We start from the raw sequence: 114,117 nt of genomic DNA on the forward strand, positions 1-114,117 counted from the left end.
TGATCATCCTTGGGCTTAGCTGCTTCATATTGAGCGCGGTGGTGTGGTTGCTGGTCCTGGCGCACGTCGATCTTTCGACGGCTTACCCCTTCATTGGACTGGGCCTGGTCCTCACGGTAGCGTCAGGCTACTTCATCCTTGGGGAGCCGATGCCCATGACCAAGCTCGTCGGGGTCGGGGCCATTGTTTTCGGCGTGGTGCTGATCGGCCTCTCCGTGTCCTCAAAGGACAGGACGGAAAAGCTCTCAGGGACTCTGGTGCAGACGTCCCGACTCTGATTCTGGAGCCCGGACTATTGCGGCCGCAAATAGTCAGGCCATTTTTTCCCTATATAGTGGCTGGAACAAAGCGTCCGCGAAAGACTCGAAGCATTCGACTTCCGCTGGCGCACCACGGGACAGAATAAGCGCGCGCATATTAAGGCGAGCGGCCACCGCCCAGTCTCGATCGACACGATCGCCAATCAGCACCGCACGGTCGGGAGAAACCCCTGTCAACCGCAAGAGCTTTTCGAGTCCTGTCGGATCGGGCTTGGGACGGCCCACATCGGGATCAGTAGCGGCGACGACAAAATCGGCGGTGAGGCCTAGCGCGGCTAGCTTCGCCGCAGCCGGATAATCGGAAAAGATCGCGATCCGCTTGCCCTCGCGCGTTATTGCTTCGAAGAGCTGCTGGACCCCCGAGCGGCGACAGGCGGCAAGCATGGAAAGGGGGCGCTCTTCCATCCATTCGGCGACCATCGTGCGCACCGCTTCAGCGGTGCAACCACGCCGTGTCGCGGGAACGGCATATTGAGCGACCAGGAAGTCCTTGGCCGGGCTTTCCGCCAGCGCCTCGCGACAGCGACGAAATTCACGAAGTGTCAGTAGCGTATTGAGGCTTCGGCGGACGATCGCGTCGCGCATCAGAGCCATCAGCATGCGCGCCCGCAGGCGCTTTTGATCGTAAAGGGTGCCATCCATATCGAAGATGACGAGATCGATCGCATCCCAATCGAGCGGAATGGACATCCTTGCCGCCATGCCGCGCCCGATCAATCGACTTTAATGAGATAGGGCTGCGAGAGCGAGTCCAGCCAAGGCACGTCCACGAAGGTTGCGACCGCAACCGCCAGGACGGCCAGGCCAGTCGCAGCCAGCAGGCGGCGTGAACGAAATAGTCGCTCAGGCCGCTGCGCGACCGACCCCTCCCGCAACGCCAGCCACATATAGATCGCGAACAACCCTGCGATGAACGGAAAGGCGACAATATATTCGAGGCGATACTTAATCAGAAATACGGCAATGAAAAATGCCGAAAGCATCGCGTAGAGGAAGCAGGATACGGTGAGATTCTCACTCGAATAGCCGCGGAATGATTTGCGGTAACGGTGCAGCATATCGACGCCCTGACCAGCAACGACATCGCGATATTCACTCAGGCGTTTGGCGCCCATCAGGAAAGCGCCCCCTGCCCAATATGCGATGAAGAGGCTGGCCGGCGGCAGAGCGGTAGAATCCACCATGGCCCAGCCAAGCAACAGACGGATCGGATTATTTACCGACTCGCTGATGACATCGAGATAGACTTTGTCCTTTGTCCGGATCGGCTCGACATTGTAGCTTATTCCCGAGAGTCCGAACGCCACCGAGGCGACAAAGAACAGATGTCCCAATTGGTAGCCCAGGAATAATCCAAGGAGCAGCAATGTGAAATATTCAGCATAAACAAGGGTCGGTGAAAGCGCATGATGAACTGCGGTACGTTTTGACTTGACCGGATGAAAGGCGTCAGATTCGCGATCCAGCCATTCGTTGATCACATAATTGGCCGACGCGATCAGGATAGCGCTCAGAAAGCCAACCACCAGTCGATCGACCGAAAAATGCACCGCGCCCTGGTGGATAGCATAGGCCAGCACAATGCCCGGGATGATGAAGACATGCTTCGTCATGTGGTCAAAGCGCGCGATGGCAAGATAGTCGCGCAGCGATGCTTGAGAACGAACGACGCCGGGGTTTGTGGCGTCAGACTGGTTGATCATCACATTCTGCTCCTTCCGGCAATGCAGATAAAACTCATCCCGTTCGCAGCGATCGCTGACCGTTATCATGCACAATGTTGCAGATAGTTATTGCCATAGAGGCCAGTGTCAAGCCAGTGTCGCCGCAGGTTCAAAAGGGGCAGATTTGCGACGCTTATGGATACAGGTCAGCTGCATTCCGCCGCGATTGCGATTTCGAACAGTCCCTGAACGGGCAACATCTTCGCAGAGCGGTTATTACGGTCGCCCAAGTAAGAGCGAGTCCATTCTCTGTGCCTTCGAGACTGGACAGGGGGCTGGAGGCTGCCCCTCTACATTAAGTAACCTGTTATAGAAAATGCAGAGTCTGCCGCCGGCCGAACCCGGGGGGCAGCCGATGGGATCACGCCATATGATCCGCGCGATCGCGCCAGCGGAACGAAGTTACCCGCTCGTACCAACGGCGGCGGGTAGGCATCTCGCCGTCGAAATATTCTGCTGAGTCCATGTAGAACTGGACAGGGTCGCCATAGCCGCGGCGCGCATGTTCTGCATAATCCACACGATTTATGACCACCCCATCCACCGGCTTTTGCAGCACCTGCAGCGCGGCGCGCACCTGCTCGATCGTGGTGCGGCCCCAGCGCACAACCAGCAGGGTGTGGTCGGCTGCCTTCATCAGCATACGCGAATCACGCGTCGCGAGCGTGGGTGGCGCGTTGATGATCATGAGGTCATATTGTTCACGCAGATGGTCCAGCAATTCGTTGACCCTGCCCAGCCGCATGAGCGCAACCGGATTGCGCGCAGGTTCCCGTGCGCTAAGCACAACCGGCTCCACGGCGGTGACCCCGGGCGACTCTGCGCTTCCAGGCAATTGTGGCCTCAAAGGCGCAGGAAGCATGTGACGCGCATCGACCGCCCCGGTCAGATAATCGACCAGGTCAGGCCTTCCGTCGGAATCGTCGGTTGAACGCCGCATCTCGTCACTGGGACGGCGCAGATCGAGGTCGATGACGATCGCGCGGCGGCCCATGGCGACAGCCGCCGCGAGCAACGTAAGGGTGACCGTTGATTTGCCATCGCCGGTGATTGGCGAAGTGATCAGCACCGTCTGGGCTTTCCCGGGCTGGGCTATTTCGGCCACCTCGCTGCCAAGGCCCCGAGCCACTTCGGCGAATAGAGACTGAGGATCCTGAAGCACGGGATTCGCCTTTGCCGATGTCAGGGCGTCACCGGCCAGTTCCGGCAACATGGCGAAGGTGCGAAGGCCGAACTGATGATATATCTGCTCGGCATTCCAGAGGCGATTGTCCGTCAACTCGATCCCGAACACTATCAGCAGCCCGAGGATCAAGGATCCCGCGAAGGCGGCAAAGGTCGCGGACTTCGGGCGCGGCGAGATCGGATCCTGTGGAACGGCGGCAGGTGACATCAGGCGCGAATGAATTCCGGATGCGGCGAGGCTGGTCTTTACCTCTTCGGCTCGCGTGCTCATCGCAGCGAACGCGCTGCGGGCCGCCTCCGCATTCCGCTCAAGCGCGTTCAGTTCGACGGTAGCAGCGGTATTCGCAAACGCCTTGCCGGTGATCGAACGCAGCGTTCCTTCCAACTGACCGGCTCGGGACGCGGCAGAGGCGGCCTCGCTCCTTGCCATCCCCGCTTCGCGGGCGGCCTGCGCCTGAGCCTGCGTCGCAGCCGCGGCAAGAACCCTGGCCTGTTCTTGGCGCATGCTGGTGGACGTTTCCGAGATTTGCGCTTCAAGGCCGCGCATCTTGGGATGTTCCGACCCATACATCATAGCCAGTTCGCTGCGCGTGCGGGTCAGATCGTCCAATTGCCGCCTTTGCTGATCAAGCAAAGGAGAGGTCGCGCCAACAGTCGTGATGTTGCCCACGGCCTGAGCTACGCCAGCGGCGCGCGCGCTCTGCGCGGCGCGCATGGCGGCGGCGGACGCGGCTTCAGCCGCGATCCGATTGATCTGCGCATAATCTTCCGCCCCACCGGCGCCAGTGAGCAGCTGGTGTTGGCGGCGGAAATCGGCGACCGCCCGCTCGGCCTCGTGCGCCTCGGTGGCAAGCCTTGCCCGCTCGTCATCCAGTTGGCGGACGATCTTTGTCTGCCGGTCATCGCGCATGACCGACCGGTGAGCAGCGAGACTGGCAGGAAATTGGTTGGCGATCTCAGACGCCAGATCAGGCGATGTGGATCGCACGGTGATCTCGATGAAATCGGATTCCTTGAGGCTGGTGATCGATGTGCTGGACATCAGCCTTCCGGCAAGGCGCTGCAACCGCCGATTATCCAAAATGGCGCTTGTGGGGAGCGGCGTCTCGTTAAAGCGCGGATCATAAGCGAGCTTCAGATCCTGCACCACGCGTTCGGCAAGAGAGCGGGACCGATAGATGCCAGCTTCATTGGCGACGCGCTGCTGGTTGCGCGCGGCCAGATCCGGCGATCCGCTGTCATCGTTCAGTTCGACCTGCACCGTCGCAGTGGCTTGATAAACAGGCGTCGCAGTCAATTGTATCAGCAGTACGATCAGTACCGTGAAGAACATAATTGCGCCCAATAACAATTCATGCCGGCGAATGATCTTGATGACCTGTCGAACCGAGAGGCCGGAAGGTCCTGTTCCACCTTCAACCGGCCGGTCAGATCTGTCTTCGAGAAGCGGTGCGTTCAGCGTTCCCGATTGCGATAACATGAAAATGTCCTCCACCAGGGTTCATGACCCCACAGGTCGCCGACCCTCCTGCTTTTAAAAGACCTAATCAAACAATCTTAGGGCGCAGTCGGCAGGAATAATGATTAACCCCTTCGAGCATCGCCGCGCGAAAGAGAAGTTATCCGCTATTCCGCGTAAAAGTGTAACATGCGACAACCAGGTCGGCTTTGCGGCCCCGGGTCTACAGCTTTCACATTATCGCATTTTTCTGTAAGCTGACATTCACGATTGTTTCCAAGGCGAATCGAAAGACGCCGGAATAGACGGCATCGAGGCGCCGACATCGATGGGAGAGGGCCTGTGTCGATTGCGGTCGCCATCGCCATGCTGGTGTTGGGTTCGGTCGCATTTCACCTGTTCAGCCCCTGGTGGCGGACGCCGCTTGCCTCCAATTGGGGCTCCATCGACTCCGCGCTCGACATAACACTGTGGATTTGCGCGGCGGCATTTATCCTGCTGAACCTGTTCATGGCGTGGACACTGGTTCGCTATCGGCACCGCGCGGGGCATCGCGCGCATTATGAACCGGAAAACAGCTCGCTGGAAAAGAGGCTGACCATCTGGACCGCGATCGGCATAGCCGGGATGCTCGCGCCGGGACTGGCGGCGTGGGGCCGCTATGTGTCGGTGCCGCAGGATGCAGCGATTGTCGAGGCAGTTGGCCAGCAGTGGCAATGGTCCTTCCGCTATCCCGGTCCCGACGGCGTGCTGGGCGCAGCTGGGGTTAAATATATAACCCCCGACAACGTGCTTGGCCTCGACCCTCTCGACCCATTCGGACGGGACGATCTGCTGGTAGAGGCCGGGGACTTGCATCTGCCGCTGGGCAAGCCGGTGAAGATCGTGCTGCGGTCAAAAGATGTTCTGCACAATTTCTACGTGCCTGAGTTCAGGGCGAAGATGGATCTGGTGCCAGGTATCGTCACCTATTTCTGGATGACTCCCACCAAGGCGGGGACCTTCGATATCCTCTGCGCGGAGCTGTGCGGTACGGGGCATCATGAAATGCGGGGCAAAGTGATTGTCGAAACGCCAAAGGCGTTCGCGCAATGGCGGGCACAGCAGACAAGCTTTGGTCAAATCCTTGCTGAAGCGCCGCCGGCCGCAATGTCCATCCTGCTGATCAAGGCCAACGCCTGTATCGTGCCCACCGACCGGAGCGCCCGTTGATGGCTACCACCCTGGCCGACGACCTGCGACCGCTGCATCATCCGCGCAGTTGGATCACTAAATATGTCTGGAGCCAGGATCACAAGGTTATTGCGATCCAGTATAGCGTCACCGCGATTTCGATCGGACTGGTGGCGTTGGCGCTGTCCGGGCTGATGCGGTTGCAATTGGGCTTTCCGGGCGTCTTTCCCTCCATCCAGCCGGACAATTATCTCCAGTTCGTGTCGATGCACGGCATGATCATGGTCGTTTACCTGCTTACAGCCCTGCTGCTCGGTGGCTTTGGCAATTATCTGATCCCGCTGATGATCGGGGCGCGGGACATGGTGTTCCCCTTCGTAAATATGCTCAGCTACTGGCTTTATCTGCTGTCGGTGATCGTACTGGTCGCGGGCTTCTTCGTGCCGGGCGGACCAACGGGGGCGGGCTGGACGCTTTACCCACCCCAGGCGATCAGCGAAGGGACGCCAGGGCATCAGTGGGGCATCGCCACGATGCTGGTCAGCCTGGCCATCTTCGTCGCGGCCTTTACCATGGGCGGGCTTAATTATGTGACGACGGTGCTGCAGGCGCGGACCAAGGGCATGACGCTGATGCGGATGCCCCTATCGGTGTGGGGCATCTTCACCGCATCGGTTATGGGCCTGCTCGCCTTCCCCGCGCTGTTCGTCGCCGCGATCATGATGCTGTTCGATCATTTTGCAGGCACCAGCTTCTTCATGCCGACCATGCAGTCGATGGGCGCGATCACCGATACGCAAGGCGGAAGCCCCCTGCTGTTCCAGCATCTCTTCTGGTTCTTTGGCCACCCCGAAGTCTATATCGTCGCCCTGCCGGCCTTCGGCATAGTGTCCGACCTGATCAGCGTCCACGCGCGACGCAACATCTTTGGATATCGCATGATGGTCTGGGCGATCGTCATCATCGGCGCGTTGAGCTTCCTCGTCTGGGCGCATCATATGTATGTAAGCGGGATGAACCCCTATTTCGGGTTCTTCTTTGCCACATCGACGCTGATCATAGCCATTCCGACCGCGATCAAGGTCTATAACTGGCTGCTGACCCTGTGGCGGGGCGACATTCATATGCGCGTGCCGATGCTGTTCGCGATCGCCTTCATCTTCACCTTCATCCATGGGGGGCTGTCGGGCCTGTTCCTAGGCAATGTCAGCGTTGACGTGCCCCTGTCCGACACCTTCTTCGTCGTCGCACATTTCCACATGGTGATGGGCGTGTCGCCAGTGCTGGTGATCTTCGGCGCCATCTATCACTGGTATCCAAAGATTACCGGCCGGATGTGGAACGAAGCGCTCGGCAAGCTCCACTTCTGGATCACTTTCCTCGGAACCTACGCGATTTTCCTGCCGATGCACTATCTGGGCATATTGGGTGTGCCGCGCCGTTATTATGCGCTGGGGGAAACGGCCTTCATCCCGCAATCAGTTCATCTGGCAAATGAATGGATCAGCATCGCGGCACTAATCGTGTTTGCCGCACAGGGCCTCTTCTTCTTCAACATGATCTGGAGTCTGTTCCGGGGACCGCGCGCCGACCCCAATCCGTGGGGCGCTGCGAGCCTGGAATGGCTGACGCCGCAGACGCCGCCCACCCACGGCAATTGGGGTGCGAAACTGCCGGTCGTCTATCGCTGGGCCTATGACTACAGCGTGCCCGATGCGCCGCGCGACTTCATCCCCCAGACGGAACCGCGCACATGACCATCCTTTCGCGCCTCGCCGAGAAAAGCTGGGAGCCCGCGAGCGACCGTGATCCCGTCGTTCCGTCCCGGAGCCGGCCTTCCGCCGGGAGCGTCGGCCTTGCCGTATATCTTGCCGTTGCGATGGTCATGTTCTCGCTGTTGGGCGCGGCGTACTTCATGCGCATGGGGCTGCATGCCTCAATGGGCCATGCGGACGACTGGATCCCCATGCCCGATCCGCCGCTGCTGTGGATCAACAGCGCCATTTTGGTAGCGAGCAGTGTAGCTTGGGAAATTGCGCGGCGATCCGATGCCGAAGGCCCTTGGGTCCGCGCTTCGATTGCCGGAACAGCGCTTGGCCTTTTCTTCCTCGTTGGTCAGTGGATACTGTGGCGCCAATATCAGGCGGGGGGCTATTATCTCGCCTCCAATCCGGCAAACGCCTTCTTTTATCTGCTCACCGCGCTGCATGCCATCCACATCCTTGTCGGATTGGTCGCTGGCGCAAGAGTGCTGGCGGAGCGGAACCGGGCACATGTCCGCCTTTGCGCGATCTACTGGCACTTCCTTCTGTTCATTTGGATTCTGATTGCCGCGCTGCTCGTATCGACATGAGGTCACATCGCCATGTCCAATAGCCTGTCGGACAAAAGAGATCGGGAGATCATAACGCCGTCCCTGCGCGAAATCGCCGCAGACTGGTCAGCCGATCAGGAGGTGTTTCGCCATACCCATTGGGGCAAGGCGATGATGTGGATATTCCTCCTCTCCGACACCTTCATCTTTTCCTGCTTCCTGACGGGCTATATGACGATGCGATCGTCCGCGACTCTGCCCTGGCCCAACGCAGCCGAAGTATTTGCCCTCAACATCGGCGGGCAAGACATCCCCCTCATCCTCATCGCGATCATGACCTTCGTCCTGATCAGTTCCAGCGGCACGATGGCGATGGCCGTCAATTTTGGATACAGGCGTGACCGGCGCAAGACGGCGAAACTGATGCTGCTGACCGCTGTGTTCGGCTTGATGTTCGTCGGCATGCAGGCTTTCGAATGGACCAAGCTGATCCACGAAGGCGTGCGCCCCTGGAGCAATCCCATGGGCGCACCGCAATTCGGCGCATCCTTCTTCATGATCACCGGCTTCCACGGCCTGCATGTCACATGCGGGGTCATCCTGCTGTTGATCATCGCGTTCAAGGTGGCGCGCGGCCATTATGACCGGACGGGCGATTACAGCGCAGTCGAGATTACCGGGCTCTACTGGCATTTCGTCGATCTGGTCTGGGTCTTCATATTCGCCCTCTTCTATCTCTGGTGATGGCCATGGAGCATGAAATAGCCAGTCCTGAAACCACTGCCGCCCATGAAGGACAGCAGCATCCCATCAGCCTTTACCTCAAGGTATGGGGCTATCTGTTCCTGCTGAGCGCCATGTCGTACATGGTCGACTATGTGCAGATCCAAGGGATCGTCCGCTGGACGCTGATCATCCTCTTCATGCTGCTGAAAGCGGGCCTTATCCTCTCGATCTTCATGCATCTTGCGTGGGAAAGACTGTCACTGATCTACGCCATCCTGGTGCCGCCGCTGCTGCTGCTGGTCCTGGTGCGCATCATGATGGTCGAAGCGGATTATGCCTTTTGGACGCGGGCGATCTTCATGGGCGGGGGAGGATGAAGCCTTGAACAGGATGCGCTGGCTGGTAACGGGCCTTTGTATTGCCGGAGCGACCGGCGCGCTCTGGAGCGCCAACTGGTTCGCGGGGCAACTCTATCCACACAGCAATGGAGGGGACCTTGCCTACGAGCCAGCGGACGACATGCCTCCGCGCATCGACATGGCATCCGTGCAGCGGGACTGGCCCGCGAGCCTCGGCGCCCCGGGCGAAGGCAACCGGCTGATCGCCTATCATCGTGAGATGCGGGGAAAAGCTCCCCTGCCCGACGCCGCATCCATACCGACTCAAGCGCCCGTCGATCTCGGTACGCTGCTTGCTCGGGCCGATGTCACTATGGGCAAGGCGAAGATACAACTGTGCGCCAGTTGCCACGACTTCACCCAGGGTGGGCCCAACCGCATCGGGCCGAATTTGTGGGGCGTGGTTGGACGTCCTGTTGGGGGCCACCCCGGCTTTGCCTACTCGCCCGCGATGATCGCGGACGGTGGCGGCTGGACCTATGACAAGCTGTTCGCATTCCTCGCATCACCGGCACGCGACATGCCCGGGACGAAGATGGCCTTTACGGGTCTGAGGCGACCGGAGGATCGGGCGGCGTTGATCAGGTATCTCGCTACTTTGGGAAGTGGAGCGCCGCCGCTGCCGAAACTCGCGCAGGACGGCGCTTCCCAATAATCAGCGAACCACCGCTCGCGTGTAGAGGTGCCACGTCGCATAGCCCAGCAACGGCAACACAACCGCCAGCCCGACCAAGCCCGGCAACGCGCCCAGGATCAACAGCCCGACCACGATCAACCCCCATGTCGCGACTGTCATGGGATTGTTCCATGCCACCCGACCCGACGTCCGCAGCGCGACGCCCCAATTGACGTTCTTGTCGATGATCATCGGGAAGGACACCACGCTGATGGCCAGCGCCACAATGGCGAAACCCAGCCCCACCAGATTGCCGATGATGATCATCTTCCAACCTTCGGTCGTTCCGAATACCGCATTCAGGAAGGCCCCTACGGAAGAAACAGCCTCCGGCCCAAGCCCGCCCACGGTCGCACTATAGATGAACCAGGCAGCAGCGATCCATGCGAGGAACAGCATGGCCGTGACGCTGGTCAGGTCTAAGAGCGACGGGGCGGACGGCCCGCGAACCACATCAAGGAAATGCCGCCAGCGGGAATCCAGGCCCTGTTCGCGGCGACGCGCCAGTTCGTAAAAGCCGCTCGCCAGCGGGGGGCTGAACAGGATGGAGCCGGCCAGCAGCGGAAAAAGCAGCGGCAGGATCGATACGCGGCTGGCTATCAGGATGGCGAAGAGCACCACGAGGGGATAAATGATTCCGATAAAAACCAGGTCGCCACGCTTTGCCTGAAAGTCCTCCCAACCCTGACCAAGCGAGATTCTAAGGTCGTCGAAGCCGATCTTGCGGATTTCATACTCGCCGCTGCCCGGTACAAGATCTGCTGGATGCGCAATTGCCATGGTCGCTCTCCCTGCGAAGTTACCATGAATGACGCATAGAATTACCCTCAGTCGGGATCGATACGGGGGCAGCCATTGTGCATGGCCTGCGCTGCGTATCGTCTCGGCATGAGGAACGCCTCATGGCCAACCATGGGACATTACACCAAAGCGGGAAGAAGCGGAACAGCAAAGCCGTGAAAGCATGGACCTGAGCACGTATCGATGGGCCTGTGATCGCTTTTGTCGATCATGATAACGAATGTTAATCGCTTTCCTCATCGCCGGACTGGTCCTAGTTTGCAAATCCACGACTGAAAGGAGAGCCATCAATGGACGCAAAAACCGGCGGAAGCCCGCTTAGCTGCCCGGCCAAGCAGCCTGCCGCGCTCAGGTCACTGCTGGGGCGCACGAACCGCGATTGGTGGCCCAATCAGCTGTCACTCGAAATTCTCCACCAGGATGGCGCCCACGCCAATCCGATGGGCGAGTCCTTCGACTATGCGAAGGAATTCCTGTCGCTCGACCTGGAAGCGGTCAAGAAAGACCTGCACGCGTTGATGACCGACAGCCAGCCCTGGTGGCCAGCGGACTACGGACATTACGGCCCGTTCTTCATCCGCATGGCGTGGCACAGCGCAGGCACCTATCGTACTGGTGATGGACGCGGCGGCGCGTCTTCGGGCGGGCAGCGGTTCGCGCCGCTCAACAGCTGGCCCGACAACGCCAATCTGGACAAGGCGCGCCGCCTGCTCTGGCCGATCAAGCAGAAATATGGCCGCAAACTATCCTGGGCCGACCTGATGATCCTGACCGGCAACGTCGCCATCGAGTCGATGGGCGGTCCCGTCTTCGGCTTCGGCGGTGGGCGCGAGGATGTGTGGGAACCGCAGAAGGACATTTACTGGGGCACCGAGGAACAGTGGGTCGGCGATCCCGAAAATCAGACGCGCATTCAACCTGACAAGGAAATGGCGCTGGAAGATCCGCTCGCCGCGATCCAGATGGGCCTCATTTACGTCAACCCCGAAGGTCCGGGCGGCAATCCCGATCCGCTCCAGTCGGCGCGCGATATTCGTGAAACTTTCGCGCGCATGGGCATGAATGACGAGGAAACGCTGGCGCTGACCGCTGGCGGCCATACCTTTGGCAAGGCGCATGGCGCTGGTGACGCTTCCAAGGTGGGGGCGGAGCCGGAGGGCGCGGATATCGCGCAGCAAGGCCTTGGATGGCAGAGCGGGCATGAAAGCGGCATCGGCGATCACACTATCACCAGCGGCATCGAAGGCGCCTGGACGCCGACGCCGATTCAGTGGGACATGAGCTTCTTCCACATGCTGCTCGACTATGAGTATGAGTTGGTGAAGAGCCCGGCCGGCGCAAAACAGTGGCAACCGGTCAATCAGAAGCCGGAAGACATGGCGCCTGGCGCGCATAGCCCCGAAAAGCGCCTGCCCACGATGATGACGACGGCCGACATGGCGTTCCGGGAAGACCCGGAATATCGCAAGATCGCCGAGCGTTTTCGCAATGACCCGGCTGCGTTCGCCGATGCATTTGCCCGCGCCTGGTTCAAACTATGTCACCGCGACATGGGGCCCAAGAGCCGCTATCTTGGCCCGGACGTCCCCCCGAGGACCTGATCTGGCAGGACCCCATCCCCGATGCGGACTATGTTCAGATCAACGATGAAGATGTCGCGACGCTGAAGCAGACGCTCTCGGATTCGGAACTGACGGTGAGCGAACTTGTGCAGACCGCCTGGGCCTCCGCATCCACGTTCCGCGGATCGGACAAGCGCGGCGGCGCGAATGGCGCGCGTATTCGTCTGGCTCCGCAGAAGGACTGGGACGTCAATCAGCCCAGCGAGCTTGCTCATGTGCTCGGCGTGCTCGAACGTATCAAGGCCGAGTTCGACGGTAGCGTGACGGGCGGCAAGAAGGTCAGCATCGCCGACCTGATCGTGCTTGGCGGTTCGGTTGGCATCGAAAAGGCGGCGAGGGAGGCCGGTCACGAAATCGTGGTCCCATTCTCGCCCGGCCGGACCGACGCGTCACAGGAGCAGACCGATGTCGAAGGCTTTGCCGTGCTTGAGCCGAAGGTGGACGGTTTCCGCAACTATCTGCCGGTGAGCTACAGCGTGCCGGTCGAGGAGCTGCTGATCGACCGCGCCAATCTGCTGCGATTAAGCGCGCCGCAAATGACCGTGTTGATCGGCGGCCTGCGTGTGCTGGGCGTCAATCATGGCGGTTCGCGGCATGGCATGTTCACCGATCGGCCGGGGCAGCTGACCAACGACTTCTTCGTCAACCTGCTCGACATGGGCACGGCGTGGAAGGCGGATAGCAACAAAGGCGACCTGTTCATCGGCACATGTCGCGAGACGGATGAGCAGAAATGGACGGCCACACGAGTAGATCTGGTCTTCGGCTCCAATTCGCAGCTTCGCGCCCTGTCGGAAGTCTATGCCGCCGCTGACGCAGGCAGGAAATTCGTGGAGGATTTCGTCGCGGCCTGGGTAAAGGTGATGGATGCCGACCGCTTCGATCTTCGTCGGTCGGGGCTGACCGCCTCCGCCTGATACTGATGCCGCCACGCAGCCTGTTTGCACGCTGCGTGGCGGCAACCATTCATATCCCTGTCAGTGCAGGTCGCGCCTGCCATAATCGGCATCGCCAAAGCGGCTCTGTCGAGGCAGGCGCGAAGCGCCGTCAGGTTCGCCCGGCTCGTGGACCAGTTCTTCGAACAGAGCGCGATAGTGGATCATCGCCTGACGAAGATCCTCGGTATCGGCTTCGCCGCGAGCATGCCGGATGGCGATGTCATGGGCAGAGCGATAGTTCTGGACCACTTCGGGATGATCCACGGACAGGTCAGCCGAGCGGCGGTCGAAGTCAGCGATCGGATAGCCTCGCGCTTCCATGACTTCGGTCAGCAGCACATCTGCGCGAGAGACCGCGCCTTGGGGATCATCGACAAACTGACTTTGCACCTTCATCCAGCCATCGTTGAACATATCAACCTGCTGGGGAGACAGGCGCCGCAGCGAAAAGTTCGCGACACGCCTTTCGCGTTCCTGCAATTCGGCTTCCGCCCTGCGGGAGCTGCCGACTTCTTCGACGGTGCGGGAATATTCCGGTCCGAATTTCGAGCGCAAATTGGCGCGATGCCGGTTGCGCATCAGGAGCACGAACATCCCTGCCAATAGGACAAGTACGACCAGTCCCAGGCCGATTTCCAGGGGAGTAAGCGTCACCATGACATCCTCCTTGGCCTGTTGAGGCCGCTGACGACGCCCACCGCTGTCGCTGTTAACCTTGATCGGCGGCGCTTTGTTCCGCGTTCAGCGGCGGCGAAACAGCAGGTAGGCAAAGGCAGCCACGACCAGCCCAATCCCTATCGTCCAACCGCTGGAATGCGGCACAGGCTGCGGAGCCGGCTCTGTCTCAAACGGACGGTCGGTAGCGGGGGAAGTCCCCGGCTCTACGGGCGCCGGGTGCAGCGGATAGGGGGATTGGCTGGCGGCAGGCACGCGGGGCTTGTGAGTCATTGCTATCTCCTTGCCCTTCCCAACTCGGCGCGCTGCACATGGCTCCCTGACGCATTCGATGGAACGTCGCGGCTGGCCGCCAGTTGCCGAAACTTAAAGTAACAAGGAGCGGCTTCGATGCACATTCAAACAGCTGAAGGCCATGCCATCCATGTCAAGGACATGGGCGCCGGACACCCCGTCATCCTCATCCATGGCTGGCCGCTGACAGGCGACATGTGGGAATATCAGACCCTGGCGCTTCTGGAGGCAGGCTATCGCGTGATAACATATGACCGGCGCGGGTTTGGCCATTCGGGCCATCCGGCGGACGGTTATGACTATAATATTTTCGCGGACGACCTGGCGGCGGTCATCGACCATGTCGGCGCGTCCAAAGTCTCGCTCGTGGGCTTTTCGATGGGCGGGGGCGAGATCGCCCGCTATCTGTCGCGCCACGGATCGGGCAAGGTCGATCGGGCGGTGCTGATATCATCGGTCGTGCCCTATTTGATGAAAGACGACAGCAATCCCGACGGGGTTGATGAGTCCGTGCTGGACCAGATGCAGGCACAGGTGCGCGCGGATCGCTTCGCTTTCCTCCAGAGCTTTGCCAAAACATTCTATGGTATCGGCCTTGTTTCCAAGCCGGTGAGCAGCGCCCTGTTGGACTGGACATTCGCGCTGGCGATCATGGCCAGTCCCAAGGCCACGATCGATTGCATAAACGCCTTTGGCCGCACCGATTTCCGCCCGGATCTTGCCGCCTTCAACATTCCCACGCTGGTCATTCACGGGACGAGCGACAAGACGGTCCCGATCGATCCCACGGGGCGGGCGGCAGCGGCGGGCATAGCTGGCGCGGAACTGGTCGAATATGATGGCGAACCCCACGGCCTGTTCGCGACCGCGCCGGACCGGCTGAACGCCGATCTGCTGCGTTTCCTGGATCAACGATGATGCGGCGAGCGGCAAGAGCCAGACGAAGCCGGGAAACAGGATTGTCCTTCGCGCCGCCAGTCAATCCGCTTGGGCTGGCAATCGACAGCTGGCGGCTTGGCATGGAGGCGTGGACGGTGATCGGCCTCCGTATCCCCAGGCTGCTTGCTGGCAATCCGGCCGCCGCGATGGAGGCGCAGCTTATGGTTGCAGAGAAGATAGAAGCGTTGGGCGTACTGCAATGGAAGGCGATGACCGGCAGTCTGGGTGCGACGCCTGAAGCCGCCATACGCGGCTCCATCGCGCATTACCGCAAGTCGGTGGCCGGTAACCGGCGGCGGCTTGCTCGACCCCCGAAATGATGCGCCCCAAAAATGAGATCCCACGAAAACAGGCACGGTTGATCCTGATTAGGCAGTTTAAGGGGAACGCCGCGCCCATCCCTGAATTGAACAATCATACAATCAGGAGAGAATTTTCCGTGGCTACACGCTTCATCGCAACAGCATGCGAATCGCAGTTTCTTCAGCAAGGTTTTCAAGAACGGCTTAGTCATTGGAACCGGCAACGGCTTGCTCCGGCCTATCCTGGCGACTGGGAGGAAAGGTTCCAGCAGGATCAGGTGATGCTGCGGCTGGAGCATGGCTTTGTCGAGGAGTTGCGATCACGGATACGCGACCGCGCTTCGCAGGCGCCGACCGATCCCGATGGCTTCATCCAATGGTTCGAGGCGCTGGAACAATCTGGACCCGGCCAGCACGATGCCTTGTTCCCCTGGCTCGCCGAAGAGGCCGAGCGGGACGAGATACGCTGGTTCCTGACGCAGGAGGCGGCGGGCGAGGCCGGCTTCGACGACCTCGTTGCGCTGACACAGGTCAAGCTACCCGATTCGCCAAAACTTGAACTGGCCAGAAATTATTGGGACGAAATGGGTCGCGGTAACGCAAAGGGCATGCATGGCCCGATGCTGGCCCAGTTGGTGACCACGCTTGACCTGTCCCCTTCGATAGAAGCCACGGTTTGGGAAAGCCTGGCGCTGGCCAACGCCATGACCGCGATGGCGACCAACCGATGTTATGCATGGCACAGCGTTGGCGCGCTGGGCGTGATCGAGCTGACCGCGCCGGGCAGGTCGGCGCATACGGCGCGAGCGCTGCGCCGCATCGGCCTCACCCAGTCTGAACGTCGCTACTTCGACCTCCACGCGGTGCTGGACGTCAAGCACAGCCGGGATTGGAACGAATTGGCGATCAAGCCTCTTGTGGCGCAGGATCCGCGTCGCGCAACCGCGATTGCCGAAGGCGCGCTGATTCGCCTGAGCTGCGGCGAACGCTGTTTCGACCGGTATCGCGCTCATTTCGGGCTGGGATGACGACGATGTCCTGCAATCACGGGCGCATTCTGCTGGTGGAAGATGACCCGGCGCTGGCCGGGATGATCGCCGATCTCTTGCAGGCGCAGGATTACGAGGTCGATGGCCCCTATTCGAATGTAAGCGACGGCATCGCCGCCCTCGCCAGCCATTTTCCCGACGGCGCCGTGGTGGACCTGCACCGACAAACCGAAGGGGCGAGCCTGCTCAAGGACGATCTGGCAGCTTATGCCATTCCCTTTCTCGACGGCGAAGATCGCGGCAAGGCGCCGGTGGAACGGCGCCTGCTACCCTGGCTGCGGCATATTCGACATTGAGGCGGGACGCCGCCACAGCCCCCTTGCCCGCCGCCATAGGACGATTATGACCCTGCATGGTGATCATTGCAGGAGACGGCATGGGCCGCATCATCGGGAAAATCATGCGCTGGGCGGGGGTCGCACTTCTTTTTCTCATCATCGCCCTGTGCCTTGCGATCACCATCATTCCCCCTTTCCTCGACCGCACTTATTATGACGGCCCGCTCAGCCGCCATTATGACGGCGAGCGCTTCTTCAATCCCGATGGAGAGATCGAATTTTCCGCGCCGCCCGGAAGCAACCGTCGCGGTTTTCTCGCCCGCTGGCTGATCGGAGGAGATGACCGGCCCGAATGGCCCGACGCGGTAGCCGTAAGTCCCTCGCGGCCTCCTGCCTTCGCGGCCCCTCTCGGTATGACCGCAACCTGGGTTGGCCATGCGACGGTACTGGTGCAGGCCGCCGGCCTTAACATACTGACCGATCCGATCTGGTCGGACTATGCCAGCCCCTTGCCGCCGCTGGGACCGAAACGCGTGGCACAACCGGGCATTCGCCTTGACGACCTGCCCAAGATCGACCTGATCATCATCAGTCACAATCATTATGATCATATGGACGTCCCGACGCTGAAAAAACTGTGGCAGCGGGATCGGCCCAAGATCGTCACCAGCCTTGGCAACGACACAATCCTGAAAGCGAACGGCATCCCATCGACTGTGCTCGACTGGGGGCAATCTATCAGCGGAGCCGCTCTTAATGGGCTGGGCGCGCAAACCGTGATCCAGTGCGAAAATTACGAGCATTGCCCGGACTATCGCGTCCATGTGCTGCGCAATCATCATTGGAGCAGCCGTTGGGGCGCGGACCGCAACCGCGCTTTATGGTCAAGCTTCGTCATCACGACGCGAGCCGGCAATATCTTCTTCGCAGGCGACACTGGCGCCGGGGACATGGCCTGGCCGGAAGACGCATCACGGCTGGGACCGATCCGGCTGGCCATGATACCGATCGGCGCTTTTCGTTTTTGGGCGGGACAGATGGAATCGGGCGCGCACATCGGCCCGGAACGGGCGGTCAGCGTCTTTGAAAAGCTGAAGGCATCGACCGCCATACCTATCCATTGGGGAACATTCCGCCTGTCCTACGAGCAATGGAGCACGCCGCCGCGCCTATTGGAGCTTTACCTGCGGTGCGCCGGGATAGAGCGGAGTCGCTTCGCACCGCTACGCATCGGGCAGCACATTCAGGTGCCGGCCTATTCGCCCGTACCACGCGGGCCCAAGCGATGCGACCAACGAGCGATCAGGGCGCTGGATGAAAACTGATCCCCGGTGGCGTTCAGACCGGAGCCGAAGGCGCAAACATGGCGCGATAATTCCGTCCCGCCATCGCGGCGAGATATTCGGCCTGCATCTCCGAAGTCAGCAGTTCCATCATCTGCCGTCCTTCGATCCACAATTCGATCACGCCGAAAGCGCCCCCGCGCTTGCGATATTTGGCGGGCCAGCCTTCACGCGCGGCGATGGCCATCACCTCTGACATTGTAAGCGGCGTGGCGAGGGCGGCGTGGGTGGCGGTGAAGCGGGTCTCGCCAGTCGGCTCGCCAAAGGAGTCGGCGTCTCCCTCCTCCTCGCGTAGAACGGTATCGATCGGATAGACCTCTACCGCTGTGCCACGGTCGTCGCCCGCCACCGCGATCCAGCTGCCCGGCGTCACCGGCGGGAAATAGAAGGCTTCTCCCCGCCACATTTCCGCGATGACCTCTGCGACACGCCTGGGATCATGAGCGGCAATCGAAAGATGAAACAGCATGGGACGACTCTCCGCCGTGCTTTTGATGCTCGTTGCAGAATGACATAAATCGGGCGCGCCCGCATCCTCCCTTCGACGGCAAGGGGAGGATGCGGGCGAAGACGCAACCGCGTCAGACCTTGCTACATTCTCCTGCCCGCTTGCCGCTGACGTCGTGGGTCGTGCGCAGCACAGGGCTGCCGTCCACCGTCTTGGTCATGGTGCTGCCCAGCGTCAGCGTGTCGGCTGTGTAGTTACCTTCGAGCACGATCTCCGAAGTGCCCGCCCCGGATTTACAGGACAAGGTCGCGATCAACCGCCCCTTGCGCAGCATCTTGTCCTTGTAGGTGCAATCCTCCCCCTCGTCCCCCGCCAACGCATTGGCGTCCGGTATCCCGGCTGCATCGACAGCGATACAAAGACTATCCTCGTCTGTTTTCTGGAGGGCGGCCTGATATTGCGCAGGTGTGACGGTCGGTGTGTTGTAGCCGGTGGTCTTGCGCGTGATCGTCCACTCCCCCGCCTTCATCAGGATCGGCGCTTCCACCGGTTCGGGCTTGGGCGCCTCTTTGCCGCATCCAGCCAGGCAAAGCATCACCGCCAGCGGGGCTGCCGCCAGTATCGTCTCTCGCATATCCTCTCCCCTGTTCACTTGCGGAACGGCGGGAGGCTCGCTCTGCGGCATCAAAAGCGCAAGCGAAATATCGCCGCAGTCAATTGGACTATACCGCGCGCAGCCGTCGCTGCGTCAGGATGTCGTGCAGGTCGCTCCAACCCACTTGCCGCTGGTCTTGGCCTTCATGCTCATATTCATGCCGCCCGGTGCACCGGTCATTTTCATGTCAATGTTCATTTCATAGCTTTCCGGCGCGTAGCTGCCCGACATGACCGCGTTCATCGCGCCCTGCTCGGCCTTGCAGGAAATTTCCCCCTTCACCGAACCGCCGCTGGCGTCGAAGCCCTTGTAGGTGCAATCCTTGTTTTCCTGTCCCGAGAACATCTTGCCGCTGGGGTTGGCGGCCTCTTCGGGCGAGACGCAATATTTGATGGAGGTGCGATTCATCATCTTCTTCATCTGCTCTTCCATCTGGTCACCGCCGCCCGGCATATCGGGCATGTCGATGTCCTCGAGCATATAGCTGCCTTCCCACTCGCCGGGCTTGAGCTGCACCTTCTGCACTTGCGCCTTCACCTCTTGCCGGCTCTGCGGTTCGCCAGAGGGCTTGTCGCTACAGGCGGCCAGTAAAGCGGTCATTCCGGCAAGGCCAACCATCGTCCTGCGCATCGATATCCTCCCTGTTGCACCCCGTGGGCAGCAGGACCATATCAATCGGCGATGACAATTCAAATCCGCACCACGCTGGACGAGCCCCAGACCGGCGAAGGCTTCGTCCCCCACCGCCCCGCGCGCCCGGAAAAGAGCGAGGGCGGTCGGCCGTTCAAGCTGGTTTCGGACTATGAGCCTTCCGGCGACCAGCCAACCGCCATCGCCGAACTGGTGGAAACGGCGCTGGCGGGGGAGAAGGACCAGGTGCTTCTGGGCGTCACAGGCTCTGGCAAGACCTTCACCATGGCGAAGGTGATCGAGGCGTTGCAGCGCCCTGCGCTGGTGCTGGCGCCAAACAAGATTCTGGCCGCGCAGCTCTACGGGGAGTTCAAGAGCTTCTTCCCCGAAAATGCCGTCGAATATTTCGTCAGCTATTACGACTATTACCAGCCCGAAGCCTATGTGCCGCGCTCCGACACCTATATCGAGAAGGAGTCCAGCGTAAACGAAGCCATCGACCGGATGCGGCATTCGGCAACGCGCGCGCTGCTTGAGCGGGACGATGTGCTGATCGTAGCATCGGTATCCTGCCTCTACGGCATAGGGTCGGTCGAAACCTATTCGGCCATGACTTTTTCGATGAAGAAAGGCCAGATCGAGGATCAGCGGGAGATCATCCGCAAGCTGGTCGCGCTCCAGTACAAGCGCAACGATGCGGCTTTTGCGCGCGGGAATTTCCGGGTGAAGGGAGATAATCTGGAGATTTTCCCATCCCATTATGAGGACACGGCGTGGCGGGTCAGCTTCTTTGGCAATGAAATAGAGGATATTGTCGAATTTGATCCGCTGACCGGGAAGAAGGTCGCCACGCTCGAATATGTGAAGGTCTTTCCCAACAGCCACCATGTCACCCCTGGCCCCACGCTTAAACAGGCCATGGAGGCGATCCGCCATGAACTGACCGAACGGCTGAAGGAACTGACAGCGGAAGGAAAGCTGCTGGAGGCGCAAAGGCTGGAGCAGCGGACCAATTTCGATCTTGAGATGATCGCTGCGACAGGTTCCTGCGCGGGAATCGAGAATTATTCCCGCTTCCTTACGGGCCGCCTGCCGGGCGAACCACCGCCGACGCTGTTTGAATATCTGCCGGAAAATGCACTGCTGTTCGTGGATGAGAGCCATCAGACGGTGCCGCAGATCGGGGCGATGGCGCGCGGCGACCATCGGCGCAAGATCACGCTGGCCGAATATGGTTTTCGCCTGCCAAGCTGCATCGACAACCGGCCGCTGCGTTTCAATGAATGGGACGCGATGCGGCCACAGACGGTCAGCGTTTCCGCAACGCCAGGCAAATGGGAGATGGAGCAGACCGGCGGCGTATTCAGCGAACAGGTGATCCGTCCCACCGGACTCATCGACCCGCCGGTCGAGATCAAGCCGGTCGAGGATCAGGTGGACGACCTGATCAACGAGTGCCGCAAGGTGGCGGCGCAGGGATACCGCACACTCGTCACCACGCTGACCAAGCGAATGGCCGAAGACCTGACCGAGTTCATGCATGAGGCCGGGATCAAGGTGCGCTACATGCATTCGGACGTCGAGACGCTGGAGCGCATCGAGTTGATCCGCGACCTGCGGCTGGGCGTCTATGACGTGCTGATTGGCATCAACCTGCTGCGCGAAGGGCTGGATATTCCCGAATGCGGGCTGGTGGCGATCCTCGACGCGGACAAGGAAGGCTTCCTCCGTTCCGAAACATCGTTGATCCAGACCATCGGCCGTGCGGCGCGTAACGTCGATGGGCGCGTGATCCTCTACGCCGACCGTATCACGGGCAGCATGGAGCGGGCGCTGAACGAAACATCGCGGCGGCGCGAGAAGCAGACGGCCTATAATCTGGAGCATGGCATCACGCCGACGACGATCAAGCGCAACATCGGCGACATCATCGCCCATGTCGCGTCGAAGGATCAGGTTACGGTGGATACCGGGCTGGATGACCGCCCGCACCTGGTCGGCCACAATCTGCGCGCCTATATAGAGGACCTGGAAAAGAAGATGCGCGCCGCAGCGGCGGACCTGGAGTTCGAGGAAGCGGGCCGCATCCGCGACGAAATCCGCAAGCTGGAGGCAGAGGAACTGGGCCTGCCCGCCGACGAGCATGTAGCCGCGCCGCGCGGGCGTGCGACGGAGGGGAAGCCGGGAACGCGCAAACTGCGTTATGGCAAGACGCAGCGTAAGTTCGGGCGCTGACGCAAGTTCAGCATGACGAAAGGCGCAGGGCGGTTTAAGCGGGCATGATGAAGAGCCTGCCCCTCGCCCGCCTCCTCGCCCTGGCCGTGCCGCTGCTGCTGCTGGGGGGCGCCTATGCCTCGCAATATTTAGGTGGGCTGTACCCGTGCGAAATGTGCTGGTGGCAGCGCTATCCCCATATGGCTGCGATCCCGCTGGCGATGATCGCCTATGGCGCCAAAGGGCGGCCCTGCATCAGCGCCCTTTTTACCGGCCTTGCGGGCCTCGCCATCGGCGTCAGCGGAGCCATCGGGCTGTTCCATGCCGGGGTCGAATATGGCTGGTGGCAAGGGCTTACCGCCTGTTCGACCGCGCTCGCCACGGGCAATCCCGCCGACATATTGAACCAGATCATGGCGACGCCGATCACCCGGTGCGACGTCGCGCCCTGGACCCTGCTGGGCATATCGCTCGCGGGTTTCAACGGCCTCTTGTCGGGGGCGAGCGCGCTCGCCATCTTGTGGCTGCTAATCAAGGCGAGGAAAGAGGCATGAGCGCGCCCAGGGACTTCCCCCGTCCAGGCCGAAGGGTGACGGATAGTGAGCGCGCGGCGATGCTGCGCGTGGATCAGGCGGGCGAGTTCGGCGCGACGCGCATCTATGCGGGGCAACTCGCCGTGCTGGGCGACCGGCATCCTCATGCTCGCGTAATCGCTGGCATGGCCGCGCAGGAAGATCGGCACCGCAAGATTTTCGACGCGATGATCGCGCGGCGCGGCGTCCGTCCGACAGCGTTGCAGCCGATTTGGGATGTGGCGGGATTTGCCTTGGGCGCTGCGACGGCGGCGATTGGTCCGAATGCAGCCATGGCCTGCACGGCGGCGATCGAAACAGAGATCGACCGTCATTATGCCGAACAGTTGGACGCGCTGGCGGAAGACGACCCGGAACTTGCCGCCACCATCACGGATTTTCAGGCTGAGGAAATCGAGCACCGCGAAACCGCCATGGCCCATGGCGCGGAGCAGGCTCCCGCCTACCCCTTGCTCTCAGGCGTCATTCGCCTGGGATGCCGCGCCGCGATCGCGCTGTCGAAGCGGATCTGAGGAGACGAAGATGATGATGAAGACCGCGATGACCGCCGCACTACTGCTGATGGCCGCGAGCGCGTTACCCGCCATGGCGCAGCAGCAACCCGGCCCCGCTCCGCAACAGGCGCCCACCGGCGGAGCCGACACAACCGGCTCCGAACGCACGAATCTCGTCATCGTCTATGGCGACGACCCCTGCCCGCAGAGCGCGGGCAGCGACATCGTCGTGTGCGCGCGCAAGGGCGAGGAAGAACGCTATCGCATCCCCGAACCATTGCGTGGCGACCCCAACCAGCCGAGCAATCAGGCGTGGGGGGAACGGGTTCGGTCGATGGAATATGTCGGCAAGACCGGCACCGAAAGCTGCTCGGCGACTGGTCCGGGCGGCTTCACCGGCTGCTTCAACCAGCTTGCCCGTCTGGCCAAAGCTGAACGCCAGGCCGCGGACAGCGCAAGCTGGAAAGATCTGGTCGAGGCGGAGCGCGCGCGTCGGCTGTCCACGATCGATCAGGACAGCGAGGAAATCGAAGCGCGCGCCGTTGCCGAGGAAAAGGCGGATGCCGCGCAACAGCAGACCGCTCCGCAATCAGGGGCGTCGCCGCGACCCTGACGGCTTTTCCCGGCGCTCGGCGTCTGGAATAGGCCCGCGGAAGTGGGCTCTCCGCTGGACTACAGGGGCAAATATAGGATGATAACCGATGCGTTTCCCTGTTCATTTGCCCTTGTTGGCTGCGGCGCTGCTGCCCATCCCCTTGGCCGCGCCCGCCAAGGCTGAGCCGCCGGAGCGTGTGTTCAACCTGATCGTCTATGGAGACGACCCCTGCCCCAAGGGCGAGGGCGACGAAATTGTCGTCTGCGCGCGCAAGCCGGAATCCGAGCGCTATCGCATCCCCAAGAAGCTGCGCGAAAAGCCCGCGCCATCAGGCGGGCCGGGATGGGGCAGCCAAGTCGCGACGATGGAGCAAGTGCAACGGCAGACACTGCCCGGCAGTTGTTCGGCGATCGGCAGTAACGGCTTCACCGGCTGCACCGCCAAGATGCTGGAACAATGGTTTGCCGAGCGACGGATGCAGGAGTCCAAGGGCGAGCCCTGATCGGCCTTCCGCCAGATTCAGGCGCGAACCGCTGCAAACGCGTCGGTCGCCCGGATCAGCGCATCCAATATTCCCGGCTCATTATAGGCATGACCCGCCCCTTCGATCATTTCGAACCGCGCTTCCGGCCAGACCCGGTGCAACGCCCACGCCGTTTCGGCCGGACAGGCCATGTCATAGCGCCCCTGTACGATGACAGCGGGAACGTGCCGAAGCTTAGCGGCATCCCTGATCAGTTGCCCCTCCTCCAGCCAGCCGCGATGCACGAAATAGTGATTTTCGATGCGCGCAAAGGCCAGCGCGAAATCATCGGCCTCATGCGTCGCTGACAAGGCGTCGTCGGGCAGCAGGCGGATGGTTTCCCCTTCCCAGACGCTCCATGCCTTGGCGGCGGCGATCTGCGCCGCACGGTCATCGCCCGTCAGGATCCGGCGATAGGCGTGAAGCAGGTCGCCGCGCTCGGCCTCCGCAATGGGCGCGACGAAGCGTTCCCATTTATCCGGGTAGATGCGGCTGGCGCCCTGCTGATAATACCAGTCAATCTCCTGCTTCCGGATGGTGAAGATACCGCGCAGGATAAGTTCGCTCACGCGCTCCACATGCGCCTGCGCATAGGCCAGCGCCAGCGCCGAGCCCCAACTGCCCCCGAATAGCAGCCATTGATCCGCTCCGGTCATCAGCCGCAGCCGCTCTATATCCGCGACCAGATGCCAGGTGGTGTTCGCCTCCAGCGCCGCATGGGGCGTCGAGCGGCCACAGCCGCGCTGGTCGAAAAGCAGGAGGTCGTAACGGTCCGGGTCGAACAGGCGACGATGATCGGGCGAAATGCCGCCGCCCGGCCCGCCATGCAGAAAGACCGCAGGCTTGGCCCCCGGCGTCCCCACGCGTTCCCAATAGATGCGGTGCCCGTCCCCCACATCGAGATGACCGGACGCGAAAGGCTCGACAGGGGGGTAAAGGGTACGCATTCCGCGACTTTAGAAAGGCTACACGCCGATGGAAATGCCACGTTCCGATCCCCGGCGAAGGTTCCGATACATTTTGCGACAGAATGGTCTTGGCCTTGCCAATATTTTGAGACAACTCGCGCCTAATGACAGACCGGTAAGGGTCTGCTTTTTTCAAAGGGGTACAGTGTGCGTCGATCGGCTGGGCTGACGGTATTTCTGTTGATGGGCGCGTCGCCCACTGCCCTGATGGCGCAGACAATGGATAATGAAGCGGCCGCGCAGGATGAAGGCGAGGAGATCATTGTCACCGGCCAGCCGCAGCGGGGGGCGGTGGTTGGCAACGTCAAGCCCGAGCAGCAGTTGTCCGCCGCCGACGTTCGGGCGCTGGGCGTCACCTCCATCTCGGAGATGATCACCGAGCTATCGGCGCAGACGAACGGCCCGCCCGTAGTGCTGCTCAACGGCAAGCGCATCTCAAGCTTTTCGGAGATTCAGGACATCCCGTCCGAAGCGGTGGCGCGCGTCGATATCCTGCCTGAAGAAGTGGCGCTGTCCTATGGCTATGCGCCGACGCAGAAGGTGGTGAACATCGTGCTGCGCCAGCGTTTTCGTGCGGAGCTGGCCGATCTGCGGGGTGGAACGACCACCGATGGCGGGCGGGAAAATGGTTCCGCCGAAGCGGGCCTGCTGCGCATCCGGGGCGACGATCGCTTCACACTGAACCTCAAATATAGCAATGCGGCGTCGCTGCTGGAGAGGGAGCGGAATATCGATCGCCCGGCGAGCGGTCCGGCGCTCATCGATCTCACCCGCTTCCGCACGCTTAGCCCGGCAACCGAAAGCGTTTCTGCCAACGCGACCTATGCGCGCGCGCTTGGCAATGTGTCCATGACCGTCAATGGGCGCGTGGAATTGTCGGACAATGATACGCTTCAGGGGTTATCGGCCGCCGCTCTGGCTGCGCCTCAGGGCGACGGTCCGCTCTATCGCGATTTCCTGCGGGACAGCGCACTCGATCAGCAGATCCGTGGCACGACCGGGCATGTGGGCCTGACGTTCAACGGATTGCTGGGCAAGGGTTGGCAATGGTCCTTCACCGGCAATGGCGATGTGTCCGACACTCGCACGCGGACGGAACGATCGGAGTCCACGGACAGGGCCAGCGCACGGTCGCAGGCCGTCACGGGCGATCTGTTACTGTCCGGTCCGCTGTTCGACCTGCCTGCGGGCACCGTCACCAGTTCGGTCCGGGTGGGCGCATCAGCCAACGGTTTTGAAGGCAGGTCGATCCGCAACGGCGTCGAGCGGGACAATGATTATGACCGGCAGATCGCCAGCGGCCAGATCAGCCTGGACCTGCCGATCACCAGCAAGTCGCGAGGTGTGCTGGGCACGGTGGGCGACATTGGCGTCAACCTGAATGCGGCCACACAGAAGCTTTCCGATTTCGGTACGCTCTCCACGCTTGGCTATGGTTTGCGGTGGCGACCGGTTCCGGCGGTGCAGTTGCTTGTGTCGGCGAACCAGGATCGCGCGGCGCCGACCGGCAATCAGATCACCGATCCAGAGGTCAGGACCGAGAATATACCGGTGTTTGACTATCGTACCGGCGAGACTGTGTTCGTGACGCGGGTCACGGGCGGCAATGCGCTGCTCCGTGAAAGCGTACGCGACCAGTTCCGGCTGAGCGCGACGGTGAAACCCTTCGAAAAGCCAAACCTGACGCTGACCGCCACCTACCTCAACAGCCGGACGGCCAATCCGATCGCTGCGTTCCCCGAGCCGACGCCAGCGATCGAGGCGGCCTTTGCCGACCGGTTCATCCGCGACGCGGATCAGCGGCTGACGGAGATCAGGGCTTTCCCTGTCAATTATCTGCGGTCGCAAAGCGAGCAGCTTCGCTGGGGCTTCGATCTGTCCTTCCCTCTGAAATCGCGCGTCCAGAAACTCGCCGAAGCATGGCGCGCCGCGGGGGCCAAACCGGAAGATCGGCCTAAGGAACTGCAGGCGATGCGCGGTCTGTTCGGCAATCGCGGCGGGCGTGGCGGGCGTGGCGGCAGCCGGGGTGAAGGCCCGGGCGGCCCGGAAGGCGCATCTCCGCCGCAAGGCCACGTTAGCGGCGATCAGCCGCGCAGCGAAGGCGGCATGGGCAGGCCACGTGGCGGCGGGCGGCCCGGTGGCGGCTTTGGCGGAGGGCACGGCGGAGGGAATGGGCGGCTCAGCTTCAGCCTCTATCACACATGGCATTTCACGGAGAGTATCCTGATCGCGCCTGGCGTGCCCGAACTCGACCTGCTGAATGGCGACGCGACCGGATCGTCGGGAGGCCAGCCGCGGCATGAGATCAAAGCCCGCATCGGCTATACCAACAACGGTCTGGGCGCGCGGCTCAACGTCGATTGGGAAAGCGGCACGCATGTGGATGGCGCGCTGGGAGGAGCCTCTCGCCTGAATTTCGGCAGCCTGGCGACAGCGAACCTGCGCCTCTTCGCCAATCTGGGCCAGATGCCCTTGCTGGTGAAGCAGCATCCCTTCCTGCGCGGGACGCGCGTATCGATTGGCATCGACAACATCTTCAACAAGCGGCGGGAAGTCACCGACGCCACTGGCGCGACGCCGCTGCGCTATCAGCAGGGCTATCTGGACCCACTGGGGCGAACGATCAGCATTTCGTTTCGAAAGTTGTTCTTCTGACCCTTGGCAAAGGTAATCAGGAAGCCAAAGACCGGGGCGCCGCGCTTGCGCTGGCGATGTCGATCGCAGCAATAAATTCCACGCCCATGCGATCATCGCGCGACCAGCGCACCACCGCATCGGCGCGCAGGCTTTCATTGAACTCGACGGCCAGTTGCGTCCCTTCAGGGACATGCCACAGTCCTTCGATCAGCGCGCCGGTCGCGGAAATATTGCGAATACGGCCGGTGTAGACATGCGCGTCATGATGCACCGCTATCGTCCGCAGCATGGTCTTTCGTTCTGGACGGCTCGACTGAAAGCCTTCGACCAAGGCTAGGGTGCCGTGACTTTCCTGGCGCTTCAGCACCTCGCCCGCTTCGAGCGGGCGACCGTAGACATAGCCCTGAATATGGCTGCACCCAAGTTCGCGGATTAACGCCAGCTCGTCCTGCGTTTCAGCGCCCTCCGCCGTGGTGTCCATGCCCAGCGCCTCGGCCAGGCTGACGATCGCCCTGATGATCGCACTGTTACGGCTGCCGTTGATCACGGCGCCGCGCACGAAACTCTGATCGATCTTGATCTTGTCGAACGGAGCCTTTTTCAGATAGCCGAGCGAAGAATAGCCAGTGCCGAAATCGTCGAGCGCCAGACGTACGCCAATGCCCTTGAGCCGGGCGAACATCGAATCCGTGCCCTCGTCATCGTTCAGGAACACGCTTTCGGTGATCTCCAGCTCCAGCCGCCCGGGCGCGAGCTGAGCTGCGGCCAGCGCATTCATGACCGTAGCGGGAAGGCCCGGATTAGCGAACTGGATCGGAGAAACATTGACTGCAACGCGAATATCATCCGCCCACATCGCCGCATCCCGGCAGGCAGTACGAAGCACCCAGTCGCCGATGGGACCGATCAGGCCGGTCTCCTCCGCAATCGGTATGAACACGGCCGGGGATATGGCGCCGCGTACCGGATGGTTCCAGCGCAGCAGCGCCTCAAAGCCCGTGATCTGCTCCGTCCCGGACGACACGACAGGTTGATAGACCAGATGCAATCCATCGGCGGCGAGCGCGTAACGCAGATCCTCTTCCAATCGCCTGCGGTCTTCTGCGTCCGCGTGCATCTCCGCGGAATAGAAGCGATGAACGCCGCGCCCATCACCCTTGGCGGCGTAGAGGGCAAGGTCCGCGTTGCGGATCAGCGCGTCAGCCGTATCGCCGTCATGTGGGCAGGAAGAAATGCCGATGGACACGCCGATGACGACTGCCGTTCCCTCGATCGTGTAAGGCTGGCCAACCGAACTGATGACCGTCTGCGCCAGTTGAGCCAGCGCGGTGCGGTCATGTCGCCCGGGCAGCAGAATCTTGAATTCGTCGCCGCCCTGCCGCCCCACCAGCCCGCGTTCACCCACCACGCGCTGGAGCCGCTGGCTCACCTGCCGCAGCAACGCGTCACCGGCAGGATGGCCCAGCGTGTCGTTAACTGATTTGAAGCGATCAAGGTCGAGCATCATTAGCGCGCAATCACCCGTACGCCCTTGCGATCCGGCGACCGCGTCCTCCAGCGACCGCAGCATCTGCACCCGATTGGCAAGGCCGGTGAGAGAGTCGAACTGGGCCAGCCGCTTTACCTCAGCCTGACTGCGGCGCATTTCGGTAAGGTCGGTTCCGCTGCCCCGGAAGCCGTGGAACTGTCCATATTCATTGAATACCGGCTGACCGGACATCGACCACCAGCGTTCGTCCTGCGTCGCGGCGGCGCGAACATGAATGTCCGAAAAACCGGTTCGCGCCGAAAGATGGAAACCCAGCGTGCGCTCACCTCCGCCTTGGCGGTAGTCGCCCGGACAGATGATGTCCGTGATCGGCCGTCCGATCATCTTCTCATCGGCAATGTCCAGCGTTCCCGCCAGCGTTTCGGAAATATAGCTGAGACATCCCTGACGGTCGGTTTCCCAGAACCACCCCTGACCCGACTGTTCATATTCCTGAAGAAGCCGATCGGCCCGCTGGGCGCGCAAATCCTGTTGATGGCGCACGATCGCGCGGTCGAGATCCGAATGCGCCTGGCGCACCGCGGCGATCAGCATGACGACGATACAACTGAGCAGCAGGCCGATCTGGGCAAAGCCAGCACCCTGGATGATGGATATGATGAGCGTGCCTAGGAAATAGCTGACACCCAGCAGCCGCCGGTCACCGAAGATGGAAGCGGCGAGCAGCGCGACCGCAACCTCAGCCGCCAGTGAAAGGGATAGCGGGCCGGCAAATTGAGCCGGCCCCATCAGCAGGCTGAAGGCCATGCCCGACAGCAGGACCGTGGGCAGCATGAGCCATTTCTGAATATGGGGTCGCTGATTCTGAAAATATTCGCCTCTGGGGACGAAGATCAGCACGCCATCGACCAGCAACATGAAGGCGAAGGTGAGAACATGCATGATGCTGCGGAAATCGAAGAACGATACATGCAGCAGGGTAAGCGTGCACAGCTTGCCCAGAAGAACCAGCGGCCATAGCCTGGCGATATGGGTGAAGGCTCCCGATATCCAGAAGGCCGACACTTCCGTCCCGCCTTCGGCCAAGCCGAGCGCGATCGCAAGATCTCCCCGCCGGAACAACGTATCGTTCAACTTGATGCGCGACGGGGCCATGTCCCATGCGTAACGCACAGAAGTTGAGAGAAACTTACCCCAATTGCCCATCCGGGAGGAGGCATGAAAAGTGCAGCCGTTCCCTCGCCGTGCTTCGTATTCCAGCATGAGGGAAAGGTCTCTGCCCTCCCCTCTGACCATCAACCCACGCGCCGTTTATACGCGCATGGGCATCAGGACATAGAGCGCGGGGCTGCGGTCATTTTCCCGAATCAGCGTCGGCGCGGCGGCGTCGGCCAGATGCAGTTCGACGGTCTCGCTGTCGATCTGGCCCAGGATGTCGAGCAGGTATCGGGCGTTGAATCCGATGTCGAATCCTTCTCCCTGAAACACGCCCGGCACCTCTTCAGCCGCCGTACCGTTTTCCGGGCTGGTGACCGACAAGGTGATCTTGTCGCGATCCAGCGTCATCTTCACAGCCCGCGTCTTTTCGGTGGCGATGGTGGCCACACGGTCGACACCCTCCTCGAAGCTGCGCGGATCGATCTTGAGCAGCTTATCGTTGGCGGTCGGGATGACGCGGCTGTAATCAGGGAAAGTGCCGTCGATCAGCTTGCTGGTGAGGATCGCGCTGCCCAGGCCAAAGCGAATCTTGCTGGCGGAAAGCGTAATGGCGACCGATCCATCCACCTCGTCGAGCAGCTTGCGCAGTTCGCCGATGCATTTGCGGGGTATGATGATGCCCGGCATGCCGTCGGCCCCGTCAGGACGCGGAACCGTGACGCGAGCCAGGCGGTGCCCATCGGTCGCGGCGGCCTTCAGCACGGGCTGGCCTTCATCCGAAACGTGGAAATATATGCCGTTGAGGTAATAACGCGTTTCTTCCGTCGAGATGGCGAAGCGCGTCTTGTCGATGATCTGCTTCAATGTCTCGGCCGGCAGTTCAAAGCTGGTCGGCAAATCGCCTTCTGCGATAACGGGGAAGTCGTCGCGCGGCAGGGTCGACAGGTTGAAACGCGCCCGGCCCGCCTGGATCAGCATCTTGCCCTCGGCCGCCTGGAGCGAGACCTGGCTGCCCTCTGGCAGCTTGCGGGCAATGTCGAACAAGGTGTGCGCGGAGATAGTGGTTGCGCCGGGCTGCTCCACCTGCGCCGACACGCTTTCGACGATCTGGAGGTCAAGGTCGGTCGCCATGAGCTTGATCGCACCGTCGGCCGACGCCTCGATCAGCACGTTCGACAGGATAGGTATGGTGTTGCGCCGCTCAACCACCGACTGGACGTGGCTCAGGCTCTTCAGGAGCGTTGCGCGTTCGATGGTGGCCTTCATGTCCCTGTTTGTCCGTTTCTTTTCTGCGCAATGCCCGAAGACGGTCGAATCCGGGCGACAATGATGGATGATCCTTCATAGCCACTGTTGCGGCGGCGGCAAGCGCCTGCTGATCGTTTCGCACTCCCAAGGGTTGCAAAAGAGGACATGATGCGCTTTGCCACGGTGGATGAGACGCGTTCTGGCCCTGATGCTGCTGATCGCCACGCCTGCAGCGGCACGGGATTCCCTTGGCATGTTCGAGGCTTGGGGCGCCTTTCGCGATCCGGCCACGCCGCGCTGCTACGCCATTTCAAAGCAGGTGGGCCGCCGAGGGACAGGCTTTGCGGCGGTAGGAAGCTGGCCGCGCCAGCGCATACGCGGGCAGGTGCATTTCCGACTGAGCCGCGTCCGCGCCGAGGATGCGCCAGTGATCCTGAACGTGGGAGAGCGCCGCTTCACCCTGGTCGCCGGTCAGACCGACGCCTGGGCGGCCGACCCCCGGGCGGATGCCGCCATCATCGCGGCCATGCGGTCCGCAAGCAGCATGAGCGTGCAGGCAACGGGCGCAAACAGACGCGCCTTTGCGGATACCTATATATTGCGGGGCGCGGCGACAGCGATCGATGCGGCGGCGCTGGGTTGCGCACGCCTGCGTTGACGCGCCGGAGCAGCCGCGAAGGCGGCAACGGCATCACTTTATAAATCACGCGAAATCGGCTATGGGCCGCGCATGCAATCATCCGCCAACCCGCTGATGCCGATTCCCGGCGCTATCGATCCTGTGCCAGTCCCGCGCGCCGTGACGCCTCGTGAGGATGGGCGCGTGGACATGATGGGCCTTTCGCGCCCGCAGATGAAGAGCGCGCTGGAGGAAGCGGGGCTTGATCAGAAGCAGGCGAAGTTGCGCTCCAAGCAGTTGTTCCATTGGCTCTATCATCGCGGCGAAACAGATTTCGATGCAATGACTGATCTCGCCAAGCCGATGCGCGCATGGATGGCGGAACGCTTTGTCGTTGGCCGTCCGGAAGTGGTTGAGGCGCAGGTGTCGATTGACGGCACGCGGAAATGGCTGCTGCGGTCCGACGACGGGCAGGATTATGAAATGGTGTTCATCCCCGATGCCGATCGGGGGACCCTGTGCGTGTCGAGCCAGGTGGGTTGCACCCTAAACTGCCGTTTCTGCCATACCGGCACGATGCGGCTCGTGCGCAACCTGACGCCCGGCGAGATCGTCGGGCAGGTGATGCTGGCACGTGATGCGCTGGGCGAGTGGCCCAAGGGGAGCATGGCGTCGGCCAATGACGACGAGACGGACGACACGCCACAATATACGGCAGACGGGCGGATGCTGACCAACATCGTCATGATGGGCATGGGCGAGCCGCTCTATAATTTCGACCATGTGCGGGACGCGCTCAAGGTGGTCATGGATGGTGACGGGCTGGCGTTGTCCAAGCGGCGAATTACCCTTTCAACCTCCGGCGTTGTGCCGATGATGGCGCGCGCGGGCGCGGAGATCGGCGTCAATCTCGCGGTATCGTTGCACGCCGTGACCAAGGATGTACGTGACGAGTTAGTGCCGTTGAACAAGAAATACGGGATCGAGCAGCTGTTGCAGGCCTGCGCCGACTATCCCAACGCGAACAATGCGCGGCGCATCACGTTCGAATATGTGATGATCAAGGACAAGAATGACAGCGACGAGGATGCGCGCGAACTGGTGCGGCTTCTTCGCCACTACAGATTGCCCGCGAAGGTCAATCTGATCCCGTTCAACCCCTGGCCGGGCACTGACTATCAATGTTCGACGCCCGAACGGATCAAGCGTTTTTCCGAGATCGTTTTCGAAGGTGGAATTTCCGCCCCGGTACGCACCCCGCGCGGTCGCGACATCATGGCTGCGTGCGGACAACTCAAATCCGCTTCCGAGAAGAAGAGTCGCGCGGAACTGGATCGGCTGGCGGCGGAAAAGCAGGCCGCGCTGGGATAGCCGCAGCGGGAAATTCAGCGGGGCGAACCCGGCTCGCTGATTTCCTCTTCGCCACGTTCATTTTCCCGTGGCTTGAGTGGCGCCATGATCCAGAAGGTCAGCAGCGTAAAGCCGGTCAGGACAACCGCGACGTCATATTTGTTCAGCCCGGCTGCCAAACCGATCGCACCGGTAATCCACAGGCTGGCGGCGGTGGCCGTGCCCCTGACCGAATGTCGTTGCTGCAGGATCGCACCGCCGCCCAGGAAACCGATGCCAGCGATGACGCCCTCCAGCACGCGGGCAAGGGCGGAGGCATCCTGCGCCACCGTCGACTCCACGGCCTGCACAAAGCCACAGCTGGCCACAGCGACCAGCGGAAAGGTGCGCAAGCCCGCGCTGCGCTCCGCCTGCTCCCTGTTCCAGCCGATGGGCAGCGCCAGGCAATAGGCGATAGCAATCGGAACAAGGTGTGGCAGCACGGAAAACGTCTCGATCATGAGCGTCAAACGCGCGAAGGTGAATTCGGATGCGGAACGAACCCGCTAATCGCAATCAGGATCCTCCAACAAGCGAGGGATGAGCGGCAACAGTTCGCGGGCCAGGAAGCCGATAGAGCCGACGGTCTGCGCGAGCGTCCGCCCGGCCTTTCCGTGCACCCAGCTTCCCCACGCAGCGGCACGCATTGGCTCCGATCCGCGCGCCGCGAGACCGCCCACGATTCCCGCTAGCACGTCCCCCGAACCGCCAGTCGCCAAACCGACGCAGCCGCCCTCGTGAAGCAGGCAGGCGCCATCCGGGCCTGCAATGACGCTGCGGTCGCCCTTCAGGATCACGATGGCTCGAAAATCACTAGCCACGCGCAGCGCAATGGCGGCCGGGTCTTGGGCAATCGCCTCGGCGCTCAGGCCTGTAAGAATGGCCATCTCACCATGATGCGGCGTCAGGATGACATGCCCGTCATGGGCAGCGATCAGGGACCGCAGTTCCCGTCCCGATGTCAGCGCGGCCGCATCCAGGATGATGCTTACCTCAGGTCCGGCGGCGGCCAGGATCGCTGCCACAAATTCGTCGGTATGCGCGCTTATATTCATGCCCGGACCAAGGACCAGCGCATCGCACCGCTCAAGTTGGGACGTCAGCAGGCGAGCAGCTCCAGCGGCAATTTCACCATCGCCCTGCGCAGGGAGCGCAATCATCGCCGCTTCCGGCACCAGCACGCCAAGCGACATGGCTGCCGATCGCACCGTGGCCATCTGAAGCTTGCCAGCGCCTGCCCGCAGCGCGGCTTCTCCCGTCAGGCGCAAGGCGCCCGGTACGAACTCCGCCCCGCCGACGACGAGCACCCGACCACGGCTGTTCTTGTCCGAATCGCTGTCGAGTGTGGGAAGGGGATGGGCGCGCAGCCATGCCGCATCAAGCGCAGCGGGCGTCATCCGCGGGCGCCCGCGATGGCGTCGGGCTCCCGGGTAACCTCGGTCGCCTCTTCCTCCATCGGCGCGGTCACATTGTACCGCCGCAGCACCAAACCCCCACGGTGGCCTTGTGAAGGATCATAGACATAGTCGGTGATCGCGCAATTCGCGACGTCTCCTGCCCGGTCTATCGCCAATATCTCGGTCTCGTTCAGCGATTCTATAATGTAGCGCAGGCACAGCACGACGACCTGATGCGTAAAGATAATCACTCGCCGCCCTGCATAGTGCAGCGATATGGTGTCCATGACGGAACGGAGCCGCAGGATGACGTCACACCAACTCTCTCCGCCGGGCGAGCGGTGATAGAATTTACCCAGCATCCGCCGGAATTCATATTGTTCAGGCTCCAGATTGCGGATGCCCGGGGTGGTCAGGCCATCCAAGATTCCGAATTCCTTTTCGCGCAGCCGCTCATCGAAGCAAATCGGTTCATCGAGGATTGCGCCCCCGGCATCGCGAAAAATCTGCGCTGTCTGGAACGCGCGAAGATAGGGGGAGGATAGCAGGATTTCAGGGCGGCTGTCCTGCGGCTCGTCGGCAAACCAATGGCCCAGCGCCCGTGCCTGTTCGCGACCGAGCGGGCTTAGCGGCACATCGGCATCACGAACGGACAACGCAATCCTGTCCGCCTGAGCCTCAGTAGCGACATCGCGCGCGACATTGCCGGCACTCTGACCATGGCGGACTATTATGAGCTGGCTTGGCCAATGAAGGGACGCCACGCGATCTTCTGCCTTTCATGCTGGAAATACCCAAGCATGAAGAACGGTCGCGTTGCTGCTTTGATCCCGACGACAAGCCCCTCATCATGAGGATGCGTCTTGGAAATGGTGACCCCTACGGGAATCGAACCCGTGTTTCAGCCGTGAAAGGGCCGCGTCCTAACCGCTAGACGAAGGGGCCATATGCAGAGCGCCTTTGGCGGTGCTGCGAAGCGAGGGCGGCTTTAGGGGGGGAGGTTGCAACGGTCAACCCCCTTGTGACAGGAAAAACGACCTCGCCTTTCAATCAACCCAGGCCGCGTCTTCCAGATGCAGTTCAGCGGCAGGGCGGCTGCCCCAGTCATCGATCTTGGCCCGGCCCGCGACCCAAAGCCGCCGATCGCGCGGAGCGCCCAATATGGCCTGTCCAAGGTCGCTTTCCGCCTGGCGGAAGGCGATCGTCTTGATCGATCGGCCATCCTCGCCAGCCATGATGGCGCGCAGATGCCCGTTGCCCACAATGTCGGCCTTGACCACGCGCATCGGCCCAGCGACCACCAGGGGTGCCGGCCAACCCGCACCATAGGGCCCCCCCGCTTCGATCGCAGCGACGAAATCCGGATTTACTCCCGCTGGAGCCAGCACGGCATCGATCAACAGCGCACGGTCATCCCGTGCGCGGGTGACGGCGGCAGCGAGCCGTTCGTCCAGAAATTCCGCAAGGGCATCCAGCTTGTCCGCCGCCACCGTCAAACCGGCAGCCATGGCGTGACCGCCCCCCGCGATCAGCAGGCCGCTATCCTTCGCCGCCAGCACCGCCGCGCCAAGGTCTACGCCGGAAATGGAGCGGCCCGATCCTTTGCCCATGCCCGTTTCATCAATGGCGATGATGATGGCGGGGCGACCTGCCTTTTCCTTGATGCGGCCCGCTACGATGCCGATAACGCCGGGATGCCAACCAGAGCCAGCGATCACCGCGACAGCACGGTTGCCCTGTGCGGCGAGAAGTTCCTCGGCCTCGGCCTGGACCGTAGATTCGATGGCTCGGCGTTCCTCGTTCAATTGGTCGAGTTCAGCGGCGATGTGTGCGGCTTCCAACGGATCTTCGGTAGTTAGCAGCCGTACGCCCAGATCCGCCTTGCCAACCCGCCCACCCGCATTGATGCGCGGTCCAAGAGCAAAGCCAAGATCATGGCAGAGCGGCGCCCGGCTAAGACGGCTGGCATCGATCAGCGCGGCAATGCCGATATTGCGGCGCTTGGCCATCACCTTCAACCCCTGGGCTACAAAGGCGCGGTTGAGCCCTTTGAGCTGCGCAACGTCGGCCACGGTGCCGAGCGCCACGATGTCGAGCAGGTCCATCAGCGCCGGTTCGGCCCGCTGGTTGAACCAGCCCCGTTGGCGCAGAACGCGGATCAGGGCGGCGCCCAGCAGGAACGCGACCCCGACCGCCGCCAGATGGCCGTGGACGGAGGCTTCCGCCGCCTCATCCAACCGGTTCGGATTGACGAGGGCGAAAGCCTCGGGGAGCACCGCTGCGCATTTGTGATGATCGACAACAACGACATCGACGCCGACGGCCTTGGCCATGGCGAGCGCCTCAAAAGCCTGCGCCCCGCAATCGACCGTGACGATCAGGGTCGCACCCTCCCCCGCCAGCCGCACCAACGCTTCGCCCGACGGACCATATCCTTCCATCAGGCGGTCAGGAATATAGGGGCGCGCGGCAAGGCCCAGGTCACGCAGCAGGCGGATCAGCAAGGCCGCACTGGTCGCGCCATCTACGTCATAATCACCGAAAATACGGACATGCTCACCCTTTTCCACCGCATCGGCCAACCGTTCAGCGGCGCTGTCCATGTCGCGAAACAGGCTTGGGTCTGGCATGAAGTGACGGATCGTCGGATTGCGGTGCGCATCCACCGCGTCACGGGGGCAGCCTCGCGCCATCAGCAGCTGCGTAACCAGGTCGTCCGGCAGATAGCCCGGCTCCCGAGCGTCCGCGCCAGCGCCGCGCCAGCGCCAGGGTTGTCCAAGGATTGATCGGGATATGTTGAGCGCGACGTTCATTCCCCATCCCTAGACCGGACGCTCCGCCGAGGGAAGCTGCGCCGCGGAAGCGGAACTAAAACAGACCTTTGCGCGTATTATCGTCCCGCGCGTGCACGGCGGGCTAAAAGGGGCGGCGAAGTCTAAATGAAATCAGGGCAGGCGAAACGCGTCCGGCATGCCGTGGCCGTCCTGATGATCGCTGCATCGCCCATGGCGCTCCATGCGCAAACCCCGCCAGTCATCGATGCGACGGAACAGGAAGCTCCCATCCTGCCCGATGAAGAATTTGAATCCCGTCTTCCCAACAACAGCCAAGCCGATCCTGCAGATCCCTCCCAGCCTCTGCCGTCGATCGAAAATTGGATCGACCAGCAGATGCCGCAGGCGAGTGAGTCTCCCGACCTGCCTCCCCTCACGGAACCACCAGCCGAAACCGAGCTTGCGCAACCCCTGCCGCCCCTCGACAGCGTGACCGTTCCAGCGCAGGCGGCGGCGGAAGATCCAGACGAAAAGACGCCGGATGTGCGCTATGCGGTTGAAATTGAGGGCTTTGGCAAAACCGGCCTTGAGGATGAGTTTCGCGACGCATCCGCGCTGCTGGATGGCGATGGGCGGGCCGAAACAGCCGCCATGGTTCAGGCCCGCGCGCATGAAGATGAAGCACTGGTCGTGCGGCTGCTCTATTCGCAAGGCTATTATGATGCGACCGCGCTGGCCTCGCTCGACCAAACGGCGGATAGCGCGCTGAAGGCAGTCGTTTCGGTCACGCCTGGCAAGCGATACCGGATTGGGGAAATCGTCATCAACGCGGCGACGACGGTGCCGTCCAATCTCATCCGCGACAGCCTTCCCCTGAAATCAGGCGATTACATCATCGCGGCAGATGTCGAGAGCGCAGAGGCCAATATCGGCGTCAAGCTGCCGGAAAACGGCTATGCCTTCGCCAGGGTCGGGGAGCGCGACATCTTGCTGGACCCCGCCACTGTGACGGGCGACTATACCCTGCCCGTCAATGTGGGTCCGCGCGGGTCCTTCCGTGGCATCACGACTTCAGGCCGCAAGCAGGCGTTTGGCGCAGATCATGTGAAGGTCATCAGCCGCTTCAAGCCTGGTGAGCTGTATGACAGCCGCAAGGTGGACGACCTGCGCCGGGCCCTGGTGGCGACGGGGCTGTTTTCCAGCGTCGCCGTCGATCCGGTACGAACCAATGAGCCGGGGCCGAACGGGACCGAATATATCGACCTTCATGTCGAACAGGATGCAGGACCGCCGCGCACGCTGGCGGGCGAACTGGGTTACGGGACAGGGCAGGGCTTCCGCGCCGAGGCGACATGGACGCATCGCAACCTTTTCCCGCCAGAGGGCGCATTGATCGGAAGCGTCATCGCGGGCACGCAGGAGCAGGGCGTGTCGGGCACTTTTCGCCGTTCAAACGCAGGGAAGCGGGACCGGACCTTCCAGGCTGGCGCCCTGCTGAATCATCAAAAATATGACGCCTATGAAGCCTTCACTGCGGGCCTCAACATCAGCTGGGCACGGCAATCAACCCCGATCTTCCAGAAGCGCTGGACCTACAGCTACGGCGCTGAAATCCTGCTTTCCAACGAAAAGACCACGATTGATCCGACCACGGCGGAAAGCAAGCGCCTGACCTATTTCATCGGCTCGCTGCCTGTGCAGCTGGGCTATGATCGATCAAATGACCTACTCAATCCCGCCAAGGGCTTCCGCGCCAATCTGCGGGTTTCGCCCGAAGCATCGTTGCAGGGTAACATATCCCCTTATGTGCGGGGGACTTTCGACCTGAGCGGCTATTATCCGGTATCCGACGCACTGGTGATAGCGGCGCGGACTCGGCTGGGCACCATCAGCGGCGCGGCGCGCGATCAGATTGCCCCCTCCCGCCGGGTCTACGCCGGCGGTGGCGGGTCGGTGCGCGGCTTTGGCTATCAGGAACTGGGGCCGAAGGACGTTAATGACGATCCCATCGGCGGGCGGTCGGTAAATGAGTTCGCGGTCGAGGGCCGCTACCGTTTCGGCAATTATGGCGTAGTTGCCTTCGTCGATGCGGGCCAGGTCTATGAAAGCTCAGTACCGCGATTTTCCGACATTCGTTACGGTGTCGGGGTGGGCGGACGCTTCTATACCGATTTCGGCCCGTTCCGCGCTGACATCGCAATGCCAATCAACCGCCAGCCGGGTGAATCCAAATTCACCCTCTATATCGGCATAGGGCAGGCATTCTGATGGCAGAAGACACGCCTCCCCCCTCACCCACCGCCGAGCCGATCGTGACCCGGCAGGGTCGGCCGCTATGGCAGAAAATCTTGCTGGGCGCGGCCGGGCTTATCGTTGCGCTGGCTGTCCTGACGGCCGGTTTGCTGCTGTTCCTCAATACGCAGCCGGGCAAAAAATTCCTGATCCGGCAGATTGCGGCGCTGAAGCTGGAATCGGGCATGACGATCGAGGTGGGTCGGATCGAAGGCTCTGTCTATAGCGACATGGTCATTCACGACTTGGTGCTGCGCGATCCGAAAGGGCCTTTTGCCGTCAGCCCGCGCGTCCACGTCATATGGAGCCCGTTTCGCTACATCAACAATCATATCAGTGTGCGGCTGTTGGAAAGCCCACTGGTCGTGCTGGCCCGAAGTCCGCAATTCAACGTAACGCAAAGTGACCCGAACGCGCCGATTCTCCCCGATCTGGACATCGATGTCGACCAGCTGAAGATCGCCAAATTCGTCCTTGCCAGACCAGTCATCGGCCAGAAGCGCGAGATTGCTATCAATGGCGTCACGCATATCGCCGATGGTCGTGCGCAGCTGAGCGCAGATGCGATCGTCGATAGCGGTGACCGGCTGCAAGCCTCGCTGGACGCGGTGCCGGCCCAGAATCGCCTTGCCATGAAGGGCACGCTCACCGCACCCAAGGGCGGCGTGATCGCGAAGATGGGCGGCTTGACCGAAGGGATGACGGCGACCCTGGATGGTCGAGGAACCTGGCAGGCGTGGAATGGCAAGATCGTAGCAACGTCGCCAAAGGGGCAGCTCGCCGATATCGCGCTGGCCGCGCGCGACGGCAATTTCACCGTGAAGGGGCCGGTGCGGCCGGGGCTTGTGTTTGACGGAGCCGTCGATCGACTCACCGCCCCTGCGCTCAATATCGACATTTTCGCGGGGCTTAACGAGCGGCGCGTCAGCCTGAAAGGCTCTCTGCGCTCGACGGCGCTGGCGGCGACCGCACAGGGGTTGATCGATCTGGGACAGAGCCGCTTCAGTGGTCTCAAAATTGATGCGGCGCTGAAAACACCCGGGGCGATCATGGAAAAGGTTCGCGGAAGGGATGTCCGGGCGTCGGTAATTTTGGACGGTCCGATGGCGACCCCCTTCATCGACTATGACCTGAGCGCCGCGCTGATCGCCTTTGACCAGACCGGCATAGAGGGATTGAAAGCCAGTGGACGCGCGGTCATCGATGCTGACCGCATTCGCATTCCAGTCAACGCCACCGCAAGGCGCGTCACCGGGCTCAATGCGGCGGCGGGCGGGCTGCTCCAAAATCTGCGGGTCAAGGGCGACTTCGCCTACTCAGCAGGTAAGCTCATCAGCGATAATTTAAAAATCGATAGCGATCGCGTGGACGCCACCGCAATCGTCCTGGCCGACCTCGACAACGCTATTTATCGCGGCGCGCTTAAGGGACGCGTCAATGATTACAAGATCGACGGGGTCGGCGTCGTCAACCTGAACACCGATGTTGAGCTGGTGCCCGGGCCGAAGGGGGGCTGGGGCCTGTCCGGCAAGTTCGGGGTTCGCACTGCGCGATGGGACAATGCGTCGGTGCGCGACTTTCTGGGCGGAAACGCCATCATGTCGGGACGCATCGGAATGACGCCCGAGGGCAAGTTCACCCTTGCGGGATTGAAGGGCGCGGCACCCAATTTCCGCGTGCTTTCGGGGTCAGGCAGCTATGATACGAATGGAGAGATCCGCTTCGACGCCGCCGCGACTTCCCGACAATATGGGCCGCTGGCGCTTACCGTGCGCGGAACGATGGAGCGTCCCCAGGCAATGTTGCGCGCGCCAAGTCCCAACGTAGGTGTGCAGCTTTCCAATGTCGTCGCCAAGCTGAATGGCGAGGCGGCGGGCTACCGGTTGGAGGCGACCGGCGGTTCTGCCTATGGCCCCTTCTTCGCCAACGTGCTGATCCGAACGGCCAAGGGGCCTCTGACCATCGACGTCACACGCGCGCGCTTCGCCGGGGTCGATATGAACGGCCGTTTGCGGCAAACTGCGGCGGGGCCTTTCACCGGACAGCTTGCGATGAACGGGTCAGGCATAAGCGGCGCCGCCCGCCTGTCAGCGGTCGGCAAGGCGCAGGGCGTCGCGATCAACGCAACGGCAAGCAACGCCCGGCTGCCCGGCGAGGCCGATGTGGTCATTGGACGCGCGATCGTGACGGCGAACATGGTCCTTGCCGATCAACCGCGGATCAATGCCGATGTGCAGATGGCGAACGCCGCCTATGGCGACTATGTCGTACGCAAGGCGCGCGGTCGGATCGACTATCAGGGTGGCCGCGGTCGTGCGCAACTGGTGGCCGATGGGTCGAGTGGCGTCCCCTTCTCGATCGCCGTAAATGCGGCGCTTCGGCCGAACCTCTACGCTGTCGCACTTGAGGGGAAGGCGAGTAACATTCCCTTCCGCTTCGCCCAGCCCGCCATCATCCGCATCGAGCCGCAGGGTTATCGACTGGAGCCAGCAACGCTGGTCCTGCCGCAGGGCAAGGTCGATCTTGCCGGTCGCTTCGGCAATCAGACGGCGTTGCAGGCGCGGTTCAAGGATCTCGATCTCGCCATAATCAACGTGGCCAGTCCGGGCCTTGGAATCAGTGGCAAAGCGACGGGCGCACTGGACTACGCCCAGAATGGCAATAGCTTCCCGACCGCGACGACCCGCGTCGCGATCAGCGATTTTCGCCGTTCCAGCCTGACCGCAGTGTCGGACCCAGTGTCCATGGCGGTGGAAGGCAAACTGTCGAGCGCGGGCGGCGACCTGCGCGGCGTCATCCGTCGCGGCAATAGGTCACTCGGACGGTTCATCGCGACACTCGCACCGCCGGGACCAGGGGCTAGCTGGTCGCAGCAGCTTCAGTCGGCTCCGCTGGGTGGCGGCATCCGCTATGCAGGCCCTGCCGACGTTCTGTTTTCCTTCGCCGGTCTTGCCGACCAGCAGTTGAGCGGTCCGATAGCAATAGCGGCGGATTTCAGCGGACGTCTTGCCGCGCCGCGCCTCAACGGCATCGTTCGCGCCAATGCGCTGACATATGAAAATGAAACCTTTGGCACGCGCCTGACACAGATGCGGCTGGATGGCCGTTTCACCAATGACCGGCTGGAGATACGCGACTTTTCCGGCCGGGCGGGTGACGGCACGGTGCAGGCAAGCGGCTCTGTGGGACTTGCGGCGGAAAGCGGTTACCCCATGAACATCGCGGCTAAGCTGGACCGCGCGCGCATCGCCCGCAGCGAAGCGATCACCAGCGTCGTCAGCGGCACTATCAACGTGACCAACAGCGCGGCCAATGGCGGTCTGATCAAAGGCGATCTGTGGCTTCCCGAAACCCGATACCGGATCGCGTGGCAGGGCGGGGCCGAGATCCGCCAGTTGCAGGGCGTCAGGCGCAAGGGTGAAGGGACAGACCTGCTCGACCAGCGGGTCGCTTCGCGGCAGTCGGCTGCGTCACCTGCCGACTGGAAGCTCGACATCCGCGTGCGCGCCGACAATGAAATCTACCTGACGGGCATGGGCCTCGATTCCGAATGGAAGACCAACATGCGCATCACAGGCACCACGCAAGCGCCGCGTGTCGTAGGGAAAATAGAGGTGATCCGGGGCCGGTACAGCTTCTCGGGCCATCAGTTCGATCTGGAACAGGGCGTCATCACATTCAACGGGCCGATGATGAACCCCGTGCTGGCGGTTCGAGCGGAAACCCGCATCAATACAGTGACGGCTGGCATCGCCGTGGGCGGCACTGCGCAGCGACCGGACATCAGCTTCGTCTCGAACCCCAGCCTGCCGCAGGACGAAATCCTGGCGCGGATATTGTTCGGCGACAATGTCGCGAACCTGTCGGCGACGCAGGCCATTCAGTTGGCGGCGGCGCTCAACGGCCTGCGGGGCGGCGGTGGCGGGCTCAATCCGATGGGCAAGTTGCAGAATGCTTCAGGTGTCGATCGGATCGGCATTGTTAGTGGCGACGATGCGACGGGGCGCGGCACATCGCTGGCGGTCGGGCAGCGTATTTCCAACAATATCTATGTTGAGGTGATAACCGATCCCAAGGGCTTTACCGCTACGCAGCTGGAAATCTCGCTGTCCAGGACGCTGAGCCTGCTGTCGAAGACGGGGACCAATGCCGGGTCGTCGGCGAACCTGCGCTATTCAAAGGATTATTAAGCGCGTTCCGACCGGTAGCGGGCGATCAGATCCTGATAATCCTCCATCGCGGGGAAGCGTTCGAAACTGACGCTCGCTCCGGTGGTCGCCCAGGGCAGCTTTTCGGCGGTTTGCGTTTCCATCCAGGGCGCAAACCAGCTCGCATCGTCCAGCAACGTGGCGCGGACATTGACGAAGCCAAGGTCCGCTGCGGGCCGGGTGAAGACCCAGCTCTTGCACCAGTCGCAATGATGATGCTGGACGTCGTCGCCATGCAGGCCGCCGATCACGGGGTCGCCAGCGATCAGTTCAAATCCGCTGGCAGGCATGATCAGCGTGGTGGAAAACGCGCTGCCGGTCATCGTCTGACAGCCATGGCAATGGCAGGCCGTTTCGCTCCACGGCGCTTCCGTAAGACGGAAGCGGACCTTGCCACAGCGACAACCGCCTTCGACGGGAAATTGCGGAAGGGGCATCAGGACAGGTCTCCTTGCGATAGGATGGGAAATCCTCTCTCCCGCCTGCTTAAGCACAGGAAACAGGGCTTCAATGAAAATCCCGTGACTTTGGCAATATACGAACATTGCGCGGGTGGCTGGATGTCCGGGGATGCTGAGGATGGACGAATTCATCCGCGCGCGACAGGGCGATATGCGGCCGGTGCACATCCGACAGGCGCGACAATTCAGAGGTGCGGTCATGCACGCGGCTCGCCATCAGGTGGACGACCCCCTCCTTGCTGCGCTGCACCTCCCCTTCCACCAGCATCAGCCGGGACGCCATGACAGGACGGCGCTGCATTTCAAAAAGCCGCGCCCAGAGCAGAATATTGGCGATCCCCGTCTCATCTTCGATGGTGATGAAGACGGCATTGCCCTTGCCCGGCCTCTGCCGCACCAGCACCACCCCGGCGGTCCGCACCAGCGCACCATTTTTCGCGGCGCCGGTTTGTGCGCAACTCAATACCCCCTCCGCTTCAAAGACCGAGCGCAGAAACTGCATCGGATGACCTTTGAGCGATAGCCGCGTCATCTGGTAATCGGCCGCGACCTGTTCGGCGATCGGCATGGCGGGCAGCATCGCATCGGGTTCCTGCCCCAGCTCGCCTGCCTGCATATCGCGCGCACGAGCGGCGGCAAAAAGCGGCAGTTCGTTGGAAGGGGTGCGCCGCGCTTCCCACAAGGCCGTGCGCCGATCCTGCCCCAATGAGCGGCAGGCATCGGCATCAGCGAGCAGGCGCAGCGCGCGAGCGGGCAGCCCCGCCCGCCGCGCCAGATCTTCCAGACTGGTAAACAGGCCCTGCTCCCGCGCCTCCACCAACCGCATGGCCCAGTCTTCACGAAAACCGTCGATCTGCCGAAAGCCCAACCGCAGCGCGAGCGCTCGCCCCACCCCTCCCCCTTGCGCCGGTCTCGCGAACGCAACAGGGGTTCAAGGCCATTGTCCCAGCCGCTCATGTTCACATCGACATCATGTACGGCAACGCCATGCTCGCGCGCATCGCGCACGATCTGCGCCGGAGCGTAAAAACCCATCGGCTGCGAATTCAGCAACGCGCAGGCAAAGACAGCGGGCTGATGGCATTTGATCCAGGCGGAGACATAGACCAGCCGGGCAAAGGACAGGGCGTGGCTTTCGGGGAAGCCATAGCTGCCAAACCCCTCGATCTGTTTGTAGCAGCGTTCGGCAAAGTCAGTTTTGTAGCCGCGCCCCACCATGCCACAGATCATCTTGTCCCGGAACTTGTCCATGCCGCCCATCTGGCGGAAGGTCGCCATCGACCGGCGCAACTGGTTAGCCTCGGAAGGCGTGAACCCAGCAGCAACGATGGCGAGCTTCATCGCCTGTTCCTGGAACAGTGGGACGCCGTAGGTATGACCGAGCAAGGCTTTCAATTCATCCGAACGGCCATGCTCTGGGCTTGGAGCAGGAAATTCTACCTTTTCCTCCCCACAGCGCCGCCGCAAATAAGGATGCACCATGTCGCCTTCGATCGGACCGGGCCGCACGATCGCCACCTGCACCGTCAAGTCGTAAAGCGAGCGTGGCCGCAACCGTGGCAACATGTTGATCTGCGCCCGGCTTTCCACCTGGAACACACCGATACTATCGCCCTTGCAAAGCATGTCATACACTTCGGGATCATCCGATTGCAGATCTATGTCCAGGTCGTGATTGCCAAGATCATGGGTCCGCATCAGGTCATAGGCCTTGCGGATGCAGCTCAACATGCCGAGCGCCAGGATATCAACCTTCATCAGGCCAAGGGCGTCAATGTCATCCTTGTCCCATTCTATGAAGCTGCGGTCCGCCATCGCCCCATGATGCAGCGGGACCGTTTCATCGAGCCGGTTCTGGGTCAGCACAAAGCCGCCGACATGCTGCGACAGGTGGCGGGGGAAAGGGGCGTCCAGCAACTGATCCACAATGCCCCGCAACCGCACCATTTGCGGATTGTCGAGGGCAAAGCCCGCTTCCACTATGCGTGCATCGCCCATGTCACCTGAATAGCTGCCCCAGACCGTGCTTGAGAGACGCGTCGCGATATCCTCGCTAAGGCCCAGCACCTTGGCGACTTCCCGCACGGCACTGCGGGACCGGTAGTGAATGACGGTTGCCGCTATCCCGGCGCGATGGCGGCCATAGCGTTCGTAGATATATTGCATGACCTCCTCACGTCGCTCATGTTCGAAATCCACGTCGATGTCGGGGGGCTCGTCCCGTTCCTCGGACACAAAGCGGGAGAAGAGCAGGTCATGCTTCAACGGATCGACGGAGGTGACGCCCAGCAGAAAGCAGATCATGGAATTGGCGGCCGAGCCTCGCCCCTGGCATAATATGCCCTTCATCCGGGCAAAGGCGACGATATCGTGGACCGTCAGGAAATAGCTTGCATAGTTGCGCTCCCGGATCAGTCCGAACTCCTCGTCCAACAGCCTTCGAACCGCTTGCGGGATGCGCGGGCCATAGCGCGCATGCGCCGCTGAGACGGTCAGTTCTTCCAGCCATTGCTGTGCCGTCCAACCTTCGGGCACCGGCTCGTGGGGATATTCATAGGCCAGTTGATCCAGCGTGAAATGCACCTTGTCCAGAAAGCCAACCGTCTCCGCCACGGCTTCCGGGCAGGCGTGAAAGAGGCGCGCAATTTCCGCAGGAGAATGGATGTGCCTTTCGGCATTGGCTTCAAGCAGACGTCCTGCCTTGGCGATGCCGGCGCCTGCCCGGATGCAGCTCAGCACATCCTGCAAAGGCCGCTGCGCCGGACTGGCGTAAAGCGCGTCCATGGTCGCGATCAGGGGTACGCCACTGCGCTCACCCAAAGCCTGGAAACGCGCCAGACGCCGCGCATCCCGCCCATCCCGGCGCAGTGCGGCGCCCAACCATATGCGGCCCGGCGCCAATCGGCCCAGCCGGATCAGCAGAGACTCCAGGTCGGCCGGACGCGGCGGGGGCACCAGGCTCAGATGCCCTTGGCGGATCGCCTCCCTGGACGGCCGATCGTCATGTTCGAAAGCCACGGGGCGGCGGTGCGCCGTCTGTTCAGTAGCGGTGGAATAAGGCAGCACGATCAACAGCAGATCGTCAAGATAGGCGGTCAGTTCCTCATAGCTGAGGATGCAGTCTCCCTTCACCGATTTCAGATTGCCTTTGGTCAATAATTTGGTGAGTTCGCCCCACCCCGTTCGTGTCGATGGATAAGCGACGATGTCGGGCGTGCCATCGGCAAAGACCAGCCGCGCCCCGACGATCAGCTTCACATCGGTCTCGCATGCCCGCTCCTCATCTCCGGTCAACTGCGTCGTCTGCCCTGCTGCCTTTTTAGCTTCGAGCAGACGGGCTCTGGCCATTTCCGGCACACGTTTGCGCGCGACATGCGCGCGCACCACGCCTGCCACCGTGTTCCGATCAGCGATGCCCAATCCCGCAAGTCCAAGATGGATGGCCTGATCGACCATGTCGGAAGGATGCGATGCGCCGCGCAAGAAGGAGAAATGTGTTGCCGCGACCAATTCAGCAAAGGCCGGGCCTTCCCCGGCAGATCGCGGAAGTTCAGGCCGTTGCAGCTTCCCCTTCTTTCGCGCGGCCTCGATCGCATTCAATGCCCGCCGATCAATCGACTTCGGCTTGGCGGGATCAGGGCTTTTGCCCCGCTTCATGCGAACAGGCCGTGGATATACCAGCGCGGATGGCGGGCTTCCGTGCCGTATAGGCCGTGGCGAAAAATCCAGTAGCGCCGCCCGCGCGCATCTTCGACCCGGTAATAGTCGCGCGTCATGCCGGCGCTTTCGCCTTCCAGCGAACCGTCCTGCGCCTTCCACCATTCAGGCGCGATCCGCTCCGGTCCTTCATAGCGGGTGACTTCATGAGCCGTGCGGCGCCAGCGGAAATGATGCGGCGGGCCGTCGGGAACCTGCGCCACCACCTCAATTGGCTGGGGAGGGTCGAACAGATGGATAGGCCGCATCGGAGGATCGCCCGGCTCCGACTGGCGCCGCCAGCTTGATGGGGAGCGGCTTTCCACCGCGGGCAGTGCGAGTTGCGCCTGTTCAGGGATGTGACTGTCGCGCGGTTCGAGGCGCTGAATCCGGCCCTGGCCAGCGCGGACGGAAAGTCGATCGATGAGCGCGGCGATCGCCTCCTCCCGGCGCGCTTCTCCACCCTCCAGCGCCAGTTGGGTGGCAGCCATGGCTTCGGTCTGGGGCACTGTCAGACGCAGCATGTCGAAACCAAAGCCAGGGTCGAGCGGGTCCGACAGACTGTCGATCCGTTCCTGCACCAGACGCATGATGGAGGGCGCATCTCGCACAGGCAGGCTGGTTCCGACCCGCAGCGGAAAGGCGAGACCATCCGTGCGAAAGAACATTATTTCGAACCGGCGGCCGCCTTCGCCACGTTCGCCGAGCCGTTCCCCCGCTTCGGCCGCCATCTCCTCCAGACTTTGAAGCGCATAGGCGGTGCTGCCCATCGGTTCGGCAAAGCGGCGTTCGATCCGGACTGCGGGGCGCGGGCGGCGCGGAGCGAGGGGGCGGTGGTCCAGACCCAACAGGCGGTGCAGCGCATCAACCGCTTCCTCACCAAAGCGCGCGGCCAGGGTCGCGGCGGGGCGCGCGGCAAGATCTCCCACCGTGCGCAGTCCCGCCCGGCGCAGCCCGACCGCGCTTTCCTCTTCCAGTCCCAGCGCCTCTACCGGCAGGCGGCGCAGGGCGGCATCCTCATCAGCGGCAGGGACCGAAGCGAAGCGAGCGAGCGCATGCGCGCCCTCCGCCGTACCCGCCAGCGCATGGCGTACGCGCATGCCGTGCCGTTCCAGCCGCTCGACCGCCTCGCGCGCCAATGCTTCCTCACCGTTCCACAAATGCGCGCAGCCGCTGATGTCGAGCAGTAATCCCTGAGGCGGGTCCAGCGCAGCGATCGGCGTATAGCGCGCGCAGCCGTCACACAGCCGCTCCAGCCAATCCTGATCGGCATGGGCATCCGCCTCGAATATCCGCAAGCCGGGTTCGCGCGCTCGGGCATCGGCCAACGTCATACCCGCACTAAGGCCGATCGCCAGCGCATCGGCATCCAGCGCCACCAGCCGCATCGCCCCCCGCACCGTTTCGACGATCACGGCGGGCGTATCCTGCCCCTGCTCCGCCCAGAGATCAGGCTGCGCGATGCGCAGCCGGTCGAGCGGAAGGAACGGAAACCACAGCGCCAGGTAGCGGCGTGTCCGCGCTGTCACTTCTCGGGTCATGGCGTTCATCGCATTCTTCTCCAAAGACGCCCCGTTCGCTGTTCCACACAAGACGGCACGTAATGCCGTCGGGTCCCGACCGACGGCGTAGCAGGCTAAGATCAAAGGCTGTCATGCCCGGCGCATTGCCGGGCAACGGGACCGAAGGCGCTGCCGTCACCCGCCAGCGCGTGTCGGCAGCGCTGGGCACCGGATCACCCCCGATACGCAACAAAAAAGCTGTGACGCCCGATGCTTCCGCCGCGAGCGCCAGGCGGCGGCTGGCGGTCAGGTCCATGAGCGGTGCGCGCCCGCGCAGTTCGATCACGAGCGAGCCAAGGGCGGGACAACGCAGCGCATCGACCGCAGCCCGCAGCAGCAGCGCATCATCCTTCATGACCCCAATCAGCAAATAAGCGGGATCGATGCCCAGTGCGGCAAGGCCCGGACCATAGGGCTGCCCAGCCGCTCCATTTATGGGGCGCAGCCAGAACATAGGGGACTGTCCCGCCGCGAGATGAGCAAAAATCAGGGAAAGCCCGGCAGCAGCGCCTTCGTCTTCGTTTCTTCCAAACAGTTCATGCACGCGACCCTGGGCCAGGCCGCCCTGTAATGTCTGATCCAGGGGCGCATGCCCGGTCGCGATCCGCGCACCGGCTTTGGTGGCTGGAATCCCTTCCAGCGATGCGATGTGCCGCCTGAGGGCTGCAAGCGTGTTCACCGACTCGATCATAAATGTTCTCTATATGTTCTTTTCGACGGTAAGGCGACTCCTGTCAATGAAGTTGGCGGCGGTCTGCAAAGGAGATGTCTGTGTCACCTTCGTTACACAATTTGGCTATCATCCGGAAAGGTCCTACGCGCCGGCAATCCGCCACGCTAACTTGCGTCATATGGACACACCCTCGATCGCCTCGCTCGTACAGGCTCCTTCTCTCCTCGCTCGCCGGATTTCGTCTGCGCGCAGCCTAAGCCTGGTATCGGACGCCGCCACGGCCCTTCTAGCTTCCTATCCGAAATCGGGCCGAACATGGCTGAGGTTTATTCTGGCGCAATATTTCCTCGCATCGCGTCAATATGCGCCGATCACAACGCAGAGCATGTTCACCTTCGCCCCGAATTTCGATCTGGATCCTGTACGCGGAATACCGGCCTTCGTACGCAGATCGGAGGAGGCCTCCTTCCCCTTGGTCCCTTCCACCCATCTTCGCTTCAAGCCGACCCTGCCCAGCCGACTTCCCGTCATATTCCTGATCCGTGATCCACGAGCGGTGCTCATTTCCGACTATCATCACGTAACGCGGCACAAGATGTCTTTCCGCGGCAGCATTGATGATTTCCTGGTCGACCAGGACAGAGGCCTATCCCACTACATTAAATATATGAACAGCTGGGCCACTGGCCTCGCACGCCATGATCATCACATCATATATTATGAGGATTTGCTGGCTGATACGGAATCCGAAGTAGAAAAAATGCTCATATTCCTTGATGAGCCGGTCAACTTTAAAGCGCTACAATATGCTGTAGAAAATTCATCCTTTGAAAAATTGAAAGCATTGGAACTTGCACAAGGCATTCCTGGACACGATTATGACCGATCAGACGCCGATGCCTTGCGGATAAGAAAAGGACAATCGGACAGCTTCCGTGAAGAGCTGACTATTGATCAACAAAAATTCATAGAGGATAGCTGCAAATCCCAGTTGGACAGGCGCATGCTGGCGAGGCTGGAGCGATACGGCTTTCTGGACATCCAACCATCCCCTGCTGCCGGGCAGACCAGCACCCCGAAACCCGCAGCGCCGAAGGACACGGCGCATGATTTTACGCCCAATCGCCGCATGGCGAATCTCGGCGTTCAGTTGCTGAGCGAAGCCATGGTCATCATCGGCCTTGCCGCCATGATCATCGCCCCACCCATATTGGTGATAGAAGTAGGAGAATGGCTGTTCCGGCGCGAATGGGACGGCCACTCCCTGGAAGATGGCCTTGCCCTGTTCGGGATCGACCGGGTCGGCCCCGTGGAGACACCGACCGAACAATTCCTGGACGTTCTCCTGGCGCTGCCGCTGACCATTACCCTGTTTCTCTACGGCCTGTTCACGCTTCTGGCCGGGGTGCATTTTGGAGACTGGGGGTTGCAGGGAGTGAGGCTCAAGAAAAAACTTGCCGTCCGGCAGAGCAGGAAGTCCCGCAAAAATCGTACCCAAACCGCCGTCTTCCGATCCTGAACCGACATGAATTGTGCGCCATACCGACCATTAGCAATATGGTAAAAGGCCCACCCCGCATTGAAGCGTGGGCGGGCCTTTTCAGTGCTTGAAACGAGAGGCGGGCAGAACTGCACAACCGTCCTGCGGCTGATCCGGCCGCAGGCGCTTGCCACGCTTATTCGCCGTCATCCTCCGCTTCGGGTCCGGTCATCATCGCTTCGGCGACCTCTTCGGTCTTGCCGCGGATCACCTTTTCCAGGCGCTCCGCCATTTCGGGATGTTCCTTGAGGAAGGTTTTGGCGTTCTCCCGCCCCTGGCCAATGCGGACAGAGTCATAGGAGAACCATGCGCCCGATTTTTCGACCACGCCGGCCTTGACGCCCAGGTCGAGAATCTCGCCGATCTTCGAAATGCCTTCGCCATACATGATGTCGAATTCGACCTGCTTGAACGGCGGCGCGACCTTGTTCTTCACCACTTTCACGCGGGTCGCATTGCCCACGATATCGTCACGGTCCTTGATCTGGCCGGTGCGGCGAATGTCGAGGCGCACCGAGGCATAGAATTTGAGCGCATTGCCACCGGTCGTCGTTTCCGGATTACCGTACATGACGCCGATCTTCATGCGGACCTGATTGATGAAGATCACCAGGCATTTTGAGCGCGAGATGGAGCCGGTGAGCTTACGCAGCGCCTGGCTCATGAGGCGCGCCTGCAGACCGACATGGCTGTCGCCCATCTCGCCTTCGATTTCCGCACGGGGCACAAGTGCGGCGACCGAATCGATCACCAGCACGTCGATGGCATTTGACCGGACCAGCGTATCGACAATTTCGAGCGCCTGCTCGCCTGTATCGGGCTGAGACACGATCAACTCGTCGATATCAACGCCCAGCTTCTTGGCATAGCCTGGATCGAGCGCATGTTCCGCATCGACAAAAGCCGCGACACCGCCTGTCTTCTGCGCCTCGGCAATGGCGTGAAGTGCGAGCGTGGTCTTGCCCGAGCTTTCCGGGCCATAAATCTCGATGATACGACCGCGCGGCAAGCCGCCAATGCCCAACGCGATATCCAGTCCGAGCGATCCGGTGGAGACCGCTTCAATCTCGATCTTTTCTCGGCTGCCCAGTTTCATCGCCGAGCCCTTGCCAAAAGCGCGATCAATCTGGGAAAGGGCCGCTTCCAATGCTTTCTGTCTGTCCATTGTCCCTGTCTTCTTGGAATCGATGAGTGAGAGCATTGCTGTCATCGGCCTATCCCCTGTCAAGCAGAAGCGCCGATTCAGTGGCGCCTTGGCCACTACGTATCCTCTTTGTTCTCATAGAACAAGAGGGGAACGGAATTTTCCTATTTAAGAAGACAGAACCTTGGTCAGGGCGCGTTCAACCGCCCCGATCGTATAGGGTTTTGCCAATGTCGGACGGCTCGAATGGCTAGCTGGCACGTCATCGGCCATGCCACCGGTCGCAAAGACGAACGGAATGCCGCTGTCGGCCAGAATGTCAGCCACCGGCCAGCTTTTTTCGCCTTGGAGATTGCAATCGACCAGCGCCGCATCAAAACCACCCTTGCGCGCCTGGTCACACGCCTCCTCAACAGATACGGCGATGGCGTGCAGGCGATAGCCCAATGTATCGAGATAATCTTCCAGCATCATGCCGATCATTGCTTCATCCTCGACCACCAGGATGGCCTTGCTGTCCGACATGTGCGATCCCCCATTTTCGTTACGCTCGCCATCTTATCATCGGCGCGCCGACCCATATAAACACTTGGATGCCAAAGAAGTTCATTCCACCGCTGGACGCATGGCTAAAGCATCCCGCGCTGCTTCGGCCAGTTGGCTGACGGAGAAGGGCTTTGGCAGGAACGCGACATTGGCGATGTCGATAGATTTGCGCAGCTGCTCCTCGGCATAGCCGGACATGAACAGCACCGGAAGGTCGGGATGACTGTGCCGCGCCCTAGCGACCATCGACGGGCCGTCCATGTTGGGCATGACCACATCCGATATCAGCAGGTCGATTTTTTCGCCGCCAGCCAGCACTTCCAGCCCCTGTTCGCCGTCATGGGCTGTCAGCACCTTATAGCCTTGCCGGACGAGGGCGCGTTCCGCGACGGCCCGCACCATATCCTCGTCCTCGACCAGCAGGACAGTACCCGTACCCCAGGTCTCGCTCCGCTTGACCGGCGCCTTCGCGGGAAGCGCATGGTCCATGTCCGCGCCCTGATAGACTGGCAGGTAGATGACGAAACTGGCGCCCCGGCCAAGCTCTGATTCGGCGAAAATATACCCGCCCGATTGCTTGACGATGCCATAGACGGTGGAAAGGCCAAGGCCCGTGCCCTTGCCCAGTTCCTTGGTCGTGAAGAAAGGTTCGAATATCTTCGACAGGATGTCGGGCGGGATGCCAAGCCCGGTGTCGGATACGCGAAGCGCGGTATAGTCCGCCGCTGGTAATATTTCCTGTCGCATTTCCCGCACCTTGGCGGCGGGCACGGCATAGGTCTGGATATTGAGGATACCGCCCTCCGGCATCGCGTCGCGCGCGTTGACCGCGAGGTTTACGATCACCTGTTCCAGCTGCCCCGGATCAGCGCGCACCGCGCCCAGGTTGCGACCATGGCTGACGTCCAGCTTTACGCTTTCACCCAACAGGCGCTTCAGGAGGTTGGACACTTCCGCCACGATGTCAGGCAGCTGCAAGACCTGTGGACGCAGCGTCTGCTGGCGGGAAAAGGCGAGCAACTGCCGGGTCAGGCCGGCAGCGCGATTGCTGTTCGACTTGATCTGCTGGATGTCGTCATAATCGCTGTCGCCCGGCGTATGGCGCATCAACATCAGGTCACAGTGACCGATAATTGCGGTCAGGATATTGTTGAAGTCATGGGCGACGCCGCCGGCAAGCTGGCCGATTGCCTGCATCTTGGTCGCTTGCGCAACCTGCCGCTTGAGCTTGCTCTCCTCGCTATTGTCCTTGAGGCTGAGCAGCACCGCCGCCTCCCCCAGGCCCCGCACGCCCGCAAGGCTGAGGGCGGTCGGCTCTTCCGGTTCATTGCGGAGCCTGACGGCGATGTCGCCTGACATCTGTGGACCCACCGCAAAACGGCGCACCGCGTCGGCAACCGCGCCCTGATCCTCGCGCACGACCAGGTCGCCGGGATAGCTGGGCTTGTCTGAGCGCTTGAGTCCCGCAGCACGGGAAAAAGCGTTGTTGAGGAACAGCACACGCCCATCGCGGTCCGCCATGGCGAGGCCGAAGGGCAGCAGGGACAGCAGGGTTTCGATATAGGAAAGCGCTGATGTCCCGCCCGCGCTGCCAGCAGGTTCGTCGATCAGCAACAAGAGCATCGGCCCATCCTGGCCACTCTGATTGCCCACTGGCTGTGTCGCACGGCGCAGCGGCACCTGCAGCAGCCGCAGCGGCAACCCGCCCGATTCCTCGCGCGCCAGAAACAGTCGGCCTTTGTCATCGACGCGCATATGGGCGGCAAAATCCCGGCCTGTGATATTCGCGTCGATCCGACCGGCCGCGCGAAGGAGAAAGGCGCCGTTGGCGGCACGGATGCGTCCTTCGCCCCCGATCATGACTGCCATGATCCCCGCCTCGCCCATCTGCCGTCCCGCGTCACCGGTCAGCAGCCGGTGCACATCGTCCAGCGCATTGGGCTGGCGCACAGGGGTAAAGCGCCAGAGCAGATAATCTTCAGACCGTCCGGTGCGGCAAATATCGACGTCAAGCCGCAGGGCGCCCTGAGCAATGCCTTCCACCCGCGCCTCGCCATCCCGCCATGCAGCGCGAGCGGCAGCGCCCAGCGATTCGGACACCTCAGGTTCAGCCGCCATGTTGGGAGGCGTCGGAAAACCGGGAAACCATTCGCCGAACAGGTCGCTGGCGCAAGCGAGCCGCCCCGCCCGATCCGTGACCGCAATCGCCATGTTGGACGCGTCAGCGGCCGCGCGCGCCACCGTCCAGTCTGGAACCGCATCGCGATCCGCTGCTTCCTCTGGAAAGATACGCCGATACCAGCTGAGCAACGCAGCAGCAGCCAGCACCATGGCGGCGAAACCAGCCGCCAGCGCCCGGTCGCCAATCGCATAGATAACAAGCCCCGCAGACAGCAGCGCAGCCAAGATCAGCAGCGGAAGGGACAGACGCGAGGGGCGTTCACCCGTCCACGCTTCCTCATCCCTTTTGACGCGCGAGGCCATCGGCCGGCCTTCCCCCTTGATAACGCCCGGACAGTACCGCCCGCCGTCAGACGGAGGCGACTTCTTCCAATGCGCTGCTTTCGTGCGCCTTGCCAATCCTCAATTTGCGAGAATGCCATTTCCGGCCCATGCGATGGCGCCAGATCCAGTCGGCGATGATGTAGCCGACGACCGCCATTGCGACAGAGATCAGCGTCAAGCCGAGCAACATGGCAGGCGCTGCCTCGGAAAAGAGCCAGGCGATCCACTGCCGGATTGTCGCATGATCATTGACCAGCGCCATGAAGCCTGACGCATCCGCCGATCGTCCCAGCATCCAGTTGCCAATATAGACCGACGCCCAGAGGATGAGGGGGGTCGTGGCCGGATTGGACAGGAAGGTCATGGCCGCCGCAATGGGAATGTTGGCGCGGAAAGGCAGCGCAAGCAGCGCCGCGCCTGCAATCTGGATACCCGGGATCAGCAGGAATATGCCCACCAACAATCCCAACGCCACGCCACGCGGCACCGAACGGCGGGTAAAACGCCAGAGAGAGGGTTCCAGCACCCGGTGCGCGACCGGCGCCAGAAAGCGATTGCACTCCAGCGACTCGCGGGTGGGTGCATTGGCGTGCCACCAGCGGGAAAGACGTCCCATGCTCGCCCGGGGACCCATTTAACGATGCGCTTTCATGATGCGCTGTTGGTCGCGTTTCCAGTCGCGCTCCTTGATCGTCTCGCGCTTGTCATGCGTTTTCTTGCCACGCGCCAAGGCCAGCTCGACCTTCGCCTTGCCCCGGCCGTTGAAATAGATGCTGAGCGGGACAAGCGTCATGCCCTTGCGCTCTACCGCCCCGTGCATCCGGGCGATTTCCCGCTCGTGCAACAGCAGCTTGCGAGGGCGCTTGGGTTCATGGTTGAAACGATTGCCGTGGCTGAATTCGGGAATGTTGCTGTTGACCAACCACACCTGGTTGCCCTTCACCTCGGCATAGCTTTCGGCAATGTTGCCCTCGCCAAAGCGAAGCGATTTCACCTCCGTCCCTTGCAACGCGATACCCGCCTCGAACACATCCTCAAGGAAATATTCAAAGCGTGCGCGCCGGTTTTCGGCGACGATCTTTTTCTTGTCGAACAGTTCGGGACGGGGGCGGGCCATGGATTCTAAACTAACTCACTTCACCATATAAGGCCGCAGCCCTTTTAAACGAGACCTGCAATTTCCAAGGCCCGGTCGACAGCGGCGCGACCTGATTCAGACGGCCAGGTGATGGGCAGCCGCAAATCGCCGGGCATGTCGGACCGCACACGGGTAAGCGCATATTTGACCGGCCCGGGTGAAGAATCGCTGAACAGGGCATCGTGCAGAGGATAGAGACGATCCTGCAGCTCAAGTGCTCCATCCCAATCGCCCGATGCGCAGGCCGCCTGAAACTGCGCGCAAAGGCGGGGCGCGACATTGGCCGTAACGGAGATACAGCCGCTGCCTCCCATTGCATTGAATCCCAGAGCGGTTTCGTCATTGCCCGACAACTGGCAGAAATCGGCCCGGCAGGCGAGGCGTTGCGCGGTGACCCGCCCCAGATTCCCGGTGGCGTCCTTTATCCCGACGATCGACTGAAATTCCTTCGAAAGGCGGTGGATCACCGGAACGCCGATGTCGGTGATCGTGCGGCTCGGCACATTATAGAGGACAATGGGCAGGTCGCAGCGTTCGGCAAGGTGAGCAAAATGCTGGTAAACGCCTTCCTGATTCGGCTTGTTATAATAAGGCGCGACCACCAACGCAGCATCCGCGCCCGCAGCTTGCGCCGCGAACATATGTTCCAGCGCAATGCGCGTGTCGTTCGATCCGCAGCCTGCGATCACCGGCACCCGCCCCGCCGCCTGGTCGACGCAGATCGCAACCACGCGATTATGCTCGTCGACCGTCATGGTGGCGCTTTCGCCGGTGGTGCCACAGGGCACGAGCGCGCTGCTTCCCTCCTCGATCTGCCAATCCACCAGCGCGCGAAATGCCACCTCGTCGACCGTTCCATTGCGGAAAGGGGTGATCAGCGCCGGAATAGATCCGGAAAACATCAACAAACTCCTTCAATTCACCGGCATTCCGGGGCACACTGTCGAGTGTAGGGCGACGGGGCGCTATAGCGCGTCATTCATGGCCTGATAAGGATGGATTTGTGATGATGTCCAGTAGGCTGTCACCTCGCCGCCTCCCAACAAAAATGGTCCGGATGCCCTTGATTGCTCTTCTTCTTTTGACCGCGGGCGCAAGCGCCCAGCCCGAAGCCCCGACTTATCCTTCTGCGTCGCCCTATCCGGCGGGTGCGGTGGTGCAGCAGGTTCCTGCCGCGACTCAGCCCTCCCCATGGAATCAGGTGAGCGGGCGAATCGGTGTTGCCTCCGATCCCTCCATATCCGGCACCATCAGCCAGTGGCGTGCATTGCAGCAGAGCGACGGGCTGGGCTTTTCAACCTATGCCAACTTCATCCTGGCCAATCCCGGCTGGCCGGGCGAAGATCGGATGCGGCGGTTGGCCGAGACCAGTATCAATCCCAATAGCTATGATCCACGCCAGGTCACAGCCTTCTTCGCTCGTTTCCCGGCGCGCACGGCGACAGGCAATGCGCGTCATGCGCTGGCGCTGATGCAGATGGGGCGCATGGCGGAGGCGCGGATAGCCGCTCGTAGCGCCTGGATGGGTGGCACGCTGTCACCCGATGACGAGACGCGGCTGTTGTCGCTCTTCGGGACGGGCTGGACCGGCGCGGACCATGATCAGCGCGCGGACATATTGTTGTGGGGCAATGACATCGCCGGGGCGCAACGGATGCTGGCCTATGTAACTCCATCGCGACGCCCTGTTTATGAAGCGCGTATCGGCTTTCGCCAGAAGTTGCCCGACGCCGCCGCAAGGATGCAGAATGCGGAATCCGTGGGCGTGTCGGACGCGGGTTATATCGCCGACAAGGCGACATGGCTGATGAATACCGGCAACTGGGTCGCAGCGCGGCAATATCTCGCCAATCGGCCGGCGCTGACCTTCCGTCCGGGCAATGCCGAAAAATGGTATGAGACGCTGCTGGGTCAGGCCCGCGCCGCCGCCAATGACAGCCAGTGGAGCTTGGCTTACGGCATCGCGAGCAAGATCGATGACGCCTATGCACCCGGCGTTGATGTTTCCGGCCGTCCTATCGGCGAACGTGACGATTATACCAGCCTGGCCTGGCTCGCTGGAACGACGGCTTTCTACAATCTCAATCGGCCTGCGGACGCGGCGGCGATGTTCCGTCGCTACGCCACCGCTGCACGGTCGCCCCAGACTCAGTCCAAGGGCTATTATTGGGCGGGCCGCGCCGCTCTGGCCGCAGGCGATACGGCGACCGCCAACAGCTATTTCGCCCAGGCATCGGTCTTCCCTGACCAGTTTTACGGGCAACTCTCGCTTGAGCGCGTCAGCAAGCCCGTGCCCGCCCCCGCGATGGTGGAACGGCCGATCGAGATTTCGGCAGCGGACCGGACCGCATTCAACAACCGGTCGGTCGTCCGGGCGGTAAAGGCGCTGGGGCAGATGGGATATTGGGAGGATCAGAGCAAATTCGCCCGCGCAATCGCGAACAATGCCGAAAGTGACAGCGATCACTATCTTGCCGTCGAACTCGCCAAGAATATCGGCCGGCCGGACATGGGGGTGATGGTCGGCCGCCGCGCTGTGTCGAGCGGGCTGACCGGTTATGGCGCAAGCGCATTCCCCCGCGTGCCGGTGCCGCCCTCAGCGCAATCCAGCTGGACGATGGTCCACGCCATAGCGCGGCAGGAAAGCCAGTTTGACCGCCAGATCGTCAGCCATGCAGGCGCACGCGGCCTGATGCAGTTGATGCCCGGAACCGCGCGGGAACAGGCCGGGAAGCTGGGCCTCGGCTATAATCCCAGCTCCCTCAACGATCCCAACTACAACATCATGCTTGGTTCGTCCTACTTTGAGCGGATGCTCAGCTATTATGGCGGCAGCTATCCGTTGGCTGTAGCCGCCTATAATGCGGGGCCGGGTAATGTGAACCGCTGGATAAGGGCCAATGGCGACCCACGCCTTCCTGGTGCGGACATGCTCCGCTGGATCGAGCAGATCCCGATCTTTGAGACCCGCAACTATGTTCACCGGGTGCTGGAAAATGCGGTGGTTTATGATGCGATCAACCCGGAACGGGCGCGCTTTCGCGGTTCCAGCACACCGCTTTCAAAATATCTTGGCAAGCAAACGCCGGGTTGAATTGAGTTAGCGCTGAAGCGCAGACGCCGCAGGGGATGCAAAGGCCGGTAAGCGGCCCGCCAAGACCTCCGCGCTTCCGCGCAACTCAAAAACCTCTGCGCCCTCGGCGCCTCTGCGCGAACAAGAAAGCCCCTAGCCCGTGGCCGCGTGGTTTACCCTTTTCCCAGTGAAATTTGCACGAACCTCGTCGCGGCAGGTAAAGCAGCGCGATGACCACCCCCTATCCCAACTACATAACGCCTGAAGGCTTCGCCAGGCTGCGCGCGGAATATGACCAACTGCTGGGGGTAGAGCGGCCGCGCGTCGTTGAAATCGTCAGCTGGGCGGCTGGCAACGGGGATCGCAGCGAAAATGGCGACTATCTATATGGCCGCAAGCGCATGCGTGAGATTGACGGCCAGCTTCGCCGCCTGTCGAAGAAGATGAAGGACGCCAAAGTCGTCGATCCGCGCCAGCAACCTGACAAGAGCAAGGTGTTCTTCGGAGCGACGGTGACCATCGCCGACGAAGAGGACAATCATCGCACCGTCACCATCGTCGGCAATGACGAAGCGGATGCGAGTGCCGGGCGGATCGGCTGGGGTTCCCCCATTGCCCGCGCCTTGCGGGGCGCGGCCATCGGAGACCTGCGCCGCGTCCTGCTGCCCGCGGGGGAGAAGGAATATGAGGTGATTGAAATCGACTATCCGAAATAAGCCGTTCAGTCAGCGCGGCGCCGCCTTCTTCGCGATCGGCTGCGCCTGCGCCACTACAGCCCCCGGCTTTGCCGCGAGCCGTCCGATGGTCTTGAGCGCATAGTCGAGCTGGAAATCCTCAATGCCCTTTTTCTTCAATTCCTCAGCGCTCATGGCAAAGCGGGGATCTTCCTTCGTATCCTCTTCCAGCGCCGCATTATCCGTTTTGATCTCGTTGATCAGATGACGACGCAGGTCGCTCTCTCGAAACTTCGGGCGGTTCTTGTAGTCAGGATCAGACAATTGTGGCACGCGCACATCCGGTTCGATGCCGCCTTCCTGCACCGACCGGCCAGACGGTGTGTAATAGCGTGCCGTCGTCAGCTTGAGCGCGGTCGTGTTGGTGAGCGGCAACATCGTCTGCACGCTGCCCTTGCCGAAGCTGCGCTCACCCATCACCAGCGCGCGATGCTGGTCCTGTAGCGCCCCCGCAACGATCTCCGAAGCTGAAGCCGATCCTGCATCGACCAGCACGATGACCGGCAGGCCCTTCGCGTCATCGCCCGGCTTGGCGTAATAGCGTTCCACATCGCCCTTGTTACGGCCGCGCTGGGAAACGATCTCGCCCCTTTCCAGGAAGCTGTCGCTGACCGCTACCGCTTCGTCCAGCAGCCCGCCGGGGTTGGAGCGCAGGTCCAGGATGTAGCCGGTGGGCTTGCGTCCCAGGCTCTTGTCGATGCTGCGGATCGCCTGGCGTACATCAGCGCCGGTGTTGGCCGAGAAGCTGACGATATTGATGATGCCGACGCCGTTCTTCACTTCCCACTTTACGGGTTTTAGCTGAATGATCTCGCGAGTTAACGTGAGTTCGATCGGTTTGTCGCGGCCGGGCCGGACGATGGTGAGCTTGATCGCGGTGCCGGGCGCGCCGCGCATCTTATCGACCGCCTCGTCCAGGGTGCCCCCATAGATGAGCTGCCCATCGAGATGCGTGATATAGTCGCCCGCCTTGATGCCCGCACGCCAAGCCGGTGTATCCTGCGTCGGCGCGATGACCTTGACCGCGCCATCTTCCTGCGTCACCGACAGGCCAAGGCCACCATAGCTGCCCTCCGTCTGGGTCCGCAGATTCTGGAAATCGCGCGCGTCGAGGAAGCTCGAATGCGGGTCGAGACTGGCAAGCATGCCGTCGATCGCCCCCTTGATCAGCTTTTGGTCATCGACCTTCTCGACATAGTCGCTGCGTACCTTTTGGAACACATCCATGAACTCGTCGAGCGCCTTGTAGCTGCTGGCTTCCCCATCGGCGAGCGCGGCTGTCGTAGCAGGGATGAGCGCAAGCGCGCCAAGGGCAATGGCGCCCCGGAAAAAATTGGAAGTCATTGCTGTCCTGAGTCCTAGCATCAAGCGGCGAGTATAGGCAGGTTGTCAGCCAGACGCAAAGGATCGGTGAGCCCCGGCCCAGCCGTTGGCGAGCGCCACGCCTTTCACCGCCCCTTGAGCAGGGGCCAGTCCCGCTATCCTATTCGTGCGGCCGCAGAGCCTGGTTCAAACTCTCCATCACCTGGGCGATGGGCTCTATCACCGTCACGCTCCTGCCCTCGCCAAAACGGATGCGGGTGCCGTCCGTGACCGATGAAACGAAGGTGACCTGTGCGGGATTGATAGCGGTTTCGGTCCGGTCAGCGCCCACGAACATGACGAGCATGGCTTTTCCTCTCCTTCTTATTGGAACACGAAGGTAACCGCATTTCCGCAGCAAGCCAGCCGTTTTTCTGATCGCGCGTTCAGTCCAGGCGGATCGCCTGGATGAACAGGCTGGCGCGCGCATCCAGACGGTGCGCCTCCTGCGCCAACTGGCTGGCCGCATGGCGGATGTCGCGCGCGCCTTCCTCCGCCGCTCCGGCATTATCGCTGATCTGGCTGGCGCTGATCCTGACATGCTCGCTGGAGACGCCGGCCTCGGCAACGCCGTCTGCGATGGTGCGGCTGAACGCGCCGTGCCGCGCCACGGCTTCAAACACCGACCCGGAAAGCCGTTCCGCAGTCGCGATCGCCGAGTCCATGAGCGCATGGCCCTGCGCGACCTGGCCGACGGTCGCACGGATATGTTCTATGCGGTTTGCGATCTCCGCCGCGGCGTCGCGCGTCTGACCAGCCAGCAGCTTCACCTCGCGCGCGACCACCGCAAAGCCCTGCCCCGATTCGCCTGCGCGCGCGGCTTCAATCCCGGCGTTCAGGGCGAGTGTCGTGGTTGCGCGAGCAATCGCGTCAATCAGTGCCGTCACCTCGCCGATCCCGTCCGCCTGCGCAGACAGTTGATGCGTGTGCGCGGAACCGAGCCGCGTCTGATCGACAGCACGGCGGATCGCCGCACCCGCCGCCCGGGCTTCTTCTTCTATGGCCTGGAACAGTTGATTGAGATCGCTGGCCGACGCGGCCATACCCGACAAATGGTCCGCAGTCTGGGCCGCGGCCACGGCCATGCCCGCCGATGCCTGTCCGTTATGCGCGGCGCGCTCCGCCGCTTCGTTCGCGAGCCGGGACAACATGTCGGCCATGGCGACCAGATCGGCGATCAACGCGCCGATGTCGGTTCGAAAGCTTCCACTTTCGCGCGTCACCCGCTCCAGCCGTTCGGCCCGCGCAATCGCCACTTGCGCATCCCGCTCGGCGGCGAGCTTCAACAACAGTTGACCGCCCACCACGCCGGCATAGCGTCCCCCTTCCACCACGATCAGTCCCTCACATGCCTGGCCCTGCGCAGCATAAAGGTCGATCAACGCCTCGATCGTGGCGCTCCGTTCCACGCAGGCGCACGGACGGACATGATCGTCCAACCGCCCCCCGAAGCTGGGATTGCGCAATAATGCGTGGCCGAACGGATTGAACAGGATGCGCCGCATATGGCGCTCGTAAATCGCGCCCACAGGCCGTCCCTGACCGTCGAGGACAGGCAGAAGGCGAAGCGCGGGATCGAACTGGAACTGGTCCACAGCCTCGCTCAACGGCCGCCCCAGCCGGATCACCGGACTGTCGGCAACAAAAGGCAAGCCCTGCGAGCGAGGCAAAGAGGCTAGGGGATCGAGAACAACTGGCGAATACATAAGGGCATGATTACCGCCCCAATGGTAAATGCCCGGTTAGGTTTTGATGACAGTATGATGACAAATGGCTGTTTTCTGACGTTTTTCCTTACACCATCCGGTAACCGAATGCCTTGTTTGCCAGCTTCACCACCTCTGGATCGGGATCGGGGAAATTCATCGGCACGAGCTTTTCCAGCGTATCGGCAACATATTTCAGCGCGGCGATGCGTCCGGCCTTGCGATGATTATTGTCGATGACATGCCAAGGGGCATATTTGCTGTCGGTCTTGGCGAACATGCTGTGCATGGCAGCCAGATAGTCGTCGCGCCGCGCCCGGTTTCGGTAATCTTCCGTTCCGGTCTTCCAGCGCTTCCAAGGCGTGTCGAGCCGCTGGGCAAGTTGCTCGTCCTGGGTCTCCTGCGTGATGTGGACGAATAGCTTGACGATGTTGGTCCCCGCATCGACCTGCTGCTTTTCGAAGGCGTTGATCTCGTCATAAGCGCGCTTCCATTCGGACTTGGCGCAATAGCCTTCTACTCGCTCCACCAGAACGCGCCCGTACCAGCTGCGGTCGAAGATCGCGATATGCTTGCCTGCGGGCAAGCGCGTCCAGAAACGCCATAGGTAATGGCGGTCGCGCTCCTCCTCACTGGGCGCCGCGATCGACCAGACGCGGTAATAGCGGGGGTCCCAATCGGCAGTCATCCGCTTGATGATGCCGCCCTTGCCTGCCGCATCCCATCCTTCCAGCAGGATGACGCTGCGCCTGCCATGGATCAGATGAGCGACCTGAATCTTCGCCAACCGCTCCTGCAGACTGGCCAGTTGGGCGTCATAGTCGCCCTTGGGCGCTTTACCCTTTTCATAATCGGCAAGATCAATGGTCATGGACAGATCATGCGCCGTGCCCGCGCTGCTGTCGAGTGGGGTCAGCGCACCCGCACCAGACGCAAGACACCCTGCGCCATCAGGATCGACAATGCGTAGCTCGCCAGCAACTGGCTGGTCCAATGGCCGCCCATCGTCACCCGCGCCGCCCAGCCCAACACCAGCCAGACCAGCGCGACCCAGCCCACGGCCCGCGCCCAGCCGCGCCGGTCCGCCAGCGCGACGAGCATCAGCAGGCCTATCGTGGCGCCCGTTACCAAGCCATAGGTCGATGGCAGGCCCGATGACGGACTGGGCTTTGCAACGGCGACCAGGGTGGCCAAAGGTCGGGGCGAAAAAATGAAGAAACGAAGCAAGCCGTCGGTCGCAAGCGCAAGCGCAAACGCGATCGGCGCCGCCAGCGCGGCGACATGGCCCCGCAACATCCACAGGAGCAGCGCGACGACGCCAGTCATCGCCCACATCCATGGTTCAGTCGCGCTTTTCGTGACAATACCCGCCCATTCGGGCGACTGACCGAGCAGTGCCTGCAAGCCGCGCGTCAGAGCGACATCGCCCGGCAACGGTCGCTTCACGGCCCAGTTGAGCACGCCAAGCGTCACGCCGGCAATGCACAGCAGAAAGACGGAACCGCGAGTGATCGTCATGCCTGTCATCATCCCATTGACGGTGGACGACAAGCGTGACGATGATAGGTCACGCCTTTGCCTGCGGCTCCACAACGCGAATATGCAATTCACGAAGCTGCTTGAACTCGGCCGGGGACGGCGCACCCATCAGCAGGTCTTCAGCACGCTGGTTCATCGGGAAGAGCGTGATCTCCCGCAGATTCTGCGCACCGCAGAGCAGCATCACGATGCGGTCCACCCCTGCCGCCATGCCGCCATGCGGCGGCGCGCCATATTGGAAGGCGCGATACAGGCCGCCAAAGCGTTCCTCCACATCCTGCTGCGACAGGCCCACCTTCTCGAACGCCTTGACCATCAACTCCGGCGACTGGTTACGGATCGACCCGGAGGCGATCTCATAGCCGTTGCAGACCATGTCATATTGATAGGCCTTGAGGCTGAGCGGGTCTTGGCTGTCAAGCGCTTCCATCCCGCCTTGCGGCATGGAGAAGGGGTTGTGCGCGAAATCGATCGACTTCGTTTCCTCATCATATTCGTAGAAGGGGAAATCGACGATCCAGCACAGTTCGAACCTGTCCTTGTCGATCAGATCGAGCTGTTCACCCACGCGAATGCGCGCCAGACCCGCCAGCTTGGCCGCCTGGCTTTCCTTGCCCGCCGCGAAGAATACGCCGTCATTGGGACCAAGGCCCAGCGCCTCGATCAGCTTGGCTGTGCTTTCCTCGCCATGATTCTTGGCGATGGGGCCGCCGGGCACGCCATCCTTGATGTTGATATAGCCAAGGCCCGAATAGCCCTCGGCCCGTGCCCAATTGTTCATTTCGTCGAAGAACTTACGGCTGCCCGCGCCAGCGCCGGGCGCCGGGATCGCGCGAATGACGCTGCCGCTGTCCACCAGGCTGGCGAAGATGCCGAAGCCCGAACCGACAAAATGCTCTGTCACATCGGTGATAAGGATCGGGTTGCGCAGGTCAGGCTTGTCGCTGCCATATTTCAGCATCGCTTCGGCGTGCGGAATGCGCGGGAAGCTGCCCGCGGGCGTCACCGGCTTGCCGTCAGCGAACGCCTCGAACACCTGGGCGATCACCGGCTCCATCGTGTTCCACACATCTTCCTGGGTAACGAAGCTCATTTCCAGATCGAGCTGGTAGAACTCGCCCGGCAGGCGATCGGCACGGGGGTCTTCATCGCGGAAACAGGGCGCGATCTGGAAATAACGGTCGAAGCCCGCCACCATCAGCAGCTGCTTATATTGCTGCGGCGCCTGCGGCAGGGCGTAGAACTTCCCGGCATGGATGCGGCTGGGCACCAGGAAGTCGCGCGCGCCTTCCGGGCTGCTCGCGGTCAGGATGGGCGTCGAATATTCGGTGAAGCCGATGCCTTCCATGCGGCGGCGCATGTCGGAGATGATCTTCGTCCGCTTGACGATGTTGGCGTGCAGCGTCTCGCGCCGCAGGTCGAGGAAGCGGTAACGCAGGCGGATATCCTCGGGATATTCCTGCTCGCCCGCGACAGGCAGCGGCAGGTCGGCGGCGGCGGACAGCAGCACCGCGTCCAGCGCGCGGATCTCGATCTCGCCGGTGGGAAGGTTCGGGTTCATCGCTTCCTTCGCACGGGCGACGACCTTGCCCGTCACCGTCACGACGCTTTCGGCGCGCAGCGATTCGATCACCTTGAAGACCGGACCGTCGACTTCAGTGACGATCTGCACCATGCCATAATGGTCGCGCAGGTCGATGAAGACCAGGTCGCCATGATCGCGCTTGCGATGGACCCAGCCCGACACGCGCACCTCATCACCAACTTCGGCCGATGTCAGGGCGCCGCAGGTATGGGTGCGATAGGCGTGCATGGCGTTTTGGTCTTTCAACTGCGTTTTACGGAAATGACAAATTGTTGCGGCCCCGCTATGGGCTAGCCTTGTCGACTATCGACGAGCCCGCCGGGGAGCGGGCCTGCCCATAATAAGATCGAAGACCATATGCAAATCCATCCGCTGATTACCGACAGCAAGACTCTCGCTTCATTTTGCGCCCGGATCGCCAAATCGCCCTATATCGCGGTCGATACCGAGTTCATGCGTGAAAACAGCTATTGGCCCGACCTATGCCTCGTGCAGGTCGCGGACGACAATGAAGCCGCCGCCATCGATCCAAAGGCTCCGGGTCTTGACCTTTCGCCCCTGCTCGACCTGATGGTGGACAATGAGGATGTGCTGAAGGTCTTTCATGCCGGCGGACAGGATCTGGAGATCATCTACAATCTGACAGGGAAAACGCCCCATCCGCTGTTCGACACCCAGATTGCGGCCATGGCGCTCGGCCTTGGCGAACAGATCGGATATGGCAATCTGGTCGATGCCTGGCTGGGGGTCCAGCTGGACAAGGGCGCGCGCTTCACCGACTGGGCGCGCCGCCCGCTCGACAAGCGTCAGATCGACTATGCAATCGGCGACGTCACCTACCTCATTCAGATCTTCCCGAAAATGCTGGAGGAATTGAAGCGCACCGGTCGGGGCGACTGGCTGGACCAGGAAATGGAACGGATCAGCGACGCGGAAAACTACGTGAATGAACCGACAGAGGCCTGGAAGCGCGTCCGCATCGCCAGCCGCAAAGCGGATGTGCTTGGCCGTTTGAAGGCGCTGGCCGCATGGCGCGAGATCGAAGCGCAGGACAAAAATCTGCCGCGCGGCCGCATCGTCAAGGATGAGACGCTGGCCGATATCGCCAGCCACCCACCGCGGGCTCAGGAAGATCTGGGCAAGGTGCGCGGCCTGTCCGCCACCTGGAAGACGAACGATATCGGCGCGCGGTTGATGCAGGCTCTGGCCAGCCATCAACCGCTGGGCAAGGATGAAATGCCCGAGCGTGACCCCAAGCGGCCGGGCCTTGGCAAGGATGGCGCGCTGGTCGCCGACCTGCTCAAGCTGCTGCTGAAAATCCGGTCGCGCGATATCAATGTGGCCGCGCGACTGATTGCCCGGTCGGACGATATCGACGCGCTGGCCGCAGGCGTTCGTGACGACCTCTCGATTCTCGAAGGCTGGCGTTATGAACAATTTGGGCGCGACGCAGTTGATCTGGTGGAAGGCCGCCTTGCCTTCGCGGTCAAGGGCGGCCGCCTCAAGATGACACGCACCGAATAGGAGCAGACGACGATATGCGGATGGCGGCGTTTATTCCTCTAACGATACTGGCGGCTTGCGCAGGCGCCGAATATCCGGGCCCTGCCACCCCTTCAGCTGTCGAAGGCGCTTGCCGGAATGACGGGCTTGACCAGTTCCTGGGCCAGACCGCCAGCGCTTCGGTAGGCGCGCAACTCCTTGCTGCCTCGGGCGCGCGCACTTTGCGCTGGGGCGCGCCCGGCATGGCCATGACGATGGACTTTCGGGCTGACCGGCTGACCGTCAGCTATGATGAAAAGATGGTGATCACCTCTGCACGATGCGGTTGACGACTGAAGCTTCATCGCCTGAACGCACCATCGTCAAAGAAGCTATTGGCGCGGCGTACCGCCTGATCCTGTGAAGAGATTATCCACACGAACAAGACCTGCAAGAACGTCGCGAAGCACAAACCCGCCCGGCAGACATGGCGGGAAGGTCAGCATTCCAACCCGATAAGCGTACCACCGGCAATCCGCCCGACATTGCGTTTGCCATCGATTTCCATCCAGTCAGGCGTGACCTCCAGCCGCCGTCCCCTGATCGTGGTGCGCAGATGTTCGACCGCTATGCGATTGCGCGCCACGATCCGCAGCACCGCCAATCCGTCGCCACGGGCTGCCATCACGCTGTAGCGATCGCCGCGCAGCAGGAAGTGCCAGCTGCCGTCAGAGGGTAGCCATTCATTGCCATCAATGATTTGAACGGGCGCGCCATCGACCCCACCCAGTCGCAGGCTGATCCGGGTAGCGCCATTGCTGCGGCGAGGCGGCGCGAATATCAGAATCGGCTCGCCTTCCAGCGTCAGCGGAATAGGGGTGTCGCGCACCTGACGGGATCCGCCAAGGATCAACGTAGGAAGGTCGGGCGAAAATGGCAGGCGATCACGGGCGAAGTGGCGCTGCCGTACGACCGGATTGGTATGAAAACTCTGCACCTGCGTCGACGTCAGCCGCCCTTCCTCGACCAGGCCATGACATGTGGGACACAGCAACGTGGCGCCAGGCCCCTCCGGCAAGCGCAAATAGCGGTAGATGGTGACGCCACAGCGCACGCAGGCAAATCCGCATGCCTGCCGTATATCGTCTCGCTGCTGGGTCGTCAGCGCTGGCAGCGAAGGCATCACGGGCAGGCTCATGGACGGCGTTCCCTTGCATCGCCGTTCTGCTTCATTGCAGATCGGCGTTACCTTGGAGGCGTCCTTCCCTTTAAGGGCTCTGTCAGGCCCATCGCCTTTACATCGTTAAAATAAAGTGCGTGAGTCAAGTAGGATCGCGCATCAGCGCTGTGGCAGCAGGTCCATGTTGCGCGATGCGGCTATATCACGGATGCGTCCAGGGCGAGGCATGGACTTGATCGCGATTTCCGCGACATCGCCTGCGCTGAACAGTTCGATATTGCCGACATCGAACAGGCGCTGGCCCAGGCTTTGGGTGATCCGCACGCTGCGAATGCTGGACAGGGCGATCTCCGTCCGCTGCTTGGACAGAATGCCCCGTTCCATCAGGACTTCGCGATCGGACAGAGCCAGCCGCTCGCCTTTCGCCATGATCCACCAGATCGCGATGACAAGGATGCCGAGCACCGAAATCAGCAGCAGGATGAACAGGAAAGGATGCGCCCGGAACATCGCGGGATGTTCGTCATATAGCCAGCCCGTGCCCATTTCGCCTCCTGCCGCTTGCCTGCTGCATTGACCATGGAAGCTGCGCTCTGGTCAACATGCGCGATAAAGTCAGCTTTCGTCGCCCATGCGTAGCGCCGCGATGAAGGCTTCCTGAGGAATCTGGACACTGCCATATTCACGCATCCGCTTCTTGCCTTCCTTCTGCTTCTCCAGCAGCTTCTTCTTGCGGGTGATGTCGCCGCCATAGCATTTTGCGGTCACATCCTTGCGCATCGCCGCGATCGTCTCGCGCGCGATCACCTTGCCGCCAATCGCCGCCTGGATCGGGATCTTGAACAGATGGCGGGGTATCAGGTCCTTCAGCCGTTCGCACATATGCCGTCCGCGCGCTTCGGCGGCGCTGCGATGGACGATCATGCTGAGCGCATCGACCGGCTCGTTGTTGACGAGGATGCTCATCTTGACGAGGTCGCCGTCGCGCGTGCCGATCTGATGATAGTCGAAGCTCGCATAGCCCCGTGAAATCGACTTCAGCCGGTCATAGAAGTCGAACACGACCTCGTTGAGCGGCAGTTCATAGGTCACCTGTGCGCGGCCGCCGACATAGGTCAGGTTCTTCTGGATGCCGCGCCGATCCTGGCAAAGTTTCAGGATCGAGCCGAGATATTCGTCAGGGCAATAGATCACCGCCTCGATCCACGGCTCCTCGATCATCTCGATATGGTTGGGATCGGGCATGTCGGCGGGGTTGTGCAGGTGGCGCACGGTCCCGTCCTTCATGTGCATCTCATAGACAACCGATGGCGCGGTCGTGATGAGGTCCAGATCATATTCGCGCGTCAGCCGCTCCTGGATGATCTCCAGATGGAGCAAGCCCAGGAAACCGCAGCGAAAGCCGAAGCCCAGCGCCGCACTGGTTTCCATCTCGAAAGAGAAGCTCGCATCGTTCAGGCGCAGCTTGGAGATGCTGTCGCGCAGCTTTTCAAAGTCGTTCGCATCGACGGGGAACAGGCCGCAGAAAACCACGGGCTGCACTTCCTTGAAGCCCGGCAGCGGCTTGGCTGCGGGATTCTTGACCGTCGTGATGGTGTCGCCGACGCGGGTCTGGCTGATGTCCTTGATCTGCGCGGTGATGAAGCCGATCTCGCCGGGGCCAAGCTCAGGCAACGCTTCGATCTTGGGCCGCATGCAACCGACGCGGTCGATCAAATGCTCGGTGCCGCCGATCATGAACTTGATGTTCTGGCCCTTCTTGATGACACCGTTCATCACGCGCACCAGGATGACGACGCCCAGATAGGGGTCGTACCAGCTATCGACCAGCATCGCTTCCAGCGGCGCGTCCCTGTCGCCCTTGGGCGCGGGAATGCGGGCGACGATGGCTTCCAGCACCTCGTCAATGCCAATGCCCGATTTCGCGCTGGCCAGTACCGCCTGCGATGCATCGAGGCCGATCACTTCCTCTATCTCTGCACGCACCTTTTCCGGCTCGGCGGCGGGCAGGTCGATCTTGTTGAGCACCGGCACGATCTCATGGTCATGCTCGATCGACTGATAGACGTTGGCCAGCGTCTGCGCTTCCACGCCCTGCGCCGCATCGACCACAAGCAACGCCCCCTCGCACGCGGCGAGCGACCTGCTGACCTCATAGGCGAAATCCACATGGCCCGGCGTATCCATGAGGTTCAGCTCGTAGGTTTCACCATTCTTCGCCACATAATCGAGGCGCACGGTCTGCGCCTTGATGGTGATGCCGCGCTCCTTCTCGATGTCCATATTGTCGAGCACCTGCGCCGACATCTCGCGATCCGTAAGGCCGCCGGTGCGCTGGATCAGCCGGTCGGCCAATGTCGACTTGCCATGGTCGATATGGGCGATGATCGAGAAATTGCGAATGTGGGAAAGGTCGGTCATGGACCGCGCCGATAGCAGCCATTTGCAAGCCTGTCAGCAGAGTCGCGCATCGACGTGGTCCGCAGGTCAAACATGCGCCATGCCCCGCTTGCATCGCTTGAACCGCCACACCGTTGTGCTAGAGGATTGCTCAACAACAGGGTGGCCTCAAACAAACATAGATCAGCAACTTCCTGGGGGTGCATAGCCATGTATAAGTTCACTAAGTTCCTTGCCGCCGCGGCCAGCCTTGCCGTTCTGGCTTCGCCTGCCATTGCCGCTGAAAAGGGTTCGTCCGCACGTCAGCAGCAGGCCAAGAAAACGGCCGAAATTCCGCGGTGTACTCGCCGCATTGGCACGGTCGCGATCGTTGAACCGGACAATCAGTGGTGGCGCGAACTGAACCTGGGCAGCCCCGAAGCGATCCTGAAGGTCTTCATTCAGCAGTCCGGCTGCTTCGGCATCGTCAATCGCGGACGCGCGATGGCCAGCCGCAACCTGGAACGCGCGATGGCGGACTCCGGCGAACTGCAGGCCGGATCCAATCTGGGTAGGGGCCAGGTGAAGGCGGCCGATTATTATCTGCAGCCTGACATCGTCTCCTCGAACAAGAATTCAGGCGGCAACGCAATCGGCGGCATGCTGGGCGGATTCCTTGGTGGCCGAACTCTGGGCGCACTGGCTGGCGGTATCTCGATCAAGAAGAGCGAGGCTAACGTCACCCTGTCGATCGTCAACGCGCGCACGACCGAGGAAGAGGCGCTGACCGAAGGCTATTCGCGCAAGTCGGACCTCAGCTTCGGCGGCGGCGGCGGCGCGGGCTGGTGGGGCGGTTTCGCCGCAGCCGGCGGTGGCGGCTATCAGAATACCGAAATCGGCCAGGTCATCGTGCTCGCCTATCTCGACGCGTATACGAAGCTCGTGACCCAGTTGGGCGGCCTTCCCGCGAACGCGGCAGCCGCGGCTCCGCGCGCGCAATAACGGTCATTTGCCAAAGGGCGTTGCCGGGTCACGGCAGCGCCCTTTTTCATCTCCAGCCCAAGTCATATCACGCGTCGGGAGAAAGGCTTCCTCGATCGACAATGACCAGTCCAGGGTTCAGGCAGATCTGGCTGTTGCCTCGGCCAACGCCACGCCCTTGCGACGCCGCCTGCGCCACCAGTTCAGGATTGCCTCCCCCGCAGGCCGTTCGACGATACGGTTGATCACCGTTCCCAAGGTCAGCGCGACGAGAAATGCCGTCAGAAAACCAATCCAGGGGCTAAAGCCCAGTTCAGCAAGCTTCAGCATCACGACAAAGCCGACATGCTGGTGGATGAGGTAGAAGGAGTAGCTGATGCCGCCCATCCAAACGAGCGGTCGCGCAGCGACCCAACGCAAATGACCCCCTATCAGCGCGGCGAAGCTGGCCAGCAGGATGCAGGCGACCAACGTGACGTCCCAGCTTTCCATCACCGCGACCGATAGCAGGGCAAGCGCCGCATAGAGCGCCTGTTGCCGCCAGCGCCGCTGTCCCGCCCACACGCGATAGGATAGCATGCCGATGATGAAAAACGGCACATAGCGCAGCACCAGGATCATTACGATGCGTTCCGGCATGTCCGGCCAGAAACCATAAATCGCCCGGAGCGCCAGCCACGGGATGAACATGAGCTCCAGCCACCTCATGCCCACCCATTTCCACATCGCAATCATGCAAACGTAAAAGGCTATCTCGACCGTCAACGTCCAATAGGCGCCATCCACCTCGGGCAGAAAGGCAAAGCCCTGCAGCATGGTAATATTGGCCAGGATGGCCCCCGGTCCGATCAGCAATTGCGACGCCTTCGCCAGATATTCGATCGAAAGCGTCAGCGCCATGGCTACCAGATAGGCGGGATAGAGCCGGGCTACGCGATTGACGGCGAAATCCGCCACGCTGGCGATCCGGTCCAGCGTGAAGAAAATGGCGAAGCCCGAAATAGTGAAGAACAACAGGACCCGATAATTGCCGCCAGGAAAGCTGAAAGGCACATGCGCCGCCTGCGGGAACAGTTCATGAAAACGTGTGGAATAGTGGAATACCAGCACACACAGTGCGCCAACGCCACGCAATGCATCCAATTCCGTCAGACGGGCACGAGGCGGCAATCCACTCACCCGTCCATCATGGCAATCAAACAGCAATCAACCGTTAATGGATTCGCCAAAATGTAAATAAGATCGAATTTCAATATCGCGTCATGCGCTCAGCAGGCGGTGGCTCCGCTCGCGCGCCATTTCAGATATGCAAGCCGCCCCCAACATTTTCGAAGCAGGTGATGTCACCCGCTTCGAAAATGCAGAAACCACAGGCATAACATATGATCCGATAGACCCGGATCCGCCCCGCGACGATGCGCCGGAGCCTCTGGCGATATCGCGGGCGTCTTACCCCATATTTGGCGGAAATGGCTTCAAGACGCTCGACAGGCGCCGTTGCCCGCGGGCGGCGGAGCACTGCGCAGGCATGTTCGACGCCACGCGACGATCAGCGCGTTCCGAAATCAGCCGCCCTCCCCGCAGCCCGGCAAGGCTTGAGACATCGCCCCTATAACCGTGCCGGGGCTTCAGTTAAGTGGCCGGCAAACAGCGCATGAGGTCAGCACCTGCCCACACCGATCTCCATGCCATTCTTGATCGCCAAAGCCCACATCATTGACCGGCTTGGTGTCCAAGCAATCGATAGTGATCAAGCCAGAAGCGTAAGTCCTGCCCCCTCTCGCTATGCCCGGTCTTGATACAGGAGGCAGAAAAAAACTCAGTCTTGGCCTTGATCCAGGATTGCAGCGATCGCGACGCTCACATCGTCCATGTCGGCCATGCCATCAACACGCGACACGATGCCGCGCACTTCATAAATCGGCAGAATGGGCGACGTCTTGGCGCGATATTCCGCCATCCGGGTCCGCACGGTTTCCTCGTTATCGTCCGGACGACGCTTGAACTCATGCCCTTGGCATTTGTCGCACTGGCCTTCGACTTTGGGCTGCTTGAAAACGTCGTGATAGCCCTCGCCACAAGTCGCGCAGGTAAAGCGGCCAGTGATCCGCTCGACGAGCGCGTCCTCATCAACCTCCAGCTCCACGACATGGTCAAGTGTCCGGCCGCGATCCGCGAGAATGCTGTCGAGCGAGTGTGCCTGCGCCTCGGTGCGCGGATAACCGTCGAAGATTACCCCCGTTTCGGCGCCTAGGCCATCTAGCGCTTCACCGATGATGCCCGACACGATGTCGTCGGATACCAGTTGGCCCGCTTCCATGACCGCCTTGGCTTTGAGGCCGACGGGCGTCTGCGCCTTGACTGCGGCGCGCAGCATGTCGCCTGTCGACAGCTGCACCATGCCCCGGCTTTCCACCAGACGGCTCGCCTGCGTGCCCTTGCCCGCTCCCGGAGGGCCCAGCAGAATAATATTCATGCGCGCATACTCCCCTGTTCTTGCGCTTTGACGCGACACGCCGCTTAGCGGAGCCGTCCCTTGAGCTTGGCCTTCTTGATCAGATCGCCATATTGATGCGCCAGCAGATGGCTCTGGATCTGCGTCACGGTATCCACCGTGACATTGACGACGATCAGCAGGCTGGTTCCACCCAGATAGAAGGGAATACCCGCCCTTGCGATGGCGAATTCCGGCACCAGACAGATGATGGTGAGATAGGCTGCACCGATCACAGTGATACGGGTCAGCACATAGTCCAGATAATGTTCCGTATTCTTGCCCGGACGGATGCCGGGTATGAAGCCGCCATTGCGCTTCAGATTATCCGCCGTCTCTTCCGGATTGAACACGACTGCCGTGTAAAAGAAGCAGAAGAATACTATGCCGAGCCCGTAGAGCGCCATGTAGACCGGACTGCCGTGAGACAGATACTGGTTCAGCGTCAGCACGAAATCACCCAGCCTGCTCTCTCCCGCCACGGTCTGTCCCGCGAATTGCGAGATGGTGAGCGGCATGAGCAACAGCGAGCTGGCGAAGATCGGCGGGATGACGCCTGCCGTATTCACCTTCAGCGGCAGATGGCTGCGATCGGCCTGCATCAGGCCCTGCCGGGTCTGGCGCTTGGGATACTGAATCAGCACCCGCCGCTGCGCCCGCTCCATGAAGCAGATCAGCAGGATCAGGCCGACGGCCATTGCGATGATCAGCACGATGAGCAGGCCCGAGATCGAACCCTCACTTCCCGACTTGAACAGGTTGCCCAGCGTCACCGGCAACTGCGCCACGATGCCGGCCATGATGATGAGACTGACGCCATTGCCGATCCCGCGGGACGTGATCTGCTCGCCAAGCCACATAAGGAACATGGTGCCGCCGATCAGCGATACGACTGCGGCGATGCGGAAGAGAACGCCCGGATCGACAACAGCCTGCACACCGGACTGCGCGCCGAAACTCTCAAGGCCCACGGCGATGAAATAGCCCTGCACAGCCGTCAGGCCGACCGTCCCGTAGCGCGTATATTGATTGAGCTTCTTGCGCCCGCTTTCGCCTTCCTTCTTGATCGCAGCCAGCTGCGGCGAGAGAGAGGCGGCCAGCTGCACCACGATCGACGCCGTAATGTACGGCATTACGCCAAGCGCAATAAGGCTCATGCGCGACAGGGAACCGCCCGAAAAGGTGTTGAAGATGTCGAGGACACCGCCATTGGTCTGCTTGTACAGCTCCGCCAGCGCGGTCGGGTCAACACCCGGCAGCGGCACGAAGCTTAAAAAGCGGAAAACGATCAGCGCGCCGAGCGTAAACCACAGGCGCTTCTTGAGATCGGTAGCCTGGCTGAACTTCGCCAGGCTGAGATTGGATGCGAGCTGGTCGGCTCTCGATGCCATCTTGGCTGCCCTTCAAAACATCTTGCCGGAGTCTCGCCCCGGCCTGAATCGCTAACCCCTTAGCGGGGCCACGGAGCCCTGTCGAACCGCGATTTGCGGTTCATGCGACAAAGCGTCCCCGAAACAGATGACCCCGCTGGCCCATATCGGGCAGCGGGGTCATGCTTGCAAGCCTTGGAAGCAGGCTCAGCCCTTCCGGGCCGCCTTCTTAGCGGCCAGGGCGGTGCCCTTCTTGGCCTTGGCCTTTTCTGCTGCAGGAACAACCTCGATCACATCGACCTTGCCGCCAGCCTTCTCGACAGCATCAATCGCGCCCTTCGACGCGCCGGCCACCAGCAAGCTGACCTTGGCAGTCAGTTCGCCCTTGCCCAGCAGACGCACGCCATCCTTGCCGCCACGGGCCAGAGCAGCAGCCTTGAGCGCTGCATGGTCGATCGTGGCGTTGGCATCCAGCTTGCCGGCGTCAATAGCCTTCTGCAGCGCGCCCAGGTTCACGATCGCGTAATCCTTAGCGAAGATGTTGTTGAAGCCGCGCTTCGGGATGCGCATGTGGAGCGGCATCTGGCCACCCTCGAAACCGTTGATGGCGACGCCCGAACGCGCCTTGGCGCCCTTCTGGCCGCGGCCTGCGGTCTTGCCCTTGCCCGAGCCGATACCACGGCCGACGCGCATGCGGCCCTTGCGGGCGCCAGCGTTATCACTGAGTTCGTTAAGCTTCGTCATTTCGTGCACTCGCTTTCGCTATGTTCGCGCAGTCCCGAGCGGGACAACCATGAGGACGCGCCACTAGCGCGCTTTCCAAAAAAACGAAAGAGGGGTCTCCCCCTCTCCCGCTTCATTCTATCGGATCGGAAGGCTTAGCCCTCAACCACCTGAACCATGTGGGGCAGCTTCTTGATCGCACCACGGACTTCCGCAGTATCTTCCAGCTCAACCACCCGGTGCATCTTGCCCAGGCCCAGACCGATCAGAATCTTCTTCTGGTCGGCGGGGCGACGGATCGGCGAACCGATCTGCTTGATCTTGATCTTCGCCATGTCGTCTTACTCCACAATCGCTTCGGCGTCAGCCTGCGCGACTTCGGCCGAAGCACCACCGCGACGCAGCAGGTCAGCAACCTTCTTGCCACGACGCTGCGCCACCGACTTCGGGCTGGTCTGCTCGCCCAGAGCGGCGAAGGTCGCCCGGATCATGTTATAGGGGTTCGACGTGCCGTTCGATTTGGTCACGACGTCAGCGACGCCGAGGCTCTCGAACACGGCGCGCATCGGACCGCCGGCAATGATGCCCGTACCGGCCGGAGCCGAACGAACCGTCACCTTGCCTGCGCCGAAATGGCCAAGACCATCATGATGCAGGGTGCGGCCTTCCTTCAGCGGAACGCGAACCATCGCCTTCTTGGCCGAAGCGGTCGCCTTGCTGATCGCTTCAGGCACTTCGCGCGCCTTGCCATGGCCAAAGCCTGCACGGCCCTTGCCGTCGCCGACCACGACCAGAGCCGCGAAACCGAAGCGCTTGCCGCCCTTGACGGTCTTCGAGACGCGATTGATGTGAACCAGCTTCTCGATCAGTTCCTCGCCCTGATCCTCGTCACGGTTGCCACCGCGACGGTCATCACGACGGCCACGGCCACCGCGCTCACCGCGGTTGCGATCGCCGCCACGGCCGCGACCACGGCCGGGACCGCGCGCTTCGGTCTGCTGCTCGCCACCTTCGACCGCAGCGGGTGCGCCCGGCTGGGCTTGGATTTCGTTTTCGTCAGCCATGTTCAGAACTCCAGCCCGGCTTCACGGGCCGCATCGGCCAGCGCCTTGACGCGGCCATGGAAGAGGAAGCCACCACGATCGAACACGACCTTGGTGACGCCGGCAGCGGTCGCCGCAGCGGCGACCCGCTTGCCGACTTCGGCGGCGGCTTGCGCGGTGGCACCGGCCTTGCCGCGCACATCCTTGTCCAGGGTCGAGGCCGCAGCCAGGGTCTTGCCCTGCGCGTCATCAATTACCTGGGCATAGATGTGACGGCCCGAACGGTGGACGCTAAGGCGGGGCTTATGGCCCGAAACAGCCTTGAGCGCGGTGCGAACGCGACGGCGACGCCGCGCGAAGAGGGAAAGCTTTGCCATCTTACTTCTTCTTCCCTTCCTTGCGGAAGATGAATTCGCCAGCGTACTTGATACCCTTGCCCTTATAGGGTTCGGGCTTGCGCCAGCGACGGATCTCGGCCGCTACCTGACCGACCTGCTGCTTGTCGATGCCGCTGATCTCAACCGTGGTATTGTCCGGGGTCTTGATCTCGATTCCTTCCGGAATCTCGAAATCGACGTCATGGCTGTAGCCCAGCTGCAACTTAAGGTTCTTGCCTTGCGAGTTGGCGCGGTAGCCGACACCGGTGATGAGCAACTTCTTGGAAAAGCCCTCAGTCACGCCGGTGATCAGGTTCTGAACCAGAGTCCGCTGCATGCCCCAGAAGGCGCGCGCCTGCTTGGTCTTGTTTGCGGGCTGCACCGAAATGCCGTCATTCTCCAGCGTGTAGCTGATCTCTTCGCGCAGCGGCATGGCGAGGGTGCCCTTGGGACCCTTCACCGAGAGCTGCCCGCCCTCGATGGTCGCCGTCACCCCTGCGGGGATCGCAACCGGCTTCTTACCGATACGGCTCATCAGAACACCTCCGCCAGCACTTCGCCGCCGACATTCTGCTCACGCGCTTCGGCGTCGGACAGAACGCCGCGAGGCGTCGATACGATGGTGATGCCCAAGCCATTGCGGACTACCGGCAGTTCCTTGGAACCCGAATAGACGCGGCGGCCGGGCTTAGACACGCGGGCGACATGCTTGATCGCCGGCTGGCCCTCGAAATATTTCAGCTCGATGCGCAGGCCAGGGTGCTTGCCGAGGGCTTCCTCGGAATAGCCACGGATATAGCCTTCGCGCTGCAGCACGTCGAGCACGCGGGCGCGCAGCTTGGACGCGGGGGACACAACGCTGTCCTTCTTCGCCTGCTGCCCGTTGCGGATGCGGGTGAGCATATCACCCAGGGGATCGGTCAATGCCATCTCAAATGATCCTTACCAGCTCGACTTGGTGACGCCGGGGATCAGGCCCTTGTTGGCCAGATCACGCAGCTGCACGCGGCAGAGGCGGAATTTGCGGTAATATGCGCGGGGACGTCCCGTCAGTTCACAGCGGTTCCGAACGCGAGTCGGGTTACCATTGCGGGGGATCTCCGCCATCTTCAAACGCGCGATCAGACGATCGCTGTCATCGGCCGCGGTATCATTCGCGATCGCCTTGAGCTTTGCATAACGGCCGGCATATTTCTTCACCAGCTTCTTGCGGCGCTCGTTCTTGTTGATCGAACTCAGTTTCGCCATGACTTAAGTTCTCTTCCTTTGTCTATGCATTGGGAGAGAAGCGGGACCTGTTCAGGCCGCCTGCTTCTGCTCTTCAAGCGGGAAGGGGAAGCCGAAAAGACGCAGCAGTTCGCGCGCTTCCTCGTCCGTCTTCGCCGTGGTGGTCACGATGATGTCCATGCCGCGCACCTTGTCGATGCGGTCATAGTTGATCTCTGGGAAGATGATCTGCTCCTTGATACCGAAGGCATAGTTGCCACGGCCATCGAAGCTCTTCGGGTTGAGACCACGGAAGTCGCGCACGCGGGGCAGAGCGACGTTGATCAGACGATCCAGGAACTCATACATGCGTTCACGGCGGAGCGTGACCTTGGCGCCGATCGGCATGCCTTCGCGCAGCTTGAACTGCGCGATCGACTTGCGAGCCTTGGTGATGACCGGCTTCTGGCCGGCGATCAGTTCCATTTCCTCGGCTGCCGAAGTGACCTTCTTCTTGTCCTGGGTCGCTTCACCGACGCCCATGTTGAGCGTGATCTTCTCGATCTTCGGCACTTCCATGACGTTCTTGTAACCGAATTTCTCGGTCATCGCCTTGACGATCTCAGCGTCATACTGCGCCTTCGAGCGCGGAGTGTACTTGTCGCTCATTACAGCACCTCACCGGACTTGACGGCGACGCGGACCTTCTTGCCGTCGCGATCCTCGAAACGGACGCGGGTCGGCTTGCCATCCTTGTCGGCGACAGCGACGTTCGAAATGTGGAGCGGCGCGGGCTTGCGCTCGATGCCACCCTGCGGGTTCGCCTGGTCAGGCTTGCGATGACGCGCATGCACGTTGATGCCTTCGACAAGGACCTTGTCCTTGGCCGGCAGCACCTGCAGGACGGCGCCAGTACGGCCCTTGTCCTTCCCGGCCAGGATGACGACCTTGTCGCCCTTCTTGATTCTAGCAGCGCTCATTACAGCACCTCGGGAGCGAGCGAGATGATCTTCATGTGCTTCTTGGCGCGCAGTTCGCGAACGACCGGGCCAAAGATACGGGTGCCGATCGGCTCCTCGTTCTTGTTGATGAGCACAGCGGCATTGCCATCGAAGCGAATCACGCTGCCATCAGCGCGACGCACGTCCTTGGCGGTGCGCACGATGACGGCGCGATGCACGTCACCCTTCTTCACCTTGCCACGAGGCGCAGCTTCCTTGATCGAGACGACGATGATGTCGCCCACGCTCGCGAAGCGACGCTTCGAGCCGCCCAGCACCTTGATGCACTGGACGCGCTTGGCGCCGCTGTTGTCAGCGACGTCAAGATTGGATTGCATCTGGATCATGGATCCGGTTCCTTCTTATTTGGCCTACCGGGACTGTCCCGGCGGTTCCGAATTCGTGATTTCGACCGGAAGATTCGAAACACGAAGCGCGGGCCTGTAACCTCTTCCTTGCGAAAAGGCCAGCCCCGCGTCCGAAATTTCGACCCTTAAGGCCTGCGACTGTCCTCAGGCCGCCGTTTCGGGCGACTTGTGGGTGTCCACGCGCTCTATGACCTTCCAGGTCTTGAGCTTGGAAATCGGAGCGGTCTCTTCGATGCGGACCGTTTCGCCTTCCTTGTAGACATTGCCCTCGTCATGGGCGTGGTACTTCTTCGAACGGCGGATGATCTTGCCGTAGAGCGCATGCTTAACCTTGCGCTCCACGCGAACCACCACCGTCTTGTCGGTCTTGTCGGAAACCACCGTTCCCGTCAGCACGCGCTTGGGCATCGTGTGTTTCCTTTACTTCGCGGCCGAGCGCGAACGCTCGGTCTGGAGGGTCTTGATCTGCGCGATCGACCGGCGGACTTCCTTTACGCGGCTGGGCTTTTCCAGCTGGTTGGTAGCCGCCTGGAAGCGCAGATTGAACTGCTCACGCTTCAGGTTGTTGAGTTCGGTCGACAGTTCGTCGTCCGTCTTGGTCTTGAGGTCGGCAACATTCGCCACGGCTTAACCCTCCAGGTGCGAGGTGTCGCCGAGGCGGGCAACGACCTTGGTCTTGACGGGCAGCTTCATCGCGGCGCGCGAGAATGCCTCTGCTGCGAGCGGGCCGGGAACGCCATCCAGTTCGAACAGGATACGGCCGGGCTTGACCCGCGCCGCCCAATATTCCACCGAACCCTTGCCCTTGCCCTGGCGGACTTCGGCAGGCTTCTTCGACACCGGCACATCGGGGAACACCCGGATCCACAGCCGTCCCTGACGACGAATGTGGCGTGTGATCGCACGGCGAGCCGCTTCGATCTGGCGCGCGGTGATCCGCTCGGGCTCCAGGGCCTTCAGACCATAGGAGCCGAAGTTCAGAGCCGAACCGCCTTTGGCGTCGCCCTTGATCCGGCCCTTGAAGGTCTTGCGGAACTTCATTTTCTTCGGTTGCAGCATGACGCTATTACCTTCTTATCTTCAGCGCGCCGGGCGCACGCCGGAGGTCTGAGCCTCCAGCATCAGCCGGTCGGTCGCGAACGGATCATGGCCGAGAATCTCACCCTTGAAGATCCAGACCTTGATGCCGCAGACGCCATAAGCGGTGTGTGCCGTGGCTTCAGCATAATCGACGTTCGCACGCAGCGTGTGCAGCGGAACGCGGCCTTCACGGTACCATTCGACGCGCGCGATCTCCGCGCCGCCCAGACGGCCGCCGCAGGTGATCTTGATGCCCTCGGCGCCCAGACGCAGGGCCGACTGCACCGCACGCTTCATCGCGCGGCGGAAGGCCACGCGGCGTTCCAGCTGATCCGCGATGCCCTGCGCAACGAGCTTGGAATCGATTTCCGGCTTGCGAATTTCGACGATGTTCAAGCTGACGTCCGAAGAAGTCAGGCTGCCCAGCTTCTTGCGCAGCTTTTCAATATCCGCGCCCTTCTTGCCGATGATAACACCGGGACGGGCAGCATAGATCGACACCCGGCACAGCTTGGCCGGACGCTCGATCACCACTTTGGAGATCGCGGCTTGCGGGAGGTTCTTCATGATGAACTGGCGGATCTTCAGATCCTCCAGCAGCAGGCGGCCATAGTCGGCGCCTTCCGCGAACCAGCGGCTGTCCCAGGTGCGGTTGATCTGCAGGCGCAGACCGATCGGATTGCTCTTGTGACCCATGTGCTTACGCCTCCGCTTCTTCGCCAGCTTCACGCACGACGATGCGCACGCGGCTGAAGGGCTTGAGGATCCGGGTCGACTTGCCACGGCCGCGAGCGTGGAAGCGCTTCAGGGTGAAGCTCTTGCCCACCGATGCTTCCGCGACGACCAGCGAATCGACGTCGAGATTGTGGTTGTTCTCCGCATTGGCGATGGCCGAAGCCAGTACCTTGCGTACGTCGACAGCCATCGCTTTCTTCGAGAAAGCGAGGATGTTCAGCGCCTCTTCGACCTTGCGGCCGCGGATCAGCGTAGCCACCAGGTTCAGCTTCTGGGCCGAACCACGGATTTGCGTGCCGACAGCCAGCGCCTCATTGTCGGCGACGCGACGGGGAGCCTTTTCCTTGCTCATTAGCGCTTGCCCTTCTTGTCGGCAGCGTGACCGGGAAAGTAGCGGGTCGGGGCGAATTCGCCCAGCTTGTGACCCACCATGTCCTCGTTCACCGATACCGGCACGTGCTTGCGACCATTATAGACGTTGAACGTCAGGCCGACGAACTGCGGCAGGATCGTGGAACGGCGCGACCAGGTCTTGATCGGACCCGAACGGCCACCGGCGTCCTGCGCCACTTCGGCCTTCTTCAGAAGGCTGAGGTCCACGAACGGACCTTTCCAGACGGAACGAGCCATCTCGCTTACCTCTTCTTCTTAGCGTGGCGGCTACGGATGATGAACTTGTCCGTCGCCTTGTTGTGGCGGGTGCGCGCACCCTTTGTCGGCTTACCCCAAGGCGTGACCGGATGACGGCCGCCTGAAGTCCGGCCTTCACCACCGCCATGCGGGTGATCGACCGGGTTCTTCGCCACACCGCGCGTCAGGGGGCGGATGCCCTTCCAACGGTTGCGGCCTGCCTTGGCGAGGTTGGTATTGCCATTGTCCGGATTGCTGACGGCACCGATAGTTCCCATGCAGTCCGAACGGATATAGCGCTGCTCGCCCGACGACAGGCGAACCATCACCATGCCGCGATCGCGACCGACCAGCTGGGCGTAAGTACCCGCTGAACGGCAGAGCTGACCACCCTTGCCGGGCTTCATCTCGATGTTGTGGATGATCGTGCCGACCGGCATCTGGCCCAGTTCCATCGCGTTGCCCGGCTTCACGTCGGTCTTCTTGCCCGCGATGACCTTGTCACCGGGCGCCAGACGCTGCGGCGCCAGGATATAGGCCTGGGTGCCGTCGGGATAGTTGACCAGCGCGATAAAGGCAGTGCGGTTGGGGTCATATTCCAGACGCTCGACCGTGCCTTCCACGTCCCAAAGGCGACGCTTGAAGTCGATGATGCGATACCGCTGCTTGTGACCACCGGCGATACCGCGCGACGTCACATGGCCCTTGTTGTTACGCCCACCAGTCTTGCGCTTACCCTCGGTCAGCGCCTTGACCGGCTTGCCCTTGTGCAGGCCGCTGCGATCGACGAGGATCAAGCCACGGCGGGCGGGGCTCGTCGGGTTATAATGCTTCAGCGCCATCGTCAGCGCACTCCTTCGGTGATGTCGATCGACTGGCCTTCAGCCAGGCGAACGATCGCCTTCTTCACATCCGAACGCGTGTAGGGCTTGCCCTTCCACTTCTTCGTCTTGCCCTTGGCGACCAGAGTGTTCACGCTCTTGACCGTCACGCCCCAGAGCGCTTCGACGGCGGCCTTGATCTCAGGCTTGGTCGCGTCGTTGGCGACCTTGAAGATAACGGCGTTATTTTCGGAGAGAAGCGTCGACTTCTCGGTGATGACCGGCGCGACGACAACGTCATAATGACGATTGTCAACGGTCGCGGCTTCTTTCTTAGCCATTGAAACGGGCCTCCAGCTTTTCGACCGCGGCGCGGGTAAGCACCAGCGAATCGGCCTTCAGGATGTCGTAAACGTTGGCGCCAACGGCCGGCAGCAGGTTCACGCCGATGATGTTGGCCGAAGCCTTCGCGAAGCTGACGTTGACCGCATCGCCATCGATAAACAGCGCCTTGGTCAGGTTCAGCTTGGCGAGGTGCGCGACGAGCGCCTTGGTCTTGCCTTCCGCGACATCCAGATTGTCGAGGACGATCAGCGAACCGTCCTTCGCCTTTGACGACAGAGCCATTTTCAGGCCGAGCGCACGAACCTTCTTGTTGAGGTCGTGACCAAAGTCGCGAGCGCGGGCGCCATGAGCCTTACCACCGCCGATGAACACGGGAGCCTTGCGGTCGCCATGACGAGCGGTGCCGCCACCCTTCTGGCGGCCGAACTTCTTGCCGGTGCGAGCCACGTCTGAACGCTCACGGGTAGCGCGTGCAGGCGCACGACGCTTTTCGAGCTGCCAGGTGACGACGCGGTGCAGGATATCGGTGCGGGGCTCAACGCCGAACACGGCATCGTTGAGCTCCAGGTCACCAGCAGGCTGCGCGTCGAGGGTCTGTACATTGACCTTCATGATTTAGCCCTCCTGGCCTTCGGTCGCTTCGGGAGCAGCAGCTTCTTCAGCAGGCGTCTCGGCCGGAGCGGGGTTGCTGTTGGCGGCAGCCTTCAGGCTCGCCGGATAGGGAGCATCCGCTGGACGCTTCACCTTGACGGCGTCGCTGACGGTCAGCCAGGTGCCCTTGGCGCCCGGAACGCTGCCCTTCACGAACAGCAGGCCGCGCTCGACGTCGGTGCGCACGATCTCCAGATTCTGCTGGGTCCGCTCGCGGTCGCCCATGTGACCGGCCATCTTCTTGTTCTTGAAGACGCGACCCGGATCCTGGCGGTTACCTGTCGAACCATGGGCACGGTGGCTGATGGAGACGCCGTGGGTGGCGCGCATACCGCCGAAGCCCCAGCGCTTCATGGCGCCGGCAAAACCCTTGCCCTGGGTGTGACCGGCAACATCGACCAGCTGGCCGGCGATGAAGTGATCGGCCGCGATTTCGGCGCCGACATCGAGGAGCGCGTCCTCGGCGACACGGAATTCCACCAGGCGCGCCTTGGGCTCCACTTCCGCCTTGGCGAAGTGACCGCGCTGCGGCTTGGCGACATTCTTGACTTTCGCGACGCCCGCGCCGAGCTGAACCGCGACATAACCGTCACGATCAACTTCCTTGCGGGCCACGACCTGATTGCCCTCAAGGGCCAGAACCGTAACCGGTACATGCCGTCCGTCCTCCTGGAACAGACGGGTCATCCCGACTTTCTTAGCGATCACGCCTGTGCGCATCACTGATTACTCCCATAGAGGCCCGCCTTAGCAGCGGGCGTATCCAACGAAAAAACCGCTCAGGATCTCTCCTTCGCGGCCAACCCCAATATAGATCACCCCGTCCGGGTTGGATGCCGCTCCCTACTCGGGAACAGCGACGGAGGACCAGGACCACGAGCTTTTCCGGTTCACCGGAATGGCCGTGCGGTATCCCTTGTGTCGTTTGAGCTTCCGGATTTCCGGAATGCCCGATACCCTGCCCTCCTTTCGGAAAGCAGGGACTTGCCAGCTTAGGCCAGCTTGATTTCGACGTTCACGCCGGCAGCCAGGTCCAGCTTCATCAGCGCGTCGACCGTTTGCGGCGTCGGCTGCACAATGTCAAGCATACGCTTGTAGGTGCGGACCTCGAACTGCTCACGCGACTTCTTGTCGATGTGCGGCCCACGGTTGACCGTGAACTTTTCGATGCGCGTCGGAAGAGGAATCGGACCGCGAATAAGGGCGCCGGTGCGGCGGGCGGTGTCGGCGATGTCGCCGGTCGCCTGATCAAGCACGCGATGATCGAACGCCTTGAGGCGAATGCGGATGTTGCTGTCCATTGTTCCTGTACCGATGCGAAAGAGCCAATAACAAACCGCCCCTGCAATGCCCTTCTAGCTCATTCGAGCCGGAGAAAGGCGATCCGGGGCGGCTAAAATTCTCAGCGGCGCGAATCAGACGATTCGCGCCGCTGGCGTCCTATATTACTTCGAGATCGTGCCGACAACCCCGGCGCCGACGGTGCGGCCGCCTTCACGGATGGCGAAGCGGAGACCCGCGTCCATCGCGATCGGGGCAATCAGCTTCACGCCGAGCTTCACATTGTCGCCGGGCATGACCATCTCGGTGCCCTCGGGCAGGATGACTTCGCCAGTGACGTCCGTGGTGCGGAAGTAGAACTGCGGACGATAGTTCGCGAAGAACGGCGTGTGACGGCCGCCTTCTTCCTTCGACAGCACATACACTTCAGCATCGAACTCAGTGTGCGGCGTAACCGAACCGGGCTTCGCCAGAACCTGGCCACGCTCGACGTCTTCACGGCCAACGCCACGAACCAGCGCACCGATGTTGTCGCCTGCACGACCTTCGTCGAGCAGCTTGCGGAACATTTCAACGCCAGTAACGGTCGTCTTGCGGGTGTCCTTGATGCCGACGATTTCGACTTCTTCACCAACCTTGACGATGCCGGTTTCGACGCGGCCGGTCACAACCGTACCACGGCCCGAGATCGAGAACACGTCTTCGATCGGCATCAGGAAGGGCTTGTCGACCGGACGCTCCGGCTGCGGGATCCAGCTGTCGACAGCAGCCATCAGCTTCAGAACGGCGTCGTGGCCGATTTCAGGAGTCTTGTCCTGCAGAGCAGCGACAGCCGAACCAGGGATGATCGGAATATTGTCGCCGTCGAAATCGTAGGAGCTCAGAAGCTCGCGGATTTCCAGCTCGACCAGCTCGAGGATTTCAGCGTCGTCGACAAGGTCAACCTTGTTCATGAACACGACAAGCTGGGGAACGCCGACCTGCTTGGCGAGCAGGATGTGCTCACGGGTCTGCGGCATCGGGCCGTCGGTGGCCGAAACGACCAGGATCGCGCCGTCCATCTGGGCCGCGCCGGTGATCATGTTCTTGACGTAGTCAGCGTGACCCGGGCAATCGACGTGCGCATAGTGACGCGCTTCAGTCTCATACTCGACGTGCGCGGTCGAGATGGTGATGCCACGCTCGCGCTCTTCGGGAGCCTTGTCGATATTGTCATAGCTGGTGAAGGTCGCACCGCCGGTTTCGGCGAGAACCTTGGTGATCGCCGCGGTCAGCGAGGTCTTGCCATGGTCGACGTGACCGATGGTGCCGATGTTGCAGTGCGGCTTGTTCCGCTCAAACTTAGCCTTAGCCATTTTTATCCTACCTTCTAATCAAATCAGCTTGGTCAGACCGCTCGGCCGCGCCTCGCGAAGGCGCGTCCATAGCAGCAAATTCACAGATTACCAGCCCCTAACCGAGCCGTTTTCGCGGCCCGGCCGAGGAAAATCATCAGGCCATCTTTGCCTTGACTTCATCCGCAACATTCTGCGGCACTTCGTCATAATGGGAGAAGATCATGGAGTAGTTCGCGCGGCCCTGGGTGAAGGAACGCAGCGAGTTCACATAGCCGAACATGTTGGCCAGCGGGACCATAGCCTCGACCACCTGCGCGTTGCCGCGCGTATCGGTGCCCTGGATCTGGCCGCGACGGCTGTTCATGTCGCCGATAACGTCGCCCAGATATTCTTCCGGGGTGACGACCTCGACCTTCATGACCGGTTCGAGCAGCGTGATGCCCGCCTTCTGCGCGACTTCGCGCATCGCGGCGCGGCCGGTGATTTCGAACGCCAGCGCCGACGAGTCGACGTCATGATAGGCGCCGTCATAGAGCGTGATTTCGAAATCGATGATCGGGAAGCCGATCAGCGAACCGGTGGCCGCGGTTTCGCGCATGCCCTTCTCGATCGCAGGGATATATTCCTTGGGAATATTACCGCCCTTGATCTCGTCCTTGAAGATGATGCCCGCGCCACGTTCGCCCGGCGTGACCTTCACCTTGACGCGGCCGAACTGGCCGGTGCCGCCCGACTGCTTCTTGTGGGTATAGTCGACGTCCACGGCCTTCTTGAGATACTCGCGATAGGCCACCTGCGGCGCACCGACATTCGCCTCGACCTTGAACTCGCGCTTCATGCGGTCGACCAGGATTTCGAGGTGAAGTTCGCCCATGCCCTTGATGATGGTCTGGCCCGATTCGTGGTCGGTCGAGACACGGAAGGACGGATCTTCGGCGGCCAGGCGATTGAGAGCAACGCCCATCTTTTCCTGGTCGGCCTTGGTCTTGGGTTCGACGGACAGTTCGATAACCGGCTCGGGGAATTCCATCCGCTCCAGGATGATCGGCTGGCGCTCAGCGCACAGCGTATCACCGGTGGTGGTTTCCTTCATGCCGGCCAGCGCGACGATGTCGCCAGCATAGGCCGCATCGATGTCTTCACGGCTGTTCGCATGCATCAGCAGCATACGGCCGATCTTTTCCTTCTTGTCCTTGACCGAGTTCAGATAGGTGCCCTTGGTCAGGGTGCCTGAATAGACGCGCAGGAAGGTCAGCGACCCCACGAACGGATCGTTCATGATCTTGAACGCCAGGCCCGAGAAGGGAGCGTCGTCTGCGGTCGCGCGGCTGTCGGGCTCTTCGGTGTCCGGGTTGATACCCTGAACGTCTTCGATATCCAGCGGCGAAGGCAGATAGTCCACGACCGCGTCGAGCAGGGGCTGCACGCCCTTGTTCTTGAACGCCGAACCACACAGGACCGGCACGAACGACTGGTTCAGCGTGCCCTTGCGGATCAACTTCTTGAGCGTGGCGGTATCGGGCAGATTGCCTTCGAGATAGGCTTCCATCGCCTCGTCGTCCTGCTCGACAGCCAGTTCGATCAGCTTTTCACGATATTCGGCAGCCTTGTCGGCGAGATCGGCCGGGATTTCCTCATAGGTGAACTCGGCACCCAGATTCTCATCCTTCCAGATGATCGCGCGATTCTCGACCAGATCGACCAGGCCCTTGAACTCCGACTCCGCACCAATAGGCAGATAGAGAACGGCCGGGGTCGCGCCTAGGCGATCGATGATCGTCTGCACGCAATAATAGAAGTTGGCGCCGGTACGATCGAGCTTGTTGATGAAGCACATCCGCGGGACCTTGTACTTGTCCGCCTGGCGCCACACGGTTTCCGACTGCGGCTCAACACCGGCCACACCGTCGAACGCGGCAACCGCGCCGTCAAGCACACGCAGCGAACGCTCGACTTCGATGGTGAAGTCGACGTGGCCGGGAGTGTCGATGATGTTCAGGCGATGCTCGGGGCCCTTGCCCTCTTCAGCCTTCCAAACGCAGGTCGTCGCAGCCGAGGTGATGGTTATACCACGCTCCTGCTCCTGCTCCATCCAGTCCATCGTGGCCGCGCCGTCATGGACTTCGCCAATCTTGTAGGACTTGCCGGTATAATAAAGGATGCGCTCGGTCGTCGTGGTCTTGCCGGCGTCGATATGCGCCATGATACCGAAATTGCGATAGCGTTCGAGCGGATGGCTGCGGGCCATGATGCTTCTCCGTTGCCGGCGCGCCGGCGGTGAGTGAATGAGTCTTGCGGCTGGCCCCTAAACCAATCCGTCCGCCATGGGTAGCCCCACAGCGAACGGACGGATCTTCAAAAACCAGATAAGCGGAGCGGGCGCCGGAGCGTCCGCCAAGCCTTTACCAGCGATAGTGCGAGAAGGCGCGGTTCGCTTCCGCCATGCGGTGCGTGTCTTCGCGCTTCTTGACGGCATTGCCGCGGTTGTTGGCAGCGTCCAGCAACTCACCCGACAGGCGGGCCGCCATGGTGGTTTCGCTGCGGTTACGCGAAGCCGTGATCAGCCAGCGAATGGCCAGCGCCTGAGCGCGCTCGGGACGCACTTCGACGGGGACCTGATAGGTCGCACCACCAACACGGCGGCTGCGGACTTCGATGCCGGGCTTCACATTGTTGAGCGCATCATGGAACATCGCGATCGGGTCCTTCTTGGACTTCGTCTCGACGGTTTCGAGCGCACCGTATACGATGGACTCGGCGACGGCCTTCTTGCCGTCCTGCATGATGCTGTTCATGAACTTCGACAGCACGATATCACCGAACTTGGGATCGGGAAGGATAACGCGCTTTTCGGGGCGACGACGACGTGACATATTACTGGTCTCCCCTTACTTCGGACGCTTCGCGCCGTACTTCGAACGGCTCTGCTTACGGTCCTTGACGCCCTGGGTATCCAGAACGCCGCGCAGCACGTGATAACGCACACCGGGAAGGTCGCGTACGCGGCCGCCGCGGATCAGCACAACACTGTGCTCCTGAAGGTTATGGCCTTCACCCGGAATGTAGGTGATGACTTCGCGCTGGTTGACCAGACGCACCTTCGCCACCTTGCGGAGAGCCGAGTTCGGCTTCTTCGGGGTCGTCGTGTAAACACGGGTGCAAACGCCGCGCTTTTGCGGGTTCGCTTCCATCGCAGGGACCTTCGACTTGGTCTTCTGCAGCTCGCGGCCCTTGCGGACCAGCTGGTTGATCGTTGGCATGAAGCCCTTCACCTTTTCAGTTACTTTACCGGAACCATCCCCGCGTTGCTTGCCGCAGGAGGCGCAAATCCTCCAAACAGCAAAGGCCCCGGTGGGCAGACGCCCCCTGGAGCCGCAAGAGCAGCCGGCAATGTTCAGCTCTGCCTAGCGCCATCGACCTGAAGACGAATCCCCAATGCATCCGGTAGCTGAGCAGGCGCGCCTATAGCCATGGCGCCTTTCAGGGTCAAGCGGCGTCCCAAATGCTTCGTCAGCCGCACCCATCGCCTCCAGCGCCATGAAGGGGTGGCTATCCAGTCGGCGCAGGACGCCGAGAAGCCCTGGCAAGCAACGGCGAAACGCTGGAGCGCATGTTAAGGAGCGTGCCGATCCCATTGCTGGTAACGCGCCTTGGCGGAGCGGTCGTCCGCTTCAATGACGCGGCGGCCGATTTCGGCGCTGCGGCGCCCCCAATTCAGGCGCCGGCGCTGCTACGCTTGGCCCGAACGACCCTTTCTCAAAACGCCTGAAAAAATTTGCCGTTGCCGGGAACCGCAACCCCGATTGAACGTTTGAACCCGCCTTCATTTCGACTCGTCACGAGTCGGCCGGTGTGGATTCGCACGGCCCCCCTGCATTTGCTACCGCCCCGATTCTTGAAAAAAATAGAGTGCGGGGTCGCAATTGTTGTATCGAACCAAGAAGGGGGTTGCCGCCCTCTGGGTCAGGATCATTGCCCTGTGCCCGGAGCGGGAAATCTTCCTGCGATCTGGCGGGCAGGTCACATTCATACGCATATCGACCCGAGTTCAGTTGCTGGCGGCGGTGCTTCTTTGCGCGCTTTTGATGGGAGCGGCAGGCCTTTCACTCTCGATGGCCTCCGGCCGCTCGGCTGCGGCGCAAGACCGCGCCGCGATGGACGCCGAGCGCAAGGCGGTCGCCAAGGCTTCCTACAAGGTGGAAAGCTATCGCCGGTCGGTGGAGGCACTCGCACGCGACCTTCAGGCGCGGCAGGATTTCATGGTCGATCTTTACCGCGCCCATTTCGGCGAAGAGGAAGGTGACGCGGCAGAAGGATTGGTGGGCAGGTCGGACAAGGCGGCCGACAAGGGTGGCTCTCCCGCTCTCAAGCTCCAGATCAGCGCCTCTTCGGAAGCCCAGCCACTGCTGACGATTGATGCCCGTCAGCGCCGTTTCGCCATGCTGCTGACTCATGCCGTAGAGCGGCGCGCCGACAAAACGGCGGCGGCGATCCGCAGTTTCGGCCTGAACCCCGAAGCTCTGGCGCGCACCGCCGCGCGGGCGCAGGGCGGCCCCTTTGTCCCATGGCGCGGCCAGCGCGACGCGATGCCGCAGGAGTTTGAACGGCTGGCGGACGCGCTGTCTCGCATGGAGTTTCTGGAGAGCAGCCTGATGACGATTCCGTCGGGTCGCCCCACTTTGGCGCCGATGCAATCCAGTTCATACGGCTATCGCCGCGACCCGTTCAACGGCCACGCGGCATTTCATGCCGGTGTCGATTTCCCCGGTAGCCACGGTCAGCCGATCCTGGCCGCCGCAGCAGGCAAAGTCAGCTTTGTCGGCCAGCGCAGCGGCTATGGCAATGTGGTAGAGGTTAGTCACGGCAATGGCATCATGACCCGCTACGCTCATCTGTCGGGATTTGCCGCCCGAGTCGGCCAGCAGGTCGGCCGGGGCGCGATGATCGCTCGCATGGGATCGACCGGCCGCTCTACTGGCGACCACCTGCATTTCGAGGTGCGGCTGAATGGCGAGCCGATCAATCCCCGCCGTTTCCTGGATGCGCGGAAAGACGTTCTTCAAGTGCAGCGGGTCGCGACAGCCCGCCTCGCCGATGTCGGCCATCGGGGTTAACCACCCCGGCCGCCTTCGAAGCTACGCCTCACGGCTCGTTTTGGCGGCATTTCCCTGCCACAGTTGATCACTTTCATTATAAAAATCCGAAGGCTCATATACGCATGAGCGAACACGCCAGTCCCCCCATGGGGAGGGGGTGCCCCACGATAGGGGCCGCCGGTAACCTGAGGGACACCTAAGGAACCGAGAGGGGGCGGGTAGCTGCGCGAAGCAGTGAGGGAAAAGGTGCCGGGGATCAGCATCTTTATGGACGGCTACCCCCGGCACACCTTCAGTCCGCTTGCCGGTCTCGAAGCGGCCGGTCCACCTCGAAGCAATAGGTCTTCCTGCCGAGCCTCAGGGTCAAGCGGGTGTGCAGAGTAGCAGGCCCCCACTTCGGCCGCGCCTCCCACGCCTCCCGAGCGAAACCAAGGCGCTTTGCGGCTGGCATGAGGTCCGCCTGCTCCGCGTGCTCGAGATCAAGACCGATGGCGCGGACGGCGCGGCAATGGTTCACAGCGAGTTCAAAGATCATATACCCCCCTTAGGTGTTGCTGAGGGCTGTCCATCTAATGCCTGACGCTGTCCAAGTCTCTGCAAATAAACCACCTTTGGCCTGACCTTCAGGCCACCGGGAAGGCTCCCACGGGTTTCTGCGGTTTCCTACGGCGGCCCTGAGTCCAACCGAGTCTGATTTACGGTGGACCGATCACGCCTCCAAATCTGGAGGCGTTACGAAAACGGTCGATTTAGATACAACCTCCGCCACTGTATCGGAAAATAGCTTGACAGGTATTTCGATCCACTCCTATTTCCGGTGCACGTTTCCGATACAGAAGGATCACCATGGCCCGCACCTTCGCTTACTGCCGTGTCAGCACCACCGATCAGACCACCGACAACCAAGTCCGCGAGATTGAGGGGGCAGGATTCGCCATCGAACCTAAGCGGGTCGTGAGCGAGACCGTCTCCGGCTCCGTCGCCGCCATGGAGCGCAAAGGCTTCGCGCGGCTGGTGGATCGACTGGAGGCTGGCGATGTGCTGATTGTGACGAAGCTGGACCGGCTGGGCCGTAATGCGATGGACGTTCGCGCCACGGTGGAGAAGCTGGCCGGTGAAGGCGTCCGCGTCCACTGCCTCGCCTTGGGTGGAGTGGACCTGACCAGCCCGGCGGGGAAAATGACCATGGGCGTTATCAGCGCCGTGGCCGAGTTCGAGCGCGACCTCCTGATTGAGCGCACCCAAGCGGGCCTGAGCCGCGCCAAGGCTGAGGGGAAGACCTTAGGTCGCCCGTCTGCCCTTTCACAGAAGCAGCAGGAAGTCGTGAGGTCACGCCGGGCCGCTGGGGTGTCTTTGGGGACGCTGGCGAAGGAGTATGGCGTCAGCCGCGCCGCGATCCAACGGGCGGAGAAGCGGGCCTGAGGTTTCCCCTCGGGTGGCCGCTGCCCTGCTTTGTTTTTTCCGCCGTTCAGCGCCCACAGGCTCCATAGGAGGCCCTCAGGCATCCTCATTGGTCCGAACATCATCCCGTCCGCTGCCGTCCCATTCGGGCGGGATTTTTCAACCACCATCAGCACAGGAGGGCGCATGCCCCGCAAGAAAATACCCGTACCGGTTCCACCGGCCTCCAAATGGTGCCACCAGTGCCAGCAAGTGAGGCCAATTCAGATGTTTGGGCAGGACCGAAGCAAGAAGGACGGGATGCACTACTGCTGCCTGCGCTGTGCGGACGATAAGGACCGCCAACGGGCTGCAAGGGGCGCGGAGTTTTCTCGACTGGCCTGCCGGTCAGTTTTCCACGCCTAAACGCAACGTCGTGCTTCTATTCTACTTCTTCGCTCCGACAGCTGCGGCGGTAGCGACGAGGCCCGCACCAGGAAAGCCCAGCATACCTAAGACAACTTCCGAGAGCCCGGCGACAGCGAAAGAGAGAGGGTCGCGGCATACCGCCGACTTTACGCGACCGAGCCACCGAGCAGCATCTATGACAAGTCCGTCACCATACTGCCCCCACTTCTCATCCGCCGCAGCGTCTAGAAGAAGGCCTAGCGCGCTGTGAAGGCACCTGAGGTCTTCTAGGAGCGCCTCCCGTTCTTCGAGGGGCGGCCCTCCGTTGCCTCCAGGAGCATCGTAGTGGGCGATCAGCGCATCGATTGAGGACAACGCTGCGGGGACCATCATGCGAACGGCCTGAGCCTTCTCCGCCGGGGACGCGAAACCAGTCCAAGATGCAGAGTGGATGGCGATGGTCGCATCACTCGTGCCCGTAGGAGCCGTTTGGGGCATCCCCAAAGTGATAGGCTCACCGCCTATGGTAAGGCGCTCGCCCTCGATAGTGAGATGAGTCGTCTCAGTGCCGTTAGCCTGATGACGATGGACGGTGTCCGAAATAGGGGACTGGGAAGCTGTCTCCGCTTCATTGGCGAGATAGCCATTCTGGACGTAGCCATTTTCAACATAGCTGTTACCGAGAGGCTGCGCCGCTCCCCCCAATGGCGTCGACCCGATTGGTCCGCTTCCCAATACCAACGGTCCCTCCCTTCCTTGATCGGATATTCTATCCTGCATTACCGGTCTTCAGGAACCACGCCAATCGCTGAAGCAGTAGCCGCCGCCCACAAGGGAGAAAAAGCCAGCCGCCGGTCTATCCTCGACTCCATCACGTGGCAGGCATGAGCATCCGTGAGGTAGGGAAGGTCGCTGCGGCTTCCTCTGCCATGGTCCCGAAGGCCCTAAAGAAAGTCGCCTAAGTCTCCGCCTTGCCTTATTCCGCAGCGGCTTGAGCGGCCGGAGCTGCCTCCCGCCTGCTCTTCATGATGTCCAACAGGCTGGTCTTCAGTTCAGGCACCTTGTCGAGCGCCTTTTGAAATGCGGGGCTGGCGGTAAGCTCATGCCACGGGCTTCCGTAGGTCTCGTCATCAACTAACCTGAGGGGAGCTTCCTCCAACCTGGTAAGCGCCGATGCAAAAAGCCTAGCTTCGAAGCTCTCATCGATCCTTGCAGCTTCCCGCCGATAGCCCTCGTATGCCTTAGCTACGGATGCTTTGAAGGAATAGTCCTCCTGGAGCTTGAAAAGCTGACCAATCTGCTTGGTCGACAACCAAGCGAACCAAAGCGGCGCACCGATGCTGAGTATAGAGATAACTAGGCTGGACCAAACCCGCACCCCGTCAGCATCGGATGTCAGCAACTTTTGCAGTTCCGAGATGCGGTAGGCTCCTGCGCACCCGATAATTAGCAACGAAACGACGAGCCCGGCGACCCAACGACGTACCGACCAATGTAATTTGTCCGCGCGACTGTCGAAAGCCGCTGCCAGTCCGACTGTTGTCGTCACCCGATATGCTTCGCTGCATTCAGCGACGAGCTTCGCTGCCGTTTCCTTATGTTTCTCTAACGCACTTACGGCCGACGTTGCCTGCTCGAGCGCAGCATCTATCCGCCCTGCAGCGGATGAGGCCGACGTCCGATGGCCCTCGATTTCCGAGCGAGCCTCAGTGAGCGTCGCGAGATCGGTTGGCAAATTAAGGGCGGCCTCTCGAGCCGCCTCTATGTCCTCTATCGCCTTGTCCAACGCAGATGTGCGCGGTTCGAGAGACTTGAGCCGCGCTTCTACGCTGCGCAGCCTTGTCGCCAGCGGCTTCGGAAGAACGTCAGCCGGGACCGATTTCCAATCCACTGGAGCCGGTTCTGCGGGCAACTCGTGGCCAATAACCAGGAAAAGGTCAAAAAGCTGCTGAACGACAATGGTGGAATTTCCGCCGGGCAAGTTTGGCAGGACGTTTCCAATTTCGTATGTAATGCGGGCTGGCAATTCTCGAAGTAGGTTTTCGAGAGTGACGTCTAAATCGTCCGCCGTGAGCGACCGAACTCGCTGAGCTAGCCTGTCAGGGACTGCAGCAAGCTCGCGCCGAGTAATAGCCGGGTACTGCCAGCCCCACACCTGATTGTAAGGCGGCTCCTCATTATGAGTCGCGATGATTTTTTCTGAAAGTTTTTCTAATGCCGCTGCCGCTTCTTCGATAATCTTGTCCATCCCGCCCCCTTTAGTGCGAACAATTAGCTATTCCGAAACTTGATAGTTGCACCTGCCCACCATTCATCACGCTAGCACAAGCCTGCCATGCGGCCTTGATACCTATTCCGCTAGCAGCGCGTATTCGAAAGCCATTGGTTTAAGCTGGTCGGGATTTAATCGCCAAGGCTGAAGGCGATGGACGGTCCCACCCGATGCGATAGGCTGGGGTCCATGCCGATCCAAGTCTATGGAATGAACCACGAACAGCGCGTTGTTAATAGTACCACTCTGATGCAGCGTCACCTCGTTCGCTGTGAGCATGATAGCGCCTAAACCGCCAGTCGTGCCCTTAACCTCGACCACGGTTTTGCAGCCGTTCTTCGAAGCTAGAAAGTCGTATGATGCTGTTGCAGAGTGGTCTTCAACGGTGAAACCCTCACGCTCCAATATCGACTTCGCAAGCTCCATCGCTCGCCTTTCCACCGCCTGTCGCTCTGGCCCCGAAAGACCGCGCCCTTGCCCAGCCCTGGAGCGCCCCATAAGGGGCTTCGCAATTTCATCGACTGCCTCAACGGCCTCAATGATCTCAGGCGCTATCTCCCCAGGCATTCGCCTTTGATCCTGGGCACCGTAGAGCTGTCCCAAGAGCCCGGCGAACATGACTGCATCGGCAGTTAGCTGAGCTTCATCTGGAAGATTGTCAGCCGGATACCAAATGCCCGCCACAGTCGATTTTTCGTAAGGCTTCGCCAACTTCCCTGGGCCCTCGCCCAGATCAATCTTGCTTTGCACCCTTGGGTCGCGCAAAAGCGCATCCCCCAACGTTGTGCGGGCCCAGGTCAATAAATCAGCGAGCTGTCCGTCAGCTCGCGGCACGAACATCCCGTTGAGGAACGATGTGGATCCATGAGCCAAGGCCAAATAGACACCAGATCCATCGGACCGGAAGAGATAGACGCAATACCAGCCATTTTGGGCGGACGGTGAACGGCTGGCGGAAAAGAAACGCGCCCAGGGTATGGCCGTCTTCCTGCCGGTCCCATCCCTCCCTTCGAAGTGCAAATCGCTTATCAGCGGGCCCATTGCATGCTGAAGGTTGCCGGATATGCGGCTGAGTTCGGCAGGAAGCTCCTTCCGAACGACGACCCCTCGGCGCTCCATGGCAGGCGTGTTTGCGCTGTCCCATTCGAGTTGCAGCTCTAAAATTTCGGCGAGTAAGTTCCGCATCTTGCCCCCAACATTTGAATGGGTCTTTACGCTCTCATCGGGAGCAGGTTATGACCGCCAGCCGCAGCGATCTCCAATGCACGCTTGGCCGTCTCCTGTCCCTTGACCTGTTTCAGGTCGGACACGCGCGGCGGCGGCTCCACCGCGCCGGGCTGGGGAGGCGACAGCGCAGCGCTGCCCTTGAAATGGTTGAGAAGGCTGAGCAGGTCCGGCGCCGCGATCACTTCAACCTGGCCCGCCCATGCCGCTTCCGGCCCTTGAGCAACCGGGCACACCAGGCCCAGTTCCCTTTCCCCGGCGTGCAACGCGGCAAGCAGGACCCCGGGGGTTGAAGCGATACGGCCGTCCAGGCCCAATTCTCCGACCACCACATATCCGGCCAGCGTCTCCGCATCGATCACCCCCATCGCTCCCAGCAGGGCCAGGGCGATAGGCAGATCGAAATGAGAGCCTTCCTTGGGCAGATCAGCAGGCGAAAGGTTTACCGTAATCCGCTTGGGCGGCAGCGACAGCCCTATGGCGGCAATCGCGTTGCGCACCCGTTCCCGGCTTTCCGCCACCGCCTTGTCAGGCAGGCCTACCACGATGAAATTGGGCAGGCCGGGGACCAGTTGGCACTGAACCTCCACGCTGCGCGCGTCCAGCCCAAGATAGGCGACCGTCGATACCGTCGAAACCAATGTGCCCCCGCTGTCCTGAAAAATGCCGCTGCGTGCTGTGGCGTCAGCCCTGTTCTTCGGGCCGTCCCTTGAAACCCTGCGCCACGACATACCACTCAACGCTGCCCTTTCGGCTCGCAGGCGGCTTGGCGTGCTTGATCGTCGTGAAATGCTTTTTCAATATGGCGAGCAGGTCAGCATCAGTCCCCCCCGCAAACACCTTCGCGACGAAGGTTCCTCCCTTTCGCAGGTTTTCCACCGCGAACCAGGCGGCCGCCTCGACCAGCCCCATCGTGCGCAGATGATCGGTCTGCGCATGGCCCACAGTATTTGCCGCCATGTCAGAGATGACGAGGTCCGGCGCATCCCCCAGAGTCTCGGTCAGCAGAGCTGGAGCCTTGTCATCCATGAAGTCCATCTGGAACAGGGTGACGCCATGAATGGGATCGGTCGGCAGCAGGTCGATACCCACCACCTTCGCCTTGGGCGACAATTTCCTGACCACCTGAGCCCATCCGCCGGGCGCGACGCCCAGATCGACGACGGCGCGCGATCCCTTCACGAAATGAAACTTCTCGTCCAGCTCGATCAGCTTGAAGGCAGCGCGGCTGCGCCACCCTTCCGCCTTGGCGCGCCGGACATAGGGGTCGTTAAGCTGCCGTTCGAGCCAGCGCGTCGATTGCGCCGTACGTCCCTTTGCCGATTTTACCCGGACCTTGCCCGCACCTGCACCCCTCACATCACTACTCCGTCACGGTCCATCAGGCCGCGCAATATGCCTTCACGAATGCCCCGGTCCGCTACGCCCAGCCGTTCGGCGGGCCAGATGTCGAGTATGGCTTCCAATATGGCGCAGCCCGCCACGACCAGGTCCGCCCGTTCCGATCCGATACAGGGCAGCTTCTGCCGCTCCGCCAGCGCCATGGTCGACAGCCTGCCGGAAATGGCACGCATCGACGCGGATGGTACGATCAGCCCGTCGATGGCCTGCCTGTCATAGCGCGGAAGGTTAAGATGCAAGCTGGCCAGCGTTGTAACCGTCCCCGATGTGCCCAGCAGCCTTATCGCTGGCACATTGCGCGGCAGGCGGCGGGCAAGCGGGGCGAATGCGTCGGCGACGCGCGCGCGCATCCGCGCATAGGCGGCGATGCGTTCGCCCGGATCGGCATGGTCAAACAATTCGCTTTCCGTGAGCGAGACGACGCCCCAAGGCGCGCTGACCCAATCGACAATATGCGGCGCGCCCGACTGATTGGCGTCTACCAGCACCAGTTCGGTCGAGCCCCCGCCGATGTCGAATATCAGCGCGGGGCTATCGCCTGGCTCCAGCAACGCATGGCATCCCATGACCGCCAGCCTGGCTTCCTCCTGCGCACTGATGATGTCGAGCGCTATGCCAGTTTCGCGATAGACGCGCTGAATGAAGTCGGCGCCGTTGGAGGCGCGGCGACATGCCTCTGTCGCAACCGATCGCGCAAGCGTCACATGCCGACGCCGCAGCTTGTCGGCGCAGATGGCCAACGCTGCAATCGCCCGATCGATGGCGGCGTCGCTGATCCGTCCGGTCGCCGCCAGCCCTTCGCCCAACCGGACGATCCGTGAGAAGGCATCTACGACGATGAACCCATCAGCGGAAGGCTTGGCAATCAGCAGGCGGCAATTATTGGTGCCAAGGTCGATCGCGGCATAGGACCGTCTGCCACGCGGCGAATGGGGCAATGGACCCCGCTGCGCCGACGGGGGAGGTATGGCCGCAGCCTTGCTCCCATTACCCTGGCCGGAACGGGCGCCCTTGCCCGAAACACCCCCGGCGGGACCGGAACTCTGCGGCGATGGGCGGCTTTGCTGCACCATGGCCGTAACTCTTTTCTTCTTCGCCGACACCGACAGGTGACGGAACTTGGCTTCAGACTATGCGGATGGAGCACAAAGCGCAAGACGGAGCCAGAAAAGCCAACAACATAGCGCGCGGCATATGCTGCCGGTCAAAGCGGGAGCAGAGCCGCCACGATCCAACGCTCTTCCGCGCGGAGCACGCCCCAGGCACGCGCCGCCGCGCGGCTGTCCATCACTTCAACGCCAATGCCTTTGGCCTCCAGTTCGCGGACGAAGGCGCGCGGCGGCTGACGCAAACCCGCGCCAGTACCGAGCAGCAAGAATTCCGGCCGTGGTTCGACATCCAGAAGATCGCCCAATACGGCCAGGGTCAACTCGTCAGGCGATGGCGCACCGGTCCATGCCAGCGCCCGAACCGGGCTGAGCAGCAGGCCACCCGGAAAGACGTCATCCCTCACACGAAAGCCACGGCCGGCAAAGCCCGTGACGATGGGCCCCTGGCCCGCATCGTCGCGGCGCAATTCCATGCCAGTGCGCTTGACGTTCAGGGCCGCGCCCCGTCATCACGCGGACCCGTGCGCTCAGCCCTGTCGGCGATATTGGTCTTGGCCGCCTTTCGTTCCGACACCTGCGGCGAGAGGCCCAGCGTGATCAGCAGCGACGAGGACACATAGACCGAGGAATATGTGCCAACGACGATGCCCAGCATCATGGCCGCGGTAAAACCACGCAGCACATGGCCGCCGAAGAACAGCAACGCGCCCAGCGCCAGCATGATCGTGACAGAGGTCATGACCGTGCGCGGCAGCGTCTCATTGACCGACAGGTCGATGAGCGACTTCATGTCCATCTTGCGGTATTTGCGCATATTCTCGCGGATACGGTCGTCGATCACCATCTTGTCGTTGATGGAATAACCGACGATCGTCAGCACCGCGGCGACGATATTCAGGTCGAATTCCAGCTGGGTAACCGCAAAAAAGCCCAGCGTCATCAGCAGATCATGCATAATGGCGACGAAGGTCGAAACGCCGAACTGCCATTCATAACGAAACCAGGAAAACACCGCGATGCCGATCACGGCAAGCAAGACGGCCAGGACACCGTTCTGGATCAGTTCGCCCGAAACCTTGCCCGACACGGTATCGTAGCGGGAGAATGTCACGCCCGGAAACTGGGCCGTCATGGCGTTACGAGTCTTTTCGACAACAGCATTTGCCGCGCCCGCCCCGCCCTGTTCGGGCAAGGGAAGGCGGATCTGCACGGTGTTGGGATCGCCAAATTGCTGGAGCGAGCTTTCGCCCACATCCAGCGCGGCAATGGTTCTGCGCACACGATCCGTTTCAACCGCCTGGGGAAAGCGCGCCTCGATCATCAGGCCGCCGACGAAATCGACGCCCAGGTTGAGGCCACGATAGGCGGTGGCGCCGACGGCAAGCACGGTCAGCAGCGCCGTCAGGGCGAAGGCCCAGTGGCGCAGCTTCACAAAGCCGATGTTGGTGTGATCGGGGACGAGCTTGAGAAGTTTCATGGGTCTTTCTCCCGGCCCTTAAATGACGATCTCGGTCGGACGCTTGGCACGAAGCCAGCGCGACGCGAGCAGGCGGGTGAAGGTCACGGCCGTGAATACGCTGGTTGCGATGCCGATCAGCAGCACGATGGCGAAACCCTTGACCGGGCCGGAACCCAAGGCGAGCATGATGCCACCAGCGATGGCGTGAGTGACATTCGCTTCGAAAATGGTCCGGCTGGCTTCCTTATAGCCGAACTCGATCGCCTGTACGACATTTCGCCCGCGCCGCCGCTCCTCACGAATCCGCTCATAAATGAGCACGTTGGCATCCACCGCCGTGCCGATGGTCAGCACGAAGCCGGCGATGCCCGGCAGCGTCAACGTCGCGCCCAGCATGCCCATGACGCCCAGGATGACGAGCACGTTTATCGCGACGGCAAGGTTCGCGTACATGCCGAACCGACCGTAGCTGACGAACATGAAGACAGCGACCGCGACCACGGCGATGATCGAAGCCATAAGGCCCGCCCGGATCGAATCCGCACCCAGCTGCGGGCCCACCGTACGCTCCTCAACCACCGTCAATGCGACAGGCAGCTTGCCCGAGCGCAGTGCGATCGCCAGCTGGTTCGCGCTTTCCACGGTAAAGTTGCCGCTGATCTGAGCGGAGCCACCGAGGATCGGTTCATTGATGTTCGGGGCCGACAACACTTTGCCGTCCAGGATGATGGCAAAGGGCCGGTTGACATTCTGCGACGTCACCTGGCCAAACTTGCGCCCCCCCGATCCGTTGAAGCGGATGTTGACGATCGGCTGGTTATTCTGGTCATAGCCCTGCGTAGCGTCGGTGAGATCTTCTCCCGACACCATAACCTGGCGCTTGACCGCAATCACTGGCACACCGGAAGGATTATCGAGATAGGGCAACACCTCGCTGCCCACGGGCGCGCGGCCCTGCGCCACTTCGGACGGGTTGGCGGCGGTATCGACCAGCTTGAATTCCAGCTTGGCCGTCTGGCCCAGCAGGTCTTTCAGCGCCTTGGGGTTTTGCAGGCCGGGAACCTGTACGACGATACGATTGCCGCCCTGCTGCTGGATCGTGGGCTCGCGCGTGCCCATTTCGTCGATGCGCTTGCGGATGACCTCGGTCGCGACTTCCATCGCGCTCTTGACCGCATTGTCGATCCCCGCGCTTGTCGGCGTGATGACGATGGTCGAACTGTTCACCACCTCGACATTGAAGTCACGCTGACCGGTGAGGCCCGCGCCTTGCGTCAGCGGCCGGATACGCTCGACCGCGGCATCAACCTGCGACGGGTCGCGAACCATGAAGCTGAGCTTGCCATCGCGGCTGGAAATGTCGCCGATGGCTATGCGCGGGCTGCCCCGGCGCAGTTCCGTGCGGACCTGCTCCTCCATATTGACGAGGCGCTGCCTGGCCACATCCTGCGTTGATGCTTCAAGCAGCAGATGACTGCCGCCCGACAGATCCAGACCCAGGTTGACGCGGGTCTGCATGAAGGATGGCAGCCGCTCGACGGCGGTGTCGGGCAGGAAGCTCGGGACCGCGCAGAGGATGCCGATAACCAGGGGCAGCAGGATCGCCGTAACGGCCCAGCGCGAAAAGTTCAGCATCGCTGGCTCAGTCGTTCGCGGGCTTGGCGGTCGTAGGATCGACGACGTCGGTGAGGGTCGATTTGACGGCCTTCACCTTCATGCCAGGCGCAAGTTCCACATCGACATAATGCTCATCGACCCGGGCGACCTTTCCAACCAGGCCACCGCCGGTCACTACCTGATCGCCCTTTTTCACTGCGTCGATCTTTGCCTTATGCTCCTTCATCCGCTTTTGCTGCGGGCGGATCAGCAGAAAGTAGAAGACGACGAAGATGAGGACGAGCGGCGCCATCTGTATCAGCATGGATGCGCCGGACGACTGCTCGCCCGCGGTCTGGGCAAAGGCTGGGGTAATGAGCATGGTGGGACTTTCGCCTTGTTCTCTTGTCCAGCCGCAGACAGGCAAGTGCCTGCGGATCAAAGGCGCGCGGCTAACACAGATATGGATAGTGAGGCAATATGATTAGGGATGGCGTTGGACGGCAAAAAGGGCGCACCGAAACGCTTGCATGTTCTCAAACATGCTTCTATGTGCCGCCGCTCCGGTCGGGACGTAGCGCAGCCTGGTAGCGCATCACACTGGGGGTGTGGGGGTCGGAGGTTCGAATCCTCTCGTCCCGACCAATATTTCAATGACTTAGCCAATATTTTTACCCCGCCGGGGGCCACCAAATTCGCTCTGGTGGTGCGCTGGTGGTGCAAACTTAATTTTGGCGATTGCCACGCAGTGCATCTCAACGCCTCGACATCGCACTCGCCCGGCACCCTTCCGATTGAAGATTCGCCTCACTCTGCTTATTCCAGCCGATAGATGCGAGAGCAGTTGCCTCTTCGCCCCGCCGAGTTCGTCAAAATTCGGGATGGCTATATTGCGTTTCTGAAACAACCAGCAGGAACGGCCTTGACCGCCATCATCCCGACAAGTGTGCTCGGCGCGATGGCATCGGCGGCGAAGCACGGACGCAAACGTCGCAACGGGCTCCACTTAGCGCAATTGGCCTCGGTAGTCGTCGTATTGCTAGCTGTGGTCCTGATCGCTGCTCAGGATCGGATCGCACACGGCGGCGGTTTGGTCCTCCTTTTTGCTGGAGGCTGCACCTTCATATGGGCGCGCAAACGCGCCAAGGTGCGCGATGAACCGGAAATCGACGAAATCCTCACCGAGCCGGATGAAACGCTGGCGCGTAATCTGCGGGCACTAGACGACTTTCGAAAACAGATCGCCAGCGGCGACATCCCATGCGTCGAGCGACTTCCCGATGGGAACCTTAAGCCCGTTACGAAGAGCACCCTTCGCGCATTTCTTGCCGATCATGGCACGCTTCTCATTGTCAGCCGGGATCAAAACCTTTGGCAATGCATCCCGCACCGTCCAATTCCCATGAGCGAATTGCTGGTCAAGCTGGGCGGTCGCGTTGCCCCTGCCCTCGTCACCTCCAGAACATTGCTCGACACCGCCGACCGCGACTTATTTGACCGCCGCATAAAGTGGCTTCTTGCCCATTCCGAAGCAGACCCACGTGCAAACTCCTTCCGCGAGGCGATCCAGATCATCATAGCTTTGCGACGCCCCGAACTCGACGGACTGACGTTCGAACGAAAGAAGGAAATCCTTGGCAAAGAGAGGATTAGCGATAGCAGGATGGAGAAAATTCATGCTGGCGTCTATCCAGCTTTCAACAATTATCTGCGCCAATTCCCGATGCATGAATTCCCGTGAATGCGGAACTGAATAGCGTCCAGCGCCTCCCAAAGCCACGTCCTGCGCTCCAACCAGTGGAAAGGACGCCTTCATGCCCCCTGATCGCAACCAACTTCTGACTGTCGTGGACGTGCTCAACGTCACCGGCTTCAAATCTCGGACCACCCTCTATCGCCGCGCCCGCAACGGCAGCTTTCCCAGTCCCTGCCACATTGGCTCTGGCAAAATTCGATGGCGATCCGGCGATGTCGAGGATTGGCTGAACAGCCTTCAGCCCCGCCGCTACTGAACTGAACCGCAGACGCTTCCCGGCTCCGGCCTGATGGCGGGGGCGGGCCCGTCGCGTCTGCATCCCCGACCCGAACACCCCAAACAATCGTGGTTTCACGAAAGGATGCCCCATGTCTTCCATCCGCAACACCGTCGATCGGCTGGCCGCCTGGCTGGCTGGCCGGTTCCATGTCACGCTGCGCTTCACGGTCCATCAGCGGCTTGCGCCCATCGTCGAGCCGCTGATCGAGCGGCTGCTGCTCTTCGATGACGATGGCGAGACCTACCGCTGTTCGATCAGCCACTGGACCCTCAACGAACGCCCTGTCCTGCACACCCACCGGGGCGTCGTATCGACGCTGCGGGTGGATGGTCCCCTGCAGGATGCAGGCAGAACCTGTCTCCCGCGGGGCGGACTTATCGAAGCCCCGCATGTCACCGCGCATCTCGATCCCATCGCGGCAAGGCAGCTCGACAACCTGTTGCAGGATGCCATCGACGAAGTGATCCAAAATTGGATCATCGAACACGGCCTTTACGACCAACCCCGTCAGCGCCGGGAGATCGACCGCCGCAGGGCCGACCGCGAAGCCAAGCGGATCATCGCCGCCTGGGTGTCCGATGCCACCGCTGACGCTTCGGGAGAAGCCTGCCGGGAAGGATCGAACCATGCCTGATCCGGTCGCCCAAAGGGCAAGGTTGCTGGGCTGCGATGCTACGCATCGAGCCGACAATTCAGATACACACCTCACGCACGGGTGCATCCAGCATTTCTGCGGGTTTGACGCAATGCGGATAGCATCCCGTCAAACGGGAGGACACGGGAACGGCGCAATTGCGCCGTTCCTCGCGATGGCGAATAGCATCTCGGCTGGAGCGGTGCGATGAGCGCCCGCGCCCAGACCGTGCGGCTCTCTCCGGCCCAGCACCGCACCCTTGCCGGCTTTGCCAGACAACGCGGCCTCAGCGAATATGCCATGCTCGCCCGCGTCGTGGACACGGGGCTGGCCGCCCTCGCTCAGGGGGCAAGCAGCGCGATCGACGCCCGCGAGATCGTCACCGAACTGGCATCGGTCGGTACGCGCATCGTGGATGTGGAGCGGATGCTGGACCGCGCGTTGTTCACCGCCTGCGCTGCCTATTGCTACGCCCGCAGCGCGGCCAGTGGTGCGCGCAAGAGCGACGCGATCCTCACCGAGGAGATCACCGCCGCCTATAATCGCCAGAGGGGCCTCGCACGGGAGACCCGGCCGTGACCCGCCCCGACGATCGCCGCAACCATGCCGATGCCCTGCGCAAGCATCATCTCAGCACGCAGGGCGCGCGGCTCAAGCGGCAAGCCCTGGTCATGCTCGCCTCCGTTGCTCTGGGCGGACTGACACTGCCCAACATGATGCTAGGCCGCGACGCGATGCTCGCCACCGGCACCTACTACTGGGCGAGGACCAAGCTCTGGGCCGTGTCCGGCTGGGAAGCTGATACGGGGATCGACGTTCACTATCCCGACCATGTCGAGGAAGGGCGATCGGCGCGCCAGATCATCGCCCATCCCTATTTCCGGCGGCGCGTCGATCTTGTCTGGTCCTCTTTCAAATGGGGCAGTGTGCTGGGCTTCGGCGCCTGGCTTGTAGGCCTGATCGCCTTGCGGGGCGCGCTGGCGCGGCGGCGCGAGCGCCTGCTGGCCGATCGCTGGATCGGCGGAACGCGGGTAGTGAACGAGAAGCAGTTGGCGAGGCTGACCGGGAAGGAGGCTGACGCCCCGACCCTGTCAATCGGCAAAGTGCGGATACCGGCCCGGCTGGAAACCCGCCACATGGCGATGATCGGTACCACCGGCAGCGGCAAAACCACCGCGTTGCGCCAGTTGCTGGATGGCATCGAAGCACGGGGCGAAGCCGCTCTGGTCTACGACACAAGCGGCGAGTTCATCGCCCACTATTACGATCCGGCGCGCGGCGACGTGATCCTCAATCCGTTCGATGCCCGTTGCGCCTTCTGGTCGCCCTTTGCCGAGATCGCACATCCGGCGGACGCCGATCGCATCGCGCACCAACTGATCACCGAGACCGGCCAGCATGACAGCGACGTATGGCTCGATACCAGCCGCATCCTTGTCGCCAACATGATCCGAGCCCTGTGGCAGGAGAACAGGCGCACCCTCCCCGACCTGCTCCATGCCCTGAAGAACCGGCCCAAGGACGACCTCAAGGAATGGCTCGCCACCAGTTCGTCGGCGCGGACCTTTGCCGACGATGCCGACCGGGCCACGGGCAGCGTGCTGTTCATGCTCGCCAAGGCAGCGGACCTGATCCAGTTCCTGCGCGCTGAGGACGGCAAGGCCAAACCCTTCGCCTTCCGCAGCTTCATCGAAGCGCTGGACCGGCATCCGGGTGCGCGGCCTTGGATATTCGTGCCGAGGAAGGAGGATTATTTCGAGGCGTCGAAGCCGTTACTCGCCTGCTGGCTGGAATGCGCGGCCAGCGCCGTGCTGGGCCTCCGCCCTTCGGAGGAGCGGCGCATCTGGTTCGTGCTGGACGAACTGGCCGACCTGCCCCGTGTCGACAATCTGGCGCGGCTGCTGCCCGAGGGGCGCAAGTTCGGCGCGGCGGTCGTGCTGACCTTCCAGGCACTGGGGCAGATGCAGCATCGCTATGGACCGCAGATCGCCGAATCCATGCTGGGCTGCTGCAACACCAAACTGTTTCTGCAAACCATCGACAGCGATACCCGCCAATGGGCGAGCCAGACCATCGGCGACTGCGAAATGGAGATCCGCACCAAGACCGACATGCTCGGCGACGGCGACGAAGGCCACCGCATCAACTTGGGCCGGATGCGCGAGGTACGGCCCGCCGTCATGGAGAGCCAGCTCCGCCTTGCGCGGCACGAGGGCTATCTCCTGCTGCCCGACGGCTTGCCGGTGGCGAGGATCAGGCTGACCGCCGATCATATCGCGCGGCGGGGCGATCCCCACCAGCTGGGGTTCATTGCCGCCGATCCGGCGACCATGCTGTGGGGACAGGCCCTGCGAGCCGTGCCGCCGTCACCGGAGCCGTCATCGTCACCGTCCCCGAAGCCCGACAGTCAGGGGCCGGTGTGATGGTCGCGTCGGTATCAGCCCTCACCAGTTCGGCGCAGGCCAGCAGCTACTACGAGGCCGAAGACTATTATGCCGAGGGCGGACTATCACCCTCTCAATGGCAAGGGGCTGGCGCGGAGGCGCTGGGCCTGTCCGGCGAGGTGGATCGCGATGAGTTCCGCGCCTTGCTGGACGGCAGGATCGGCGACCAGCAGCTTGGCGCCTTCCGCGACGCGCAGTTGGAGCATCGTCCCGGTTGGGACGTGACCTTGAGCGCGCCCAAGTCGGTGTCGATCATGGCCGAGGTGGCAGGCGACCGACGCCTGATCGAGGCGCATGGTGAGGCCGTGAAAACCGCGATGGCCCATGTCGAACGCCATATGGCCGCCACCCGCATCCGTGATGGTGGCATCGTCGCCCGCGAGGCGACCGGCAATCTGGTGATCGCGAGCTTCCAGCATGGCACCAGCCGCGCCCAAGACCCGCAGCTTCATACCCACAATGTCATCCTGAACGCGACGCAGGGCGAGGATGGCGCGTGGCGCAGCCTCGAACCGCGCGCGATCTATCAGCTTCAGAAGCAGATCGGGGCGATCTACCGGCAGGAACTGGCCTTGAAGGTCCGGGAACTCGGCTACGAGATCGAAGCGGGCAAGGAGTCCATGTTCGAGATCAGGGGCGTCTCCAAGCAAGTCATCGAGGCGTTCAGCACCCGCAGCACCGAGATCGAGGCGGCATTGGCGGAGCGTGGTACGTCCCGCGACATGGCCAGTGCCGTCGAGAAGCAGGTTGCCACGCTTGACACCCGTGAAGCCAAGGTCGCCGTCGACCCTGCCGCCCTTGTGGCGGAGTGGCGGGAGACGGCCGCAAAAGCGGGGTTCGGTGCCGAAGCGAGATTGACGATGGTCCGGGAGGCCGAAGCGAAAGCCGCAAATCCCTACCATCGCGCCGCCATCGAATTGCAGGGGGAGAATGCCGCTGCCCGTGCTGTCGCCCATGCCGCCGACAAGCTGGGCGAGCGGCAATCGGTGTTCTCCGCTGCCGCCTTGCAGGAGGAGGCTGGACGGATCGGACTGGGTCGGATCGGTTACGCCCAGATCGGGGAGGCGATCGAGGTGGCGACGAAACAGGGGGACTTGATTGACCGCACCCATATCGACCGGCGCGGTGCGGAGTTCGCCGGGTTCACCACCCGACAGAATGTCGAGACTGAAGCGAGGATGCTACGAATCGAGGCCGAGGGGCGCAGTGCGCTAGCCCCTATTGCATCGCCGCTTGCTGCGGCTAGGGCTGTTGCCAGCGCTGCGGCGCAGGCCGAGCGCACTGGCCATGGCTGGAATCCCGATCAGCGCGCCGCCACCGAGCAGCTTCTGACCAGCCGCAACCGGATCACCGCCGTTCAGGGCTATGCCGGCACCGCCAAGACCACGACGGTGCTGGCGACCTTCGCCCGCGAAGCCAAAGCGCGGGGGATAGCCGTGACGGCCCTGGCTCCGACCGCGTCGGCGGCGATGGTGCTGGGCGAGGCGCTGGGCACGCGCGGCGATACCGTCGCTCGGCACCTGCTGTCGCCAGAGCGTGGCGATCCCACCCGGCCCGCCGCGTGGATCGTGGACGAGGCATCCCTGTTGTCGGCGCGCGATACCGCGCGGCTGTTCGATCTGGCCGCGAAGCAGGATGCCCGCATCGTGCTGGTCGGGGACGTGAAGCAGTTGGGCGCGGTCGAGGCGGGTGCCGCCTTTGCCCAGTTGCAGGGCGCTGGCATGGAAACCGCTAGGTTGGTCGAGATCGTGCGGCAGACCAACCTCGCCACCAGGGAGGCCGTGCTGGCGTCGATCGAGGGGGATGCCAGGAAGGCACTTGCCGCGCTGGACCGGGGTGGTGGGCAGATCATCGAGACCCAGGAACGCTCGACACGCTTTGCGGCCATCGCCGAGCGGTATGCGGCGCTCGACAAGGCCGGGCGTGCCCGCACCATCGTTATCGAGCCATCGCGCGAAGGGCGCGATGCGCTGACCGCCGACATTCGCACCGCCCTCACCCAGTCGGGGGTGCTGATCGGCCGCGCCGTCGCGGTGGAAGCCCTAGTCAACAAGGGGCTAACCCGTGGCGAGGCGCGCGATCCGCTGAGTTATGACAAGGGCGATGTGGTCCGCTTCACCCGCGACTATGCCGACAAAGGCGTGATGCGGGGTGCAGCCTATCGCGTCGAAAGCATCGACCCGGCCAGGGCTGCCATAGCGCTCAAGGCGGAGGACGGGCGCGAGGTGGACTGGCGCTTGCGGCAATGGGGTGCGGGTCATGCCCAGGCCTTCTCAGCCCAGCCGATCGATCTAAAAGCCGGCGATGCCATCCGCTTCACCCGCAATGACCGGGAGGCAGGCCGGATCAATGGCGCGCGCGCCGAGGTGATCGCCGTGGATCAGCAGGCTCGCACCGCCACCATCCATATCGGGCAAGGAACGACCGAGACGCTTCATCTCGATTCTGCCCGCGACCGGCATATCACCCATGGCTATGTCGATACCGCCTTTGCCGCGCAGGGGCGCACCGCCGATCATGTCATCATCCATGCTGACAGCAAGGCGGTCAATCTGGTCGATCAAAAATCCTTCTATGTGGGGATATCCCGAGCAAAGGAATCCGCGACTATCTTCACCAATGATCGTGATAAGCTGGTTGCGGCGATCAGTGAACGGGCCGGCCAGGTGCAGACTGCTATCGCTCAGGCGACGGCATCCGGGTTGGCGGCTGGCACCGCGAAGGGAGCTGGTCTTGGGTGAGGCTTGGCTTACGCCCACAAGCCTAAAGGGGCGGCGTAAATCAGTTGCCTTGTCCCGTTTTTCTAACCCACCGTTTGTTTGTTTGCTTCATCGAAGGAATGACCGGGGCTGCGGACTGTCCGGAACGGCAGCTTCCGAAACCGAAAGGCGATAAGCTGCCGCCCAATCATCAGCTGCCTGCGATCGAATCCATGGCCAGTGTTGGGAATTCTCTGCCTGACCGACCTTGGCAATTTGGTCAAAGTCGCACAGAGAATAGGAATGGCAGCGAAGAGGGGAAAGAGCGCTAATAAAGCGAAGGGTGCGAAAGCAAAGGATGTCGAGCGGAAGGCAGCGAACCGCGACGATCTAATTAAAGATGCGGGCGGCTACGACTGGGGCTGGCCCGCTCTCGAGATGGTCATGGCCAATATGGAACTGTCGCAGCGTCTGGCCGTCGGCGGTTTTTCGGGCTGCGGCTATGGCATCATCCCTGACGATCTGCCCTTCATAACCCTCGTTGGCTCCAACATTCGCGGAATGAAGTCCGCGCTCGCGCTGCTAAAGGAATGGACCACGCTGTCCGGACCGAACGCGATCCGCCTCGAGATCGCTTACGATGGGCCGGGCTATGTGCTCGCCATCTCGCAGCAGGTCGATCTCCTGCGCTGGCGTGTTTCCGGCATAGACACGGTCCGCCAGCCGCTGATGATGGTGACGAGCCATATCAAGCGCATGGATTCGCGACATTGGATGCTCGACCAGCTCGCCGATTATGCCGCGCAGCCGGTAGCGCCTCTGCGACTGATCATCGCGGAGATGCCGGAGAGTGTCTCGCGCGGCGGCGGCAGCCGCGGCTTCGGCTTCACGCCCGATTGGGATAACGCCATCCTTCTGCCCGGCATTGAAATCTATCGGCGGCCCGATGATCGGCCGCCGCATACGATGGCGCGAACCGAAGCCGAATTCGAGGCAAGAACGAAGAATGGCCCGGATCCCGGCTGGCCGCCGGCCCCGGAACAAGACCCCAAGAGCGTCGCGAG

General features: G+C 61.8%; 108 protein-coding genes, 2 tRNA genes and 3 pseudogenes (2 of these 113 running past the window's edge). 39 read left to right on the top strand and 74 right to left on the bottom strand.

Annotated elements, in window-relative coordinates; translation table 11 throughout:
- A protein-coding gene (locus tag B6S01_RS06630; protein ID WP_174525892.1) for a DMT family transporter crosses the window boundary here: on the top strand, positions 1–278 show its 3' portion. The gene continues 136 nt to the left of window position 1, outside the view; the window shows 278 of its 414 coding nt (coding positions 137–414); the start codon falls outside the window, past its left edge; it ends in the stop codon at positions 276–278.
- Between the two features lie 33 nt (positions 279–311).
- On the opposite strand, the gene B6S01_RS06635 is transcribed toward B6S01_RS06630, so the two are convergent.
- From B6S01_RS06635 to B6S01_RS06645, 3 genes are all read right to left on the bottom strand, one after another.
- A complete protein-coding gene (locus B6S01_RS06635; RefSeq protein ID WP_197689945.1) occupies positions 312–1,010 on the bottom strand; it encodes an HAD family hydrolase in 699 nt (232 codons plus the stop codon).
- A gap of 23 nt (positions 1,011–1,033) precedes the next feature.
- A complete protein-coding gene (locus tag B6S01_RS06640; RefSeq protein ID WP_051908226.1) occupies positions 1,034–2,023 on the bottom strand; it encodes a UbiA family prenyltransferase in 990 nt (329 codons plus the stop codon).
- Positions 2,024–2,405: 382 nt separating this feature from the next.
- The gene (locus B6S01_RS06645) at positions 2,406–4,709 is read right to left on the bottom strand and encodes a GumC family protein (protein WP_081570314.1); all 2,304 of its coding nucleotides are present in this window, start codon (positions 4,707–4,709) and stop codon (positions 2,406–2,408) included.
- A 321-nt stretch (positions 4,710–5,030) separates the two neighbouring features.
- On the opposite strand from B6S01_RS06645, the gene B6S01_RS06650 reads away from it, so the two are divergent.
- From B6S01_RS06650 to B6S01_RS06675, 6 genes are read left to right on the top strand one after another with little or no spacing between them, the layout of a single operon-like run.
- Complete coding sequence (locus tag B6S01_RS06650; RefSeq protein ID WP_037464570.1) at positions 5,031–5,900, top strand: cytochrome c oxidase subunit II; 870 nt, start codon at positions 5,031–5,033, stop codon at positions 5,898–5,900.
- Entirely contained in the window at positions 5,900–7,618 is a 1,719-nt protein-coding gene (locus B6S01_RS06655) for a cytochrome c oxidase subunit I (protein ID WP_037464568.1), read from the top strand. The genes B6S01_RS06650 and B6S01_RS06655 overlap by 1 nt, the downstream gene beginning before the upstream one ends.
- Positions 7,615–8,214: a cytochrome c oxidase subunit 3 family protein gene (locus B6S01_RS06660; RefSeq protein WP_037464566.1), complete on the top strand. Its 600-nt coding sequence runs from the start codon at positions 7,615–7,617 to the stop codon at positions 8,212–8,214. Before B6S01_RS06655 ends, B6S01_RS06660 begins: the two co-directional genes overlap by 4 nt.
- A 12-nt stretch (positions 8,215–8,226) precedes the next feature.
- Entirely contained in the window at positions 8,227–8,919 is a 693-nt protein-coding gene (locus tag B6S01_RS06665; RefSeq protein WP_037464563.1) for a heme-copper oxidase subunit III family protein, read from the top strand.
- A 5-nt stretch (positions 8,920–8,924) separates the two neighbouring features.
- A complete protein-coding gene (locus B6S01_RS06670; protein ID WP_037465157.1) occupies positions 8,925–9,278 on the top strand; it encodes a cytochrome C oxidase subunit IV family protein in 354 nt (117 codons plus the stop codon).
- 13 nt (positions 9,279–9,291) lie between these two features.
- Positions 9,292–9,954, top strand: a complete 663-nt coding sequence (locus B6S01_RS06675) for a c-type cytochrome (RefSeq protein WP_231567986.1) — start codon at positions 9,292–9,294, stop codon at positions 9,952–9,954.
- Here B6S01_RS06675 and B6S01_RS06680 read toward each other — a convergent pair whose 3' ends face one another.
- The gene (locus B6S01_RS06680) at positions 9,955–10,755 is read right to left on the bottom strand and encodes a DUF2189 domain-containing protein (RefSeq protein ID WP_037464557.1); all 801 of its coding nucleotides are present in this window, start codon (positions 10,753–10,755) and stop codon (positions 9,955–9,957) included.
- Positions 10,756–11,066: 311 nt separating this feature from the next.
- Here B6S01_RS06680 and katG point away from each other — a divergent pair.
- Positions 11,067–13,315, top strand: a pseudogene (gene katG / locus B6S01_RS06685) (catalase/peroxidase HPI).
- Between the two features lie 60 nt (positions 13,316–13,375).
- On the opposite strand, the gene B6S01_RS06690 reads toward katG, so the two are convergent.
- Together B6S01_RS06690 and B6S01_RS21015 are read right to left on the bottom strand one after the other, a co-directional pair.
- Positions 13,376–13,993 (bottom strand): hypothetical protein, encoded by a 618-nt coding sequence (locus B6S01_RS06690; RefSeq protein ID WP_174525893.1) that lies wholly within the window; start codon positions 13,991–13,993, stop codon positions 13,376–13,378.
- An 84-nt stretch (positions 13,994–14,077) separates the two neighbouring features.
- Complete coding sequence (locus B6S01_RS21015) at positions 14,078–14,284, bottom strand: hypothetical protein (protein WP_156103345.1); 207 nt, start codon at positions 14,282–14,284, stop codon at positions 14,078–14,080.
- 117 nt (positions 14,285–14,401) lie between these two features.
- On the opposite strand from B6S01_RS21015, the gene B6S01_RS06695 reads away from it, so the two are divergent.
- From B6S01_RS06695 to B6S01_RS06715, 5 genes are all read left to right on the top strand, one after another.
- A complete protein-coding gene (locus tag B6S01_RS06695; protein WP_037464551.1) occupies positions 14,402–15,223 on the top strand; it encodes an alpha/beta fold hydrolase in 822 nt (273 codons plus the stop codon).
- 41 nt (positions 15,224–15,264) lie between these two features.
- Positions 15,265–15,564, top strand: a complete 300-nt coding sequence (locus B6S01_RS06700; protein ID WP_037465153.1) for a hypothetical protein — start codon at positions 15,265–15,267, stop codon at positions 15,562–15,564.
- 119 nt (positions 15,565–15,683) lie between these two features.
- Positions 15,684–16,574 carry an iron-containing redox enzyme family protein gene (locus tag B6S01_RS06705; protein ID WP_037465152.1) on the top strand — a complete coding sequence of 297 codons (891 nt, stop codon included), beginning with the start codon at positions 15,684–15,686 and terminating at the stop codon, positions 16,572–16,574.
- A 5-nt stretch (positions 16,575–16,579) separates the two neighbouring features.
- Positions 16,580–16,891, top strand: a complete 312-nt coding sequence (locus B6S01_RS06710) for a response regulator transcription factor (RefSeq protein ID WP_081570315.1) — start codon at positions 16,580–16,582, stop codon at positions 16,889–16,891.
- 80 nt (positions 16,892–16,971) lie between these two features.
- Positions 16,972–18,198 (top strand): MBL fold metallo-hydrolase, encoded by a 1,227-nt coding sequence (locus tag B6S01_RS06715; protein ID WP_037465148.1) that lies wholly within the window; start codon positions 16,972–16,974, stop codon positions 18,196–18,198.
- 13 nt (positions 18,199–18,211) lie between these two features.
- Here the strand turns inward: B6S01_RS06715 and B6S01_RS06720 are convergent, their stop codons facing one another.
- The 3 genes from B6S01_RS06720 to B6S01_RS06730 form a co-directional block, all read right to left on the bottom strand.
- Positions 18,212–18,685, bottom strand: coding sequence for a hypothetical protein (locus tag B6S01_RS06720; RefSeq protein WP_037464549.1), 474 nt, complete (start codon positions 18,683–18,685; stop codon positions 18,212–18,214).
- Positions 18,686–18,797: 112 nt separating this feature from the next.
- On the bottom strand, positions 18,798–19,298 hold the full coding sequence (locus tag B6S01_RS06725; protein WP_037464547.1) for a DUF3617 domain-containing protein: 501 nt from the start codon (positions 19,296–19,298) through the stop codon (positions 18,798–18,800).
- A gap of 114 nt (positions 19,299–19,412) precedes the next feature.
- Complete coding sequence (locus B6S01_RS06730; RefSeq protein ID WP_037464543.1) at positions 19,413–19,949, bottom strand: DUF3617 domain-containing protein; 537 nt, start codon at positions 19,947–19,949, stop codon at positions 19,413–19,415.
- Positions 19,950–20,000: 51 nt separating this feature from the next.
- On the opposite strand from B6S01_RS06730, the gene uvrB reads away from it, so the two are divergent.
- From uvrB to B6S01_RS06755, 5 genes are all read left to right on the top strand, one after another.
- On the top strand, positions 20,001–22,184 hold the full coding sequence (gene uvrB, locus B6S01_RS06735; RefSeq protein WP_037464539.1) for an excinuclease ABC subunit UvrB: 2,184 nt from the start codon (positions 20,001–20,003) through the stop codon (positions 22,182–22,184).
- Between the two features lie 47 nt (positions 22,185–22,231).
- Complete coding sequence (locus B6S01_RS06740; RefSeq protein WP_037465146.1) at positions 22,232–22,717, top strand: disulfide bond formation protein B; 486 nt, start codon at positions 22,232–22,234, stop codon at positions 22,715–22,717.
- Entirely contained in the window at positions 22,714–23,268 is a 555-nt protein-coding gene (locus B6S01_RS06745) for a demethoxyubiquinone hydroxylase family protein (protein ID WP_037464536.1), read from the top strand. The genes B6S01_RS06740 and B6S01_RS06745 overlap by 4 nt, the downstream gene beginning before the upstream one ends.
- 13 nt (positions 23,269–23,281) lie before the next feature.
- Positions 23,282–23,863 (top strand): hypothetical protein, encoded by a 582-nt coding sequence (locus B6S01_RS06750; RefSeq protein WP_037465143.1) that lies wholly within the window; start codon positions 23,282–23,284, stop codon positions 23,861–23,863.
- Positions 23,864–23,951: 88 nt separating this feature from the next.
- Positions 23,952–24,347: a hypothetical protein gene (locus B6S01_RS06755; RefSeq protein ID WP_037464533.1), complete on the top strand. Its 396-nt coding sequence runs from the start codon at positions 23,952–23,954 to the stop codon at positions 24,345–24,347.
- A 17-nt stretch (positions 24,348–24,364) separates the two neighbouring features.
- Here the strand turns inward: B6S01_RS06755 and pip are convergent, their stop codons facing one another.
- The gene (gene pip / locus B6S01_RS06760) at positions 24,365–25,315 is read right to left on the bottom strand and encodes a prolyl aminopeptidase (protein WP_037464530.1); all 951 of its coding nucleotides are present in this window, start codon (positions 25,313–25,315) and stop codon (positions 24,365–24,367) included.
- Positions 25,316–25,483: 168 nt separating this feature from the next.
- On the opposite strand from pip, the gene B6S01_RS06765 reads away from it, so the two are divergent.
- A complete protein-coding gene (locus tag B6S01_RS06765; RefSeq protein WP_037464528.1) occupies positions 25,484–27,991 on the top strand; it encodes a TonB-dependent receptor in 2,508 nt (835 codons plus the stop codon).
- Between the two features lie 16 nt (positions 27,992–28,007).
- Here the strand turns inward: B6S01_RS06765 and B6S01_RS06770 are convergent, their stop codons facing one another.
- Complete coding sequence (locus tag B6S01_RS06770; protein WP_051908201.1) at positions 28,008–30,617, bottom strand: EAL domain-containing protein; 2,610 nt, start codon at positions 30,615–30,617, stop codon at positions 28,008–28,010.
- A gap of 156 nt (positions 30,618–30,773) precedes the next feature.
- A complete protein-coding gene (gene dnaN, locus B6S01_RS06775; RefSeq protein ID WP_037464524.1) occupies positions 30,774–31,886 on the bottom strand; it encodes a DNA polymerase III subunit beta in 1,113 nt (370 codons plus the stop codon).
- 169 nt (positions 31,887–32,055) lie between these two features.
- On the opposite strand from dnaN, the gene B6S01_RS06780 reads away from it, so the two are divergent.
- On the top strand, positions 32,056–32,526 hold the full coding sequence (locus tag B6S01_RS06780) for a hypothetical protein (RefSeq protein ID WP_037464522.1): 471 nt from the start codon (positions 32,056–32,058) through the stop codon (positions 32,524–32,526).
- Positions 32,527–32,598: 72 nt separating this feature from the next.
- A complete protein-coding gene (gene rlmN / locus B6S01_RS06785; RefSeq protein ID WP_037464519.1) occupies positions 32,599–33,858 on the top strand; it encodes a 23S rRNA (adenine(2503)-C(2))-methyltransferase RlmN in 1,260 nt (419 codons plus the stop codon).
- Between the two features lie 14 nt (positions 33,859–33,872).
- Here the strand turns inward: rlmN and B6S01_RS06790 are convergent, their stop codons facing one another.
- From B6S01_RS06790 to recJ, 5 genes are all read right to left on the bottom strand, one after another.
- Complete coding sequence (locus tag B6S01_RS06790) at positions 33,873–34,337, bottom strand: MgtC/SapB family protein (protein WP_037464516.1); 465 nt, start codon at positions 34,335–34,337, stop codon at positions 33,873–33,875.
- Positions 34,338–34,382: 45 nt separating this feature from the next.
- The gene (locus tag B6S01_RS06795; RefSeq protein WP_037464514.1) at positions 34,383–35,273 is read right to left on the bottom strand and encodes an NAD(P)H-hydrate dehydratase; all 891 of its coding nucleotides are present in this window, start codon (positions 35,271–35,273) and stop codon (positions 34,383–34,385) included.
- Positions 35,270–36,037 (bottom strand): histidine phosphatase family protein, encoded by a 768-nt coding sequence (locus B6S01_RS06800; protein ID WP_037464512.1) that lies wholly within the window; start codon positions 36,035–36,037, stop codon positions 35,270–35,272. The genes B6S01_RS06795 and B6S01_RS06800 overlap by 4 nt, the downstream gene beginning before the upstream one ends.
- Positions 36,038–36,143: 106 nt before the next feature.
- Positions 36,144–36,218 (bottom strand) — tRNA-Glu (locus B6S01_RS06805).
- A 101-nt stretch (positions 36,219–36,319) separates the two neighbouring features.
- Positions 36,320–38,086, bottom strand: a complete 1,767-nt coding sequence (gene recJ / locus B6S01_RS06810) for a single-stranded-DNA-specific exonuclease RecJ (RefSeq protein WP_037464509.1) — start codon at positions 38,084–38,086, stop codon at positions 36,320–36,322.
- Between the two features lie 126 nt (positions 38,087–38,212).
- Here recJ and B6S01_RS06815 point away from each other — a divergent pair, with 126 nt between their 5' ends.
- Both B6S01_RS06815 and B6S01_RS06820 read left to right on the top strand, forming a co-directional pair.
- Positions 38,213–40,315, top strand: coding sequence for a BamA/TamA family outer membrane protein (locus tag B6S01_RS06815; RefSeq protein ID WP_037464506.1), 2,103 nt, complete (start codon positions 38,213–38,215; stop codon positions 40,313–40,315).
- Positions 40,315–44,529, top strand: coding sequence for a translocation/assembly module TamB domain-containing protein (locus tag B6S01_RS06820; RefSeq protein ID WP_037464504.1), 4,215 nt, complete (start codon positions 40,315–40,317; stop codon positions 44,527–44,529). Before B6S01_RS06815 ends, B6S01_RS06820 begins: the two co-directional genes overlap by 1 nt.
- On the opposite strand, the gene B6S01_RS06825 is transcribed toward B6S01_RS06820, so the two are convergent.
- The 4 genes and pseudogenes from B6S01_RS06825 to B6S01_RS06840 all read right to left on the bottom strand — a co-directional run bounded on the left by B6S01_RS06825 (position 44,526) and on the right by B6S01_RS06840 (position 50,957).
- Positions 44,526–44,984: a GFA family protein gene (locus B6S01_RS06825; protein WP_037464501.1), complete on the bottom strand. Its 459-nt coding sequence runs from the start codon at positions 44,982–44,984 to the stop codon at positions 44,526–44,528. The two genes, B6S01_RS06820 and B6S01_RS06825, sit on opposite strands and share 4 nt — an antisense overlap.
- Before the next feature lie 70 nt (positions 44,985–45,054).
- Positions 45,055–48,665: pseudogene (locus tag B6S01_RS06830) on the bottom strand (error-prone DNA polymerase).
- Positions 48,662–50,254: a Y-family DNA polymerase gene (locus B6S01_RS06835; protein WP_094182609.1), complete on the bottom strand. Its 1,593-nt coding sequence runs from the start codon at positions 50,252–50,254 to the stop codon at positions 48,662–48,664. Before B6S01_RS06835 ends, B6S01_RS06830 begins: the two are co-directional and overlap by 4 nt.
- Positions 50,154–50,957, bottom strand: coding sequence for an ImuA family protein (locus tag B6S01_RS06840; protein WP_037464494.1), 804 nt, complete (start codon positions 50,955–50,957; stop codon positions 50,154–50,156). The genes B6S01_RS06835 and B6S01_RS06840 overlap by 101 nt, the downstream gene beginning before the upstream one ends.
- A 46-nt stretch (positions 50,958–51,003) precedes the next feature.
- On the opposite strand from B6S01_RS06840, the gene B6S01_RS06845 reads away from it, so the two are divergent.
- Positions 51,004–52,458, top strand: coding sequence for a sulfotransferase domain-containing protein (locus B6S01_RS06845; protein WP_051908200.1), 1,455 nt, complete (start codon positions 51,004–51,006; stop codon positions 52,456–52,458).
- Positions 52,459–52,615: 157 nt separating this feature from the next.
- On the opposite strand, the gene recA is transcribed toward B6S01_RS06845, so the two are convergent.
- From recA to dapA, 6 genes are all read right to left on the bottom strand, one after another.
- Positions 52,616–53,689, bottom strand: a complete 1,074-nt coding sequence (gene recA / locus B6S01_RS06850) for a recombinase RecA (protein WP_037464491.1) — start codon at positions 53,687–53,689, stop codon at positions 52,616–52,618.
- Between the two features lie 102 nt (positions 53,690–53,791).
- Positions 53,792–54,148, bottom strand: a complete 357-nt coding sequence (locus B6S01_RS06855; protein WP_037464488.1) for a response regulator — start codon at positions 54,146–54,148, stop codon at positions 53,792–53,794.
- A gap of 81 nt (positions 54,149–54,229) precedes the next feature.
- A complete protein-coding gene (locus B6S01_RS06860; protein ID WP_037464485.1) occupies positions 54,230–56,653 on the bottom strand; it encodes a hybrid sensor histidine kinase/response regulator in 2,424 nt (807 codons plus the stop codon).
- A 46-nt stretch (positions 56,654–56,699) separates the two neighbouring features.
- Complete coding sequence (locus B6S01_RS06865) at positions 56,700–57,290, bottom strand: DUF2062 domain-containing protein (protein WP_037465133.1); 591 nt, start codon at positions 57,288–57,290, stop codon at positions 56,700–56,702.
- A gap of 18 nt (positions 57,291–57,308) precedes the next feature.
- On the bottom strand, positions 57,309–57,791 hold the full coding sequence (gene smpB, locus B6S01_RS06870) for an SsrA-binding protein SmpB (RefSeq protein ID WP_037464483.1): 483 nt from the start codon (positions 57,789–57,791) through the stop codon (positions 57,309–57,311).
- Positions 57,792–57,835: 44 nt separating this feature from the next.
- Complete coding sequence (gene dapA, locus B6S01_RS06875) at positions 57,836–58,714, bottom strand: 4-hydroxy-tetrahydrodipicolinate synthase (RefSeq protein WP_037464481.1); 879 nt, start codon at positions 58,712–58,714, stop codon at positions 57,836–57,838.
- A gap of 155 nt (positions 58,715–58,869) precedes the next feature.
- On the opposite strand from dapA, the gene B6S01_RS06880 reads away from it, so the two are divergent.
- A complete protein-coding gene (locus B6S01_RS06880; RefSeq protein WP_407695200.1) occupies positions 58,870–60,906 on the top strand; it encodes a lytic transglycosylase domain-containing protein in 2,037 nt (678 codons plus the stop codon).
- A 209-nt stretch (positions 60,907–61,115) separates the two neighbouring features.
- Positions 61,116–61,601: a transcription elongation factor GreB gene (gene greB / locus B6S01_RS06885; RefSeq protein WP_037464479.1), complete on the top strand. Its 486-nt coding sequence runs from the start codon at positions 61,116–61,118 to the stop codon at positions 61,599–61,601.
- Between the two features lie 9 nt (positions 61,602–61,610).
- Here the strand turns inward: greB and B6S01_RS06890 are convergent, their stop codons facing one another.
- The 6 genes from B6S01_RS06890 to aspS form a co-directional block, all read right to left on the bottom strand.
- Positions 61,611–62,963 carry a S41 family peptidase gene (locus B6S01_RS06890; RefSeq protein ID WP_037464478.1) on the bottom strand — a complete coding sequence of 451 codons (1,353 nt, stop codon included), beginning with the start codon at positions 62,961–62,963 and terminating at the stop codon, positions 61,611–61,613.
- Between the two features lie 139 nt (positions 62,964–63,102).
- On the bottom strand, positions 63,103–63,288 hold the full coding sequence (locus tag B6S01_RS06895) for a hypothetical protein (protein ID WP_037464476.1): 186 nt from the start codon (positions 63,286–63,288) through the stop codon (positions 63,103–63,105).
- Between the two features lie 79 nt (positions 63,289–63,367).
- Complete coding sequence (locus B6S01_RS06900; RefSeq protein ID WP_231567975.1) at positions 63,368–64,633, bottom strand: methyl-accepting chemotaxis protein; 1,266 nt, start codon at positions 64,631–64,633, stop codon at positions 63,368–63,370.
- A 142-nt stretch (positions 64,634–64,775) separates the two neighbouring features.
- On the bottom strand, positions 64,776–65,558 hold the full coding sequence (locus B6S01_RS06905; RefSeq protein WP_037464473.1) for a polyphosphate kinase 2 family protein: 783 nt from the start codon (positions 65,556–65,558) through the stop codon (positions 64,776–64,778).
- A 41-nt stretch (positions 65,559–65,599) separates the two neighbouring features.
- Positions 65,600–66,205: a phosphatase PAP2 family protein gene (locus B6S01_RS06910; protein WP_156103344.1), complete on the bottom strand. Its 606-nt coding sequence runs from the start codon at positions 66,203–66,205 to the stop codon at positions 65,600–65,602.
- Between the two features lie 49 nt (positions 66,206–66,254).
- Positions 66,255–68,039: an aspartate--tRNA ligase gene (aspS, locus tag B6S01_RS06915; RefSeq protein WP_037464471.1), complete on the bottom strand. Its 1,785-nt coding sequence runs from the start codon at positions 68,037–68,039 to the stop codon at positions 66,255–66,257.
- A 129-nt stretch (positions 68,040–68,168) separates the two neighbouring features.
- On the opposite strand from aspS, the gene rnd reads away from it, so the two are divergent.
- Both rnd and B6S01_RS06925 read left to right on the top strand, forming a co-directional pair.
- Positions 68,169–69,335: a ribonuclease D gene (rnd, locus tag B6S01_RS06920; RefSeq protein ID WP_037464469.1), complete on the top strand. Its 1,167-nt coding sequence runs from the start codon at positions 68,169–68,171 to the stop codon at positions 69,333–69,335.
- 14 nt (positions 69,336–69,349) lie between these two features.
- The gene (locus B6S01_RS06925) at positions 69,350–69,643 is read left to right on the top strand and encodes an I78 family peptidase inhibitor (RefSeq protein WP_037464467.1); all 294 of its coding nucleotides are present in this window, start codon (positions 69,350–69,352) and stop codon (positions 69,641–69,643) included.
- Positions 69,644–69,792: 149 nt separating this feature from the next.
- Here the strand turns inward: B6S01_RS06925 and B6S01_RS06930 are convergent, their stop codons facing one another.
- The 3 genes from B6S01_RS06930 to lepA form a co-directional block, all read right to left on the bottom strand.
- Positions 69,793–70,476, bottom strand: a complete 684-nt coding sequence (locus B6S01_RS06930; protein WP_037465127.1) for a hypothetical protein — start codon at positions 70,474–70,476, stop codon at positions 69,793–69,795.
- A 156-nt stretch (positions 70,477–70,632) separates the two neighbouring features.
- A complete protein-coding gene (locus B6S01_RS06935; RefSeq protein ID WP_037464466.1) occupies positions 70,633–71,019 on the bottom strand; it encodes a PH domain-containing protein in 387 nt (128 codons plus the stop codon).
- A gap of 69 nt (positions 71,020–71,088) precedes the next feature.
- Complete coding sequence (lepA, locus tag B6S01_RS06940) at positions 71,089–72,894, bottom strand: translation elongation factor 4 (protein WP_037464464.1); 1,806 nt, start codon at positions 72,892–72,894, stop codon at positions 71,089–71,091.
- A 189-nt stretch (positions 72,895–73,083) separates the two neighbouring features.
- On the opposite strand from lepA, the gene B6S01_RS06945 reads away from it, so the two are divergent.
- Positions 73,084–73,854, top strand: coding sequence for a CsgG/HfaB family protein (locus B6S01_RS06945; RefSeq protein ID WP_037464462.1), 771 nt, complete (start codon positions 73,084–73,086; stop codon positions 73,852–73,854).
- Between the two features lie 117 nt (positions 73,855–73,971).
- On the opposite strand, the gene B6S01_RS06950 is transcribed toward B6S01_RS06945, so the two are convergent.
- The 28 genes from B6S01_RS06950 to rpsL all read right to left on the bottom strand — a co-directional run bounded on the left by B6S01_RS06950 (position 73,972) and on the right by rpsL (position 92,555).
- The gene (locus B6S01_RS06950; RefSeq protein WP_231567974.1) at positions 73,972–75,012 is read right to left on the bottom strand and encodes an acyltransferase family protein; all 1,041 of its coding nucleotides are present in this window, start codon (positions 75,010–75,012) and stop codon (positions 73,972–73,974) included.
- A 640-nt stretch (positions 75,013–75,652) separates the two neighbouring features.
- Positions 75,653–76,309 carry an adenylate kinase gene (locus B6S01_RS06960; protein WP_037464457.1) on the bottom strand — a complete coding sequence of 219 codons (657 nt, stop codon included), beginning with the start codon at positions 76,307–76,309 and terminating at the stop codon, positions 75,653–75,655.
- A gap of 44 nt (positions 76,310–76,353) precedes the next feature.
- The gene (secY, locus tag B6S01_RS06965) at positions 76,354–77,718 is read right to left on the bottom strand and encodes a preprotein translocase subunit SecY (RefSeq protein WP_037464455.1); all 1,365 of its coding nucleotides are present in this window, start codon (positions 77,716–77,718) and stop codon (positions 76,354–76,356) included.
- 186 nt (positions 77,719–77,904) lie between these two features.
- Positions 77,905–78,441: a 50S ribosomal protein L15 gene (gene rplO, locus B6S01_RS06970; protein ID WP_037465124.1), complete on the bottom strand. Its 537-nt coding sequence runs from the start codon at positions 78,439–78,441 to the stop codon at positions 77,905–77,907.
- Between the two features lie 134 nt (positions 78,442–78,575).
- Positions 78,576–78,755 carry a 50S ribosomal protein L30 gene (gene rpmD, locus B6S01_RS06975; protein WP_022682102.1) on the bottom strand — a complete coding sequence of 60 codons (180 nt, stop codon included), beginning with the start codon at positions 78,753–78,755 and terminating at the stop codon, positions 78,576–78,578.
- A gap of 6 nt (positions 78,756–78,761) precedes the next feature.
- Positions 78,762–79,484 carry a 30S ribosomal protein S5 gene (gene rpsE, locus B6S01_RS06980; RefSeq protein WP_037464450.1) on the bottom strand — a complete coding sequence of 241 codons (723 nt, stop codon included), beginning with the start codon at positions 79,482–79,484 and terminating at the stop codon, positions 78,762–78,764.
- Positions 79,485–79,486: 2 nt separating this feature from the next.
- On the bottom strand, positions 79,487–79,840 hold the full coding sequence (gene rplR / locus B6S01_RS06985; RefSeq protein WP_037464447.1) for a 50S ribosomal protein L18: 354 nt from the start codon (positions 79,838–79,840) through the stop codon (positions 79,487–79,489).
- A 1-nt stretch (position 79,841) separates the two neighbouring features.
- The gene (rplF, locus tag B6S01_RS06990) at positions 79,842–80,375 is read right to left on the bottom strand and encodes a 50S ribosomal protein L6 (protein WP_037464444.1); all 534 of its coding nucleotides are present in this window, start codon (positions 80,373–80,375) and stop codon (positions 79,842–79,844) included.
- Entirely contained in the window at positions 80,375–80,770 is a 396-nt protein-coding gene (rpsH, locus tag B6S01_RS06995; protein WP_021239751.1) for a 30S ribosomal protein S8, read from the bottom strand. The genes rplF and rpsH overlap by 1 nt, the downstream gene beginning before the upstream one ends.
- 12 nt (positions 80,771–80,782) lie before the next feature.
- Positions 80,783–81,088, bottom strand: coding sequence for a 30S ribosomal protein S14 (rpsN, locus tag B6S01_RS07000; protein ID WP_007707881.1), 306 nt, complete (start codon positions 81,086–81,088; stop codon positions 80,783–80,785).
- A gap of 51 nt (positions 81,089–81,139) precedes the next feature.
- A complete protein-coding gene (gene rplE, locus B6S01_RS07005; protein WP_037464441.1) occupies positions 81,140–81,715 on the bottom strand; it encodes a 50S ribosomal protein L5 in 576 nt (191 codons plus the stop codon).
- Positions 81,715–82,026 carry a 50S ribosomal protein L24 gene (gene rplX, locus B6S01_RS07010; RefSeq protein ID WP_037464438.1) on the bottom strand — a complete coding sequence of 104 codons (312 nt, stop codon included), beginning with the start codon at positions 82,024–82,026 and terminating at the stop codon, positions 81,715–81,717. The genes rplE and rplX overlap by 1 nt, the downstream gene beginning before the upstream one ends.
- The gene (rplN, locus tag B6S01_RS07015) at positions 82,026–82,394 is read right to left on the bottom strand and encodes a 50S ribosomal protein L14 (protein WP_007686569.1); all 369 of its coding nucleotides are present in this window, start codon (positions 82,392–82,394) and stop codon (positions 82,026–82,028) included. The genes rplX and rplN overlap by 1 nt, the downstream gene beginning before the upstream one ends.
- Positions 82,395–82,559: 165 nt before the next feature.
- Entirely contained in the window at positions 82,560–82,823 is a 264-nt protein-coding gene (gene rpsQ / locus B6S01_RS07020; RefSeq protein ID WP_006960320.1) for a 30S ribosomal protein S17, read from the bottom strand.
- A gap of 12 nt (positions 82,824–82,835) precedes the next feature.
- Entirely contained in the window at positions 82,836–83,039 is a 204-nt protein-coding gene (gene rpmC / locus B6S01_RS07025; RefSeq protein ID WP_021244952.1) for a 50S ribosomal protein L29, read from the bottom strand.
- A gap of 3 nt (positions 83,040–83,042) precedes the next feature.
- Positions 83,043–83,474: a 50S ribosomal protein L16 gene (gene rplP, locus B6S01_RS07030; protein ID WP_037464435.1), complete on the bottom strand. Its 432-nt coding sequence runs from the start codon at positions 83,472–83,474 to the stop codon at positions 83,043–83,045.
- Positions 83,475–83,495: 21 nt separating this feature from the next.
- Positions 83,496–84,191 (bottom strand): 30S ribosomal protein S3, encoded by a 696-nt coding sequence (rpsC, locus tag B6S01_RS07035; protein WP_037464433.1) that lies wholly within the window; start codon positions 84,189–84,191, stop codon positions 83,496–83,498.
- 4 nt (positions 84,192–84,195) lie between these two features.
- A complete protein-coding gene (gene rplV / locus B6S01_RS07040; RefSeq protein WP_037464431.1) occupies positions 84,196–84,582 on the bottom strand; it encodes a 50S ribosomal protein L22 in 387 nt (128 codons plus the stop codon).
- Positions 84,582–84,860 carry a 30S ribosomal protein S19 gene (gene rpsS / locus B6S01_RS07045; protein WP_007686576.1) on the bottom strand — a complete coding sequence of 93 codons (279 nt, stop codon included), beginning with the start codon at positions 84,858–84,860 and terminating at the stop codon, positions 84,582–84,584. Before rpsS ends, rplV begins: the two co-directional genes overlap by 1 nt.
- 5 nt (positions 84,861–84,865) lie before the next feature.
- A complete protein-coding gene (gene rplB, locus B6S01_RS07050) occupies positions 84,866–85,702 on the bottom strand; it encodes a 50S ribosomal protein L2 (protein ID WP_037464428.1) in 837 nt (278 codons plus the stop codon).
- A gap of 2 nt (positions 85,703–85,704) precedes the next feature.
- Positions 85,705–86,022, bottom strand: a complete 318-nt coding sequence (locus B6S01_RS07055; RefSeq protein WP_037464426.1) for a 50S ribosomal protein L23 — start codon at positions 86,020–86,022, stop codon at positions 85,705–85,707.
- Entirely contained in the window at positions 86,015–86,638 is a 624-nt protein-coding gene (gene rplD / locus B6S01_RS07060) for a 50S ribosomal protein L4 (protein ID WP_037464423.1), read from the bottom strand. The genes B6S01_RS07055 and rplD overlap by 8 nt, the downstream gene beginning before the upstream one ends.
- A 3-nt stretch (positions 86,639–86,641) precedes the next feature.
- The gene (gene rplC, locus B6S01_RS07065; protein WP_037464420.1) at positions 86,642–87,397 is read right to left on the bottom strand and encodes a 50S ribosomal protein L3; all 756 of its coding nucleotides are present in this window, start codon (positions 87,395–87,397) and stop codon (positions 86,642–86,644) included.
- Positions 87,398–87,669: 272 nt separating this feature from the next.
- The gene (gene rpsJ / locus B6S01_RS07070; protein ID WP_007686587.1) at positions 87,670–87,978 is read right to left on the bottom strand and encodes a 30S ribosomal protein S10; all 309 of its coding nucleotides are present in this window, start codon (positions 87,976–87,978) and stop codon (positions 87,670–87,672) included.
- Between the two features lie 144 nt (positions 87,979–88,122).
- Positions 88,123–89,313 (bottom strand): elongation factor Tu, encoded by a 1,191-nt coding sequence (gene tuf, locus B6S01_RS07075; RefSeq protein WP_037464417.1) that lies wholly within the window; start codon positions 89,311–89,313, stop codon positions 88,123–88,125.
- A gap of 136 nt (positions 89,314–89,449) precedes the next feature.
- Positions 89,450–91,543, bottom strand: coding sequence for an elongation factor G (gene fusA, locus B6S01_RS07080; protein ID WP_037464414.1), 2,094 nt, complete (start codon positions 91,541–91,543; stop codon positions 89,450–89,452).
- A gap of 154 nt (positions 91,544–91,697) precedes the next feature.
- Positions 91,698–92,168 carry a 30S ribosomal protein S7 gene (gene rpsG, locus B6S01_RS07085; protein WP_037464411.1) on the bottom strand — a complete coding sequence of 157 codons (471 nt, stop codon included), beginning with the start codon at positions 92,166–92,168 and terminating at the stop codon, positions 91,698–91,700.
- 15 nt (positions 92,169–92,183) lie between these two features.
- A complete protein-coding gene (rpsL, locus tag B6S01_RS07090; protein WP_007686591.1) occupies positions 92,184–92,555 on the bottom strand; it encodes a 30S ribosomal protein S12 in 372 nt (123 codons plus the stop codon).
- Positions 92,556–93,218: 663 nt separating this feature from the next.
- Between rpsL and B6S01_RS07095 the strand changes: the two genes are divergently transcribed.
- Positions 93,219–94,409, top strand: a complete 1,191-nt coding sequence (locus tag B6S01_RS07095) for a M23 family metallopeptidase (RefSeq protein ID WP_081570318.1) — start codon at positions 93,219–93,221, stop codon at positions 94,407–94,409.
- Between the two features lie 274 nt (positions 94,410–94,683).
- Here B6S01_RS07095 and B6S01_RS07100 read toward each other — a convergent pair whose 3' ends face one another.
- Positions 94,684–94,926: a hypothetical protein gene (locus B6S01_RS07100; RefSeq protein ID WP_037464406.1), complete on the bottom strand. Its 243-nt coding sequence runs from the start codon at positions 94,924–94,926 to the stop codon at positions 94,684–94,686.
- Positions 94,927–95,237: 311 nt separating this feature from the next.
- On the opposite strand from B6S01_RS07100, the gene B6S01_RS07105 reads away from it, so the two are divergent.
- Positions 95,238–95,813, top strand: coding sequence for a recombinase family protein (locus B6S01_RS07105; RefSeq protein ID WP_037464403.1), 576 nt, complete (start codon positions 95,238–95,240; stop codon positions 95,811–95,813).
- Between the two features lie 1,342 nt (positions 95,814–97,155).
- Here the strand turns inward: B6S01_RS07105 and B6S01_RS07115 are convergent.
- The 9 genes and pseudogenes from B6S01_RS07115 to yajC form a co-directional block, all read right to left on the bottom strand.
- Positions 97,156–98,427, bottom strand: a complete 1,272-nt coding sequence (locus tag B6S01_RS07115; RefSeq protein ID WP_051908199.1) for a hypothetical protein — start codon at positions 98,425–98,427, stop codon at positions 97,156–97,158.
- Positions 98,428–98,529: 102 nt separating this feature from the next.
- A complete protein-coding gene (locus B6S01_RS07120) occupies positions 98,530–99,636 on the bottom strand; it encodes an MrcB family domain-containing protein (protein ID WP_037464398.1) in 1,107 nt (368 codons plus the stop codon).
- 41 nt (positions 99,637–99,677) lie between these two features.
- Positions 99,678–100,316, bottom strand: a pseudogene (locus tag B6S01_RS07125) (magnesium chelatase domain-containing protein); the annotation flags it as partial.
- Positions 100,317–100,359: 43 nt separating this feature from the next.
- Positions 100,360–101,034, bottom strand: a complete 675-nt coding sequence (locus B6S01_RS07130; RefSeq protein WP_037464396.1) for an RlmE family RNA methyltransferase — start codon at positions 101,032–101,034, stop codon at positions 100,360–100,362.
- Positions 101,031–102,149, bottom strand: coding sequence for a Ppx/GppA phosphatase family protein (locus B6S01_RS07135; protein WP_037464392.1), 1,119 nt, complete (start codon positions 102,147–102,149; stop codon positions 101,031–101,033). Before B6S01_RS07135 ends, B6S01_RS07130 begins: the two co-directional genes overlap by 4 nt.
- A gap of 131 nt (positions 102,150–102,280) precedes the next feature.
- Complete coding sequence (locus B6S01_RS07140) at positions 102,281–102,658, bottom strand: Mth938-like domain-containing protein (protein ID WP_081570319.1); 378 nt, start codon at positions 102,656–102,658, stop codon at positions 102,281–102,283.
- A gap of 17 nt (positions 102,659–102,675) precedes the next feature.
- Positions 102,676–103,662 (bottom strand): protein translocase subunit SecF, encoded by a 987-nt coding sequence (secF, locus tag B6S01_RS07145; RefSeq protein WP_037464389.1) that lies wholly within the window; start codon positions 103,660–103,662, stop codon positions 102,676–102,678.
- An 18-nt stretch (positions 103,663–103,680) separates the two neighbouring features.
- A complete protein-coding gene (gene secD / locus B6S01_RS07150) occupies positions 103,681–105,279 on the bottom strand; it encodes a protein translocase subunit SecD (RefSeq protein ID WP_037464386.1) in 1,599 nt (532 codons plus the stop codon).
- A gap of 7 nt (positions 105,280–105,286) precedes the next feature.
- Positions 105,287–105,622 carry a preprotein translocase subunit YajC gene (gene yajC / locus B6S01_RS07155; RefSeq protein WP_037464383.1) on the bottom strand — a complete coding sequence of 112 codons (336 nt, stop codon included), beginning with the start codon at positions 105,620–105,622 and terminating at the stop codon, positions 105,287–105,289.
- A 186-nt stretch (positions 105,623–105,808) separates the two neighbouring features.
- Between yajC and B6S01_RS07160 the strand changes: the two genes are divergently transcribed.
- The 8 genes from B6S01_RS07160 to B6S01_RS07195 all read left to right on the top strand — a co-directional run.
- A tRNA-Pro gene (locus tag B6S01_RS07160) sits at positions 105,809–105,885 on the top strand.
- Between the two features lie 277 nt (positions 105,886–106,162).
- Positions 106,163–106,981: a hypothetical protein gene (locus B6S01_RS07165; protein WP_156479351.1), complete on the top strand. Its 819-nt coding sequence runs from the start codon at positions 106,163–106,165 to the stop codon at positions 106,979–106,981.
- 73 nt (positions 106,982–107,054) lie between these two features.
- Entirely contained in the window at positions 107,055–107,252 is a 198-nt protein-coding gene (locus B6S01_RS07170; protein WP_037464378.1) for a helix-turn-helix transcriptional regulator, read from the top strand.
- Between the two features lie 112 nt (positions 107,253–107,364).
- Entirely contained in the window at positions 107,365–107,910 is a 546-nt protein-coding gene (locus B6S01_RS07175) for a hypothetical protein (RefSeq protein WP_051908198.1), read from the top strand.
- A 207-nt stretch (positions 107,911–108,117) separates the two neighbouring features.
- A complete protein-coding gene (locus tag B6S01_RS07180) occupies positions 108,118–108,489 on the top strand; it encodes a hypothetical protein (RefSeq protein WP_037464375.1) in 372 nt (123 codons plus the stop codon).
- Positions 108,486–110,333, top strand: a complete 1,848-nt coding sequence (locus B6S01_RS07185) for a type IV secretion system DNA-binding domain-containing protein (protein ID WP_037464372.1) — start codon at positions 108,486–108,488, stop codon at positions 110,331–110,333. The genes B6S01_RS07180 and B6S01_RS07185 overlap by 4 nt, the downstream gene beginning before the upstream one ends.
- Positions 110,246–113,095: a MobF family relaxase gene (gene mobF, locus B6S01_RS07190; protein WP_322787649.1), complete on the top strand. Its 2,850-nt coding sequence runs from the start codon at positions 110,246–110,248 to the stop codon at positions 113,093–113,095. Before B6S01_RS07185 ends, mobF begins: the two co-directional genes overlap by 88 nt.
- A gap of 261 nt (positions 113,096–113,356) precedes the next feature.
- Positions 113,357–114,117, top strand: the 5' portion of a protein-coding gene (locus tag B6S01_RS07195) for a hypothetical protein (protein ID WP_037464368.1). The gene runs 394 nt beyond the window's last position; the window shows 761 of its 1,155 coding nt (coding positions 1–761); it begins with the start codon at positions 113,357–113,359; its stop codon lies beyond the right edge, outside the window.

It is taken from the genome of Sphingobium herbicidovorans (genome assembly GCF_002080435.1).
GTDB classification, from domain to species: Bacteria; Pseudomonadota; Alphaproteobacteria; order Sphingomonadales; family Sphingomonadaceae; genus Sphingobium; species Sphingobium herbicidovorans.

Excerpts from the sequence above, each read along its gene's own strand:
- B6S01_RS06635 (WP_197689945.1), bottom strand. The coding sequence starts at position 1,010 with ATGTCCATTCCGCTCGATTGGGATGCGATCGATCTCGTCATCTTCGAT.
- B6S01_RS06640 (WP_051908226.1), bottom strand. The coding sequence starts at position 2,023 with ATGATCAACCAGTCTGACGCCACAAACCCCGGCGTCGTTCGTTCTCAA.
- B6S01_RS06645 (WP_081570314.1), bottom strand. The coding sequence starts at position 4,709 with ATGTTATCGCAATCGGGAACGCTGAACGCACCGCTTCTCGAAGACAGA.
- B6S01_RS06655 (WP_037464568.1), top strand. The coding sequence starts at position 5,900 with ATGGCTACCACCCTGGCCGACGACCTGCGACCGCTGCATCATCCGCGC.
- B6S01_RS06660 (WP_037464566.1), top strand. The coding sequence starts at position 7,615 with ATGACCATCCTTTCGCGCCTCGCCGAGAAAAGCTGGGAGCCCGCGAGC.
- B6S01_RS06665 (WP_037464563.1), top strand. The coding sequence starts at position 8,227 with ATGTCCAATAGCCTGTCGGACAAAAGAGATCGGGAGATCATAACGCCG.
- B6S01_RS06670 (WP_037465157.1), top strand. The coding sequence starts at position 8,925 with ATGGAGCATGAAATAGCCAGTCCTGAAACCACTGCCGCCCATGAAGGA.
- B6S01_RS06675 (WP_231567986.1), top strand. The coding sequence starts at position 9,292 with ATGCGCTGGCTGGTAACGGGCCTTTGTATTGCCGGAGCGACCGGCGCG.
- B6S01_RS06680 (WP_037464557.1), bottom strand. The coding sequence starts at position 10,755 with ATGGCAATTGCGCATCCAGCAGATCTTGTACCGGGCAGCGGCGAGTAT.
- B6S01_RS06690 (WP_174525893.1), bottom strand. The coding sequence starts at position 13,993 with ATGGTGACGCTTACTCCCCTGGAAATCGGCCTGGGACTGGTCGTACTT.
- B6S01_RS21015 (WP_156103345.1), bottom strand. The coding sequence starts at position 14,284 with ATGACTCACAAGCCCCGCGTGCCTGCCGCCAGCCAATCCCCCTATCCG.
- B6S01_RS06695 (WP_037464551.1), top strand. The coding sequence starts at position 14,402 with ATGCACATTCAAACAGCTGAAGGCCATGCCATCCATGTCAAGGACATG.
- B6S01_RS06710 (WP_081570315.1), top strand. The coding sequence starts at position 16,580 with ATGTCCTGCAATCACGGGCGCATTCTGCTGGTGGAAGATGACCCGGCG.
- B6S01_RS06715 (WP_037465148.1), top strand. The coding sequence starts at position 16,972 with ATGGGCCGCATCATCGGGAAAATCATGCGCTGGGCGGGGGTCGCACTT.
- B6S01_RS06720 (WP_037464549.1), bottom strand. The coding sequence starts at position 18,685 with ATGCTGTTTCATCTTTCGATTGCCGCTCATGATCCCAGGCGTGTCGCA.
- B6S01_RS06725 (WP_037464547.1), bottom strand. The coding sequence starts at position 19,298 with ATGCGAGAGACGATACTGGCGGCAGCCCCGCTGGCGGTGATGCTTTGC.
- B6S01_RS06730 (WP_037464543.1), bottom strand. The coding sequence starts at position 19,949 with ATGCGCAGGACGATGGTTGGCCTTGCCGGAATGACCGCTTTACTGGCC.
- uvrB (WP_037464539.1), top strand. The coding sequence starts at position 20,001 with ATGACAATTCAAATCCGCACCACGCTGGACGAGCCCCAGACCGGCGAA.
- B6S01_RS06740 (WP_037465146.1), top strand. The coding sequence starts at position 22,232 with ATGAAGAGCCTGCCCCTCGCCCGCCTCCTCGCCCTGGCCGTGCCGCTG.
- B6S01_RS06745 (WP_037464536.1), top strand. The coding sequence starts at position 22,714 with ATGAGCGCGCCCAGGGACTTCCCCCGTCCAGGCCGAAGGGTGACGGAT.
- B6S01_RS06750 (WP_037465143.1), top strand. The coding sequence starts at position 23,282 with ATGATGAAGACCGCGATGACCGCCGCACTACTGCTGATGGCCGCGAGC.
- B6S01_RS06755 (WP_037464533.1), top strand. The coding sequence starts at position 23,952 with ATGCGTTTCCCTGTTCATTTGCCCTTGTTGGCTGCGGCGCTGCTGCCC.
- pip (WP_037464530.1), bottom strand. The coding sequence starts at position 25,315 with ATGCGTACCCTTTACCCCCCTGTCGAGCCTTTCGCGTCCGGTCATCTC.
- B6S01_RS06770 (WP_051908201.1), bottom strand. The coding sequence starts at position 30,617 with ATGGCCCCGTCGCGCATCAAGTTGAACGATACGTTGTTCCGGCGGGGA.
- dnaN (WP_037464524.1), bottom strand. The coding sequence starts at position 31,886 with ATGAAGGCCACCATCGAACGCGCAACGCTCCTGAAGAGCCTGAGCCAC.
- B6S01_RS06780 (WP_037464522.1), top strand. The coding sequence starts at position 32,056 with ATGAGACGCGTTCTGGCCCTGATGCTGCTGATCGCCACGCCTGCAGCG.
- rlmN (WP_037464519.1), top strand. The coding sequence starts at position 32,599 with ATGCAATCATCCGCCAACCCGCTGATGCCGATTCCCGGCGCTATCGAT.
- B6S01_RS06790 (WP_037464516.1), bottom strand. The coding sequence starts at position 34,337 with ATGATCGAGACGTTTTCCGTGCTGCCACACCTTGTTCCGATTGCTATC.
- B6S01_RS06795 (WP_037464514.1), bottom strand. The coding sequence starts at position 35,273 with ATGACGCCCGCTGCGCTTGATGCGGCATGGCTGCGCGCCCATCCCCTT.
- recJ (WP_037464509.1), bottom strand. The coding sequence starts at position 38,086 with ATGAACGTCGCGCTCAACATATCCCGATCAATCCTTGGACAACCCTGG.
- B6S01_RS06815 (WP_037464506.1), top strand. The coding sequence starts at position 38,213 with ATGAAATCAGGGCAGGCGAAACGCGTCCGGCATGCCGTGGCCGTCCTG.
- B6S01_RS06820 (WP_037464504.1), top strand. The coding sequence starts at position 40,315 with ATGGCAGAAGACACGCCTCCCCCCTCACCCACCGCCGAGCCGATCGTG.
- B6S01_RS06825 (WP_037464501.1), bottom strand. The coding sequence starts at position 44,984 with ATGCCCCTTCCGCAATTTCCCGTCGAAGGCGGTTGTCGCTGTGGCAAG.
- B6S01_RS06835 (WP_094182609.1), bottom strand. The coding sequence starts at position 50,254 with ATGAACGCCATGACCCGAGAAGTGACAGCGCGGACACGCCGCTACCTG.
- B6S01_RS06840 (WP_037464494.1), bottom strand. The coding sequence starts at position 50,957 with ATGATCGAGTCGGTGAACACGCTTGCAGCCCTCAGGCGGCACATCGCA.
- B6S01_RS06845 (WP_051908200.1), top strand. The coding sequence starts at position 51,004 with ATGAAGTTGGCGGCGGTCTGCAAAGGAGATGTCTGTGTCACCTTCGTT.
- recA (WP_037464491.1), bottom strand. The coding sequence starts at position 53,689 with ATGACAGCAATGCTCTCACTCATCGATTCCAAGAAGACAGGGACAATG.
- B6S01_RS06855 (WP_037464488.1), bottom strand. The coding sequence starts at position 54,148 with ATGTCGGACAGCAAGGCCATCCTGGTGGTCGAGGATGAAGCAATGATC.
- B6S01_RS06860 (WP_037464485.1), bottom strand. The coding sequence starts at position 56,653 with ATGGCCTCGCGCGTCAAAAGGGATGAGGAAGCGTGGACGGGTGAACGC.
- B6S01_RS06865 (WP_037465133.1), bottom strand. The coding sequence starts at position 57,290 with ATGGGACGTCTTTCCCGCTGGTGGCACGCCAATGCACCCACCCGCGAG.
- smpB (WP_037464483.1), bottom strand. The coding sequence starts at position 57,791 with ATGGCCCGCCCCCGTCCCGAACTGTTCGACAAGAAAAAGATCGTCGCC.
- dapA (WP_037464481.1), bottom strand. The coding sequence starts at position 58,714 with ATGTTTTCCGGATCTATTCCGGCGCTGATCACCCCTTTCCGCAATGGA.
- B6S01_RS06880 (WP_407695200.1), top strand. The coding sequence starts at position 58,870 with ATGCCCTTGATTGCTCTTCTTCTTTTGACCGCGGGCGCAAGCGCCCAG.
- greB (WP_037464479.1), top strand. The coding sequence starts at position 61,116 with ATGACCACCCCCTATCCCAACTACATAACGCCTGAAGGCTTCGCCAGG.
- B6S01_RS06890 (WP_037464478.1), bottom strand. The coding sequence starts at position 62,963 with ATGACTTCCAATTTTTTCCGGGGCGCCATTGCCCTTGGCGCGCTTGCG.
- B6S01_RS06895 (WP_037464476.1), bottom strand. The coding sequence starts at position 63,288 with ATGCTCGTCATGTTCGTGGGCGCTGACCGGACCGAAACCGCTATCAAT.
- B6S01_RS06905 (WP_037464473.1), bottom strand. The coding sequence starts at position 65,558 with ATGACCATTGATCTTGCCGATTATGAAAAGGGTAAAGCGCCCAAGGGC.
- B6S01_RS06910 (WP_156103344.1), bottom strand. The coding sequence starts at position 66,205 with ATGACGATCACTCGCGGTTCCGTCTTTCTGCTGTGCATTGCCGGCGTG.
- aspS (WP_037464471.1), bottom strand. The coding sequence starts at position 68,039 with ATGCACGCCTATCGCACCCATACCTGCGGCGCCCTGACATCGGCCGAA.
- rnd (WP_037464469.1), top strand. The coding sequence starts at position 68,169 with ATGCAAATCCATCCGCTGATTACCGACAGCAAGACTCTCGCTTCATTT.
- B6S01_RS06925 (WP_037464467.1), top strand. The coding sequence starts at position 69,350 with ATGCGGATGGCGGCGTTTATTCCTCTAACGATACTGGCGGCTTGCGCA.
- B6S01_RS06930 (WP_037465127.1), bottom strand. The coding sequence starts at position 70,476 with ATGCCTTCGCTGCCAGCGCTGACGACCCAGCAGCGAGACGATATACGG.
- B6S01_RS06935 (WP_037464466.1), bottom strand. The coding sequence starts at position 71,019 with ATGGGCACGGGCTGGCTATATGACGAACATCCCGCGATGTTCCGGGCG.
- lepA (WP_037464464.1), bottom strand. The coding sequence starts at position 72,894 with ATGACCGACCTTTCCCACATTCGCAATTTCTCGATCATCGCCCATATC.
- B6S01_RS06945 (WP_037464462.1), top strand. The coding sequence starts at position 73,084 with ATGTATAAGTTCACTAAGTTCCTTGCCGCCGCGGCCAGCCTTGCCGTT.
- B6S01_RS06960 (WP_037464457.1), bottom strand. The coding sequence starts at position 76,309 with ATGAATATTATTCTGCTGGGCCCTCCGGGAGCGGGCAAGGGCACGCAG.
- secY (WP_037464455.1), bottom strand. The coding sequence starts at position 77,718 with ATGGCATCGAGAGCCGACCAGCTCGCATCCAATCTCAGCCTGGCGAAG.
- rplO (WP_037465124.1), bottom strand. The coding sequence starts at position 78,441 with ATGACGAAGCTTAACGAACTCAGTGATAACGCTGGCGCCCGCAAGGGC.
- rpmD (WP_022682102.1), bottom strand. The coding sequence starts at position 78,755 with ATGGCGAAGATCAAGATCAAGCAGATCGGTTCGCCGATCCGTCGCCCC.
- rpsE (WP_037464450.1), bottom strand. The coding sequence starts at position 79,484 with ATGGCTGACGAAAACGAAATCCAAGCCCAGCCGGGCGCACCCGCTGCG.
- rplR (WP_037464447.1), bottom strand. The coding sequence starts at position 79,840 with ATGGCAAAGCTTTCCCTCTTCGCGCGGCGTCGCCGTCGCGTTCGCACC.
- rplF (WP_037464444.1), bottom strand. The coding sequence starts at position 80,375 with ATGAGCCGTATCGGTAAGAAGCCGGTTGCGATCCCCGCAGGGGTGACG.
- rpsH (WP_021239751.1), bottom strand. The coding sequence starts at position 80,770 with ATGGCATTGACCGATCCCCTGGGTGATATGCTCACCCGCATCCGCAAC.
- rpsN (WP_007707881.1), bottom strand. The coding sequence starts at position 81,088 with ATGGCGAAACTGAGTTCGATCAACAAGAACGAGCGCCGCAAGAAGCTG.
- rplE (WP_037464441.1), bottom strand. The coding sequence starts at position 81,715 with ATGAGCGACAAGTACACTCCGCGCTCGAAGGCGCAGTATGACGCTGAG.
- rplX (WP_037464438.1), bottom strand. The coding sequence starts at position 82,026 with ATGAGCGCTGCTAGAATCAAGAAGGGCGACAAGGTCGTCATCCTGGCC.
- rplN (WP_007686569.1), bottom strand. The coding sequence starts at position 82,394 with ATGATCCAGATGCAATCCAATCTTGACGTCGCTGACAACAGCGGCGCC.
- rpsQ (WP_006960320.1), bottom strand. The coding sequence starts at position 82,823 with ATGCCCAAGCGCGTGCTGACGGGAACGGTGGTTTCCGACAAGACCGAC.
- rplP (WP_037464435.1), bottom strand. The coding sequence starts at position 83,474 with ATGCTGCAACCGAAGAAAATGAAGTTCCGCAAGACCTTCAAGGGCCGG.
- rpsC (WP_037464433.1), bottom strand. The coding sequence starts at position 84,191 with ATGGGTCACAAGAGCAATCCGATCGGTCTGCGCCTGCAGATCAACCGC.
- rplV (WP_037464431.1), bottom strand. The coding sequence starts at position 84,582 with ATGAGCAAGGAAAAGGCTCCCCGTCGCGTCGCCGACAATGAGGCGCTG.
- rpsS (WP_007686576.1), bottom strand. The coding sequence starts at position 84,860 with ATGGCTCGTTCCGTCTGGAAAGGTCCGTTCGTGGACCTCAGCCTTCTG.
- rplB (WP_037464428.1), bottom strand. The coding sequence starts at position 85,702 with ATGGCGCTGAAGCATTATAACCCGACGAGCCCCGCCCGCCGTGGCTTG.
- B6S01_RS07055 (WP_037464426.1), bottom strand. The coding sequence starts at position 86,022 with ATGGCTAAGAAAGAAGCCGCGACCGTTGACAATCGTCATTATGACGTT.
- rplD (WP_037464423.1), bottom strand. The coding sequence starts at position 86,638 with ATGAAGGTCAATGTACAGACCCTCGACGCGCAGCCTGCTGGTGACCTG.
- rplC (WP_037464420.1), bottom strand. The coding sequence starts at position 87,397 with ATGCGCACAGGCGTGATCGCTAAGAAAGTCGGGATGACCCGTCTGTTC.
- rpsJ (WP_007686587.1), bottom strand. The coding sequence starts at position 87,978 with ATGGACAGCAACATCCGCATTCGCCTCAAGGCGTTCGATCATCGCGTG.
- tuf (WP_037464417.1), bottom strand. The coding sequence starts at position 89,313 with ATGGCTAAGGCTAAGTTTGAGCGGAACAAGCCGCACTGCAACATCGGC.
- fusA (WP_037464414.1), bottom strand. The coding sequence starts at position 91,543 with ATGGCCCGCAGCCATCCGCTCGAACGCTATCGCAATTTCGGTATCATG.
- rpsG (WP_037464411.1), bottom strand. The coding sequence starts at position 92,168 with ATGTCACGTCGTCGTCGCCCCGAAAAGCGCGTTATCCTTCCCGATCCC.
- rpsL (WP_007686591.1), bottom strand. The coding sequence starts at position 92,555 with ATGCCAACGATCAACCAGCTGGTCCGCAAGGGCCGCGAGCTGCAGAAG.
- B6S01_RS07100 (WP_037464406.1), bottom strand. The coding sequence starts at position 94,926 with ATGATCTTTGAACTCGCTGTGAACCATTGCCGCGCCGTCCGCGCCATC.
- B6S01_RS07105 (WP_037464403.1), top strand. The coding sequence starts at position 95,238 with ATGGCCCGCACCTTCGCTTACTGCCGTGTCAGCACCACCGATCAGACC.
- B6S01_RS07115 (WP_051908199.1), bottom strand. The coding sequence starts at position 98,427 with ATGGACAAGATTATCGAAGAAGCGGCAGCGGCATTAGAAAAACTTTCA.
- B6S01_RS07120 (WP_037464398.1), bottom strand. The coding sequence starts at position 99,636 with ATGCGGAACTTACTCGCCGAAATTTTAGAGCTGCAACTCGAATGGGAC.
- B6S01_RS07135 (WP_037464392.1), bottom strand. The coding sequence starts at position 102,149 with ATGGTGCAGCAAAGCCGCCCATCGCCGCAGAGTTCCGGTCCCGCCGGG.
- B6S01_RS07140 (WP_081570319.1), bottom strand. The coding sequence starts at position 102,658 with ATGGAATTGCGCCGCGACGATGCGGGCCAGGGGCCCATCGTCACGGGC.
- secF (WP_037464389.1), bottom strand. The coding sequence starts at position 103,662 with ATGAAACTTCTCAAGCTCGTCCCCGATCACACCAACATCGGCTTTGTG.
- secD (WP_037464386.1), bottom strand. The coding sequence starts at position 105,279 with ATGCTGAACTTTTCGCGCTGGGCCGTTACGGCGATCCTGCTGCCCCTG.
- yajC (WP_037464383.1), bottom strand. The coding sequence starts at position 105,622 with ATGCTCATTACCCCAGCCTTTGCCCAGACCGCGGGCGAGCAGTCGTCC.
- B6S01_RS07170 (WP_037464378.1), top strand. The coding sequence starts at position 107,055 with ATGCCCCCTGATCGCAACCAACTTCTGACTGTCGTGGACGTGCTCAAC.
- B6S01_RS07175 (WP_051908198.1), top strand. The coding sequence starts at position 107,365 with ATGTCTTCCATCCGCAACACCGTCGATCGGCTGGCCGCCTGGCTGGCT.
- B6S01_RS07180 (WP_037464375.1), top strand. The coding sequence starts at position 108,118 with ATGAGCGCCCGCGCCCAGACCGTGCGGCTCTCTCCGGCCCAGCACCGC.